We start from the raw sequence: 113510 nt of genomic DNA on the forward strand, positions 1-113510 counted from the left end.
ATATCGCAGCGACGACACGGTGGTACGCGTGGGGTGGAATGGAGAACTCCGTTTCCGGTGCCGGTGTTTCAAGGTTTCAAATGCGCTGCACAAGCTGCCGGTTGCGGTGCGCCCCAGCGCAGGAAGCGGCAACCGCTATGACCTGTTTTTCCTGCATCATCATTTCGGAACCATCAACCTGGACCATCCCGAATGAGCGGATCATGTGTTACCCATGTCCCCGCACACCTGTTACCCATGTCTCCGGTCCATACACCGCCGCAAAGAAAGTAGGTGCCGCCCCGCACAGGGGCAACGCATGCATACCGACGCGAAAACAGGAAAACCACAAAAAAAGGCCAAAAGCCAAAACTAAAAATTAAGCGGCCAACAACCCATGCGGATCAATCACAAACTTCCGCGGCGCACCGCCATCAAACTTTTTATACCCCTCAGGCGCCTCATCAAGCGAAATAACCGAAACATTAACGATCTTGGCGATCGGCAACCGATCAAACAAAATCGCCTGCATGAGATTCCGGTTGTACTTGAGCACAGGCGTTTGCCCTGTATGGAAAGTATGCGACTTGGCCCAACCAAGCCCGAAGCGGATGCTCAGGCTGCCATGCTGCGCGGCCACATCGCGTGCACCCGGATCGTCCGTCACATACAACCCAGGAATACCGATCATGCCTGCGGGCCGCGTGATTTCCATCAGCGAATTGAGCACCGTGGCCGGCGCCTCTTCCGAGTGACCGGAAGCGCCATGCCCGTGGGCTTCGAAGCCCACGCAATCCACCGCGCAATCGATTTCCGGCTTGCCGAGAATCTGTTCGATCTGCTCGCCGAGCGTTGCGTCTTTCGAAAGATCGACCACTTCGAAGCCCATCGCCTTCGCATGCGCGAGCCGCTCCGCATTGATGTCGCCGACGATCGTGCAGGCCGCGCCAAGCAAACGCGCCGACGCCGCAGCCGCCATCCCCACTGGACCCGCGCCCGCGATATAAACGGTCGAGCCCGGCTTCACGCCCGCCGTGACCGCGCCGTGATAGCCCGTGGGCAGAATGTCGGATAGGCAGGTGAGATCGCGAATCTTCGACATCGCCTGATCGCGGTCCGGAAACTTCAGCAGGTTGAAATCGGCATACGGCACGAGCACGTATTCGGCCTGGCCGCCAATCCAGCCGCCCATGTCGACATAGCCGTAAGCACCGCCCGCGCGCGACGGATTCACGTTCAGGCAAACACCGGTGTGCTGCTCGCGGCACATCGCACAGCGCCCGCAAGCCACGTTGAACGGCACGGAAACGAGGTCGCCGATCTTCAGCGTTTCGACGTCGTTGCCCACCTCCACCACTTCGCCAGTAATCTCATGACCCAGCACGAGGCCGACGGGCGCCGTCGTGCGCCCGCGCACCATATGCTGGTCCGAGCCGCAGATATTCGTGCTGACTACCTTCAGAATGACGCCATGGCCGATCGAGCGCCCGCTCGGATCGACCATCTTCGGATACGCGATGTTCTGCACCTCGACTTTGCCCGGCCCTTGATACACGACGCCTCGATTACCGCTCATCTCGCTGTCTCCTGTTCGATGCAGCTCGCAACGCTGCTCACTAGATGGCGTTGCCTTGCGCAAACTGCACGCAAGACAACGGTGCTTCGAGCGTAGCCTGAGCGCCGCAGACGACGATGTGCAAGAAGCGACGCGCCCTTGCTTTGCGCCGACATCCGGCTACGCGTCTTGCCTGCTACTGCCCACTCCCGTCGGCCCGTATCCATTGCCGATAGTCGGCGCGCGTCCAGTCGAGCCCCACGCCCACGCGACGCGTACCCGGCCGGATCTTCGGCTTGTGCACCGCGAGCCTGAGCGTTTCCAGCGCGGGCCATTCGCGAAACGAAAACGCCGCCATGTCCGCCACCAGCGTTTCGAGCAGCCGCGTATGCGGCTTGCGCCCGAGAAAGTCGGCAAGGCGCGTGCAATAGCCGTCGTAGTCGATCCAGTCGCCCGCTTCACCCGTCGCGTTCTTTTCGTGCGGCATGCAGCGATAGCCGAGCTGCGCGTCGATCACGAGCGGCTGCGGGGAACCGTGCTCGTGCGGATAGATACCGATGCGCGCCGGCACGCTCAACGCTTCGACAAATACGCTCCAGCCGCGCCCGAGCGGCGCGTCGTGTGCGCCGAGCGCACCGATTGCGCCCAGCGCGCCAAGCGCCGGCTCGAACGCTGCATCGACGATCTTCATGGCGCGACCGACGCCGCGGCGTCGACCATGATGCGGCAGAAATAATCGGCGAAGCTGCGGCGCACGACGATTTCGAAGCGGTCGTCGCCCGTAGGAATCAGCATGATCGAAGCCTTGAAATACACGCTCTGCGCGCATTGACCCGGCTTGAAGAGGCGCGGATGCAGGTCGAGCGGGCAGCCGCGCGAGAGCACGTCGCGCGCCCGCGTGCCTTCGATCTCGATCACCGTGTTGCCGCTGCCGACGTCCACGGCCGCCGCATAGGCATCGCCGAGCACGGGGGTCAGCTTCGCTTCGAGCATGCCCGTTTGCACAGGCGCGAGCGAGCGCACGAGCCATTCGTCGGGTCCGAGCCAGAGCACGTCGTAGTGGTCGCTGCGCGCGACGGTGTTCGGCGCGGCCGGCGGCTCGCAGCCAACCACGCCGGCGAACGCCGCGACGAACGCCGGGTCGCTCAATTCGCCGCGCACGTTCACGAGGTCACGAAACGGCAGCTCACGCATGGCGAACGCTTTCGAGGCACGTCCCTCCTGCGCCTTGACCAGATCCGCGGCACCGATGAGCGGCGACTCCAGGCGCACACCGACGACGCGCTCCGCGACCGGCAGGGGGTCTTTCGTTTCATTCAACATGCTGACGCACTCCTTCCGTGTCGTAGAAAATCGGGCTCGCGATCTGCGCGCTCACGCGCCGGCCATCGGCCATGGGAATCACCACGCGCTCGCCCATCTTGTTCAAGCCGCCCTTCACGACCGCCAGCGCGATGGAACGCTGCAGGATCGGGCTGTAGTAGCTCGACGTCACGTGACCGATCATCGGCGTCGTGCCGTCGGCGCGCGCATGCGCATCCGGTGCGATGATCTGGCCGCCTTCGGGCAGCACGTATTGCGCATCGTCGGTCAGCAGTCCGACGAACTGCTTGCGGTTTTCCTTCGCCGTATCCGAGCGCTTGAGCGAGCGGCGACCGAGGAAGTCCTTCGTCTGCGAGACGAGACCGCCCATGCCGAGATCGAAAGGCGTGACCGAGCCGTCCGTGTCCTGACCCACGATGATGTAGCCCTTCTCGGCACGCAGCACGTGCATCGTCTCCGTGCCGTACGGCGTGATGTCGAACTCGGCGCCGGCCTCCATCAGTGCTTCCCAGACGGCGCGGCCTGCATTGGCCGGCACGTTCACTTCATAGGCCAGCTCGCCCGAGAAGCTGATACGCATGACGCGCGACTTCACGCCCGCGACCGTGCCGTTGCGATACGACATGAACGGGAACGCGGCGTTGTCGAAGTCGATGTCCTTGCATACCTTCTGCAGCACCTTGCGGCTCTTCGGGCCGACCACGGCGAACGTCGCCCAGTGGTCGGTGACGGAAGCGAGACGCACCTTCATGTCGGGCCACTCGGTCTGCAGCCAGCGTTCGAGCCACGTGAGCACACGCGCCGCGCCGCCCGTGGTCGTCGTCATCATGTAGTGCTGCTCGCCGAGGCGCACCGTCACGCCGTCGTCGAACACCATGCCGTTTTCGTCGAGCATCAGGCCGTAACGGCACTTGCCCACTTCGAGCTTGAGCCACGGGTTCGTATAGACCCAGTTGAGCAGCTTCGCGGCGTCGGGGCCTTGAATGTCGATCTTGCCCAGCGTGGAAGCATCGAGAATACCGACGCTGTTGCGCACCGCAAGACACTCGCGCCTCACGGCCGCGTGCAGATTCTCCCCGCTTTTCGGGTAGTACCACGGGCGCTTCCAGTTGCCCACGTCCTCGAATTCCGCGCCATGCTGCACGTGCCACTCGTGAATGCAGGTCTTGCGGATCGGGTCGAGCATGTCGCCGAGTTCGCGCCCTGCGAACGTGCCGAACGTGACAGGCGTGTAGTTCGGGCGGAACGTCGTCGTGCCTGTCTCGGGAATCGTCTTGCCGAGCGCGCTGGCGAGAATCGCCATGCCGTTGATATTGCCGAGCTTGCCCTGGTCGGTGCCGAAGCCCATGGCCGTGTAACGCTTCACGTGCTCGACCGACTCGAAGCCTTCGCGCGCGGCGAGCAGAATGTCCGCTGCCGAGACGTCGTTCTGAAAGTCGACGAATTGCTTCGGCCCGCGCGCCGCATCCTTGCGACTGCCCACGAGCCACAGCGCCTGCAGCGGCGTCTCTTCGACCTCGGCTGCCCTGGGCACAGCGGGCCGCTTGAGCGGGAAGCCGAGCGACTTCGCCGCGTCGATGCCGCCGTCCACGCCCTGCACGAGCGCGCGGGCAAGCCCGAATTCGCCCACTGCCGCCCCAACGCTCACTTCCTCCTGCACGCGCTTGCCGGGCAGGAAGCACGCCTTCGCGTCGCTCCAGTGCGCCTTGCCGCCCGACTGTGCGAAGAGGTGCAGCACCGGGCTGAAGCCGCCCGATACCGCAACGAGATCGCATGCAAGCGTGGCCTGCTGCGCGCCGGCCTGCCCGTTCGTGTAGCCCACCACGTCGACTGAGCTCACGCGCTGCTTGCCATGCGCACAGTTGATGGCCGCGTTGTACATCACCTTCACGCCCTGGCGGCGCGCGGTGGCCTGCAATGCGCCGTTGCCCTGGGCGCGCCCATCGACGACCGTGACGGTCGCGCCGCATGCCTTCAGATCGAGCGCACAACGGTAGCCCGCGTCGTTGTTCGTGAAGACGACCGCATTGCGGCCCGGCAACACGCCATAGCGATGGATATACGTCGAGACCGCCGAGGCCAGCATGATGCCCGGCAGATCGTTGTTGCCGAACACGATGGGACGCTCGTGCGCACCGGTGGCGAGAATCACCCGCCTGGCGCGGATTTTCCACAACAGCTCGCGCGTGCCCTGGCGCGTGGAAACCGGCAGATGCTCGGTCAAACGCTGCGTCACGGTCACGAGATTGTGATCCTGATAGCCGAACGCCGTGCTGCGCGACAGGATCTTCACGTCGGGCATCTGCTTGAGTTCGGCTTCGATCTTCTCGACCCAATTGAGCGCAGGACGGCCGTCGATCTCGGCCTTGCACGACAGCAGGCTGCCGCCCAGTTCGCGCTGGTCGTCCACCAGAATCACGCGTGCGCCGGTTGCGCCCGCCGTATGCGCGGCCGCGAGGCCGGCGGGGCCGCCGCCCACCACGAGGACATCGCAATGCGCGAAGCATTTGTCGTAGCGGTCGGCGTCGCGCACTTCGGGCGCTTTGCCGAGACCCGCGGCGTCGCGAATCTTTTCCTCGTATTTCGGCCACCATTTGCGCGGCCACATGAAGGTCTTGTAGTAAAAGCCCGCCGGCAGAAAGCGCGAGAACTTCTGGTTGATCGCCATGCGATCGTTTTCGAGGCTGGGCTCGGCGTTCACGCTCGTCGCGACGAGTCCCTGGTACAACTCGACTTCGGTCGCGCGCGCATTGGGGACCGTATACGCGCCGCGCTCGAGCTGCACGATAGCGTTCGGCTCGGCCACGTCCGCCGTCATGATGCCGCGCGGGCGATGGTACTTGAAGCTGCGCGCGACGAAATGCACGTCGTTGGCGAGCAGCGCCGAGGCCAGCGTGTCGCCCTGAAAGCCCTGATACGTGCGGCCATTGAACGTGAAGTTCAGCGGAATCGCGCGGTTCACGCGCCCACCGGCGCCGAGGCGGTTCTTCTGGCTCATCGCTGCGTGCTCCCTTGCTTGTCGCCTTGCGCCCCATTTGCTGCGCCGAAGGTTTCGTAAGACTGAATCTCGTAGGTGACGGTGTCGCGCGTCGCCATGAACCAGCGGCGGCAGCCCTGCGCGTGCAGCCACTGCTCTTTATGCACCCCGCGTGGGTTGTGACGCATGAAGAGGTAGTCGCCCCACTCCTTGTCGGTGAGCTTGTCGGTGTCGAGCGGACGCACGATTTCGGCTTCGCCGCCGCACGTGAACTCGACTTCGGCGCGGGGACCGCACCACGGGCATTCAATGATCAACATGTTTGGATCTCCTGTCGACCAGAGTTGGCGCTTCAGCGCCTTACTCTGGTCCCATGCAACGAAGTTGCCTAGTGCGCGACGGCGGCTGCGCCGTGTTCGTCGATCAGATGGCCGGTATAGAAGCGGTCCAGCGAGAACGGCGCGTTGAGCGGATGCGGCTCGTCCTTCGCAATGGTGTGCGCGAACACCCAGCCCGAGCCCGGCGTCGCCTTGAAGCCGCCGGTGCCCCAGCCGCAGTTGAAATAGAGACCCTTCACGTCGGTCTTGCTGATGATCGGGCAGGCGTCCGGCGAAACGTCGACAATGCCGCCCCACTGCCGGTTCATGCGCACACGCGAGAACACCGGGAACATTTCGACAATGGCCTGCAGCGTGCCTTCGATGATGTGGAAGCTGCCGCGCTGGCCGAAACCGGTGTACTGGTCCACGCCCGCGCCGATCACGAGATCGCCCTTGTCGGACTGGCTGATATAGGCGTGCACCGCGTTCGACATGATCACGGTGTTCACGACCGGCTTGATCGGCTCCGACACCAGCGCCTGCAGCGGGTGGCTTTCCAGCGGCAGGCGCACGCCGGCCATGTCCGCGAGCGTCGTGGTGTTGCCCGCCGCCACCACGGCGACCTTCTTCGCCTTGATGAAACCCTTCGACGTATCCACCCCGGTCACGCGCGCGCCGTCGCGGCGAATGCCCGTCACCTGGCAGTTCTGGATGATGTCCACGCCGTGCTGGTCCGCGCCGCGCGCGAAGCCCCACGCCACGGCGTCGTGGCGCGCCACGCCCGCGCGGCGCTGGATCGAGGCGCCCAGCACGGGGTAGCGGCTGTTCAGGTTGATGGTCGGCTCGATTTCCTTGATCTGCTCGGGCGTGAGGAATTCGGCGTCCACGCCGTTCAGGCGGTTCGCGTTCACGCGGCGCTCGGTATCGCGCACGTCCTGCAGCGTATGCGCGAGATTCATCACGCCGCGCTGGCTGAACATCACGTTGTAGTTGAGGTCTTGCGAGAGCCCTTCCCAGAGCTTCATCGCCTTTTCATAGAGCGCCGCCGACTCGTCCCAAAGATAGTTCGAGCGCACGATGGTCGTGTTGCGCGCCGTGTTGCCGCCGCCGATCCAGCCCTTCTCCAGAATCGCGACGTTCTTCACGCCGTGCTCTTTCGCGAGGTAATAGGCCGTTGCGAGACCATGCCCGCCGCCGCCGACGATCACCACGTCGTACTCCTTCTTCGGCTCCGGGCTTCTCCACTGCCGCTCCCAGTTCTCGTGATACGACAACCCGTTGCGGAACAGACTGAATATCGAATAGCGGCTCATCTCGCAGACCCCTTGTTGCGCGTTACCATTAGCTTCAGTTAGCACTCGATGACGTTCACGGCGAGACCACCGCGCGACGTCTCCTTGTATTTCGTCTTCATGTCGGCACCCGTTTCGCGCATCGTCTTGATGACGTTGTCGAGCGTGACGTAATGCTCGCCGTTGCCCTTGAGCGCCATGCGCGCGGCATTGATCGCCTTGATCGCGCCCATGGCGTTGCGCTCGATGCAGGGAATCTGCACGAGGCCGCCCACGGGGTCGCAGGTCATGCCGAGGTTGTGCTCCATGCCGATTTCGGCGGCGTTCTCCACCTGGCGCGGCGTGCCGCCCATGACGGCAGCGAGCGCCGCGGCGGCCATCGAGCACGCCACGCCCACTTCGCCCTGGCAGCCCACTTCGGCGCCCGAGATCGACGCCGTTTCCTTGTAGATGATGCCGATGGCCGCGGCCGTGAGCAGGAAGTTGGCGATGCCGTCTTCGTTTGCGCCCGCCACGAACTTCACGTAGTAGTGCAGCACCGCGGGAATCACGCCCGCCGCGCCGTTCGTGGGCGCCGTGACGACGCGGCCGCCCGCCGCGTTCTCTTCGTTCACGGCCATGGCGTAGAGATTGACCCAGTCGAGCATCGACAGCGGATCGCGCAGCGACTCCTCGGAGCGCGAACGCAGATGCACCGAGAGATCGGCGGCGCGGCGCTTCACCTGCATCGGGCCGGGCAGCTCGCCATGCATCTTGCAGCCGCGCTCCACGCAGGCGGCCATCGCGCGCCAGATCACGAGCAGCCCTTCGCGCACGTCCTCCGGCGAACGTGCCGCGCATTCGTTCGCAAAGGTGACGTCGGCGATCGACCGGCCGCTCTCGTTGCACACGCGCAGCAGGTCGTCGCCGGTGCGGAACGGATACGGCACCTCGCGTCCGCTGCGCACGCCGTTCACGCGGTCGCCGTCGCGGTTCACGACGAAGCCGCCGCCCACCGAGTAGTACTCCTTTTCGACGAGCAGCTGCCCGTTTTCGTCGAAGGCCTGAAAACGCATGCCGTTCGGATGCAGTGTGTTCGCGCCGCCCATCGTCTTGCGAAAGAAGCCAACGCACTCCTTCTCGTCGAAGCGGATGGTCTGCTTGCCGAGCAGCACGAGCGTCTTCTCGCGGCGCATGGCGGCGAGGCGCGGCTCGATCTGGTCAGGGTCGATCGAGTCGGGCAAGTTGCCTTCGAGGCCGAGCAGCACCGCCTTGTCAGTGCCGTGGCCCTTGCCCGTCGCGCCGAGCGAGCCGTACAGCTCGACCTTGACGCGACACACAAAGGCGAGCAGATTGGCGTCCTCGATGTGGGACGCGAAGCGGCACGCGGCAACCATCGGGCCGACCGTATGCGAGCTGGACGGACCGATCCCGATCTTGAACAGGTCGAAAACGCTGACGTTCATCTGACTTCCCTTCGCGCTGAGCGCATGGATGAGCTTGAGTGCAAGTAGACCAAAGAGGCCGTGGTAGCCGATAGAACAAAAACGCCATCGCCGTTGGACGGCCTCGCCAGCCGGGGCTGCGGGCGACTCCGGCGGACGCAACGCCAGCGTTTAACCGCGGGTTTTCCCGACGTTTTGCCGCGGGAAAACACCCGCCTGCATGCTCAGAACTGATGACGCAAGCCAATGCGCACATCGGCCTGGGTGGTGGTGGAAGACGGCGCGAAGCTATAGCCGATCACCGCGTCCACACCCTGCGAGGCCTTGAGCCAGTCGCCTGAGATGTACACGTCCGTGCGCTTCGAAAGCAGGTAATGCATCCCCGCCGAAAGCTGGTTCCAGTGGTGGCCGTCGAAGTGGGTGTACTGGTAGCCGCCCGCCACGCTGAATGCGGGCGTCACCTGCCAGTTCGCGCCGCCCTCGCCCACCTGCATGTGCTCGCTCTCGCCGAACGCCTTGATCTGCGTGTACGTGAAAGCGCCCATGAGCGTGACGTCGCCGATGGCGTAGCTCGCGCCCGCGCCGAAGGTGGCCTGCTTGTCCACGGGGAACGGCGTCTCCGAGTAGAGCGAGCTAACCGCGCCGGTGGCGGGATCGACGCTCACAGTCGGCCTGCCAAAGAACGTGCGCACGCCGATCATGTTGTACGGGTCGAACGCGTAGATGCCCGATGGGTTGTTCAGCTGCGTGTAGGCGGTGCCCATCGCGAACGGGCCGTTCTGGTACTGCGCGCCCACGCTCCAGGCGCTGCCGGTGTGAAAGTCGCCTGGCGTGTTACTGAACGAGTACATGCCGCCGAACTGGAATCCGCCGAACGTGTTCGACATGAACTTCACGGCGTTCGGCAGATGGTCGCCGTTCATGCGGTCGAAGTCGCCCTGGTTGATTGCGTAGCCGCTCGCCCACGCCGTGACGTTGTAGAGGTAGACGAACTCTTGCGTCATATCGGCCTGATTGCCGAACGTGAGCGCGCCCCAATCGTTCTGGAGTCCGACATAAGCGAGGCGACCAAAGAGTGAGCCCCCGTTGGCGATCTGTCCGTTGCCGAGGTGAAAGCCGCTCTCCAGCTGGAACACGGCCTTCAACCCGCCGCCGAGATCCTCGGTGCCCTTGAGACCCCAGCGGTTCGACTGCGCAATGCCATCGTCGAATTTCACTTGATGCGAGCCGCCCGCATTGCTCACATAGGTCACGCCCGCGTCGATGATCCCGTACAGGGTGACGCTGCTTTGGGCATGGCTCGCGGCCGAGACAGCGCTCAATGTCACCGCGATGCCGCTCAGTGCCACCGCTTTCAGTTTTCTCATGGTGTCGGGTCTCTCTGGTCTGGCGATACAGGTTGTCGGGCCGCGCGGGCAACGCGTGACGCCCTGCGCGGTGGATCAAAACGTACAAGTCCAAATCTCGACCGACTTGCGCAGACACGACACGCGCTGGCGCTAACGCGACACGCCAACCAGCGAAAAACCCCTGTAAAACAGGCGCAATCCGTTATCCGGCGGGCCTCGCAGGGCGTTCCGGCGAGGCGATCATCGGTAATCCGACGCGGACTTTGTAAAATCCGCCGATCCCGCCATTTCTACGTTTTTATTGATTGAACATTCAATAAAAAATACCTAAAGTGGAAACCTCCCCGAATCGCCCGGAATCACCATGCCCAAGATCGGAATGCGCGACGTGCGCCGCGCGCAACTCATCGACGCCACCTTGCAATCGATCGACCAGTCGGGTCTTTCCGGCACCACGCTCGCCACCGTGGCGCAGCACGCGAAGATTTCGACTGGCATCGTCAGTCACTATTTCGGCGGCAAGGACGGCCTGCTCGAAGCCACCATGCGCCACGTGCTGCACGACCTCTGGGAGGCCACGGTGCGGCGTCGGCTCGCCGCGAAAGACGAACCGCGTGCGCGCTTGCGCGCCATCGTCGCGGCTAATTTCGACGTCTCGCAGGTGAATGCACCCGTCATGAAGACCTGGCTCGCGTTCTGGGCAGAGAGCATGCATCAGCCCGCGCTGCGCCGGCTGCAGCGCGTCAACACGCGGCGGCTCCATTCGAACCTCTGCGCGGAGTTCGAAAAGGTGTTGCCAGGGGCCGCGGCCCGGCGCGCCGCAAGCGGACTCGCTGCGTTGATCGACGGCCTCTGGCTGCGCGGCGCGCTCACGGGCGAACCGTTCGACACGAAGGCCGCGCTGCGCGTGGCCAACGACTACATCGACCTGCTGCTCGAAGCGCGCGCCAAGCCGCGCTCAGGCAAGTCAGGCAAATAACTCGGCCCGGAGCCAACGATGTCCCACTTTCCCCTGCAACGCCTCTTCATCGACGGCACCTACACCGACGCCACCAGCGGCGAAACGTTCGACACCTACGATCCCGCCACCTGCGCCAGGCTCGCCACGGTCCAGCACGCAAGCGCCGCCGATATCGACCGCGCCGTGCAGTCGGCCCGCAACGGCCAGCGCGTCTGGGCTGCCATGACGGCCATGCAGCGCTCGCGCGTGCTGCGGCGCGCGGTCGAGTTGCTACGCGAACGCAACGACGAACTCGCGGCGCTCGAAACCAGCGACACCGGCAAGCCCATCGCCGAAACGCGCAGCGTGGACATCGTCACCGGTGCCGACGTGATCGAGTACTACGCGGGCCTCGCGCCCGCGCTCGAAGGCCAGCAAATCCCGCTGCGCGAAAGCGCGTTCGTCTACACGCGGCGCGAGCCGCTGGGCGTCACGGCGGGCATCGGCGCCTGGAACTATCCGTTGCAGATCGCCTGCTGGAAATCGGCGCCCGCGCTCGCCGCCGGCAACGCGATGATCTTCAAGCCGAGCGAGATCACGCCGCTTTCGGCCTCGAAGCTCGCCGAGATCTATATCGAGGCGGGCGTGCCGCCTGGCGTGTTCAACGTGGTCCACGGCGACGGCCGTGTGGGCGCCATGCTGAGCGTGCATCCCGGCATCGAGAAGATTTCGTTTACGGGCGGCGTCGAAACGGGCAAGAAGGTCATGGCGGCCGCGGGCGGCTCCACGCTCAAGGAAGTCACGATGGAACTGGGCGGCAAGTCGCCGCTCATCGTCTTCGAAGACGCCGACCTCGAGCGCGCCGCCGATATCGCCGTGACCGCCAACTTCTTCAGCGCGGGCCAGGTATGCACCAACGCCACGCGCGTGTTCGTCCATCAATCGGTCATTGCCGCGTTCGAGGCTCTCGTGCTCGAGCGCGTGAAGCGCATCCGCGTGGGCAACCCCGCCGATCCCGCCACCAACTTCGGGCCGCTCGCGAGCGCCGCGCAGCTCGACAAGGTGCTCGGCTATATCGAGAGCGGCAAGCGCGAAGGCGCGCGGCTGCTCGCGGGCGGCGCGCGCCTCACGCAGGGCGACTTCGCGCGCGGCCAGTACGTGCAGCCCACCGTGTTCTCCGGTTGCCGCGACGACATGCGCATCGTGCAGGAGGAAATCTTCGGGCCGGTGATGAGCATTCTTGCCTTCGCCAACGAAGTCGAAGTGATCGCACGTGCCAACGAATCGCTTTACGGCCTGGCCGCCGGTGTCGTGACCGAAAGCCTCTCTCGGGCGCACCGCGTGATTCATCGGCTCGAAGCCGGCATCTGCTGGATCAATACCTGGGGCGAGTCGCCCGCCGAAATGCCCGTGGGCGGCTACAAGCAGTCGGGCGTGGGCCGCGAAAACGGCATCACCACGCTCGAGCACTACACGCGCATCAAATCCGTCCAGGTGGAACTGGGACCGTATCAGCCCGTTTTCTGAGGGAGTCCTGCATGGCAGCGCAAGAGTACGACTACATCATCATCGGCGCGGGATCGGCGGGCAACGTCCTTGCCGCGCGCCTCACCGAGGACCGCGACGCGACGGTGCTGCTGCTCGAAGCGGGCGGCCCCGACTACCGCTTCGATTTCCGCACGCAGATGCCCGCGGCGCTCGCCTACCCGTTGCAAGGCCGCCGCTACAACTGGGCCTACGAGACCGATCCCGAGCCGCACATGAACAACCGGCGCATGGAATGCGGGCGCGGCAAGGGCCTGGGCGGATCGTCGCTCATCAACGGCATGTGCTATATCCGCGGCAATGCGCTCGACTACGACGGCTGGGCCGAGCGCAAGGGGCTCGAGGACTGGAGCTATCTGGACTGCCTGCCCTATTTCCGCAAGGCCGAAACGCGCGACGTCGGCGCGAACGACTATCACGGCGGCGAAGGTCCCGTGCACGTGACGACGAGCAAGCCGGGCGTGAACCCGCTCTTCGAGGCGATGATCGAGGCGGGCGTGCAGGCGGGCTATGCGCGCACCGACGACCTCAACGGCTACCGCCAGGAAGGCTTCGGGCCGATGGACCGCACCGTGACCGCAAAAGGCCGGCGCGCGAGCACCGCGCGCGGCTATCTGGATCAGGCAAAGCATCGGCCCAACATCGACATCGTCACGCACGCGGTGACGGACCGCATTCTGTTCAGCGGCAAGCGGGCATGTGGCGTCGTCTTTCTCGACGGGCCCGCGCGTGTGACCCGCTACGCGCGCCGCGAAGTGCTGCTGTGTGCGGGTGCGATCGCCTCGCCGCAGATCCTGCAGCGCTCGGGCGTCGGTCCCGGTGCATGGCTGCGGGAACTCGACATTCCCATTGTGCTCGATCTGCCGGGCGTCGGGCAGAATCTTCAGGACCACCTGGAAATGTACATGCAGTACGAGTGCAAGGAGCCCGTCTCGCTCTACCCTGCGCTCCTCATGCGCAATCGACCGGCGATTGGCCTTGAATGGATGCTGCGCGGCACCGGCATTGGCGCGAGCAATCATTTCGAGGCGGGTGGCTTCATTCGCACGCGCGACGACGATCCGTGGCCGAACCTTCAGTATCACTTCCTGCCCGTCGCGATCAACTACAACGGCAGCAATGCGATCAAGATGCACGGCTTCCAGGCGCACGTGGGCTCGATGCGCTCGCCGAGCCGCGGGCGCGTGAAGCTGCGCTCGCGCGATCCGCGCCAGCATCCGTCGATCCTCTTCAACTACATGGCCGAAGCGCTCGACTGGCGCGAGTTCCGCGACGCAATTCGCATCACGCGCGAAATCATTGCGCAGCCCGCGCTCGACCGGTTTCGCGGACGCGAGTTGAACCCCGGCGCGGCGCTCAAGACCGACGCCGAGATCGATGCTTTCGTGCGCAACCGCGCGGAAACCGCCTATCACCCGTCGTGTTCGTGTGCGATGGGCTACGACGACATGGCGGTGGTGGACGGCGAAGGCCGCGTGCATGGACTCGACGGCCTGCGTGTCGTGGACGCGTCGATCATGCCGCGCATCACCACCGGCAACCTCAATGCGCCGACCATCATGATCGCGGAAAAGATCGCGGATCGCATCCGCGGGCGCGAGGCGCTTGCGCGATCGCATGCGCCGTATTTTGTGGCAAATGGGATGCCGGCACGGGGACCGGATTTTTCCGCGGCGGATGGCGCGTCGCGCAAGGAGAAAGTACGTGCACATAGCGTGACGCTTTAAGCAACGCTAATGGGCCAGAGTCGTCGCGCAAGGAGTTGCGCAGCGACTCTGGCTTTTTCTTCGGGTTCATCGAACATTCAGCGCGCGATCAGTCCTGTAAAAGGCACAGCAACAGGAAGAGCCAAAAAAAACGCGGCACCACGCGAGCACCCCGCCCGCACGATGCCGCCAACACTGAAGTCAACTCAGACCGACGCGGCCAGCCAATGCGAAACGGCAATCGTCAGCGCCGCCGCAACGAGCGCGCCATAAGGCGCAAGACTCAACCACCGGCTGCGCACCGGCACGCTCACTTCCATATCGAGCGCACTCCCCGCCGGAAACCGCCCGCGATCTTGCCAGTAATGCCGGAAAGCAAACACCGGCACGATCAGCAGCATGGCAATGAGGCCATCGCGCAGCGTCCCCTCGCCTTGCAGATTGGCGCCCGCGCCCACGAACACGAGATTCGCATAGCCGCACAGCGCACCGAGCGCGAGCAGCCACGTCGGGCAACGAAACGGCCGCGCCCAGGCGCTACGGTCCATGCAATGAATCCAGCCGGACTGAAGGTTCAGGAACACGAACAACATGTAGCAGACGTTCGAGATCGACAGCACCGTCATATAGTCCGACATCGCGAGCAGGATGAGATTGAAACCGAGATCGGTCCACATCGCCGCCGTCGGCGCGCCGTGCTCGTTCACGCGCGAGAGGTAGCGCGGCAGCCAGCCGTCCACCGACGCCTGATAGAGCGTGCGCGACGAACCCATCATCGACGTCATCACGATCAGCAAGATGGAAAGCATCAGCATCACCACCACGGCGTTGCCCACCCAGGCGCCGCCGCCCACCATCGCGGCCATCGCGGTGCCAACACCAGTGCCGTCGCCGATGCGCGGATCGAGCATCATCGCCGTACCCAGCGAGCCCTGAAACGCGAGCGGAACGAGCGTCATCACCACGAGGCAAAGCGCGCCCGACCAGAAGATCGCCCGCGCCGTATCGCGCCGCGGGTCGCGAAACTCGCGCGTGTAGCACACCGCCGTTTCGAAGCCGTACGATGCCCATCCCGCCATGAACATCGCGCCCAGCGCCATGACCACGCCCTGCCCGTTCCACGTGCCGAACACCGCCGCGGTGAGATTGCCGTGCGCGTCGTGGCCGAGCGGCAGCAGCGGAAACAGATGCTTGGCGGGAACATCGCCCGTGACGAAGGGCACGAGCCCGACGATCAAAAGCGGCGTGAGCGATGCGATGCCGAGAATCTTCTGCGTTTTCGCGGCCTTCGAAGCGCCGCTGTGCTGAAGCCGGAACGTGATGAGCAGGAACGCCGCGGCGATCAGGAACGTCGCGTTGATGCGCAGCGTGAGACCCGGCTTGATGAAGTCCAGGTTGGCGAGCGTCCAGTGCCACTGCAGGATGGCCGCTTCGGGCGCGAACAGCGTGGCGAGCGCGTAATTCGCGGCAAGTCCGCAGCCCAGCGCCAGCATGGGCGACCACGCGAGCCAGTTGCACCACACGGAAACCGGCGCGATCATCTTGCTGTAGCGGACCCAGCCGATTGCTCCGTACACCGAGGCACCGCCCGACTTGTGCGGAAAGAGCCCTGAAATCTCGGCGTAAGTGGCGCTTTGCACGAGGCCCATCGTGATCGATGCGATCCAGATGGCCCAGGCCGGCTGGCCGATGGTCGCGCAAACGCCGCCAATCGTGAACAGCACGCCCGCGGGCACGCCGCTCGTCACCCAGAACGCATCTTTCCATGTGAGGCCGCGCTGCAGCGCATGGCCATGACCGCCTCGTGCGGCGCTCTCCTCTGCGCCATGCGTACCGATTCCTGCTTGCTCCATCTGCCTCCTCCTCTTTTGAACGCTAATCAACCAAAATTGCCGCGCAAATAGGGATGTACCGCAGGGTTGTCCGCGGCTTTCGCCGCGGACAACGGCACGTCAGTGCACGCCCAGCGAGGCGCGCACGGCAGGCAGGCCCGGCTTGCCGTCGAGCGTGGTCACGCCGGCGAGCCAGTTGTCGAGCACCTGCGGGTTGCTGCGCAACCAGTCGGCGGCGGCCTTGTTGGGGTCCTCCTTGTTGGCGATCGGCACCATCAAATGGTTCTCGATGGCGGTCGTGAACTGCAGGTTGGAGACGAACTTCGCCACGTTCGGGCAGCGCGCGGCATAGTCGGGCGGTTCCGCGGTCAGCACGCGCGCCGCGCCGTAGTCAGGCCCGAACACCGCGTCGCCGCCCGAGAGATAGTCGATCTTCATCTGCACGTTCATGGGATGCGGCTCCCAGCCGAGGAACACGATCCATTGCTTCTCGCGCACGGCGCGGTTCACCTGCACGAGCATCCCCGCCTCGCTCGATTCGACGAGCTTGAATTTGCCGAGGCCGTACTGGTTCGCGCCGATCATCTTCTGGATCAGCGCATTGCCGTCGTTGCCGGGTTCGATGCCGTAGATGCGTCCTTGCAGTTTGTCCGCGTACTTCGCGATGTCCTGAAACGATTTGAGGCCGCCCTGGTAGACGTAATCGGGAACGGCAAGCGTGTATTTCGCGCCCGTGAGATTGGGCGTCGAGAGCACCTTGATCGAACCCGACTTCGTGAACGGCTCGATGATGGGGTCCATGGTCGGCGACCAGTAGCCGAGGAACACGTCGATCTGCTTGCTCTTGAGCCCTGCGAACGTGATCGGCACAGAGGCGATGGTCTTGGTCGGCGCATAGCCGAGCGCGCCGAGGATCGTCGACGCCACGCCCGTCGTCGCCGCGATATCGGTCCAGCCCACGTCGGCAAAGCGAACGTCCTTGCACGCGGTCGGATCGGCCGCGTAGGCGCTGGTGCAGAGAATGGCGGCGCACGCGAGCGCGCCTGTCTTAAGCAGGGGGAATCGGTACATCGTCATCTCCTCAGGAATCGAACTGCGTCGCAGGGTCATGAAGGCTCATGACACATGGTTGTCCGGCAAAAAGCCGACTAACGTAGCAATTGCGACGAGCAATTGCGCAGAAGCGACAAGCGATTCCAGCGAGTACCGATGAACAGCGACTTTAAGTTAATTGAACGATCAATATACGAACTTGTACGACGTTCCTTTCAATTTCAAAACGTGACCATCAGCCTCGCACACGGGGCTGTTGCCAGACCGGGTCGCGTGCGAATTCGACGAACGATTTCAGGTAGTCGACCACGGCGTCGCCTTCGCGCGTGCCGAGAAAGATCTGCTTCGCGATGCCCTGCTTGCCGAGCTTCACGATCGCGAGCGGCATACGGTCTGCGTATTCCTCCGCGAGCCAGCGCGGCAACGCGGCCACGCCGCGATGGCTCGCGACCATCTGCAGCATGATGTCGGTCGTTTCGATCGTCTTGTGACGGCGTGGCGTGATGTTCGCGGGCCGCAAAAACTGGTTGTAGATATCGAGCCGGTCGGTATCCACGGGGTACGTGATGAGCGTTTCGTCGACGAGTTGCTCGGGCTTCACGTAGCGCACGTTCGCGAGCCGATGGTCTTCCGCGACCACCAGCACCTGCTCGTAGTCGAACACCGGATCGAAACGCAGTCCGGGCCGGTTGAGCGGATCGGGCGTGACCAGCACGTCGATGTCGTAGCCGATCAACGCACCGATGCCGCCAAACTGAAAACGCTGCTTCACGTCCACGTCGACGTCGGGCCAGCGCGCCAGATACGGCGAGACCACCTTGAGCAGCCACTGATAGCACGGGGCGCATTCCATGCCGATACGCAACGTGCCCCGCTCGCCCGCGGCGTACTGCTTCATGCGCTCTTCCGCGAGTTCGAACTGGGGCAGAAGCCGCTCGGCTAGCGAGAGCAGATATTGCCCGGCCTGCGTCAGCCGCAGGCTGCGCCCCTCGCGGTCCCAGATTTGCGTGCCGAGCTGCTGCTCGATCTTCTTGATCGTATGGCTCAGCGCCGACTGCGTGAGGAAAAGCGATTCCGCCGCTGCGGTCAGTGAGCCCTGGCGGGCGACTTCGCGGACGATGACAAGGTGAACGCGTTCGAGCATCAGGCGACCAGATGAAAAAAACTAATGGATGGATGAAATAATGCCATTTTTCTTCATCATCGGATACGTCTATCATCGCTGCCACTCTGGATCGTTTTCAGCACTTTCATTTCGGACGGCACCGCACATGGTCACCACGCACAATCTCGGCTTTCCGCGCATCGGCGCGAAACGCGAACTCAAATCCGGTCTGGAACGCTACTGGAAAGGCGAATCCTCGCGCGACGAACTGAAGGCGCTCGGCGCGCAACTGCGCAAGCGCCACTGGGAAAACCAGAAGGGTCTCGACTTCGTGCCGGCCGGTGACTTCGCGTTCTACGACCAGGTGCTCGACATGAGCTTCACGCTCGGCAACCTGCCCGAGCGCGTGCAGGGCTTCCACGGCGACAAGCTCGACAACTACTTCCGCGTGGCGCGTGGCCGCTCGGCGGCGGGCGCCGAGGACCATGCCGCGTGCTGCGGCGGCGTCGCGGCCGGCGAAATGACGAAGTGGTTCGACACGAACTATCACTACATCGTCCCCGAATTCACGGCCGATACGCAGTTCAACCTCGACACTTCGCGTCTTTCCGAGCAACTGCGCGAAGCCCGCGAACTGGGCGTGAAGGCCAAGCCCGTGATCATCGGGCCGCTCACTTACCTGTGGCTCGGCAAGGCCAAGGACGACTCGGACAAGCTGGCGCTGCTGCCGCGCCTTATGCCGGTCTATCGCGCACTGCTCGACTACTTCCGCGTGATGGACGTCGAATGGGTGCAGATCGACGAGCCGATTCTCGTGACCGAACTCCATCCGGCCTGGCGCGCCGCGTTTGCGACGGCGTATGAAGGCTTCGAGCTGCGTAGCGTCAAGCTGCTGCTGGCCACCTACTTCGGCCAGCTGCAGGACAATCTCGACCTCGCGTGCTCGCTGCCCGTCGACGGTCTGCATATCGACGCGATCAACGCCCGCGAAGAAGTCGCGCTGGCCGCGCAAAAGCTGCCTGCACAGAGCGTGCTCTCGGTGGGCGCGATCAACGGCCGCAACATATGGAAGACGGATCTGAACGCCATGCTCGAATGGCTCGAGCCGCTCGCGAAGCAACTGGGCGAGCGCCTCTGGATCGCGCCGTCGTGCTCGCTGCTGCACGTGCCGGTGGATCTCGCGAGCGAAGAAAAGCTCGACGTCGAAATCCGTTCGTGGCTCGCGTTTGCGCTGCAAAAGCTCGACGAAGTGAAGGTGCTTGCCACGGCGCTCAATGCCGGCCGCGACAAGGTCGCAGCCGAACTCGCGGCGAACGCCGCTGCCGTTCAGGCGCGCCGCGAGTCGCCGCGCGTGAACAACCCCGCCGTGAAGGCCGCGATCGCCCGCATCGATGCGCAGCTCGGCAATCGTCAGCACGCCTATGCCGAGCGCGCCGCGAAGCAGGCCGCACGCCTGAAGCTGCCCGCCTTCCCGACCACCACGATCGGCTCGTTCCCGCAAACGGCGGAAATCCGCCAGGCGCGCAGCCAGTTCAAGAGCGGCGCGCTCGACGACGCGAGCTACCAGGCCGCCATGCGCGCCGAAATCGAGCGCAGCGTGCGAGAGCAGGAGCAACTGGGTCTCGATGTGCTCGTGCACGGCGAAGCTGAGCGCAACGACATGGTCGAATATTTCGGCGAGCAGCTCGACGGCTACGCGTTCAGCCAGTTCGGCTGGGTGCAGTCGTACGGCTCGCGCTGCGTGAAACCGCCTGTTCTGTTCGGCGACATCAGCCGCCCGAAGGCGATGACGGTGGAGTGGATCACCTACGCGCAGTCGCTCACGAACAAGCCCATGAAGGGCATGCTCACGGGCCCGGTGACGATACTCAACTGGTCCTTCGTGCGTGACGACCAGCCGCGTTCGGTCTCGTGCTACCAGCTCGCGCTCGCCATTCGCGAAGAAGTGCTCGACCTGGAGAAGGCCGGCGTGGGCGTGATCCAGATCGACGAGGCCGCGCTGCGCGAAGGTCTGCCGCTACGCCGCGCGCAGTGGGGCGAGTATCTGCGCTGGGCCGTGGAATCGTTCCGCATCACGGCGAACGGCGTGGAAGACGAAACGCAGATCCATACGCACATGTGCTATTCGGAGTTCAACGACATCATTGCGTCGATCGCCGATATGGACGCGGACGTCATCACGATCGAGACCTCGCGCTCGGACATGGAACTGCTCGACGCGTTCGACGACTTCAGGTATCCGAACGAAATCGGGCCGGGCGTGTACGACATTCACTCGCCGAACATCCCGACCGAAGCGCACATCGTGCAATTGATGCAGAAGGCCGCCGGGCGCATTCCGGCAGAACGCCTGTGGGTCAACCCGGACTGCGGTCTGAAGACACGACAGTGGGCCGAGGTCATTCCGGCGCTGACCAACATGGTCGCTGCCGCCAAGGCGCTGCGCAGCCAGGTGCGATAAGGCGCTGAAGCGCCCCGAGCCATGGCGGGGATTCGGCTCGATGCGCGCGCCAGGGAAAGCGTTCGCAGGCGTTCATGTTCGTCTCCTCAAGCCGCGTCCGCCGGCTGGCCCACCGTGCTGCGCGCCATGAACCAGTAGAACAGCGCCGCGCAGCCCGCAATCGCGCCGCCCATGATGAACGCCAGCGAATACGATCCGGTGCGGTCGACGATAAAGCCCGCCACGACCGGCGAGAACGCCCCGCCGAAATAGCCGCCGAAATTCTGGATCGAACTCACGGAAGCGACCATCGACGACGGGGCGATGTCGGCCGCGAGCGCCCACGCGTTGCCAATGGTGGCGGCGATGAACGCCAGCCCCAACGTCATCAGCGCGACGCTCGCGCCTATCGTGCTCGCCAATGGCAGCGCCGCCGCGCACACGCCCGCACCGATTGCACCCACCACGATCAGCATGCGCTTGGCGACCATGGGCGAAGCTATGCGGCGATCCACGAGTTTCTTCGCGACCCAGCCCGCGACGATCTCGCCCGCCGCGCCGCCGAACCACGGAATGCTCGCGTAGATGCCCAGTTGTGCGAACGAAATATGAAAGCGATCGAGCAGATAGAGCGGCAGGAACACGAGGAAGATATTCCACAGCCAGATCGCGCAGAAGTAGCCGAAGATCATGCCCCACACGCTGCGCGAGGCGAACAGCGCGCGCCAGCGAATGGCCGCGGTCGTGAGCGAGCGCTCGTGGCCGCCGCCGCCCGCTTCGATATAGGCGAATTCCTCTCGCGTGAGCCGCTTGCTTTGCGCGGGGTTGCGATAGAGAAAAAGGAACAGCACGGCGAAGACGATGCCGATGGCGCCCGTCACGTGAAAGAGCGAGCGCCATCCGAAGGCGATCATCAACGCTACCAGCACGGCGGGCGCGAGCGCGGGGCCCCACTTCGACGACGAATCCCAGATGCCGGTGGCGAAGCCGCGCTCCTTGGCGGGAAACCACGCGGCCGTGATCTTGGCGGAGGTCGGCCAGCACGGCGCCTCGCCCACGGCGAGCAGCACGCGCATGACGATGAGGCCCGAGATCGACCCAACGACGCCGGTGAGCCACGTCGCCACGCTCCACCAGATCATGCCCACTGCATAGGCACGTTTCGCACCGAAGCGGTCGATGATCCAGCCCGCCGGCAACTGCATCACGGCGTAGGTCCACGCGAACACCGTGCCCAGCAAGCCGATTTGCGTGCGCGTGAGGCCCAGGTCGTGAATCATGCCGGGCGCGGCGATCGCGAGATTCGCGCGATCGAGGTAGTTGATGATGCCGCCGAACAGCAGCCAGATCAGCACGCGCCAGCGAAAATTCGCGGCGGTGGTGGCTGCGGCAGTCGATTGTGTGGTGGATGCGGTTGCAACCAGCTCGTCGTCCATCCTGTCTCCTCCTCGTTGGCCTACGTTTTTTTGCGTGCGCTTTTGCGCACGCTCGTGAGACTCAAACCGCGTTCGTGCCCAGATCGTGGGACTTTTCGCTGTAGCAGCAACGACGCGCGCGAGGGACATTGTGCGCCGGTTGGCGCGAATGGAAAACGCCGTATTGGCATAAGCGCATGACGTCGATGTGACTACGCGGTTCGTTATCTCTGTCGCATGCTCTCTTACCAACCGTTACACAAGCGAAGCAATCGTTTCACCTGAACGGCGAACGACTTCATAGAATTCCCCAGACCGTTGAGCAGCAAGGCGCCTCGCCACAACGGTCCCGCGCAGAGCCGCACGAAAAGCCGCATGACACAGCCCTGCGCGGCAATCGATACCAACTACGCAGAAAGGAGTTCACATGACTCGCCTCTCGCTTGCCTCGCTCATCGCGGCTTCGGCCGCCAGCCTTTGCGCCGTGACGCTGAGCGCCCATGCGCAGACCCCCGCGCCCACCGCGGCTTCTGCCTCGACTTCGGCCGCACCCGGCAAGCTGCACGAAGCCGACAAAGCCTTCATCGCGGACGGCACGCAAACCGTCGCCACGCAGCGCGATGCCGCACGCATTGCCGATTCGCGCTCGACCGATCGCGAAGTGAAGGCTTTCGCGGAAAAACTGGTGGCCGACTATACGAAGCTGTCCGACTCGATGCGCGCGGCGAGCCCGCGCGGCGTGGACGTGCCGCGCAACGACCCGGATGCGGCCGTGATCGGCAGCATCAATAACCTGCGCGGCGCGGACTTCGACAAGACGTATATCGAGCAGGTCGCGCTGGCCGGCCAGCAGAAGACGCTCTCGGCATTCCAGGCGGAGATCGCCTCGGGCCGCGACGCGGGCCTGAAGAAGGCTGCCACGGAAGGTCTGCCCGTGATCCAGGCCGACTATGCCAAGGCTCAGGAACTCGCCAAGCGCAAGCACCTGGCAGGCTGATGACGATGTGATGTGCGAAGGGGCCGGCCGCACGCGCGCCGGCCCCACTGCTGTTTACTCTTCCTTCTTTTCGCCGGCAGCGAGGGCGAGCCGTTCCATACGCCGGTCGGGCACGAGCCAGAGCAGCGCCACGATGAAGTAGAAGATCGCGCCAATGCGCGGATAGTCGAACGCCGCGAGCGCAAACCCCGCCAGATACAGCGCCGGCGAAATCTTGCCCTTCACGTCATTGCCCAGCGCAACGGCAAGCGGGCTCTGCATGCCGTGGTAGCGCACCAGCGTGAATTGCAGCACGACGTAAGCCAGCGCGCAGAGCAGCAGGTTGACGCCGTAGAGCGCGGTCGGCCAGCGCCCGAACTCGTTCTCGCCCATCCAGCCCGTGGTGAACGGCAGCAGCGACAGCCAGAACAGCAGATGCAGGTTGGCCCAGAGCACCGAGCCGTTCACGCGGCGCGCCACCTGCAGCATGTGGTGATGGTTGTTCCAGTAGATCCCCACGTAGATGAAGCTCAACACGTAGCTCAGATAAACCGGCCACAGCGGCGCGAGCGCAGCGAGATCATTGCCATGCGGCACCTTGAGTTCCAGCACCATGATCGTGATGATGATGGCGAGCACGCCATCGCTGAAGGCTTCGAGTCGGTTCTTTTCCATCTGCGGAATCAAATTGCAAGAGATGTAAGGCGAGCGGCAAGTATCGCCGAAGTCGCCGCACGACGCCACGTAGGCGCTGAGGGATCGCAGGTGCGTATATTGCGCCGTACATGGCGCGCGCGTTCCTGGCCTATGATGGCCTCGAGCGCCACGCCCGGCCGCCCGCCTCGAATCATGAACTCCACGACCTCCGTAACCCGCCACCGTCCCGAGCACCCTGAGCGGCCCGAGCGCCGCGTGCCCGTTTGGGACCTGCCCACGCGCCTCTTCCACTGGCTGACCGTCGTGCTCGTGGCGGCCGCTTACATCACGCAGCGCATGAACTGGATGCAGATGCACGTGCGCCTCGGCGAGACGCTGCTCGCGCTCGTGCTGTTTCGCATCCTGTGGGGCTGCTTCGGCAGCGAGACCGCGCGCTTCTCGCGCCTCGTCGCCTCGCCGCGCAAGGCGATCGAGCATCTGCGCCATCTGCTGCGGCGCGAGCCCGACGTCCAGGTCGGTCACAACGCGGCCGGCGGCTGGATGGTTCTGCTGCTGCTCGCGCTGCTGCTGGTCGAAACGCTCACCGGTCTCTACGACAACAACGACATCGCCGACGAAGGCCCGCTCAGCGAAATCGTGCCCGCGAAAATCGCCAATGCGATAGCCGGCCTGCACGCGTGGGGCTGGGACCTGCTCGCGGCCGCAGTCGTGCTGCACGTGTGCGCGATTGCCGTCTATGCCCTCGTGAAAGGCCACAATCTGGTCGGCCCGATGGTGAGTGGGAAAAAGCGCCTGCCCGCCTCGGTGCGCGCGCCAGCGCGCGGGTCGCTGTGGCTCGCGGCGTTGCTGATGGGGCTGTCGGGCGTCGTGGTGGCGCTGCTCGCCGCGTATGTTTGATGCCGGAAATTGCGGTGTAAAGCCCACGCGAAGCCCGCACAACGCGTAAAATCAGCGGCTCGTTTTCACTCGACAAGAATCATCGATGGCTACCTACCTCGAATTGCTCGCCCAGAAGCGCGAACTCGACGAGCGCATCGAAGCCGCGCGCGCCGAAGCGGCGCACGAGGCGCTGGCCAATGTGCGCGAGGCAATCGCCGAATTCGGCTTCACGCCCGACGAGGTGTTCGGCAAGCCGCGCCGCGAAAAGACCGCGCGCCGCACGCGCAAGGCCGAAGGCACCGAAGGCAAAAAGCGCGAGCGCGCCAATCTGGACCTGTTCGGCGACAACGCCTGACCGGCGCCACGCCCTCAACGAGCAAACAGGGCAGCAAGGCCCCTGTCGCAAGCAGCCATGCCGCGCGCCGGCTGGCGCGAGCATGGCGTGAACACCGAACGCGTTACTGCGCGCCGAGCTTCTTGATCAGCACGTCGAGCTGCGCCACTTCCTCTTGCGTGAGATCGGTGAGCGGCGCGCGCACCGGGCCCGCGTCGCGGCCCACGAGCTTCGCGCCCGCCTTCACGATGCTCACCGCGTAGCCCGCGCGGCGATTGCGAATGGCGAGGTACGGCAGGAAGAATTCGTCGATGAGCTTGCCCACCGTCGCGTGGTCGTCGGCGGCAATCGCGCGGTAGAACTGCATGGCCGTCTTCGGAATGAAGTTGAACACCGCCGACGAATACACGGGCACGCCCAGCGCCTTGTACGCCGCCGCGTAGACTTCGGCCGTGGGCAGGCCGCCCAGGTACGAGAAGCGGTCGCCCAGACGGCGGCGAATCGTCACCATCGCCTCGATCTCGCCCACGCCGTCCTTGAAGCCGATGAGGTTCTCGCAGCGGTCGGCGAGCTGCTCGAGCATGTCGGCGTTGAGCTTCGAATTGGCGCGGTTGTAGACGATCACGCCCATCTTCGGGACGGCCTTGCAGACCTGCTCCACGTGCGCGGCAATGCCTTCCTGCGACGCTTCCGTGAGGTAGTGCGGCATCAGCAGAATGCCCTGCGCGCCGTTGCGCTCGGCTTCCTGCGCGTATTCGATGGCCACGCGCGTGGCGCCGCCCGCGCCCGCGAGAATCGGCACCTTGCCCTTGCAGGTTTCGGTGGCCGTCTTGATGACCTGCGAGTATTCGCTCTTCGTGAGCGAGAAGAATTCGCCCGTGCCGCCCGCTGCGAACAGCGCGCTCGCGCCGTACGGGGCCAGCCATTCGAGGCGCTCGGCGTAGGTGCTCGCGCGGAAGTTGCCCTGCGCGTCGAAGTCGGTCACGGGGAACGAAAGCAGGCCTTCGGAGACGATTTGCTTGAGTTCTTGCGGCGTGGTCATGGTCTTGATCCTGTTGCGAAGTCAGTAAAGGTGTTCAGTCGAAGACGGCGTTCAGCGCACGAGGCACGGACGCTTGTTGTCGAACTTCCAGTTGGGAATGAGGTATTGCATGGCGATCGCGTCGTCGCGCGCGCCGAGGCCGTGCTCCTGGTAGAGCGCGTGGGCCTTTTCCAGCTCGTCCATGTCGATCTCGATGCCAAGGCCGGGCTTTTGCGGCACCTGCACCTTGCCGCCCACGATCTGCAGCGGCTCGCGCGTGAGGCGCTGGCCGTCCTGCCAGATCCAGTGGGTGTCGATCGCCGTGATCTTGCCGGGCGCCGCGGCGGCTGCATGCGTGAACATCGCGAGCGAAATGTCGAAGTGGTTGTTCGAGTGCGAGCCCCACGTGAGGCCCCAGTCGTTGCACATCTGCGCTACGCGCACGGAGCCCTGCATGGTCCAGAAGTGCGGGTCGGCGAGCGGGATATCCACCGATTGCAGCTGGATAGCGTGGCCCATCTGACGCCAGTCGGTCGCGATCATGTTGGTGGCCGTGGGCAGGCCGGTGGCGCGGCGGAATTCCGCCATCACTTCGCGGCCCGAATAGCCGTTCTCCGCGCCGCACGGGTCTTCCGCATAGGCGAGCACGTCGTGCTTGTCGCGGCACAGGCGGATGGCTTCCGCGAGCGACCACGCGCCGTTCGGGTCGAGCGTCACACGCGCTTCGGGAAAACGCTCGGCCAGCGCCGTGACCGCTTCCATTTCCGCGTCGCCCGCCAGCACGCCACCCTTGAGCTTGAAGTCGTTGAAGCCGTAGCGCGCTTGCGCGGCTTCGGCCAGGCGCACGACGGCATCCGGCGTCATCGCCTCTTCGGTGCGCAGGCGCTCCCAGTCGTCGCGGCCATCGGCGCCGCTCGCGTAGGCCAGATCGGTCTTGTTGCGATCGCCAATGAAGAACAGGTAGCCGAGCATCTCCACTTCGCTGCGCTGCTGCCCCTCGCCAAGCAGCGCGGCAACGGGCACGTTCAGATGCTGGCCGAGCAGGTCGAGCAGCGCGGCTTCGAGCGCCGTGACCGCGTGAATCGTGGTACGCAGGTCGAACGTCTGCAGGCCGCGGCCGCCCGAGTCGCGATCGGCGAACTGCTTGCGCACGGTGTTGAGCACCGACTGCATATTGCCGATGGATTGGCCGACCACAAACGCGCGCGCATCTTCGAGCGTCTTGCGGATCGCCTCGCCGCCCGGCACTTCGCCGATGCCGGTGTTGCCCGCGCTGTCGCGCAGCAGCACGACGTTGCGCGTGAAGAACGGACCGTGCGCGCCGGAGAGGTTCAGGAGCATGCTGTCGCGGCCCGCCACGGGCACGACGCGCAACTCAGTCACAACGGGCGTGGCGTTCGGTTGAACGGTTTGTGTAGACATGAACGGATTACCTGTAAAAGTGCGGCGCGCTGCGCCCTGACAATCGAAACCCTGGATTGAAGCGGTCAAGCGTGGGCGGCGACGATCTCCACCCAGTTCGCGCCGTTGCCGCCCTCGCCGCGCCAGACGGCTGTGAGCGCGCCGCTCGCCGCATCGACCGCGTAGACCGACACGTGTTGCGATTTTTCTCCGCACGCCACGAGCAACCGGCCCGTCGGGTCGATGCGAAAACCACGCGGCTGTGTTTCCGTTGCGGTCGCGCCGACGTATTCGAGCGCGCCGTCTTGAGCCACGCGCAGCGCGAGAATCTGGCTCGTCGTGCGCTCGGACACGTAGACGAAGCGCCCATCGGGCGAGACGTGGATATCGGCGGCCCAGACGAGCTTCGCGAGCACGGCGGGGTCGGGCTGCACGGGGTCCGTAGGGCTCGGGCGCGCAAAGCCGTCGTTCAGATGCGCGAGCACCGGCGCGCGCGGCGAAACGTGCAGCGCCGCGAGCTTGCCCGTGGCGGCGTCGCGCGTGAAAACCGCCACCGTCGCGCGGAATTCGCTCAGCACGTACAGCACGTCGCCGTTGGGCGAAAAGCGCAGATGCCGCGGACCGAAGCCCGTACCGAGATCGACTGCACCGATTTCGACGAGGCGCCCCGCGTCTTCCAGCGCGAAAGCAAACACGCGGTCGCTGCCGAGCGACGACGCATAGGCGAAGCGCCCGTCGGCGGAAACGATCACGGCGTGCGCGTGCTCGATATCGTCGATCACTTGCAGCGGTGCGCCATTGCCGCTCTCGAGCTCGTTCGCGCCATACAGGCTCACGCGATGCTCGCCGTACGAAGCGCCCAGCAGGAAACGCCCCTGCGGCTCGGCACACAGATACGCGAGGCTCGATTCGATCGGCGTCTGCACGCGCGGCGCGAGACCGCCGTTTTGCGCGTCGATGGCGTAGTCGTTGATGCGCTTGTCCGCGCCGCGCGTGGCCGCGTAAAGGCGGCGGCGATCGGGCGAGAGCGCCATCGGCATCACGTTGTCCTGCGCGGCCACGCGGGCTTGCGGCGCGAGCGCGCCATTGCGCGCATCGAGATGAAACACGCCAATGTCGCCGTCTTTCGAATTCGCGACGTAGACGAAGAAGCGTTCGGGGTTCGGCTGGTTCATGGTGTGGGTTTCCTTCTCGATTGAGGAGTGCGCGCGGGCTCAGTGCGCGCCGCTGCGAACCGAATCGTCGGCAAAGGCGCGGCGCGACGGCTTGTTGCGGGCGAGGAACGCGGCGGTGGCGGCAATCAGCGAGGTCACGCCGAGGCCGTAGAGGCCGCCCGCAATCGAGCCCGTATGCTGTTGAAGATAGCCGAAGGTGGCCGGCGCGAAAAACCCGCCCAGGTTGCCGAGCGAATTGATGAGCGCGATCACGCCGGCGGCCACGCGGGTGTCGAGATAGCCCTGCGGCATCGGCCAGAACAGCGACGAAGCCGCCTTGAAGCCGATGGCCGAGAAGCAGATCGCCACGAACGAGAACACCGGGTCTGACGAGGTCGAAGCGAACAGGCCACAGGCCGCGATCACCAGTGCGACGGCGAGCCACGCCTGCTGAAAGCGGTACTTCGCCGAGAGCAGCGCGAAGCAGTACATCGCGACGATCGCGATCATCCACGGAATGGCGTTGTAGAGACCTACCTGGAAATCGCTGAGATCACCCATCTTGCGGATGATCGTGGGCAGCCAGAACGTGGCCGCGTAGATCGTGAGCTGGATCGCGAAGTAGAGGAGGCAGAACAGCACGATCTGCGGGTCCTTCAGGAGACGCAGGACCGGCACGTGCGCGCCCGTGGCGGCTTCGCGCTCGGCCTGCTCGCGAACCATGTACGTTTCGAGCGCGCCCTGTTCGTCGTTCGTGAGCCAGTGGGCATCGCGAATGCGCGACTTCAGGAACACCCAGCTCACGCCGCACAGCACGATGGAAAAGCCGCCTTCGATCAGGAACATCCACTGCCAGCCCGCGAGACCGAGGCCGCGCACCGACAGCAGCGCGCCCGTGATCGGACCCGAGAGCACCGAGGCGAACGCCGAGCCTGCGAGAAACACGGCCGCCGCCTTGCCGCGTTCTTTCTGCGGCAGCCACTGCGCGAAGTAATAGATCACGCCGGGAAAGAAACCGGCTTCGGCAACGCCCAGCAGAAAGCGCAGCACGTAGAACGAGGTGTCGTTGTGCACGAACGCCATCGCGGCGGCCACGACGCCCCACGTACCCATGATGCGCGTAAGCCATGCGCGTGCGCCATACTTTTGCATGAGGATGTTGGACGGCACCTCGAAGATCGCGTAGCCCACGAAGAATAGCCCCGCGCCGAACCCATACGCCGCCGCCGAAAGACCGATATCGGCTTTCATGTGCGCGCCGGCGAAACCGACGTTCACACGGTCGATATAGTTCGCGATGAACATGATGAGGAAGAGCGGGAGCACGTGCCTCAGGACCTTGGCGCTGGCTGACTCCAGCAGGTCCTCGTAACGGTTGGCGGGGGCGGACATCGGGGTTGTCTCCTTTGGCGCGGGCGGCGCGCGGATTGGATCGCGGTTTGAATGCTTTGTGGTACGTTGTCTGACGACATTCTAGGCTTGCCCGCCGACGGAGCCAATGTCGTGTTTACCCTGCCATGGAACGGGAATCATAACCGACAAAGCTTGAAACTGCGCGCCCGCAGCGCCCCCCGACTGCCAAAGGCGCCCGCCTCGGGTGTGCGGCGGCGACGATCTGGCGTATGATAGTTGTACGATGACTTAACTCACTGCAACGAGACTCGGAGACATCATGCAAATCACTGGCGACATGCTCATTGGAGGCCGCGCCGTGCGCGGCTCGGAAAAGCCGCTCGCGGCTTTCAATCCCGCCACGGGCGAAGCGATCCCCGCGCCGGCCTTCGGCAGCGGCACGGCCGCCGACGTCGACGCCGCCTGCCAGCTCGCCGCAGAGGCGTTCGACGCGTACCGCACGCTGCCCCTCGCCGTGCGCGCGGCGTTCCTCGAACGTATCGCCGACGGCATCGCCGCGCTCGGCGACGCGCTCACCGAACGCGCCCACGCGGAAACCGGCCTGCCCAAGGCGCGCCTCGAAGGTGAGCGCGGCCGCACCGTCGGCCAACTCAAGCTGTTCGCCCAGGAAGTGCGCCAGGGCCTGTGGCTCACGCCCACGCTCGACGCCGCCCTGCCCGAGCGCAAGCCGCTGCCGCGCGCCGACCTGCGTCTGCAGAAGATCGCGCTCGGCCCGGTCGCCGTGTTCGGCGCGAGCAACTTCCCGCTCGCGTTCTCGGTGGCGGGCGGCGACACGGCCGCGGCGCTGGCGGCGGGCTGCCCGGTCATCGTCAAGGCGCACGGCGCGCACCTCGGCACTTCGGAGATGGTGGGCCGCGTGATCCAGCAGGCCGTCCAGGAGATGGGGCTGCCCGAGGGCGTGTTCTCGCTCATCGTCGGCGCGGGGCGCACCGTGGGCGAGGCGCTCGTCGCGCATCCGGCCATCAAGGCCGTGGGCTTCACCGGCTCGCGCGCGGGCGGCACGGCGCTCATGCGCATCGCCGCCAACCGGCCCGAGCCGATTCCCGTCTACGCGGAAATGAGCAGCATCAATCCCGTGTTCCTGCTGCCCGAGGCACTCGCGGCACGCGGCGCGGCCATCGCGCAGGGCTTCGTCGATTCGCTCGTGCTCGGCGCGGGTCAGTTCTGCACGAATCCGGGCCTGGCGATCGGCATCGAGGGGCCGGCGCTCGACCAGTTCGCGCAGGCCGCCGCGCAGGCGCTGGGCATCAAGCCCGCGCAGACCATGCTCACGGCGGGCATCCATGCGGCGTATGAAGAAGGCGCGCGGCGCCTCGCCGAAACCCAGGGCGTGAGCGCCCTCGCGCAAGGCCAGAGCGCGAGCGGCCCGAACCAGGCGTTCGCCGCCCTCTTCGTGACCGACGCGCAAACCTTCCTTGCGCAACCCGCCCTCGAAGACGAAGTGTTCGGGCCGGCCTCGACGCTCGTGCGCTGCAAGGACGAAGCCGAACTGCTCGCCGTGGCCGAACACTTCGCGGGCCAGCTCACCGCGACGATCCAGATGGACCGCACCGACGTGCCCGCCGCGATGCGTCTCGTGCCGATCCTCGAACGCAAGGCCGGCCGCCTGCTCGTGAACGGCTTCCCGACCGGCGTGGAAGTCACGCATGCGATGGTGCACGGCGGCCCGTTCCCGGCCACGTCCGACAGCCGCGCGACCTCGGTGGGCACGAGCGCGATGGAGCGTTTCCTGCGGCCCGTGTGCTATCAGGACTTCCCGGCCGAGTTGCTGCCGCTGGCGCTGATGGACGCCAATCCGCTCGACCTCTGGCGGCGCAAGAATGGCGAGATGGTGCGAGGCTGACTTAGCTCGGTATCACCTACGCCCATCGCCAATGAAAACAGCGGCCAACGGCCGCTGCTTTTCCATGCACGCTCGCGCTATGCCTTTTCACCCGACTCCGCCGCCGCGCGTCGCAGCCGCTCGCGGCTGCTCGACAGATGCATGCGCATGGCCGCGCGTGCGCCTTCGGGATCGTGACGGGCGATGGCGTCGAAAATGCTCTCGTGCTCGCGGTTCACCAGCTCGGCGTAAGCCTGCGGATCGCGATGCGCGATGCCGGCCGAATCGACGCGACGGCGCGGGATCAACGCCGCGCCCATCTGCGTGAGGATGTCGACGAAATAGCGGTTGCCCGTCGCGCGCGCCACCGAGATGTGGAATTCGAGGTCGGCGCCCGAGCTGTCGCCGCCCGTGCGGATGACGACGTCGAGCGTGTCGAGCGCGCCGCGCATGCCGGCCAGGTCGCGCTCGCTCGCACGCTGGGCGGCAAGGCCCGCGGCCTCCGTTTCGAGACTGATGCGCAGCTCGAGCACGGAAAGCACGTCGTCCAGCGTGCTGGCCGGGACGACGTCGAGATCGAGCGGCTCGCGGCGCGGCTCCAGCACGAAGCTGCCAATGCCGTGACGCGTTTCGATCACCGACATGGCCTGCAGACGCGAGATTGCCTCGCGCACCACCGTGCGGCTCACGCCCAGTTGCGTCATGAGGTTGCTTTCGGTGGGCAATTTGTCGCCGGGCTTGAGTGCGCGCGTGGCGATCTGCTCGCTGATGAAGTTGACGACCTGCTCGGCGAGATTGCGGCTACGCGCGGCGATGGGCGTGGCAAGCGACTCCGCCATGTGGATCTCCTTGGCTCGATATGCGTGCGTCAGTCATGTCATTCCATTATACGTTGTCGGACAACCGCTGGAAAAGCGCGCACACACGCGACCGAGGACATCCTACGACCATACAATGGACTCCACCCGCGCAGGCCCGAAGACCACACGAGATCGCTCCTCAAACGATCCTCATTTTATTTCGCATTCCGATGCAATTCGCGCCACGATAATCTGTAGCAAGACGCGCCTGTCGTTGTGTTAGCAAACATATGCCGATGCAATAATCCGGCAGATTTATTTGCACATCCTGGCTGCACAAGTCGGCGTTCTCCGATAATCTCCTCGAAAAGGTGCGCGCCCGGCCGTCTTGCACAATGAAAATCCCCCACGGACGACGCCTCAACTGATATCGAATCGCAACGCGTTTGTGTCGTTACCATCCGCAACGAGGGAATCATTGAGAACCCGCATCGTCCTGATCATCCTTGCGCTCGCGCTGCCGTGGGCGCCGCTCCTCGCGGCGCCCCCCGCCGAGCCCGCGCCTGACACGATGCAAGCCCGCGTGATGGGTTGCGCGGCCTGTCACGGCGCACACGGCGAAGGCACCGACAACGACTACTTCCCGCGTCTCGCGGGCAAGCCAGCGGGGTATCTGTTCAACCAGCTCGTCGCCTTCCGCGACGGCGGCCGCAGCTACCCGCCCATGAACTATCTGCTGGCATATCTGCCCGACGCCTACCTCAAGCAGATCGCGGAATTCTTCTCGCAGCAGCACCCGCCCTATCCGCCGCCCGCCAAACCCACGGTCGACGCGGCCACGCTCGCCCTCGGTAAAACGCTCGTCATGAACGGCGACAGCAAGCGCAACGTGCCCGCCTGCGCAGGCTGCCACGGCGCCTCGCTCACTGGCATGCAGCCGGCCATTCCGGGCCTCGTGGGCCTGCATGCGAACTACATCAGCGCGCAGCTCGGCGCGTTCCGCTACGGTACGCGCCGGGCTGCCGCGCCCGACTGCATGCACGACATCGCCACCCGTCTCGCCGACCGCGACATCACCGCGATCGCGGCCTGGCTCTCGTCGCAACCCGCGCCCGCCGATACGACGCCGGCGGCGGCCTCGCCGCTGCCGCTCGCGTGCGGTAGCGTCCATAACTAGCCGGGGCCTCGACGTGCGCAGACTTCGATCCCTTCTCCCGTCATCGCCCAGGCCACTCGCGACGCGCCTCTCGCTCGCGGCCGCCACGCTCTGCATGGGCGCCGCGGTCGCGCTCGCGCAAACGGCCGCGCCCAGCGCGAACGCAGCGGACGCGGCGAGAGCCGCCGCAGCGGCAGCGACGGCCAACGCGAAGCCCGTCGCGAGCAACGCCGAACTGATCGCGCGCGGCGAATACCTCGCGCGCGCCGGCGACTGCATTGCGTGCCACACGGTGCCTTCCGAGCAGATGTTCGGCGGCGGGCGCCCGATGGAAACGCCGTTCGGCACGCTCTACACGCCGAACATCTCGTCGGACAAGACCTTCGGCATCGGCTCGTGGACCGCCGACGAGTTCTACCGCATGCTGCACGAGGGCAAGTCGCGCGACGGCACGCTGCTCTATCCGGCCATGCCGTTCGCGTCGTACACCAAGGTCACGCGCGCGGACTCGGACGCGATATTCGCGTACCTGCTTTCCACGCAGCCCGTGCACAAGGAAAACCGCCCGCACGACCTGCGCTTCCCGTATAACAAGCGCGCGCTGCTGCTCGGCTGGCGCACGCTGTTCTTCCGCCAGGGCGAGTTCAAGCCCGACCCGACCCAGTCTGCCGAATGGAATCGCGGCGCCTATCTCGTGGAAGGTCTCGGCCACTGCACGATGTGCCATACGGCCATCAACGCGCTGGGCGGCAACTCGCCCTCGAAGGCATTCGAGGGCGGTCTGATTCCGGTGCAGAACTGGTACGCGCCTTCGCTCACCTCGAACAAGGAGGCGGGGCTTGGCGACTGGAGCATCGAGGACATCGTCGATCTGCTGCACGCGGGCGTGTCGAAGCGCGGCGCCGTGTACGGCCCGATGGCCGAAGTGGTCTACGACAGCTTCCAGTACCTCACCGAAGACGACGTGCGCGCCGTGGCCGTGTATCTGAAGTCGTTGCCGGGCCGCAACAACGAAGTCGACAAGTCGCCCAAGAGCACGTTCGTGACGGAGGAAGCCCAGCGCCTCGTGCCGCTCGGCAGGAAGATCTACGAGTCGCAGTGCGCGGTCTGCCACGCCACCGAAGGCCAGGGCAAGCCGCCGCATTTCCCGCCGCTCGCCGACAACCAGTCGATCCAGATGAACTCGGCCGTGAACCCCATCCGCATGGTGCTCAACGGCGGCTACGCGCCGGGCACGCGCAAGAACCCGATGCCCTACGGCATGCCGCCGTTCGCGCAGTCGCTCTCCGATGAAGAAGTGGCGGCCGTGGTCACCTATATCCGCACGGCGTGGGGCAATCACGGCACGCCGGTTTCCGAACACGAAGTGAACGCGCTGCGTTCCGCGCCGCTTTTCTGAGGCTGCGATGATCGAAACTCCCGTACCCGAACAACCGGGCGAGCGCCCGCAACACGAACAGGTCGACGAGATCGTAGCCAGCGGCCCGGGCGGCGCGCTCGCGGTAGCGGGCATCGCCACGGCGATCGTCGCCGCGCTCTGGTTCATCTTCTACTTCGTCGTGTTCCTGCCGCGCGGCGTCATCCAATAGATCAGACAGACAAGAAAAGGCCGGCCTCATGTCGAATCCGCTCGATAACCATGCCAGTGCCGAAGTCGCCGCGCGCGTCGAGCGCCGCTGGGCGACGCTCATGGTGGCGTTCGTCTGCCTGCTCGTGGCCATGGTGGTGTTCACCGGCCTGCACTGGGCCATGATGCCGCCCTCGCGCGTGGAGCTCGTCAATACGCAAACGCTGCACGTGTCCGGCGAATTCGTCGAATCGAACCTCGGCAGCGCCGTGGAAACCGACGGCTCCGTGACGGTGCGCATTCTCGCGCAGCAATATTCGTTCACGCCGCAGTGCATTCTCGTCCCGGCGAACACGCCCATTACGTTCCGCGCGACGAGCGCCGATGTCGTGCACGGCTTCCTCGTCACGGACACCAACCTGAACTCGATGGTCGAGCCGGGCTACATCTCGACGTTCCGCACGACTTTCGACAAACCCTCCGACCATCTCATGCCGTGCCACGAATACTGCGGCACGGGCCACCAGGGCATGTGGGCCCACGTGAAGGTCATCGACCGCGATGCCTTCATGCAGATGGCGAATCAGACAGGCAATTCCGCGCGGAGACTCAGCTGTGTTAAATAACAAGCGACTCGTACTCGCCCACTTCTGGCTCGCGTTCATCGTCTTCGGCGTGGCGCTGCTGCTCGGCGCGTGGCAGATGTTCGTGCGCAGCCCGCTGCATCCGTGGCTCAACGACCCCGAGCTGTACTACCGCTCGGTCACGGAGCACGGCACCGTGATGGGTTATGTGTTTCCCACGCTCATCGCGATGGGCTTCGGCTACGCGGTCAGCGAACTGGCGCTCAAGCGCCCGCTCGTGGGCGTGAAGTGGGCCTGGCTTGGCTTCATCCTGCTCGCGCTCGGCGCCGTCACGGCCTCGGTGCCCGTGGCGCTCGGCCTCGCCTCCGTGCTCTACACGTTCTACCCGCCGATGATCGGCAACGTGTTCTATTACCTGGGCGTCGTGCTCGTCGTGGTGGGTTCGTGGGTCTGGGTCGCGCTGATGGGCATCAACACCGCGAAATGGAAACGCGAGAATCCCGGCAAACCGCTGCCGCTCGCCATGTTCGCGACCACGGCGGGCGCGTATCTGTGGGGCTGGACCGCGGTGGGCGCCGCCATCGAAGTGCTGTTCCAGATCCTGCCCGTGGCCTTCGGCTGGCGCAATACGATCGACGCGGGCCTCGCGCGCGTGTTCTTCTCCTGGACCCTGCACGCCATCGTCTACTTCTGGCTCGTGCCCGCCTATATCGCCTACTACACGATCGTCCCGCGCGCGATCGGCGGCCGGCTCTACAGCGATGTGATGGCGCGCATCTCGTTCATCCTGTTTCTCGTGGTGGCCATGCCCATCGGGATTCACCACCTGTTCACCGATCCGCAGGTGGGCTCGGGCTTCAAGTTCGTGCAGTCGGTGTTCACGGCGCTCGTCTCGGTGCCCACGCTTCTCACCGTGTTCACGATCTGCGCGTCGGTCGAAATCGCCGGGCGGCTGCGCGGCGGCAAGGGGCCGTTCGGCTGGATCGCGAAGCTGCCGTGGAAGAACCCGCAAATGCTGGCCGTGGCGTTCTCGTTCGTCATGCTCGGGTTTGGCGGCGCGGGCGGCCTCATCAACATGAGCTACCAGCTCGACCAGCCCGTACACAACACGCAGTGGATCACGGGCCACTTTCACCTGATCTATGGCGGCGCGATCGTCATCATGTATTTCGCCATCGCCTACGACCTGTGGCCGCAGATCACGGGCCGCGCGCTCAACAACTGGCGCCTCATGCGCTGGCAGCTGTGGCTGTGGTTCATCGGCATGATCGTGACGACCTTCCCGTGGCACCTGGTCGGCCTCATGGGCATGCCGCGGCGCATGGCCTATTACGACTACAGCGACCCGGCGCTCGCGGGCCAGGGCGCGCTCGTGGTGCTCTCGGCCATTGGCGGCCTGATCCTCGTGACCTCGGCGGTGCTGTTCTTCCTCGTGCTGCTGCAGGGGCATCGCAGCGAGGCCGCCGCGCCCGAGGAATATCGCTTCAGCAAGCCGGTGCACGAGTCGGCCACGCTGCCGGTGGCGCTCAATAGCTTCGGGCTGTGGGTCGTGCTGATGGTCGCCCTCACGATCACCAACTATGGCTACCCGATCGCGCAACTGCTGGCAACGCCCGAATCGGCCGTGCCCGCGATCCCGATTGGAGCACAGCGATGAGCGACGAACGCCTGTTCTCGTTTCGCAATGTGTGGTTTCGCGCGGGCGTGGGCACGGCGATCGTCGTGTTCGTCGTCTCCGTGCTGATCGGCTTCATCTGGCTGCCTTCCGCCAAGAGCGCCCCGTATTTTCAGGGCATCTGGACGGCGATCTGCAGCGCGGCCGGCGTGCCGCGCGACTGGCACCCGGTCGGATCGGCGGTGCCGCCGGGCTACCAGCTAAGCCAGGTCGAACTCACGCCGCACATGCTCGATGGCGCGACGACGCTCTCGGTTGGCCGCGGCGCGACGCTCGCCCTGCGCTGCACGATGTGCCATGGCCCGCGCGGCATCAGCATGGCCAATTCGCCGAATCTGGCGGGCCAGTTCGCCATCGTGGTCTTCAAGGAGCTGCACGACTTCCAGACGGGCGCCCGCCAGAACGCGGTGATGTCGCCCATGGCGCGCGATCTGTCCGACCAGGACATGCGCGACCTCGCCGCCTATTACGCCTCGCTGCAGCCGATCGCGCACCTGCATGGCGGCGCGCCCGCCATCGTGGCGCACGGCGCACCACTGCGCAATATTCCCGCATGCGCGTCCTGCCATGGCGGCGTGGACAGCAAGATCGGCAGCCCGTGGCTCGACGGCCTCCCGGCCGCGTACACGAAGGCGCAGTTGCTCGCGTTCGCGAACGGTACGCGCCATAACGACATCTCCGAACAGATGCGCAACATCGCGCGCAACATGACGCCCGAGGAAATCGACGCGGCCGCCGCCTGGTACGCGGGCGAATGGCAGCCGAAGCAACCCTGAACCCAACCCTGCAGGACTTGCGGCGGTACGCAAATTGCGCGCCCTGCACGTCCTTCACCCAACCTCGCGGAGCGACATCATGCAAAAGACGGCATCGGCAAAATGGCACGGCGGCATCAAGGACGGACAGGGCACGATCTCGACGCAAACCGGCGTGCTCAAGGAAGCGCCTTATGGTTTCGCCTCGCGCTTCGAAGGCGGTCCCGGCACCAATCCCGAGGAGCTGATCGGCGCGGCGCACGCGGGCTGCTTCACCATGGCGTTCTCGCTCTTTCTCACCCAGGCGGGCTTCACGGCCGAGAGCATCGAGACGAAATCGACCGTTACGCTCGACAAGGTGGGCGAAGGCTTCGCCATCACGAGCTGCCAGCTCGACATGACGGCAAAGATTCCCGGCATCGATCAAGCGAAGTTCGACGAGCTTTCGAAGGGCGCCAAGGAGAACTGCCCGGTGTCGAAGCTCTTCGCCAACAACGCGAAGATCACGCTCAACGCGAAGCTCGTTTGAGGGGCTGTCATGGCCATCCCCCATGCCGCGCCGGGTGAGGTCTTCGACGTGCGACCGCTAGGCGGCGCGCTCAAGAATGCGAAGTCGACCACCCTGATCCGCGCGCAGCAACTCGAAGTCATGCGCATCGTGCTGCCCGCAGGCAAGCGCCTGCCCGAGCACAGCGTGCCCGGCGAGATCACGGTGCAGTGCGTGGAAGGCGTGATCCGCTTCTTCGTGAACGGCGACCCGCGCACCATGCACGCCGGCGACATGCTGCTGCTCGGCGGCGGCGAAACGCATGCGCTGGAAGCGCTCGACGACGCCTCCGTGATCGTCACGATTCATCTTGCCCATGGGGACAAGTAAGGGCTAGTGCGGCATCCGCAACAAAGAAAGGGGCGTGTCCTGGCAAATGCCGGACACGCCCCTTTTAGTTTGCGAGGACGGGTTGCCCCGCCCCGCTCATTGCTTCGATGGCACCGGATCGTCGTTGAGCGTCTTGAGGAACGCGATGATGTCCTGAATGTCGCCTGGCGTCATCGCGGGCTTGTCGCCGAACTTGCGGTCGAACGGCGCATCGGTCACGTCCACGTTCTTCCGGAACTGCGGCGGAATATCGTCGTACTTGTCGATCTTGCCGTCGGGGCCGTGCGGATAGAACTTGCCCGGGTCCGTATTGCGATCATTGTAGAACGCCATCACGTCGTCGAGGTTGTGGTACGCGCCGTTATGGAAAAACACCGTGCGCGTGGCCGAATTGCGAAGCGTCGGCGTGAGGAACATGCCGCAGTACTGCGTCTGGTCCTTGAAGTCCGAGCGGAACGGGCCGCACACGCCCAGATCGAAGAAGTGCGGGTCCTTGTTCTGCGCGAGCTTGTTGTTGCGCGGCACACCCAGCGCCTCGTACTGGTAGTCCGTGAACATGGGCGGCAGGCCGTCCTTGCCGGGCTTCGAGAGGTGGCAGCCCGCGCAGTTCGCCTTGTTCGGGTCGTTGAAGAGACGCAGGCCGCGCAGCTCCGCTTGCGAGAGGCGCGCGTGGCCTTCGAGCCAGCGATCGTATTTGCTGTTATACGGGTGGAACGACTGATCTTCGACCTGGTAGCGCGAGATTGCGAACATCGCCTCCGCCACGGCCAGCTTCGGGTCGCTGAAGATCCGGTCGCCGAACAGTTCCGTGAAGTGCTTCGCGTACGGCGCCTTCTCGAGCTTCGTCGCCACCTGTTCGATGCTCGTGTCCGCCATTTCCACAGGATTGAGCAGCGGGCCATACGCCTGCTGCTGCAGCGTGTCGGCGCGGCCGTCCCAGAACAGGCCGCCCTGCGGCACCATCTCCAAGGAGGTCGATGCGCCGCCCGCCACCTTCTGCGACTTCACGACGTCGGCGGCGGCGCTGGCCTGCTGGACGACCGTCGGCGCGTCATCGGCTTCACCCTGGTCCGGACCGATGCTGAAGTTCGGTTGGCGGTACAGATACATGAGCGAAGGCGGCGGGCGATAACCCTGCTGGTTCATCGCGAGGCCGCCCATCTGCACGTCGTGCCCATTGGGAGGACCGTAGGAACGATCGGGGCTATGGCACGAAGCACAGGACTGCTGACCGGAGCCCGAGAGCGCCGGATCGAAAAAGAGCTGCTTGCCGAGCTGCGCCATCGCCGAAAGCGGTGCGACTGGCGGGCGCTGCAGCACGACCGGGTGCGGATTCGCGCCCGTCAGGTTCTCGACGACCTCGCCCACGGCTTCGGGCACGTTGGCCGGAAACGCCACGGCGTAGGCGCAGAAACCCAATGCGCCGACCGCGATCACGGCAGCGGCGGCGCGCAGGACGACCCGCGTGGGGCTCGCCGCGCTGCGCGGTTTGGGTGAAGACGGTGTCGGCGAAGTGGAAAGCTCGGACATGATTCGATCTAGCTTTGCGAAATACCACGAAAAGGAAAAGCCGAACGCCGCGGAGTTCAACTGCGTGCCCAGCGTAGAGTCCCTCAGACGCGGCGCGCATCAGTGCGCCCTGGCGCCGCGCCGTACAGGCGGCGCCCATCCATCCTGCGAACGGGCGCCAATGCGCCTCTCACATCAGAGCGAGCGCATTACAGCATCGCAAGATGACTACACGGCGACCGTTTAATTTCCGAATACTTTCAGTTATTTTCAAAACCGAAAGAATCGCTGGAGGGGCGGTGTGTGCGGGGTTCTGGATTCGGCCCTGGATTCGCTCCGCGCGCGGGGCCGGGATTGAGCCGATTGCACTCCGTGCGGCGCGAGCTATAACTGAAAGCACAGTGCGGATGTTCTCTGCGCCCGCGCGCCCCTTCTTCTTGCGCCGCGCCGCGCTGTGCCGCCCCCGAATGCGTGGGCGCGCTTCTTTCGTGAGCAGTGAGCTAAGACGTTCGGCAGCCGTGCGCTGCGCGCAGGCATCCCGACTTTCCAGATGAGTGTGCGGCTTCAGGCTTTGCCTCTCGCTCGCGCGCACCTTCGCCGCGGATTCATTCCGCCGTTATCCCGCAGTGACGTCGTCATTGCCGCGAAGGCGCACTCACGAACTCGAGAAAGGAGGTTGATATGACATTACGCCTGGCATTGATCGCCACATGCGTGGCGGCCGTGGCAGCCGTTGCGCCCGGCACGGCGCGCGCGAAGGACGAACCCGTTTCGCAGGAACGCGCGCATCAGACGATGACCGACGACGCCGATGCTTCGGCTCAGGCCAGCACCGACATGTCGTATGGCGGCACGCCCGATACGCATAGCGCCTCGGGCCATCGCACCGGCAAGATGTGCTGGCCGCGTCCCGATTGCGACGTGTTTTTTGGTCACTGAAGCGCGCCCGCTGAACGAGCGCCGATGAACCCGAGGCGGCGGCGCGCAAGATCCGCCGCCCTCGCCTCTCACACTTCGAATGCCTGCGCGCGGCATCGCCGCCGCGTTACGCGCGCCGGGCGAAACCCACCGCGCGCCACGTAAACAGCGCGCCCGCCAGCATCAGCAGGCTCGTGCCGAGGAACACGGCGCGCATGCCAAGATGCCCGCCGACGAAGCCGCCGATCAGCGGCCCGAGCACCTGCCCCGCGAATTGCGCCGACACCGAATAGCCGAGCACGCTACCCGCGGCATGGTCCGGCGCGTTGTGGCGAATGACGGTCGCGATGCACGGCAGCAGCGCCGCGAGCGACACGCCCATGAGAAAACGCAGCACGACGAGTTGCCAGCCCGCCGTGACGAACGCCTGCGGCACGAGCAGCAATGCCGAGGCCGCCAAGGCCGCGACGATCACTTTCGCGTGCCCCACACGGTCCGCCACGCGCCCGAGTCGCGAAGCCGCGACGATGCTGCCGAGCGCCGCCGCCGACATCGCGAGGCCCGCGACGAACGTCACGCGCGCGGGGTCGTGCACGAGCGTCGCCACGTACACGGTGATGATGGGTTCGATCGACATGTTGGCGAGCATCAGCAGCATGCCGGTCACGAGCATGGCGACGATCGGGCGCTTGTCGGGCAGCGCCGACCAGCCGCCCTTCTGCGCCGCATGCGCTACGCGTGCGGGGCGCGGCGCTTCCTTCACGAACACGCAGGTCGCGATGAAGGCCGCGAAGATCGTTGCGCCGGCCACCCAGAACGTGGCGCGCAGGCCGATGAGCGGCGGCAGCGTGCCGCCCACGAGCGGCCCGATCAGATTGCCGGCCATGACGCCCGACGACAGCACGCCGAGCGCCCACGCCGAACGGTGACGCGGCGTTTGCGTGGCGACGAGGATGGTCGAACCCGACGAATAGCCGCCGGCGAAACCCGCGAGCAAACGCAGCGCCACGAGCTGCCAGATATTGCGCGACATGCCGATGAGCGACATCGTGACCGCCATGCCGAGGCTCGCGCGCACCAGCATGGGCTTGCGGCCGTAGCGGTCGCCGAGGCGTCCCCACAGGGGAGCGACGAGCGCGGCCGTGAAGAACGTCGCGCTGTACGCGATGCCCGACCACTGCACGATCGCCGCGTGGCCGTGCACGCCCAGTTCTTCCACGTAGAGCGGCAGGAACGGCAGCATCAGCGTCATGGCGACGAGCGTCGTGAACGAGCCCACCACGCAGACCGCGAGATTGCGCCGCCAGTGTTGCTCGACATCGGCATCGTGCGGGTTTCGGGGGAGTCGCTGCGTGGCGGCAGCCGCAGGCGATGCCGTGAGTGGGGAAGCGGGAGTCGAGTCGGACGCCCCGGCGCGATCGCGTGGCGGATCGTCGGGGTCTTCTGCGCGGGAGGTCATCGGCGGATCGAGGCAGCGGCGGGCTACGCGTTCGCCCGCTTGCCGGGCGAAGTCGCAAGGCACCTACGTTAAGCGAAGCGCGCCGCGGCTGTCAATTTTTTAAGCGCCTGCCGAAGATGGGGGCGCCGGCGCCGGCCCAAGGGACTGGCGTGAGGCGCGCAGTTCGTTTGCCGCTTATTGCACGGCGGTCTGCAGCAGCCCCACCACGCGCTGCAGCGGCACGAGCACTTCGGCGTCGATGCCGTAGAGCGGGCCGAGCGTCTGCGAGACGTCGCGATAGTCGAGCCGCGTGTGCCCCTCGTTGTCTTCCCAGATCACCATGCGCAGCGGCAACTCCACCGCCGCGTGCGGGTTGGCCGCCATGACGGGCGTACCCGCCTTCGGATTGCCGAACAGGATGAGGCGCGTGCGGCGCAGGCTGAGCCCGGCGGTCTCGGCGGCTTCGCGCTGGTCGACGTCGGCGAAGATATCCGCACCCGCCTTGGCCAGCGCGGTCTTCAGGCGCGCGATCGTCGTGTCGAAGTCGTGGACGCTCTTGAGCGCCAGCACGGATGAGGGATGTTGCCCGTATTCGGCCATGACAAACTCCTCCTATGGCGCACGGTCTGCGCGAATGCGCGATGCATGCAACGGCACTTTATCCCAGAATCCGCAGCGGATGATCCAGGGCGCGCGGGTGAGGCGTCAGGCGCAAGGCTACCCGCCACGCGCCTTCTTCGCGCCATGCGACCGGGCGCCGTGCGCCGCCTGGTGCGACCACGCACGCCACCACACCCACGCCGCGCCTGCCGAAAGCACGGCGGCGATCAGCAGATTCACGCGCATGCCCGCGCCGATCGACGCGCGCCCCGCGATCATGGCGCCCGCCACGGCCACGCCGAGCGCCGCACCGGTCTGCCGGGCGGCGTTGAGTACGCCAGCGGCGATGCCCGCGCGGCCCTGATCGACCGTCGCCATGAGCGCCGCCGTGGCCGCGGGCGTGATCAGGCTCGCGGCGAAACCGATGGCCGGCAGCGGCAAGGCCAGCAAGTCGTAGCGCGCCGTCGTGCCGCAAACCGCCTGGCCGAGATAGCCCGCCGCCGCGAGCAGGCAAGCGAGCGCGACGAGCGCACGCGGCCCGAGCCACACCACGGCGCGCCGCGACAGCAGACTGCCGAGCGGCACCACCACGGTGAGCGGCAGGAAGGCGAGGCCCGCGCGCAACGGCGCGTAGCCGCGCTCCTGCTGGAGATACAAACTGAGTCCGAATAGCAGACCGTAAAACGTGAACGCCGAAATCATCGAGAGCAGCACGGCCGCGCTGAACACGCTCTCGCGGAAGAAGCCGAGCGGCAGCATCGGCTGCGCGCGGTGCTTTTCGAGCACGACGAAGGCGATCGCCGCTCCGCACGCCAGCACGAGACCGCCCGCAACGACCGGGGCACGCCAGCCGTGCGCAGGCGCCTCGATGATGGCGGCATTGAGCAGCGCCAGTGCAGCGATGGCCGCCGCCTGGCCCGCGAGATCGAGCCGGCGCGGCGCGCCCGGACGCGGCTGCGGCGCCACGCGCGCGGCCATGACGATGCCCGCGACGCACACCGGCACGTTGAGCAGAAAGATGCTGCGCCAGCCGACGAACCCGATCAGCACGCCGCCCAGCAACGGACCCGCCGCCATCGCGACGCCGCCCAGCCCGGCCCACACCCCGAAGGCGGCGGCACGCTCGCGCGCGTTGGTGCATGCGCCGTTGATGAGCGCCATCGATGCAGGCACGAGCAGTGCCGCCCCCATGCCCTGCAGCACGCGTCCGAGCGTGAGCAGCGCGAGGCTCGGCGCGGCGCCGCACCACGCCGAAGCCGCCGTGAAGATCGCGAGCCCGGCCATGTAGACGTGGCGCGCGCCGAGCCGGTCGCCGAGCGTGCCGCCCGAAAGCAGCAGGCTCGCGAACGCGAGCGTATAGGCGTTCACGACCCATTGCAGGCCGGCCACGCCGCCCGCCAGGCTCGCACCGATGCGCTCGAGCGCGACATTGACGATCGAGGTGTCGAGGATCACCACGACATAACTGATGCTCGTGGCCCAGAGCACCCGGCGTTGCTGTTCCCGGCTGTGCGTCTCTTGAGTCCGGTGCGTCTCGTGCATTTGCATAGGCTCTCCCGCTACGCCGGCGCGCGTTGGGCGCCGGTCACGAGCCCAGTATCGGACGCGCGGCAGTGGCGATGCTTCGATGCGTATCGAAACATGCGATCCTGCTCGCGCGTTACGCTATGCGTATGTTTTGGAGAAACGCATGAATGGCACGAACACGCACCCGAGGGTGTCGGCCACGGCCTTCCTGATCGCCGACCCCGCGCGCGCCGCGATGCTGATGGCGCTCGCCGATGGCCGCGCGCTGCCCGCCGGCGAACTGGCTTACGCGGCCGGCGTGACCGCGCAAACGGCGAGCAGCCATCTGGCGAAGCTGCTCGACGGCGGGCTGCTGGCCGTGGAAAAGGAAGGCCGCCACCGCTACTACCGGCTCGCGGACGCCCAGGTCGCCACCTTGCTCGAAAACCTCGCGGCGGTCGGCGCGCGCGCGCCGGTGCGCCGCAAGCCGCTTGGTCGCGAAGCGCGGGACCTGCGCTTCGCGCGCTGCTGCTACGACCATCTCGCGGGCCAGGTCGGCGTGGCGATCACAGAGCGCCTCACCGATGCGGGGCTCATCACGGCGCAAGCGGACAAACGCTTCGCGGTGACGCCCGCGGGGCAGACATGGTTCGGCGAACTCGGGCTCGACGTCGCCGCGCTCAAGCCGGGGCGTCACGGCATTGCGCGCCAATGCCTCGACTGGACCGAGCGCCAGCATCATCTGGCCGGGCCGCTCGGCGTGGCCTTTCTCACGCTGCTGTGCGAACGCGGCTGGATGCGGCGTACGCGTGCGTCGCGCGCGGTGCAGATCACGCCGCGCGGCTGGGCCGATCTACGCGAGCGGCTGGGCCTGACGCCCGACCTGCTGGCCGCCCACGCCGATGATTCGAACGACTAACGACTTGCGCCTCGTCACGCGACGAGAAACCGCTGCGCGAGCCGCACCCAGCACGTCGCGCCGAGCGGCAGCACCTGGTCGTTGAAGTCGTAGCCGGGGTTGTGCACCATGCAGCCGCCGAACTCCCGGGCAGGTCTCACTTTTGAAAGAAGTCACAAATTTTCATCTTGATAACCGGATGGAATCGCAGTGACGCGCAACGGCCATCGAACGATCGCAGCGCCCTCGACATGACTAGACAATTAAGGAGGTATTCCAATGACCGCAACAGCCCATGTCGCAACGACGACTCGACTTGCCACAAGCGCGAATTCATCGAAAGTCCACGCCCGTTCACAGGGTTTTCCATGAGTCGGGATTTATGAAATTCTCTTGCGCTCAAATTCTTTTCTCTCCATGCTTGTCTATGCAAGTCGCACGAACGAATGAACGTCCCCACGGGTCCACGGTACCCACCGACACAGGAGCATGGTCATGCAGGCGAAGTACACCCGGCTAGCAAAAGCGCTGATTGGCGCAGCACTCGGCGTCACGCTGCTTGGAAGCGGCAGTGCCGGCGCGAAGGAATGGAAAAGCGTGACGATCGCGCTCGACGGCAGCTATGCGCCCTGGAACCTGACATTGCCGGGCGGCAAGCTTGGCGGCTTCGAACCCGAACTCGTCGAAAACCTGTGCGCGCGTGCACAAATCCAGTGCAAGCTCGTCGCCCAGGACTGGGACGGCATGATTCCGGGCCTGCAGGCGGGCAAGTTCGATGTCCTGATGGATGCGATCTCGATCACGCCGGATCGCGAGAAAATCATTGCATTCTCGAAGCCCTATGCGGCCACCCCGGCCACCTTCGCCGTCTCCGATCCGAAGATCCTGCCCAAGGGCGGCCCGAACACGACGCCTCTGAAGCTCGACGTCGACTCGCGCAGCAACGCGCCCGCCATCGAGTCGATGCGCAAGGCGCTGAAGGGCAAGACGATCGGCATCCAGTCGGGCACGGTGTACACCGGCTTCATCAACGCCAACTTCAAGGACGTCGCGTCAGTGCGCGTGTACAAGACCGCGCCCGAACGTGATCTCGATCTCACGAACGGCCGCATCGACGCCACGTTCGACGACGTGACCTACTACACCGCCAACGCCGACAAGTCGCCCGTGGTGATCGCCGGCACGATGATTGCCGGTCCGATCTGGGGACCGGGCGAAGGTCTCGCCTTCCGCAAACAGGACGCCGACCTGAAGGCGAAGTTCGACAGCGCGATCACGGCGGCACTCGCCGACGGCACCGTGAAGAAGCTCGCACTGAAGTGGTTCAAGACCGACGTGACGCCGTAAGCATCGCACCCTGGCGGCGCGCGCCGCGCCTGACGCGCGCCTTCGCTTCCCGACCCGCCTGGATCCCTGCCATGTCTCTGTTATCGCTATTCAACACACTCGGCCTCGGTCCGGACGGCTGGGGCAGCGTTCTGCTCCTCGGCGCGTTGATGACCGTCGTGCTCACGCTTGCCGCATTGGCAATCGGCGCCGTGTTCGGTGCGCTCATTGCCGCGGCAAAACTCTCGCGCTTGCGCGTGCTGCGCGTTTTCGGCGACTTCTACACGACCGTCTTTCGCGGCGTGCCCGAACTGCTCGTCATCTATCTGTTTTACTTCGGCGGCTCTTCCCTGGTCACCACCGTCGGTCAGTGGTTCGGCGCCGACGGATTCGTCGGCGTGCCGCCCTTCGCCGTCGGCGCGTTCGCGGTCGGCATGATTTCGGGCGCTTATCAGGCCGAGGTCTATCGCGCAGCCGTGCTCGCCGTTGCACGCGGCGAACTCGAAGCCGCTCGCGCGATAGGCATGCCGACGCTCACGCTGTTTCGCCGGATCCTGATCCCGCAGGTGCTGCGCTACGCGTTGCCCGGCATCGGCAACGTCTGGCAACTGAGCCTCAAGGACTCCGCGCTGATTTCGGTCACCGGGCTCGCCGAGTTGCTGCGGGCGAGCCAGATCGCAGCGGGCTCGACGCACCAGTACTTCCTCTTCTTCGTCGTCGGCGGTCTGCTCTATCTCGCCATGACGGGTGTGTCGAACCGTGTCTTCGGTCGCGCCGAAGCGGTCGTCGGCCGCTCGTTCAAGCGCAATTTCGCGCGCAACTGATCGGGGAGCGCACACTCATGCATATCGATTTCGCGTTCCTGCTCGACACGATGCGTCAGCTCATCGGCGCCGTGCCGACGACGCTCGGCCTTTTCTTCGTGTCGCTCGTGCTGGGCGGCTTGCTCTCGCTCGTGATCGTCACGATGCGCGTCTCGCCGCACTGGCTGCCGAACCGTTTTGCGCGCGCCTACATTCTCGTATTTCGCGGCTCGCCGCTGCTGATCCAGATGTTCCTCGTCTATTACGGCCTCGGGCAGTTCGGCGTGATTCGCGAAAGCTTTCTGTGGCCCGTGTTGCGCGAACCCTATGTCTGCGCGGTCCTGTCGCTCGCGTTGTGCACGGCGGGATACACGGCCGAGATCATCCGCGGCGGCCTCATGGCGGTGCCCGTCGGGCAGATCGAAGCCGGCTACTCGATCGGCCTTTCCGGCTTCGCCCTGCTGCGCCGCGTGATCGGCCCGATCGCGCTGCGTCAGTGCCTGCCCGCGTATTCGACCGAAGCCGTGCTGCTCGTCAAGTCGACGGCGCTGGCTAGCCTTGTCACCGTTTGGGAAGTGACGGGGGTCGCGCAGCAGATCATTCAGCAGACCTATCGCACCACCGAGGTATTCACGTGCGCCGCGCTGATCTACCTGTTCCTGAACTTCGTGGTCGTGCGCGTGATCGGCTTCGTCGAGCAACGGCTGTCGCGCCACCTGCGCGCGGCGCCGCCCGCCCCGCGCAAACCCGCCGCGCCGCTCGAAGCCACGCGCGCCGCGTCGTGACCCGCCGCCCTACCTGGAGAGATTGATGAATACGTCAGCACCCATTGCGCTGTCGGTGCGCAACATCCACAAGTCGTTCGGTGACCATCACGTGCTCAAGGGCATTTCGCTCGACGCGCACGAGGGCGACGTCATTTCGATTCTCGGCGCGAGCGGTTCGGGCAAGAGCACGTTCCTGCGCTGCCTGAATCTGCTGGAGACGCCGGACGACGGCTCGGTCGCGCTCGCGGGCGAGGAACTCAAGATGAAGCGCCGCAGCGACGGCAAGCTGCAACCGGGCGACCGCCGTCAGGTCGACCGCGTGCGCTCGCAACTCGGCATGGTGTTTCAGAACTTCAACTTGTGGTCGCACATGACCGTGCTGGAGAACCTGATCGAAGGCCCCATGCGCGTGCTCAAGCGCAGCCGCGCCGAGGCGGTCGAAGAAGCCGAGGCGCTGCTCGCCAAGGTCGGCCTTGCCGACAAGCGCGGCCACTACCCCGCACACCTGTCGGGCGGCCAGCAGCAGCGCGTGGCGATTGCACGCGCGCTCGCGATGCATCCGAAGGTGATGCTGTTCGACGAGCCGACCTCGGCGCTCGACCCCGAGCTGGTCGGCGAAGTGCTGCGCGTGATGCGCACGCTCGCCGACGAAGGCCGCACGATGCTCGTCGTCACGCACGAGATGGGCTTCGCACGCCACGTTTCGAATCGCGTGATGTTCCTGCACCAGGGCCAGGTGGATTCGGATGGCACGCCAGACGAGGTATTCGGCGAACTGAAGTCGGACCGCTTCCGCCAGTTCGTGTCGAGCCACCAGGATCGCAACGCTCACTAAACCCGCACCACGCACTCCCATGGCCATCACCCGTACCCAGAATCCGCTCGACTGGCGCGCGATCGCTAGCGTCGCCGCAGGCGAGCCGCTGATCCTCGGCGCCGATGCGCAGGCGAACATTCGCAGCGCCCGTGTGCTCGTCGAACAGATCGTCGCGCGCAGCATCCGTGCGTATGGCGTGAACACGGGCGTCGGCGCGCTGTGCGATGTGATCGTCTCGCAAGACGAACAGCACGACCTGTCGCACAACATCCTCATGAGCCACGCAGTGGGCGTGGGCGAGCCGCTAGGGGCAGACGAGACGCGCGCGATCATGGCTGCGGCCATCAACAACTTCGCGCATGGACACTCGGGTGTGCGCCTCGAAGTCGTCGAGCGTCTCGCCACGCTGCTGGAGGCGAATTGCCTGCCGGAGGTGCCCGCGTTCGGTTCCGTCGGCTATCTGAGCCATATGGCGCACATCGCGCTCGTTTGCGTGGGCGCGGGACACGTGCGCTGGAACGGCGAGCGCGTGAGCGGCGCTCAGGCCCTGCAGCGGCTCGGCTTGCAGCCCCTGTCGCTCCAAGCGAAGGAGGGATTGAGCCTCGTGAACGGCACGCCGTGCGTGACCGGGCTCGCTGCGCTCGCGCTTCACCGCGCGGAGCGCTTGCTCGACTGGGCGGACGTCGTCGCCGCAATGAGCTTCGAGAATCTGGGCGGGCAGATCGCGGCGTTCGACACCCGTTCACTTGCATTTCGTGTGTCGCCGGGCCTCGCCCACGTGGGCGAGCGTCTGCGCGCGGCGCTCGCCGGTAGCGCGCTGCTCGAAATTTCTCTCGGGCGGCGCACCCAGGACCCGCTCAGCGTCCGCACGATACCGCACGTGCACGGCGCCGCGCGAGACACGTTCGCGGCAACGGCCGAAGTCGTGAACCGCGAGCTTGCCTCGGTGACGGACAATCCGATCGTTGCCGGCACGCCGGAGTCGCCCCGGGTGTACTCCCAGGCGCATGCGGTCGGCGCCTCGATCGCGCTCGCCATGGACAGCCTCGCAACCGCGATTGCGCAGGTCGCGGCGATGGCAGAACGCCGCCTCGACCGTCTGGTCAACCCGCTCGTGAGCGGTCTGCCAGCCTTCCTCGCGCACGCATGCGGCACGCGTTCGGGCTTCATGATTGCGCAGTACACGGCCGCGTCGCTCGTCGCGCAGAACCGCCGTGAAGCCGCTCCCGCGAGTCTCGACGGCGGCGTGACATCGGGGCTGCAGGAAGATCATTTGTGCCATGCGACGCCGGCCGCGCTGAAGGCGCTCGCGGTCATCGAGAACAGCAACCGCATCCTCGGCATCGAACTGCTCGCCGCGGCACAAGCCTACGATCTGCAGCCGCTCGACGCGGCGCGCGCGCCCTATACGGACGCGATCTACGCCAGCGTGCGCGCCACGCTGCCGACCTATCGCGACGACCGCCCGCTTTCCGACGACATGACTTTCGCGTTTCGCCTCGTTGCCGACAGCGCCCCGCCGCCGCTTGCCGGCACGGCACGAGACGACGCCATGACCGTCTCGCGGGAACCGGCGCTGGACTTACCGCCAATCGCGCGCAGTACGGCGGCCCCGGCGAGCCGCGCGGTGCCCGGCTCGGTCGGCGTCTGAAGCGAGGTCATATATGAACGCGCCATCTTCGCTGATCGACAACTCGACGCAGTCCGCGACAGCGCATAAGGCCGCTCCAGCGTATGAGCAGATCAAGCGCTACGTGGTCGATCGAATCACGGACGGGACCTGGAAGCCCGGTGAGGCAATTCCGTCGGAGACAGAGCTCGTCAAGGAATTCGGCGTCGCGCGAATGACCGTATCGCGCGCGCTGCGCGAACTGTCGGCCGAGCATGTGCTCAGACGCGTTCAGGGCGCGGGAACGTTCGTCGCCTCGCGCGACGTCGAATCGACCGTCCTCGAGGTTCGCAACATCGCCGACGAAATCGCCGCGCGCGGTCACCGGCACAGCGCGCGGGTGCTGACGCTGGGCGCGAGCTCGAACGATCAGGCGATGGCCGCGCTCGAGCTCGGCTGCGGTTCCGTGTTCCATTCGCGTATCGTCCACTACGAGGAAGACGAAGCGATTCTGTACGAGGACCGCTACGTGAACCCCCATGTGTTTCCGGGTTATCTCGAACAGGACTTCACACGGGAAACACCGAACCACTACATGATGCGGCTCGCGCCGGTTCAACGGGCGGAGTTCCGGATCTACGCGCAAAAACCGGATGCGGATATACGACGCCATCTTGCGATGAATATTGGCGAGCCCTGCCTGCTGATGTGGCGGCGTACGTGGGTCGGCAGCGCCGTGGCGACCGCTGTCGAGCTTTGGCATCCCTCGTCGCGTTTTCATCTGGTCGGCAAAGTCTCGACATGACACGGGGTGCCACGGACCTGATGACCCAGGCGTGCACCGAGTTCAGCAAGGAAATTCGCCATCGCTGCCGCACGATGGTCTCGCCGCGCGCCGCCGCGCTCGCTACCGCGCGCACGCGCAGGACAACGGGCGCAGCCGCGAAGTCACGCGTGGAACGCTGACGTCGTGCACGGTGGGACTTAGCCGGGCGCCTGGCCCAGCTTCGCACCCGCCTCGCGCGCCCGCGCGAGCACGTCGAGATTGCCCTCGCCGAAACCGTGGTGGCCGCTGCGCTGCACGACTTCGAAAAAGATTTCGCCGGGATGGCGTTTGGCAAAGGTCTGGAAAAAGAGCCGCGGCACGCCGTCTTCGCCAATCTCGCCATCGATCAGCACATGGCGCTTGCGCAGCGCTTCCAGTTCCACGCCGTGGCCTGGCAAACGCGCATCCACGGTGTCGTAGTAAGCGGGCGGCGGTTCGACGAACTCCACGCCATTGGCCTTGAGCGCATCGACGCTCGCGAGGATGTCGTTGCTCGCCAGCGCGATGTGCTGCACGCCTTCGCCGGGATGCTCGGGCAGATAGTCGTGCAATAGCTGCGTGCGCCGCGTGCCTTCCTCATAAACAGGAATGCGCAGTTCGCCATCGGGCGACACCATCACGCGGGACTCCTCGGACACGTGCCAGTTCGCGTTGATTTCGTGGATCTCGCGGAAATGCAGCAGGTCGCGATAGAAGTCGAGCCATTCGGCAATGCGCCCCGCCCCCACCGTTTGCGTGAGATGGTCGACGCGCGTGAGGCCGGTGCCGCCGTGATCGAGATCGGTATGCGCCGTGGCGACGTCGATGGGCCGGAAGTCGATGTCGAAGATCGAAATGTCGCCCACGCCGCCGCGCTGGCCGCCGCGGCCGCGCCAGCGGTCGATGAAATAGAGGTGCGAGTCGCCGATACCCTGGATCGCGGGAATGTGCAGTTCCGCGGGACCGAGACGCTCGCCTTCGAACGCCCACGCGCCGAGCGAGATGGCGTGCTCGAAGGCGCGCCTGGCATTGTCGACGCGCACGCCGATCGCGCAGATGCCCATGCCGTACTCCTGCGCGTAACGCGCGGCGAACGAGTCGGGCTCGGCGTTCAGCAGGAAATTCATCTCGCCCTGGCGGTAGAGCGTGACCGCCTTGCTCACGTGGCGTGCGATCGCCTTGAAGCCGAACTGCTCGAAACGGCGGCCGAGATCGGCGGGTTCGGGCGCGGCGAACTCGACGAACTCGAGTCCCGCCATGCCGAGCGGATTGTCCGCCTGCGGCGGAGGATTAGAGGGGCTGGACATGCAGTGGGCTCCTGACGCAAGCGCTGAAACGGACACCTCGCCGCCCCGTCGCGACTTCGAGGCCGCGAATCTGGCATATGAGGCAGGCCGATTTTAACCATTTCGTTCATTTTGACGAAGACCGCCGTGCGCGGTCGGTCCACGCGCCATCTCGGTGCAAACCCGCAAAGCGTTCGATAATCGCACGCACTTGGGCGATAATCGCGCAAAACGGCGCCACCACGCATTGCCGGACCGCGAGGGCCGCCCTATGCTGCGTCTCACGTTTAGCGCGCATCCTGAATACTGCAGCAGCATGGCACATGCGCAACAGTCTGGAGACAACTGATGACCCCAAGCCTCGACACCACCGGCGACGCCGCCCCTTTCGCCCCGTCGCGCAGCCAGGCCCGCAAGGCGGCGCTCGGCAGCTTCGTCGGCGCGGTCGTCGACTGGTACGACTTCCTGCTCTACGGCATCGTCGCCGCGCTGGTGTTCAACGTGGCGTTCTTCCCGCAGGTCGGCAGGACCATGGGCACGCTCGCCGCGTTCGCGACCTTCGGTGTGGGCTTTCTCTTCCGGCCGCTCGGCGGCGTCGTGTTCGGCCACTTCGGCGACCGGCTCGGCCGCAAACGCATGCTCGTTCTGACCGTCATGATGATGGGCCTTTCCACCGTGGCCATCGGTCTGTTGCCGACCTTTGCGACCATCGGCTGGTGGGCGCCCGTGCTGCTCGTCACGATGCGCGCGCTGCAAGGCTTCGCCGTGGGCGGCGAATGGGGCGGCGCGGCGCTGATGGCCGTGGAAAGCGCGCCGCGCGGCAAGAAGGCGTTCTATAGCAGCGGCGTGCAGGTGGGCTACGGCGTGGGCCTCGTGCTCGCCACCGGCCTCGTGGCGCTCCTGAGCCACCTGCTCGGCGACGCGGCGTTCCGTTCGTGGGGCTGGCGTCTGCCGTTCCTCTTCAGCGTGGTGCTGGTGCTCGTCGGCCTGTGGGTGCGCTCGAGCATGGACGAGTCGCGCGAGTTCGTCGAGAAAGTCGAGCACGGTCATCGCAAGCTCAAGATGCCGGTGCTCGAAGCGCTCACGCGTCACCCGAAGGCCTTCCTGTACATCATCGCGCTGCGCCTTGCCGAACTCTTCACGATGTATATCGTGACCGCCTTCGCGCTGAGCTATTCGACCACCAACCTCGGCATGTCGCGCGATCTCTTTCTCGGCATCGGCCTGTTCGTCGGCGCGCTCTCCTGCGTGACGATCCCCTGCTTCGCGTGGCTCGCCGATCGCCTCGGGCTGCGCCGCATCTATCTGATCGGCGCGTTCATCGGTCTCCTGAGCGCCGTGCCGTTCTTCCTCGCGCTCGAAGCGCGGGCCACGATCTGGATCGTGATCTTCTCCGTGATGCTCGCGAACATCGCCCACGACATGGTCGTGAGCGTGCAGCAACCGCTCTTCACCGAGCTGTTCGGCGCGGAGTACCGCTACAGCGGCGCGGGCGTGGGCTACCAGTTCGCGAGCGTGGTGGGCGGCGGCTTCACCCCGTTCATCGCCGTGGCGCTGGTGGGCTTCGGCGGCGGTTCGTGGCACCTCGTCGCCGCGTACCTCGCGATTGGCTGCCTGATCTCGCTGATCGTGGCGGCGCGCATGAAGCCGGAGTGAGCAAGAGCCGATCGTTCGCACGCAAGCCGCAGGCGTTTCGCGCTTGCGGCTTTTTCCATTGTTTTGACCACCGTGCAGCACAGGGTCTTGCGCGCCGATGAAAAAACCGCCACTGGACCGGCGCGACTGGATCGCCGGGCTCGAAAAAGGCCTCGCGATTCTCGAAGCCTTCGACAGCGAGCACGCGCGCATGACGCCCACCCAGGCGGCCGAGCGCACCGGCCTCTCGCGCACCGCCGCGCGCCGCTATCTGCTCACGCTCGAATCGCTGGGCTATGTGTACACGGACGGCCGGCTGTACGGCCTTACGCCGCGCGTGCTGCGGGTAGGCTGGTCTTACTTCGATTCGGCGCGTCTGCCGCGCACCGTGCAGCCCTATCTGCAGCAGCTAAGCGCGACGCTCAACGAGTCGGCCTATGTGAGCGTGCTCGACGGCTGGGACCTCGTCGTGATCGCGCGCAATGGCGTGTCGCGCGTCATGACGACTGGCTTCGTACTCGGCGCGCGCGTGCCCGCGCCGCTCATCTCGCCGGGCGTGGTGCTGCTCGCGCACGAGGCCGATCAAAGCGCAGTTTCAGCGTGGCTCGATACGGTCGAACTGTCGCCCTTCACGCCGCATACGATCACGAGCGGCGCGCGCCTGCGCGAGAAAATCGGGCGCGCACGCGTGGACGGCTATGCGCTCATCGAGCAGCAGTTGCAGGTGGGCGTGCGCGGCATTGCCGTGCCGCTCAGGAATCGCAACGGCGAAGTCGTCGCCGCGCTCAGCACCAACATGCCGATGGGCGAGGAAAGTCCCGAGGCCGCCCTTCAGCGCGTTCTGCCGCATCTGCAGGAAAGCGCGCTCGCCATGCTCAACGTGCTTTAACGCTACGTTTGAGCAACGGCTCACGAGCGCGTGAGCGCAGCATGATCGCCCGCCATGCGCGCGTTGCCCGCCACGGCGAGTCCCGCAGTGGCGAGCGTTTCGCGCGCATGTCCGCGGATGTCGTCGACGGCGTATTGCGCGTCGGCGTTGCGCACCCAGGCGCGCACCAGCAAGCGCGCGCCGCCGCTGGACGGGTAGCTGTCCACGGCGACCGTCGGCGCGAGCGTCGTACCGTTCTGCACGCGCGGTTCGGCGGAAACCATCTCCTTGAGCTTGCCGATGGCGGCGTCCACCTGGTCGCGCCGCGCGAGATCGACCGTGACGTCGATACGCTGCGTGCCGCCGCTGCTGTAGTTGATGACGGGATTGCTCCAGATCTGGCTGTTCGGCACGAAGACGACGTTGCCATCGCCGCGCTCGATACGCGTGGTGAACAGCCCCACTTCGCACACGATGCCCGCCGCCGCGCCGCTGCCTTCGATCACGTCGCCCGCGCGAAACGGGCGCAGCATCAGCAGCATGATGCCGGCAGCGATGTTTTGCAGCGTGCCTTGCAATGCGAGGCCGATGGCGAGACCGGCGGCGCCCAGCGCGGCGAGCACGCTAGCCGTGGCGATGCCCACCTCGCTGAGCGCGGCAACGAGCGCAATGACGCGCACGGTCCATGCCGCCATACCTGCGAGCATCGGTGCGAGCGTGGGATCGGCGTGCGAGTGCGCGAGCATGCTCGCGAATATGTGCGCCACGCGATTGGAAACCCACCACCCAACCACCAGCATCAGCACGGCGACGATCACATTCATCACGTCGTGTGTCATCGTGGCGAGCAGCGAGGGTTGCAGATGGAAAAGGCGGTTGAGGAAATCGTCCATGATCGGGGATCAGATGGTTGCGATGGGGGCGAGGTGCGCGCATGGCGCACCCCACAGGACTGCGCAGCAGTCCGCATGCCCGTAAGCTTTGAAAGTCTCGACTTCCACGCCGCATCGATCCGGCACCATTGCGGCGCGGAGATGCCGCCGCTGCTTGCGCCCGCAACGATCTCCTCGCCCTGCGACGCTAGAAGTCCACTGCGTCGCGAATGATCGGGCACGTCATGCAATGGCCGCCGCCGCGCCCGCGCCCCAGTTCCGCGCCCACGATCGTCACGACCTCGATGCCGGCCTTGCGCAGCAGCGTGTTCGTATAGGTGTTGCGGTCGTAAGCGAAGACCACGCCGGGCGAGGTGCAAACGAGGTTCGCGCCGCTGTCCCATTGTGTGCGTTCACGCTGGTAGTCGTTGCCGCCCGCTTCCACCACACGCATTTTCTTGATGCGGAGCGCCGCGCTCACCACCTCGACAAAGGACTTCTTCTCCTGGCGCAGCTCCACACCCGCCGGTTGATCGCTGGGCCGGTACGTGAAGGTGCGCGTGCGTGCGAGGAAATCCGGCGCGATCAGCACGCAGTCGCGATCGGCAAAGGTGAAGACCGTATCGAGGTGCATGGCCGCGCGAATTTTCGGCATCGCCGCCACGATCACCTGCTCGGCGGCGCCCTTCTTGAAGAGCGTGGCGGCGAGCTGGCTGATCGCCTGGCGCGAGGTGCGCTCGCTCATGCCGATCAGCACGGTCTTGTTGCCGATGGGCATGACATCGCCGCCTTCGAGCGTCGCCATGCCGTGGTCCTGTGTGGGGTCGCCCCACCACACGTTGACCTTGCCCGCGAAATCCGGATGAAACTGGTAAATCGCCGCGGCTAGAATCGTTTCCTCGTGCCGCGCAGGCCAGTACAGCGGATTGAGCGTCACGCCGCCGTAAATCCAGCAAGTGGTGTCGCGCGTGTAGATCGTGTTCGGCAGCGGCGGCAGCAGATATTCGGTGGACCCGGCCGCTTCGCGCACGACCTTGAGCGCCGCGCCGCCATGCGATTCGGGGAAATCGTGGATCGAAAGGCCGCCGAGCAAGGTCTCGGCCAGCTTGCGATCCTCGAGCTCTTCCAGATAGCTGCGCAGTTCGTCGATGAACCCCAGCCCGACCTGGTTCGGCACGATCTGGTTGTCGAGAATCCACTTCTTGCCTTCTGGCACGGCAACGGTTTCGGCGAGCAGGTTGTGCATTTCCACGACCTCGACGCCGCGGTCGCGCATCTTCGTGACGAAGTCGAAATGGTCGCGCTTCGCGTTGTCGACCCACAGCACGTCGTCGAACAGCAGCTCGTCGCAATTGCTCGGCGTGAGACGCGAGTGCGCCATGCCGGGCGCACACACCATCACCTTGCGCAGTTGCCCGACCTCCGAGTACACGCCAAGCGCGCTCCCTTCCTTCGCCTTGCCCTTGCCGCCCTTCGCGGCTTTCTCCGCCTTTTCTACCTTTTCTACCTTTTCTACCTTTTCGCCCCTTTCACTCTTGCCACCGCCCTTCGCCTTGGACATATCGATCTCCGCTCGTTCTCGTTAGACCGCCATGGTGCCCGTGGCCAGCGCAACGACGCCTACGATGGCCGCTACGGCCGCCACGATGAAAATGACCCAGTCGCTCGTACGCTGGAAAACCTTCAGCTTGCGCTCGCGCCGCGCGAGGAAATACAGCACCGTGCCAGGCGCGTAAAGAATCGCCGATAGCAGGATGAACTTGAGACCGCCGGCCACGATCATGAACAACGTGTAGATCACGGCGACCGTGGCCAGCGCGAGATCGCGCCTGCGCTCCTCGGGCCGAACCTCGTAGCTCTCGCCGCGGTTCGAGACCATGAACCCGTAGGCCGCGACGAACAGATACGGAATCAGCGACATCGAACTCGTGAGGTTGAGCATCAGCGAGAACGCATCGCGCGAGAAATACGTGCTCGCGACCAGCAGCTGCACGACGATATTGGTGATCCAGAGCGCATTGGCCGGCACGTTGTTGGCGTTTTCGCGCGCGAACACGGCCGGCATGTCCTGATTGCGCGCCGCCGCGAACATCACCTCCGCGCAGATCAGCGACCACGCCAGATACGCGCCGAGCACGGAAACGATCAGGCCGATGCTCACGAAAATCCCGCCCCACGGACCGACCACGCTTTCGAGCACGGCCGCCATGGAGGGCTGGCGCATGCCCGCCACGTCCGCGCGCGGCAGCACGGCGAAAGGCAGCATGGAAACGAGCACCATGAGCGTGGTCACGCCGGCGAAGCCGAAGATCGTTGCACGACCCACGTCCGTGCGCTCCTTCGCATAGCGCGAATACACGCTCGCCCCTTCGATGCCGATGAACACGAACACGGTCACGAACATCGTCGCGCGAATCTGCTGGATGAGGCCGCCCTCTTGCGCGGCGGACTGGATATTCAGGTGGAAGGTCCCGTACTTGAAGACGAACAGGAGGATGACGATGAACACCACGATCGGAATGACCTTGGCGAACGTCACGACAGTGTTGATGAACGCGGCCTGCTTCACGCCGCGCAGAATGAGGAAGTGAAACAGCCAGATGCCGATCGACGCGACGACGATGGCCGTGACCGTGTTGCCGTCGCCAAAAATCGGGAAGAACGCGCCCAGCGTGGACTTGATCAGCACCCAGTACGAAACGTTGCCGATGCAACTGCCGATCCAGTAACCGAACGCCGAGAGGAAGCCGGGGTAATCGCCAAAGCCCTCTTTCGCATAGACGAACACACCGGCGTCGAGATTCGGCTTGCGCTCCGCGAGCGCCTGAAACACGCGCGCGAGCGTGTACATGCCCACGCCCGCCACGAGCCACGCAATCGCCGCGCCGACCGGCCCCGTTGCATTGGCGAAGGTCCGCGGCAGAGAAAAAATCCCGGCGCCCACCATGCCCCCGACTACCATCGCGGTCAACTGCACGCGACTCATCTTCTGCTCGGTATCGGCCATCGGTTTCCTCGCTTTTTGTTTGGAACTGCGCTTTATCGGGCGGCCGGCGCACCGCTGCGCCGCCGTTCAGGCTTCGGGCGCCTGCAGGGTCACCGCGTCACGCGCACCGAGTTGTTGCCCATCAGCACACGCACACGATCACCGGGGACGAATTGCTGATCCGAATCCTGGACCACCGATATCAGTTGTCCCGAATCCAGACGCACGACGATTTCAAGGCCTTGCCGCTGCGTGACGCGCTGCTCCACGGCATTGCCCGCCGCGCCACCCAGCACGGCGCCGCCGATGCCCGCTGCAACAGCGCCGGTGCCGCGCCCGATGTTGCTGCCTGCCGCGATGCCGCCAAGCGCGCCGCCGGTGATCGCGCCGATGCCCGTTGGGCCCGGCTGGATCGTGACGGGCCGAACCGATTCGACCGCACCGAGTTCGACCACGAACACCTGCTGCGCCTGGGCTGGCGTGAAGACAGAGCCAGAAGTCGGCGCCTCACAGCCGGAAAGCGCGAGCGAAGCAACTGCGGAGCCAAGAAGTGTTGCTGCGAGATATCGCATGAGATTCCCCCTAATGCGGCGCATTGCGGATTCGCTAATTCATTCGACCTGTTTGCTAACGATTACACATAGGGTCATTAGCGAACATTCAACCAATACGTTCCCGGTAATTCTCCTTTTGCTTTCCATCCTCCGGACACCTGACGAACATTATGGAATACGATTCGCACATGATGTATTCAACGTGACATTCGTTCGAGAATAGTTCATCGATTCAATGTGGCGCGCATTTTTTATCCGCGATTTCCCGCGCTTGCATTACGACCGGTCAAAGATCAGAAAAAGGCTCGAACATGAAATCGACGGATGACCAGAAATTGTCGCTGCCGGTCCTGACGGCCATGGTCGTGGGCTCCATGGTCGGCGCCGGCATCTATTCGCTGCCGCGCAACTTCGCGCTCGAAGCGGGCCCAATGGCCGCCGTCATCTCATGGTGCATTGCGGGAGGCGGCATGTATATGCTGGCCCGCGTCTTCCAGCTTCTCGCCGAAATCCGGCCCGACCTCGACTCCGGCATCTTTGCTTATGCACGTGACGGCTTCGGCGGCTACGCCGGCTTTCTCTCTGCGTTCGGCTACTGGATGGCCGGTTGCTTCGGTAATGTCTCTTATTGGGTGCTGATCAAATCCACGCTCGGCGCATTCGTGCCGGCATTTGGAAACGGCAATACACCGATTGCCATTGCCGTTTCGTCCGTCGGCATATGGGCATTTCACTGGATGCTGCTGCGCGGCATTCAGCAGGCCACGCTCATCAATGCGATTCTTACTGTCGTCAAGATTCTGCCCATTTTCGTTTTTATCGGCATTTTGAGCGTCTATGCGAGTGCGGAGCCGTTCACGGACAATCTCGCGGAAAGCGCTCGAGGGCTTGCCCCGCAGGTCAAAGGGACCATGCTCGTGACGGTATTCGTGTTTCTCGGCATCGAAGGCGCAAGCGTCTATTCGCGCTACGCGAAGAAGCGCTCGGACGTGGGCGCGGCAACGGTACTCGGCTTCGCCTTCGTGCTGTTGCTGCTCGTGCTCGTGACGCTGCTGCCCTATGCGCATCTCCCGCGCGTGGATATCGCCGTCATGCGGCAACCTTCGATGGCGTCGGTGCTTGGCGCCGTAATCGGCTCGCCGGGCGTGGTGTTCATCGGCGGTGCGCTCATCGTCTCCGTTCTCGGCGCCTACCTCGCGTGGTCGCTGATCTGCGCGGAAGTGCTGTATGCGAGCGCGAAAGCGGACGCCATGCCAGCCATCTTCGCGCGCCGCAACGCCCGGCAGCTTCCCACCGCCGCGATCTGGCTCACGAGCGGCGTGGTACAGGCCTTCGTCATCAGCACCTACTGGTCCACCGACGCCTTCTCGCTCATGCTGCGCCTCACGAGCGCGATGGCACTCATCCCCTACTTCTTCGTGGCGACCTTCGGGCTCAAGGCCATCCGCGCACTGCCGCAAGCGGCCATGAGCGCGCGAACGCGCACACTGCGCTATGCCACAGCGGGCATCGCCACGATTTATACACTGTTCCTGCTTTACGCTTGCGGGCTGGAACTGCTCGTCATGTCCGCACTGCTCTATGGACCCGGCAGCCTGCTGTACATGTGGGCGCGTCGCGAGCGTGGCGAGGCGCTATTTTCGCGGCCCGAGTGGTGCGCGTTTCTCGTGGTGATGGGCGGCGGACTCGCCGCGATCGTCGGGCTGAGCACCCCGGCGTGGCGTTAGCCGCGCGCCACGGCGCCTGCCCGCATCCATCGGCCTCGTGACTGCGTTTCGCCTCACCGCTGCCATCCAAACGTTCCAAAGTTCGACAGCGAGGAACCATGCCTATCAGCTACGCGCTCCGCAAGGCGCGGCTCGCAGCGGTCGAGCAGCGCACGATGAAGGTTTCCATTTACGTCGTGTGCCTCGGTTTCGCGGCCAACGTCGGCTATGGCTTCTTCGTGCAATCCGATACGCTGCTGCTCACCGCCATTTTCTATCTGCTCAATCTCGCGAGTTCCGCGCTTGGATTGCTCGTGGCCACCGTGGTGAGCCGGCCCGCGACGACTCGCTTCGAATACGGGTATTGGTTCCTCGAGCCGCTCGTGAACGGCATAAACGGGCTCATGATGCTGCTCGTTTGCGTATATGGCTTCGTGAACGGGATTGAGGGGATACGTTCGGGCGGCCACGTGGTGAATGCGCAAGGCGTCATGCTGATCAGCGCCGCGAGTTGCGTGATCAGCTTTGCCATGGTGGTCTATAAAAAGCGCGCGGCCGCGCAGATCAATTCCAAGCTGCTCAAAACCGACGGCTGGAAATGGATCATGAAATTCTCGTTCAGCGCAGCCACACTGCTCGGCTTTTTCGTGTATTCGATATTGCCCGAAAGCTTTCACTATCTATGGGCGCGCTATGTCGACAGTGCAATGACCGCGGGGCTCTCACTGATTTTTTTCTTTGCGCCAGTGAAGATCGTGAGCACGAGCTTTGCTGAATTGCTGCACATGAGCCCCGAAGAGAACAATCCGCGTTCGGAGATCGAAATGGCGCTTTCGAAGCTCGAACGCGAACTTGGCATTCTGCGCCATCACACACACGTCATCCAGGCGGGCCGACGCAATTTTGTCGAAGTCAGCGTGCTCGTCGGCGCAACGTCCACGCTAGGCGATCTCGCCTCGCAGGACGAATTGCGCGAACGCATCTGGGAAACGCTCAGCGCGAATCCGCTGGAAAGCCGGCTCATTGTGCAGATTACCGCGGACCCGCGCTGGGAAGACGGACGCCAGCCTGGATAACGCGCGCCTCACCTGAGCGCGCTCGAAGAAGGCGAGTATTCCAGCGGCGTGTCCGGCTCCATCCTGGCGGCCATCGGAAACTTTGTCATCCGAACACGTCAGCGCGGCGACTGGGAATGGTCGATCGCTCCCGGCTGCGGTGGAACCGGGCCGACTGCAAAGCGCGGTGCCGCGTTCGCCACCAGAATCAGGGCGGCACCGGCCAGGCCGCTCGATACGTGCTTCAGCGCATGCCCTGCGATCACATGGCGAGTGAGCTCCCACACCTGCCAGTCAAGGCTCTCAAAGACCTTGGCCAGCCCGTAGAAAACGATCACCATCGTCCAGCCGAATACGCTGTCCACCTTGCGCGTAAGCGTCAAGCCGACGATGAACATGAGCCCGCCGAACTGCAGGATCGCGTACGGCCACAGGCTGTTGAGTGCGAGCCAGTACTCGATCGTGCCTAGCGATACGGCAACCAGGATTAGCAACGGCACCCAGCCTACGCGCTGCCCGGTCTTCGACGTCCAGACCATCGCCAGTATGCCGGCGAAGACGATTGTCATCGGCAGGCGATCCCAGACGAGCGTCGCGTCGGAAGGTGCCCAGTGATAGTAGGCCGACCCGATTGCGGTCAGCACGAGCCCGAATCCGGCGACTACCATGCCGGGGAATTTTGGCGGCTGCCGCGACGCATTGCGCTTCGCCCAACTGAGGCAGGCGATCCCTGCCGCCAGGATGACGAGATTCGACAGCACGTCCGCGGCATGCGGTATCAAACCCAGCGCGCGTTGGTCGGCGAAGTGGTGATACGACGCCGCCTGCGCCAGCGGCCATACCAGCTGCAACACCGTACCCACCACGAAGAGCATGATGCTGCCGAGCAGCAATCGGGTCATGTTCACGGTGCTCGTCTCCGGGTATGACGCAACACTCAACAGGTGCCGGTGCTCCACGAGTACGTCTGACCAGCCGGTGGCCACGGCGGCCCCATGCGAGCTTGCGCACCCCGCCCGTATCATCGGACAAACCGGGCTCAGTAACAAGGTCGGCCGACCCGGTGTCTGGATGCTGTCGATTCTTCCAGTCGAGTTGCTGTTGCAGGCGTCGGCTTACGGCTCGACGTAATCATCTCCGGCCTGCTCCAGTTCCCTCAACGCTTCTGCGGGATCCTCCGGCTTCCCGGCAGCGGTCTCATGAGTGCGCCTCGGTGAATCGACAACTGGCGGAGGCATCTTGCCGATGCCCTCGTCGACGCGTTGCAGGAGATACGGGAAGAACGGATTCGATGCAATCCGGAACATCGAGTCGAGCGTCAGAATCAACGTGCCGCGTTCTCCGCGCGGCGCGAGCGTACCAAGGTTGACATTGAAGTTCTCGTCGTCGCCCGGCTCGATGCCGTAGAGTGCGTCCGTCACGGGAAATGGAATCGCGACATGCGATAAGGAAAAAATATCCGGAGGATAGTCAATTTCCAAAGGGCGAACGTGAGTTGCCACACTGCCGGCATCGACACTGCGTTCGACCGTATGAGCCGAATCCTGGGAGGCGTTGGCAATGACCGTGGTGCGATAGTTCTGCGGCCCGATGCGCAGCAGCCGTGTGAGCGCCGAATAGGACGCGACGCGCAGGAAGGTTCTGAAACTCACGCTGCGGTTCACATCGAACAACACGATTTCGCTGCCGTTTGCGGGAAGCTTGTCATACAACGACGACATGACAGCAGGGGTGCTGACCGTGAAATCGGTCACCGACTGGAACGTCAGCACGGGAGGGAGCGAATTCAACCGATTCTCACGCTCGAGCCTCGCCATCTGCTCCTGGATCGCGCGGGTAAGCAACCAGGACTGACGCGCTGCGTTCACCGGGAACGAGTTGAATTTGAAGGGGTTGAATTCCGGCACGATGCCAAGCCAGGCGGCCCGCGCGAACGCGGGCAACATCGCGGGTAGTCCCACGAGGCCCGCAAACCGCGCGTAACGCGTGACTCCGATCATCGGCGAAATGAGCACGAGCCGGGTGGGACGCGTGAGCGCGGGGTTCTCGATGGCGTCCATTGCATATTGCAGGGCAAGCGCGCCGCCGTTCGAGAAGCCTATCAGTTCCAGCGGCTTGTCCGGGCCCACGCGCCGGCGCGCTTCGCGAACCGCGAGTCGCGTTGCTGCGGCCCATTCTTGCCATGTGACATTGGTCAGTCCCGCAGGCACGGTACCGTGTCCAGGCAAACGGATGGCGATCGCGACAAAGCCCCGGTCACGATAGTTGCGCGCGATGTGCCGCAAACTGTAGGGCGAGTCCGTCATGCCGTGCAGCAGCACGACCGCTCCCACCGGCGGTCCGGGAGGTTCCAGTATGTACGAGCGGTTCCAGTCCTGAGTGAAGTGCTCTGGATAGATCGGTGAGCCTTCGTAGTATCGGTTCGACGGGACACGCTCGGATGCGTCGATCTTTTCGACGACGTTGACGCGCACATCCTCGAAAAGCCGCGACTCCTCCCGCATGTACGCACTCCAGTCGCCGGCGTCTATTGCTTCGACGGTCATCTCCCGCGGCACGTAGGTGTGCCAGACCGATAGTTGCGGGCCGCGCAGCGAAGACCATGCCCGCAAACCCAATGCGAGTAACGCGAGCACGACCAGGATCGACACGCATATTTTTATTACCTTCAGCGACGTGCGTAGCATGGGTTTTCTCTTGGAAGCAACTTCAAAACACAGAGTGACCTTGACCTTCTTCTGCTGCGTATCAATTCGACCGGATGCTTCGTGATGCGCAGCCTGGCCCTATGTCTTTAAAGCCTGTGTCACCTGCCCTGTGAGGCATTGCCCTTTCGGTCGGCGCTCAGGGACACGGGCGTACGCGAATCGGCGATATCCACCCAGCCGCCACCCATGGCCTGATACACGCTGATCACCTGGTTATAGCGCGAGGCCTGCAAGTTGGCGAGCGCAAGCTCGGCGGAGAACAGGTCGTTTTCGGATATCAGCACTTCGAGATAGCCGATCAACCCGTCTTCGAACTTGAGCCGCGAGAACCTCGCATATTCGCGCAAGGCATCGACGCGCTGCTGTTGAAGCGCGGTCTGCTCGATGGTCATTTGTGAGCTGACGAGCGCATTATTGGTGTCGTTGAACGCGCCCAGCACCGTCTGCCTGTAGACCAGTTCGGCCTGGCGCTTTTGTGCCTCGGCTGACTGCACCTGGCCACCAATCGCACCCGACGTGAAGATCGGCCCGGTGAGTCCTGCTGCGACCGACCAGAGCGAGGCGGGCCCGGAAAGGAAGTCGCCGAACGCGGTACTGACCGAACCCAGCGCCCCCGTCAGCGAGAGGGTGGGATAGTAAAGCGCACGCGTGGCGCCGACATTCGCATTGGCCGCGACCAGATTCTGTTCGGCCTGCAAAATATCGGGCCGCCGCTCGAGCAATGTCGAAGGCAGATCCGCCGGAATGACAGGAAGCACCAGCTCGCTCACCGACTTGCCTCGCGCAATGGGCCCGGGATTACGTCCCAGCAGAATAGAAATGCCGTTTTCCACGATGGCGATCTGCTGTTTGATGGCCGGTATCGCGGATTGAGCCAGCTTGTACTGCGAGCGCACCTGGGACAGCTCCGTCTGGGAAACCAGGCCGTCGCGATAGCGCAACTCGAATATGCGTAATGTTTCGCCGAAGTTACTCGCCGTGGCCCGTGCGACTTCGAGTTGCCGGTCGAGCCCGCGCAGCGTGATGTAGCTGGTCGCCACGCCTGTCACCAGCGAAAGCACGACGCCCCGCTGGGCCTGTTCGCTGGCATAGACCTGCGCCTGCGCGGCTTCGGTCAGGCGTCTTACCCGGCCGAACAGGTCGATTTGCCAGGAAGCGGACAGCATGCCCTGATAAAGATTGAATACGGGATCGAGCAAGGGGGACAGCGGTGGCATCCCGACCTCGCTGGTCCGGTTGCGGCTCACGTTGGCGCCATAGCCGATCTGCGGGAGACCCTGCGAGCGCGCAGCGCGCAACAAGCCGATGAACTGGTCGATACGCGCCGCTGCGATACGCACGTCCAGATTGCCCTGCAGTGCGGTTTGAATCAGGTCGTTCAACACCGGATCGTCGAATTGCTCCCACCACGCCGTGTCCACGACTTCTTCAGCCGCGGGCAAATCGACCCGCCACGTTGCGGGCACCGCCACCTCGGGGCGACTGTAATCGGGCCCCACGCTAATGCAGCCGGCCAGGCAACTGGTAGCGGCGGCAAATATCGCAGCACGCGTCAGCGTTCTCATGACGTACTCCAGGTTCTGCTGCGACCGCGTCCCGTATGCGCAGGCGGTGCGGTCGGTTGCGCCACACACATCATGCCGCCACCGCGAGCAGGCCGCCGAGCAGCAGCGCCGCGAGCAACAGCGTCAGACAGGACACGGCCCATCCGCGTACGAACGCATCCGTACACACAGCAATTCGTGCGGCCCCCGTGCTGCCGCGTTGCAGTCCGCGCAGGAAGCCAGAGATATCTCCCACAGGCACGGACGGCACCGTCTTACCCCATCGGTTCCAGCCAATCGCGAGCGCCGCGCCAACGAGTACCGGCCAGAGTGCCGACCACAGCGCCGCGGGCGCCAGGGCCTCGGGTAGCGAGCCTGCCGGGATACGCAGATACACCACCCACGGAACGGCGAGCGAGACCACGACCATTGCCAGCCATGCCCCCCTGAACGGCCCCGGCGCGCGCGCGTTGGAATCGGTCGCGGCCACTGCACCCAGACAGCGCACGAAATGAAGCATCAGCAACGTGGTCGCGGCTGAAGACGCCGCAGCCAACGACCCGGCCAGATCGCCGCCCAGCAGGTCCTTGGCCGCGTACTTGGCCAGTGCGCCGCCCGTCAACGGCAATCCGCCCAGTCCAAGCGCGATGACCGCCGTGGGCAGCAGCACTCGTCGCAACGATCCGGCACCCGTCAACGCGACCACGCCCACGGCCAGAAACAAGGTGCCTTTGACGAGCAGATGGTGCGCGGCATAGTAAGCGGCTGCCACGACGGTAGCGGGGTCGCCTGCGGCGAGCCCCATGCCGATCACGGCCATCAGGAAGCCCATCTGGCTGACGCTCGAGTACGCAAGCACGACTTTCGGCTGGGCCTGAGTGATACCGATCGCCACGCCGTAGAACGCGCCGACCATGCCCAGCGCCGCGAAAGGGATGCCAAAGTGCGGCCATGCGTCGTTGAAAGTAAATGGCAGAAAACGAACCAATGCGATCACGCTGGCCTTGACCACCGCGCCGCTGAGCACCGCCGCCGCCGGAACAGGCGCCGCGCGATAGGCGTGCGGCATCCAGACATGCAGCGGCACCATCCCGGCCTTCATGCCGAGGCCAACCAGGAGCAATAGCAGCGTGGCGTTGCGCCAGGGCGAGCCCGGCAAGGCTGCAGCCGCATCGCGAATCAGCAGGCTGCCGCCAGGCGTGGCCTGTGCGAGCAGGACCAATCCTCCCAGCACGAAAGCCTCGGCCAGTAATGCAACGCCAAGATAAAGCGCGCCCGCGTATCGGGCTTCGGGCCCGTCGCCCTGGAGCACCAGCCCGCTGGCGCCGACACTCAACACCGCCAGCATCAGATAGAAGCCAATCAGGTCGGCCGTCAGGAACACGCCCACGCTGCCGGTCAAGGCCATGAGCCAGCAGACGACGAACCCATCGATATCTTCGCGACCGCGTACATATCGTGCGGCATAGATTCCGGCGAAGAGCCACAACAGCGCCGCCGTGCCGAGCAACACCGCGCCTGGCGTATCGAGCGCGAAACTGAGGGCGAACCGGCTGTGGCCGAGCATCAGGGTTTCGCTCTGACTGGCGCCGACGGCCGCGGCCAGCGCGGGCAGCGCAGCGACCGCGAACCATGACGGCAGGCGCCTGCGAACCGGCGCCGACGCACAGACCAGCAGCATCAGCAATGGCAACCCGACGGCTGCGACGAGCAGAGCCTGGGAGACGTTCATGGCAGCCCCGCTGGCGGCATCACCGTGCGGCCAATCTGGGCCACGTCGACCGGCAGCAGCACGGCGAGGCCAAGCAGGAACGAACACGTTGCGAGGCCAAGCACGGCGAGCTGCTGGTAACGAGGCACCTGCTTTTGCGGCGACCAGCCGGGCGCAGCGGGCTCCATCGCGCGCACCACCACCATGAAAACGTAGACGCTCGTGAGCAGGCCGCCGACCAGCATCACCCCCGCCCACCACCATTGCCCCGTCGCGAGTGCCGCCGACATCAGCAGCCACTTGGCCAGAAAGCCCCCGGAAGGCGGCAAGCCGATCAACGTGGCGCCGGCCAGCGCGAAAGCAGTCAGCGTCATGGGCAGGGCGCGCCCCGCGCCGCGCAGGTCGGCCAGACGGTCATGCCCCAGCGTGCTATAGATCAGACCGGCCGCGAGGAACATGGCCGCTTTTGCGCTCGCGTGCGATACGGCCTGCAACAGGCCACCCGTGACGGCCCGAGCACTTTCGTGCTGCACGGCAAGCGGGAACAGCAGGAACAGATAGCCGATCTGGGCGACCGTCGAGTAAGCGATCAAGAGCTTCAGCCGCACCTGGCGCAGCGCCACCACATTGCCGAAGAGGATCGCGAGCGCCCCGAGGCCTGCAAGCAGTTGCGAGCAGGACCCGCTTGCGATGCCGGCGAAGACGTCGACCCACAACCGCACCAGCACGAACCACGATCCCTTGATGACCAATGCCGACAGCAGCGCGCTCGCGGCGGCCGGTGCGCCCGCGTGCGCAGGCGGCAACCACAGATGCAGCGGGAACAGCGCGGTTTTGGCGAGCATGCCGGCCGTCATCAACCCCAACGCGGCCCAGGCTAGCGGCTGCGCCCCGATCCTCGCGGCAAGCAGCGCAATGTCCAGCGTGCCATAGGCGCCATAGAGCAGAAAAACCCCCAGCAAATAAAGCATCGAGCCGATCAGCGCGTACAACAGATAACGCAACGCAGCCTGCAATGTTTCGGCGCGGCCATCGAGGGACACGAGAGGAACGCCCGCAAAAGTCAGCAGTTCGAGCGCGACGTAGAGCGTGAAAATGTCTGCGCTCACAAACACCAGATTGAGCGCTCCCCATACCGCCAGCAGCAGCAGCCAGAACGCCAGCGGCGCGCGTGCCTCGTTCGTGCCGGACGGTGTGCCGAAGTCGCCATTGGCGTAAATCGCCACCGCCCCCACCACCACGGCAACCACCAGCATCATGCACACCGAGAGGCCGTCGGCGCGGAGCATGACGCCCAGCGGCGGCGCCCAGCCGCCCAGCAGATAGCGCAATGCGTCGCCCGAGACCAGCAGCCTCGCCGCAATCTCCAGCACGAGGCCGAAACCGAAGGCGATCGTCACCCAGGCCACGCGTTGCGCGTGGCGTCCGCCGAGCGCCAACCCTGCCAGCATCCCGGCAAAAGGCAGCAACACGACGAGCGTCAGCAGCACGCCGCCCGGCGTCGATTGCCCCGTGAGCGCCAGCGTCGTCACCTCGCCTCCGTATTGGCGCGCGTCCCGCCCGACGCCGCATCACCGTCCGCCGACAGAGAATTCGAGCCCGTTTCCGCGAACCTGCGCAGCATGAGTCCGACTGCGAGCGCGGAAGCGGCGAACGACACGACAATCGCCGTGATCAATAGTGCCTGCGGCACCGGGTCGCCGGACATGCCGGCGCCAGCTCCCCGATGCGCGATCACGGCACAGGCCAGAAAGACGCCATTGCCCGTGAGGTTGAAGGCCAGCACCTTGCGCAAGGGCTGCGGGTTGACGATCAGGCCATAGAGGCCGAGACCCACGAGGGCAGCGGCGGTCAAGCCGAACAACTGCGAGACGTTCATGGGCTCACCTCCGGCCGCTGCGGTGGACCGACGAGCAGGAGGACCAGGGTCACGGCAAGCGAAGGCAGCAGCGCGGCTTCAATGATGATGATCCACAGCTTCGCCCAGCCATCGGGGTACGCGAGAAACGCTCCCGCCACGACGGCGCCGAGCAGGCCAAGCGCGATGAACACCGCCGGCCCGACGATAAGGACGGCGCGCAGCCAGCGCCGGCTGACCGGCGGCGCATCGCGCAAACCGGACATCATGACGAGCAGCCACATGGCCGCAATCACTGTGGCGCCCTGGAACTTGCCACCCGGATGATCGGCGCCGACCCAGAAAATGTAGATGCCGATCACGACGCCGATCGGCGGCAATACACGCGCGAGATACACCAGAATGTCGTTGGGACTCACCCCCTGCGCCAGTCCCGGCCTGCCGCCCCAGCAACGGTCCGGCGCCAGCGACCAGACGCCGACCACGCCGAACAGCAACACGATGGCTTCCAGCAGCGTGTCGATCGCGCGGAATGACAGCAGGACGGCCGTGATCGGGTTGCCGACGCCAGTGGCCTGAATGTGTCGCGCCACCTCGGGCGCCAGGCTCGGCGCGGGGTCCGGCAAGCTCAACAGGCTCACGGCAATCACGACGGCGACCGCCGTGGCGGCCACGCCTGCCGCGACACGCATCGCGAGGCCCGGCGTTTCTGCCTGGGCCGCCGCTTCAGTGACCTCGAGCCGCGACGCCGCGCGGATCAGCAGCGCGCCGGTCAGGCCCGCACCGATGGCCGCTTCGGTCAACGCGACGTCGACAGCACGAAGCACTAACCAGGCCAGCGTGAGCAGCAGGCCGTAAGGAATGAATCCGGCGACCGCGGCGAACGTATCGCGCACGACGACCGTCCAGAGCGCAAGCGCCAGCAACAGGATGCCGATACCGACGGAGATCGCGGCGATCATGCACGCTCCTCCTGCCGGCGCGCGGCGCGCGCGATGAGCTGCGACACATCGGACGACGTCAGCATCACCAGCAGCCAGACCACGATCAGCTTGAGGGCGATCACGATGTGACCCGTCTGTGGCAACAGCCCCAGCACCACCATGCCCAGGCCTAGATTGTCGGCCTTGGTCAACGCGTGCAGCCGCGTGTACGTGTCCGGGAACCGCAACAGCCCGACTGTGCCGGCCACGAAAAAGACAATGCCGGCCAGCATGGCAATGATCGTGAAAATATCGGCTGCGGCTTTCATTTCCGGTCCTCTTTCGCGATATCGCCTTCTGCCTGACGATCGGCCTTGACGAAGGCGACCGACGCGAACGCCGCAAGCACGGCGAGCGTCAACGCCACATCCACGACAGCCTCGACGCCGCTTGCCGTGCCGACCAGCAGCAACGCCGCGATCCCTCCCGTGCCGAACAGTTGCGCGGCCATCATGCGGTCGGCGCGCGTGGGCCCGCGCAGCACCGACAGCAGGCCCACGGCCACCATCAGCAGCACCAGCGCGCAAACGGCGATGAGCACGTCAGCCATGACGTTCACCGCTGACCAGCGCGCCCGCGAGGCGCCGTTCTTCGTCCGCCAGTTGTTCGTCGACCCGCTTCGAGGTGTCGAGGCAGTGGTAAACGAGCCCGTCCGCGGTCTCATCTACCGGCAGCGACCCCGGCAAGAGACTCGTGATGATGGCGAATCCATTGCGCGCCGTTCCCGGCGGAAAACCGACACGATAGACCACGATACCGGGCCGCAAAGGCAGGCGCGGGTCCAACGCGCGGCGCGCCACGTCGATGCCCGCGAGCAGGGACTGCAAGAGGAAATGCGGAACGAAGACGAGTAAGGCGCCGAGCCGTACCCTTCCCGCGACGGGAGGCAGGAGCCGCAGGCTCATCTGCGTCGCGACGAGCGTCGCGATCAGGCCGCAGACGAGATCGGCCGGCTTCACGCTCGGCATCAGGATGATCCATAGCGCGAGAAAGCAAACCGCGCGTGTCAGCGCGACGCGCCAGTGCGAACGCCAGTCGAGCAGGAAAGCACGAAGCGTTGGTGAGCTCATGGAAGATACGCCTCCTCTATCGAAAAACCAGCGAGCGCGAAAACGGCGGGCGTCAGCCGGATGGCGTCAGGCCCCGGCGGCTCACGTCGCCCCGCTCGCTATCCCCGACGACTGCGACGGCGGCCGGTCTTCCTTGCCAAACACCACCATGTACAGGGCCGGCAGGAACACGAGGGTCAGCAGCGTCGCGACCAGCAAGCCGCCCATGATCGCGAAGGCCATGGCGCCCCAGAACACCGTAGGCGCGATCGGGATCAGGCCAAGCACGGTCGAGATCGAGGTCAACATCATTGGCCGGATGCGCGATGTGCCCGACGCGACAACGGCCTCGAGTACGCCCATGCCCTCGTGTCGAAAAGTCTCGATCTGCACGATCAGGATCAGGCCGTTCTTGGCGATCATGCCGATCAACGCAAGAATGCCCAGAATGGCGACGAAACCAAGCGGCCGGTTGAAAACCAGCAGTGCGAGCACCACGCCGATCAGGCCCAATGGCATCACCGAGACCACCATGGCCAGGCGCCTGAAGCTCACCAGCAGCAGCATCATGCTCGTCAGCATCAGCACGATCATCACCGGGACCACGGCAAATACCGAGGCTTGCGAAGTCGCGCTTTCCTCGAAGATGCCGCCAGTCGCGACGTGGTAACCCTTGGGAAGCTTCGCGTTGAACGCATCGATTTTCGGCGCGAGCGTTGCGACGACTTCGTCGGGCAGCTCGCCATGCATCACGTCGGCGCGCACCGTGAGCGTCGGCACACGGTTTCGCCGCCATATCAGCGGCGACTCCTGTTCCTCCGTGAACGTCGCGAACTGACTGAGTGGAACCATGCGCCCGCTCGGCGTGGGCACCTGCAGCGTACTCAGTGACTGCACCGTCAGCGGCTGCTCTTCCTGCGCGCGCGCCACGACGTTGACGAGGTAGATGTCGTCGCGTATCTGCGTGAGTGGCGTGCCGGTAATGACGGTGTTCATGATGGCGGCCAGCGCGGCGGAACTCACGCCGAGCTGACGCGCTTCATCCTGGTTGATGTGGATGCGGATCTGCCGGGCCGGCTCCATCCAGTCGAAATTGATGTGGCGCGTTCGCTCGTCGGAACCCACGATACCGGCCAGATCGAGTGCGGCCCTGCGCACCTGCGCCGGGTCGGGCCCCGAGACGCGATACTGCAGCGGCCACCCCACCGGCGGTCCCAGTTCCAGCGGCGACACGCGGGCGACGATACCGGGGAACTGCTCGCTCAGCGTCTTCTCCAGTTTCAATTGCAGCCGGTCGCGCGCCTCGAGACTTTTCGCGACCACGATGACCTGTGCGAAAAACGGATTGGGCAACTGAACATTGAGGGTAAGAATAAAGCGCACTGCGCCGCGGCCCACATAGCTGCTGAAGTGATCGACATCGGGATCGCTTTTCAGAATGGCTTCGAGTCGCGCGACCTGGTCCGCGGTCGCGTGGATGGACGCGTTCTGGCGCAAGGTCAGATCCACCGTCAACTCCGGCCGGTCCGAGGCGGGAAAGAACTGCCGCGGCACGAACCGGACGAGGAAGATCGACACCACGAACGCCGCAAGCGTGACGGCAATCGTCAACCACCTGAGCCGCAGCGCGCCGCGCAGGAAGCGGTCATAGGCCATGAGCATCTTGCCGGGCTTGCGCGGCTCTTTTTCGGCCTTGGGCGCTTTCAGGATTGCCACACCGACGAGCGGCGAGAAAATCACCGCACCGAACCACGACGCGAGCAGCGCGATGGCGACTACCGCAAAAATAGAAAACGTATATTCGCCGGCCGAACTCTTTGCGAAGCCAATCGGCACGAAACTGGAAATCGACACGAGCGTGCCGATCAGCATTGGCGCGGCCAGCGTACGGTACGCGAACGTCGCCGCCTGATCCTTGCTGTCACCGGCGGCGAGGCGGTTGATCATGGCGTCGACGGTGGTCATGGCGTCGTCGACCAGCAAGGTCAGCGCGATGATCAGCGCGCCCAGCGAGACCCGGTGCAGGTCGATGTGCACGACGTCCATGATCCCGAAGACAATCGCCAGCGTCAGCGGGATAGACAATGCCACTACCGTCCCCGGCCGTATGCCCAGACTCACGAAGCTGCACACCAGGATGATGATGATCGCCTGCCAGAGCGACGCCATGAAGTCGTTGATCGCCACGTCGACGGTATCTGACTGATTGGCGACCAGGAACGGCTCGATGCCAGCGGGCAGGTTCGCGGTGGCGTCGGCCATCTCGGCCTTCAGGTTGCGACCGAGCGCCAGTATGTCGCCCGAATCGCGCATGGCGATCGCGAGGCCGATGGCCGGCCTGCCGTTGACGCGGAACATTGGCTGTGGAGGGTCGGCGAAACCGCGTCTCACGGTGGCGATGTCGCCGAGGCGAACGATGCGCCCTCCCAGCACGAGGTTGACATTCTCGATGTCGCGTTCGGAATCGAAGGCGCCCGTCACCCTGAAGAACACCCGCTCCTGCCCGGTTTGCAGGACGCCGGTCGGCCTGATGAGATTTTGCGCTCTCAATGCGGCGACGATGGTCGGGTAGTCCAGACGCAAGCCCGCCAGACGGGTGGTCGAGAATTCGATGTAAATCTGTTCGTCCTGAGCGCCCAGGACCTCGATCTTCGAGACGTCCGGCACCAGCAGCAGGCGCGAGCGAATCGCCTCGACGCGATCGCGCAACTCGCGCATGTTGTAGCCGTCGGCGGTGAAGCCGTAGATGATGCCGTAGGTGTCGCCGAAGTCGTCGTTGAAGAACGGCCCGAGCGTTCCCGCCGGGAGCGTTTGTCGCATATCGTCCACGTTTTTGCGAACCTGATACCAGACGTCCTGGACTTCGGAGGGTGGCGTGGACTGCAGAAGATCGACGAAGATTGTCGTCTGACCCGCTGTCGTATAGCTGCGTATGCGATCCAGGTGACGGGTCTCCTGCAACGTGCGTTCGAGCCGCTCGGTCACCTGCGAGAGCGTGTCGTCGACAGTGGCCCCCGGCCACGCAGCGGCCACCACCATGGTGCGGAATGTAAAGACCGGATCTTCGGCGCGCCCCAACCGCAAGAATGACAGGGTTCCCGCGACCAGCGCAGCGATCATGAGGAACACGACCAGGGGGCGCTTCGAAAGCGCCCACTCGGATAGATTCGGGCCAATCACCTGGCTGCCTCGGTCCAGTTAATTTTCTGTCCCGGCCGCAATGCCTGCACGCCGGCAGTCACGACCACGTCGCCCGTGTTGAGACCTTGCGACACCTCAACGCGGTCCTCGCCATATGCCTGAAGCTCGACCTCACGCGCCGAAACCGTCCCTGTCTTCGTATCGACCACCCAGACCGCCGGCTTCCCTCCTGGCTGGATCAGGGCGCTCGAAGGAATTTCGATGGCCGCCGCGCGCGGGAGCGTCATGTGGCCAATGACCGTACTGCCAAGGCGCATGGCTGCCGGCGGATTGAGGACTTGAACCCGGACCGCAAAGGTTCCGGTCACCGGATCGGCGCGGGGCGATACTTCGCGCACCTTACCAACAGCGGTGACCTCGGGGTTGCTGGCAAGCGCGATGACGATGTCGGGACTGGCCGGCGCGACGTCCTTGATCGCGGCGGGCACATCGAATACGGCATCCACCGCGCCCTCGCGAGCGATCTGCACGATCATGCGGCCAGCCGGAACCACCTCGCCCGGCTCCGCTCCGCGCGCCGTCACCACGCCGGCTACGTCGGAAACGAGGTCGGTATAGCTGAGCCGGTTCTGCGCGATGTTGACCAACGACTGCGCCGAATCGACTTGCGACTGGGTGATCTTTGCCATCGCTTCCGACTGCTCGAACGAAGCACGCGACACGGCATGCTCCGCAAGCAGATCGCGCATGCGGGTGAACATGGTGCGCGCTTCCAGGGCCTGTGCCTGCGCGGCGGCCAACTGTGCCCGAGCGGACTGCAGGCTGCTTTCCTCGTTCATCCGGTCAAGCCGCGCCAGTACCTGGCCCGCCTTGACACGGTCCCCGACATCGACGTTGCGGGACGTCATTCTTCCGTCGATACGGAACGATTGATTGATCTCGGCCTGCGCCTGCAATCTTCCGGTCAAGGCGATGGTCGCTCCGGCCTCCTGCTTTTCTACCCTGACGACGCGTACCGGGCGCACTTCCGTCACCTGCGCCTCTTCGCCCTTACGGCAGCCCGCCAGGAGTCCGCCCGCCGCCGTTAGACACAGCGCACACAGCGTCACGGCCAAAGGCCGCGACACCATTCGACCTGCAGCATGATTCGCAAACACTGGCGTATTCCTCTGGATCCCTGGACAGGTTGCCCGTGTCCACCGTGAAATGGCTTCGCGCCCTGTTGCGGCCCCGCCGGGCGTGCCGGTGTATTCATCCGAAAACAACGACGATTCAAGCGCTAGAACTCGACGACACCGGGCGACGTTCCAGACTGACGATGAACACCACGATCGGAATGACGTTGGCGAACGTCACGATGGTGTTGATGAACGCGGCCTGCTTCACGCCGCGAAGAATGAGGAAATGAAACAGCGAGATGTCAGCCGACGCCACGACGATGGCCGTGCCCACCACGCCGCCGACTACCCTCGCGGTCAACTGCACGGGACTCATTTTCTGCCCGGTATCGGCCATCGGTTTCCTCGGTTCGACACTTCGTTTTATCGAGAGGTCAACGACACCTGCGTTCACTTCATCGCGTCACGCGCACCGAGTTGTTGCCGAGCAGCACACGCACGCGGTCACCCGGAACGAACTGCTGATCCGCATCCTGGACAATCGACATCAGTTGCCCCGAATCCAGACGCACGACGATTTCAAGGGCTTGCCGCTGCGTGACGCGCTGCTCGACGGCATTGCCCGCCGCGCCGCCCAGCACGGCGCCGCCGATGCCCGCCGCTACGGCACCCGTGCCGCGCCCGATGTTGCTGCCAGCCGCGATGCCGCCAAGCGCGCCGCCGGTTATTGCGCCAATGCCCGTTGGACCAGGCTGGATCGTGACGGGCCGCACGGATTCGACCGTACCGAGTTCGACCACCATCACCTGCTGCGCCTGGGCCGGCGAGAAGACAGAGCCCGAAGTTGGCGCCTCGCAACCGGAAAGCGCGAACGAGGCGACTACAGAGCCAAGAAGTGTTGCAGCGAGAAAACGCATGACATTTCCCCTAATGCGGCGCATTGCGGATTCGCTAATCTATTCGGCCTGTTTGCTAACGATTCCACGCATAGTCATTAGCGAACATTCAGCCAATACGTACGCGGAGCATTGTCTTTTGCCGTCCATCCTCCGAATACCTGACGAACATTATGGAATACGATCCGCACAGATGTATTCAACGTGCCATTCGTTCGAAAATGGTTCAGCGATTCAATGTGGGGCGCATTTTTTATCCATCTGCTTCGGCTTATGTCTCTTACCGGTGCTGAACAAAATCCACGCCTGGTGCAGTTCTGGAAACGGCAATACGCCGATTGCGCCCTCATTTTCGTCGCGCAAGCGGAGCGACTGATGCCTCAGGTATAGACAGGTGCGCTGGTCGAGATCCAGCACAATGCGTCGACGGCAATGACAAGCCGGGTTCGATCGCGATTGCGACGCGTCGCTGGTTCTTGATCGGCTAACTACCACGAGATGCGTTAGCGGCTATAAATTTTTCTCTTTCCTCCGATCTGTTTTATCGTCTGAAACACGTTGCCGCATTGCGTCGTCGCTCAGCCGTTCAATATATTGGGCTCCTGATTATTTACTATTGACTACGGGCACAAAAAGGGAGAGCGTATCCCTTGGCATCAGGTTCGCTGTTGTCTCGATCAGACCAACAATCCGAGGTAACCATGTGGATCTTCCGTGTCGATGAACCTCGTCTCGGGGTCATCCGTATTCGAGAATGGCGCCGTCGCGCGCATCACACCATCGGCCTTCTCGTCATGCTGCTGGGCGGCGCCACCATCGGGCTGATCGCCCTCGATCAGTCCAGCAACGCTTTCCCCGACAAACTGTTTACGGCTCTTTGGAACGGAGTCAATCTCATTACGACACTCGGCGCCTTCAGCGAATTCAGTCCGCCTCAAAAGGGCTTCATGCTTCTGGCCATGGTCGCGACACTGCTGATCGGCGGGTTCGCAGTTTCTAGACTCACAGGCATGCTTTCGGGCGATGACGTGATGGCTTATCGGGAGAACAGAATCATGGAACGCAAGCTCGAGCAACTCGCCAATCATGTCGTGGTGGTTGGATTCCATTCTCTCGGAGAGCGGGTTGCAGACTACCTGCATGAGGAGGGAAACACCGTGCTCGTACTCGTGGGCGATCAGGATCAGGCCAACCGGGCAACGGATTGCGGGCATCTGGTCGTACTCGGCTCGCCGGACGCCTTCGACGAAGTGCTCAAGCGTGCGCGACTCGACAGCGCGAAAGCCATGTTCGTCACGACACCCGACAGCAATAACAATCTGGCAATCACCCTGCTGGCCCATACGCTCAACCCGTCGCTCGCCATTGCCGTACCGGGCGAAAACCCCTTGCGAAAAGGGCTGCTGGAGAACGCTGGCGCGACCAACGTCGTCATCGCCGACGACATTATCGCCAAAGCACTGGTCACCCGGACTACGACTGCAGCGGAGGCCGCACGATGAAGCCCGCCGCTCCTGCACCGCACCGCCTCCCTCACCTGCCTTTCCTGCAGGGACTGCTGCCCTTCAATGCCGCGCAACTGCCGCACGACATCATCGCCGGGATCACGCTGGCGGCGCTCGGCATTCCCGAAGTGATGGGATACACGAAAATTGCCGGCACCCCCACCGTAACGGGCCTCTATACGATCCTGCTGCCGCTCGTGGCGTTCGCAGTATTTGGAGCGTCGCGACAACTGGTCGTCGCCGCCGACTCGGCCACTGCCGCCATTCTCGCGGGTACCTTGACGGCCGTCGCCGCACTCGGCAGCAAGGACTATGTCGCTCTCACGAGTACAGTCGCCTTGACGGTCGCCGCAATGCTGGTGATCGCGCGTGCTTTTCGTCTGGGTTTTCTGGCCGACTTTCTTTCCCGCAGCGCGTTGATCGGCTTCCTGACCGGCGTCGGCATCCAGGTCGCAGGAGGCGAGCTTGCCGGCCTGATCGGACTCGCCAGGCAAGGGCATGGGCCGTTGATGCAGATCGCGTCCGCGTTGCAACGCGTGGCCCAGGCCAATCTTCCGACCACGATGCTCTCGATCGCCGTGCTCGTGGTGATCATCGGCTGCAAGCGCTTCGTGCCGCGCGCACCGGGTGCGCTGATCGCCGTGATCGGCTCCATCGTGGCAAGCGGCGTGTTCAATTTTGCCGGACATGGCATCGCGGTGACGGGCGAAGTACCGGGGGGACTCCCGTCATTGTTCCTCCCACCGTTGCATATGGGCGAGATCAACCAGATACTCATCACCGCCGCCTCATGCTTCATCGTCATCATTGCCCAGAGCGCAGCAACGGCACGCGCGTACGCCAATCGCTATAACGAAAGGGGCGACGACAACGCCGATATCATCGGGCTCGCGGCCGCCAACGCGGCGGCGGCTTTCACGGGAACATTCGTCGTGAACGGCAGCCCGACCAAGACCGAGATGCTCGACGACGCGGGCGGACGCACCCAGGTCGCCCATCTCACGACTGCCGCCATCGTGCTGCTGGTGCTGCTATTTCTCACGAGACCGCTGAGCCTGCTCCCTGCCGCCGTGTTGTCGGCCATCGTCTTCATGATCGGCGTAAAGCTGATCGACGTGAAAGGCATGATCGAACTGTATCGCATGCAGAAGGATGAGCTCGTCGTGGCGTTGCTGACTGCGGGCGTCGTCGTGTTCGTCGACGTGATGCACGGCATTCTTGCTGCCGTCGTGCTTTCCCTGATCGCGCATGCACGCCACAGCTACCGCCTGCGGACCCGGGTGCTGACGCGAGGCCCCGGCGACAGCTGGATCGCGCGACATGTCGAGCCCGATCTGCTCGCCGCACCTGGGATCGTCGTCTACCGTTTCGAAGCAGACCTGTTCTATGCGAACACCGGCCGATTCACGGAAGAGGTGCTCAAGCTTGTCAACGAAGCGAGTCCGGGGCTGCGCTGGGTGGTGATCGACGCATCGGAGATCAGCAACATCGACTACACGGCAGGCAAGACCTTGATCCAGCTAGGCGGCGAACTCGACAAGCACGGTGTGGGCATAGCCGCGGTCGCCCTCCCCTCGGGCGTCCGACACGAAATCGAGCGGTACAAGGCACTGCGTGTGAGTGGCGTACATCGCGAGGTCTTTGCAACCGTCGATGCCGCAATCGAGGCGCTACGTGACATTTCGCCGTCTACGTCCTCAACTTCTCAAGACGCCAAGCCGCAATGAAGCGACCTGAAATGACACAGGTCCGATCCGGCCTTGAATCGAAAATAGGAGTGCTGCGTGCCCGATCCCGCTAACACAAAGCGCGCCGCCCCCGGCGCAGTTCTCGCTGACCCGGCTACGCCGACGGTGCAGGAAGACCCGTCCACACTCTTTGCGGGGCGTGGCTCGCTGGCCGATCGCGTCAGACGGGGCAAGACGGCTCGCAAGGAAGTGCCGCGCGAGAAGCTCGCCGAATGCCGGATTGCAGATCGCGATCCCATCGCACTCCTCGACGCTTCCAACGTGGGGCGGGTAGTCGAACTGATACCCATCCGTTATGGACGGATGGTCGCGAGTCCCTTCGCGTTCTATCGCGGTGCGGCGCCGCTCATGGCGCACGATCTGTCGACGCTGCCGCATTCCAACGTGATCGTGCAACTGGGTGGCGATGCGCACCTGGCCAACTTCGGTCTGTTCGCGAGCCCCGAGCGGCGCGTTCTGTTCGGCCCCAACGACTTCGACGAGACGCTGCCTGGACCATTCGACTGGGACGTACGCAGACTCGCGACATCGTTCGTGATCGCTGCGCGCGAGCGCGGATTTACCTTGCGTGACCAGCAACGCATCGTGCGCCGGTTGTGCGCAACCTTCCGCCAACGGCTCGCCGACTTCAGCCGCATGGACACGCTCGACGTCTGGTACTGCCAGTTCAAGGCGGCGAGCATGCTGGCCATTGCCGATTCCGTCGAAGAAAGGAACAAGGAACTGGCCGTCATCGAAAAGGCAAGACAACAGTCGTCGCGTACCGTGCTGACTCATGCAACCGAGGTGATCAACGGCAAGCTGCGGATCAAGGATGTCCCGCCCCTCGTGTATCACGTACCGCTGGAGAGCGCGAGTGACAGCAAGCAGTACAACGCGATGGTACGGCGCTTCTTCGCCGACTACCGGCTGACGCTTCCCGACGACAGGCGCGCACTCTTCGACCGATATGAACTGGTGGATGTCGCCATTCGTGTGGTGGGCATCGGCTCGGTTGGAACGCGTTGCTATGAGGCGCTTTTCATGGCCGACGGCGATTGCCCGCTTTTCCTTCAACTCAAGGAGGCGCGCGCTTCCGTGCTGGAGGGCTATCTGCCGCCGAGCCGCTACCCCAACCATGGTCAACGTGTGGTCAACGGGCAGCGTCTGCTGCAGTCCGCCAGTGACATCTTCCTCGGATGGTCGAAGATGCGCCACACCGGCAACGACTTCTACGTGAGGCAATTGCGCGACATGAAGGGCGCCTTCGACTTCACGACCTTCGACGTCGAAGATCTCGGCGAGTATGCGGTTTCCTGCGCCCACGCGTTGGCCCATTCGATGGCAAAGGCAGGCGATCCCGCGTTGCTCAGCGGATATGCGGGCAAGTCAGCGGTATTCGACGAAGCCATCGTGCGATTCTCGCTCGCCTACGCAGAACAAAATGAGCGGGACTGGGCGGTTTTGAAAGCGGCAGTCAAGGCGGGACGCATTCAGGTCATTCGTCAATAGGATTCGAGCGCCGTTCAGTCCGGAGCGGTGACGCGCGCCGCTGATGCCCTGCGCGCCGGTTCCGTAGCCGCCACTCAGCCCTTCATGCCCCCAATCCGTACCGTTGAGCGTCTCCACAACTGTACCGGTACTGTACCGCGAACTGTCGATAAACTGGGTTCCGTCGAATCTGTCTTCTCTTTCCGGAGCCCCTCGCATCATGCTGCCCGAAATGCTCAGTGCGCTGCCCGCCGGCATGCTTTTCGTCGTGGTCACGACCATCACGCCCGGCCCCAATAACACCATGTTGCTCGCTTCCGGCGTCAACTTCGGTTTTCGTCGCACGGTGCCGCACATTCTCGGCATCAGCGCGGGCGTGGTCGTGCTCATGCTCTCGGTGGGCTTCGGGCTTGGTCAGGTGTTCAGGCACATCCCGTCGCTCTATACCGTGCTGGAGGTCGCGAGCATTGCGTACCTGCTGTATCTGGCGTGGAAAATCGGCACATCGGGCGACATCAAGGTGAGGAGCGGTGAACACCGTCCCATGCGCTTTCACGAAGCCATCGCGTTCCAGTGGGTCAATCCCAAGGCGTGGATGATGGTGCTCACGGCCGCCACCACGATCCGCCTTTCCACGAACTTCGGCACCAACACGATGGCGATGGCCTTCCTGTTCTATGTGATTGGTCTGCCCTGCATCTGCATCTGGGCCGCGTTCGGCACCAGCATGCGGCGTTTTCTGTCGAATCCGCGACGACTGCGCGCCTTCAATGTCTTCATGGCACTTTCGCTGCTCGTCTCGCTGTATCCGATGTTTGCGCATTTGCTTCAACATTAAGACGACCCGCCGCCCTTCACCCGTTCAAACGCTACAATCGCAAGCGGGAAACATGGGCGGCGGAGTCACACTTTGTCTGAGTTTGAAGCGGGTTTTATTCTCACCCGCCATTGGCGCGATACGGGAGAGCACACCGAGGTCGACTTCTGGCTCGCGACCGAGGCGGGGCCGCGCCAGCTGCGCCTGCGCCCCCAGCCCTCTGTCGCGTTCGTGCCGGCCGCCCAGGAAGCCGCGGCCCGCGCCGCGCTGAAGGGCGACGCACGCGCCGAGCTACGCCCGCTCAATTTGTGCGACTTCCAGCGCCGCCCGGTGCTTGGGCTCTATTCCCCGCAATATCGCGCCCTGGCCGGGCACGCAAAGCGCCTCGCCAAAGCGGGCGTCAACGTCTACGAAGCCGATATCCAGCCGCCGGAGCGCTACATGATGGAGCGCTTCATCACGGCGCCCGTTCTGTTTCGCGGCGATGCGGGCAGCCCGCAAGAAAGCGGCGTTCTGCTCGAAGGCGAGATGAAACCCGCCAACGGCTATCGCCCGCAGTTGAAACTGGTGTCGCTCGACATCGAAACGAGCGCCCAGGGCGAGCTTTATTCGATCGCGCTCGAAGGCTGCGGACAACGCCAGGTCTATATGCTCGGCCCCGCAAATGGCGATGCGAGCCCGATCGACTTCGACTTCGAATACTGCGAAAGCCGCGCGCAGATGCTCGAACGCCTCAACGCATGGATGGCGCAGCACGATCCCGACGCGATCATCGGCTGGAATCTCGTGCAGTTCGATCTGCGCGTGTTGCACGCGCACGCCCAGCAAACCGGCGTGCCGCTGCGTCTTGGGCGCGGCGGCGAAGTCATGGAGTGGCGCGAACACGGCATGCGCGAGAATCACTTCTTCGCGGGCGCCGCGGGGCGCCTCATCATCGACGGCATCGAGGCGCTGCGCTCGGCCACCTGGAGCTTCCCGTCGTTCAGCCTCGAATACGTCGCGCAGGCGCTGCTCGGCGAGGGCAAGTCGATCGACAATCCGTATCAGCGCATGGACGAGATCCAGCGCCGTTTCGACGAAGACAAACCCGCGCTGGCCATCTACAACCTCAAGGACTGCGAGCTGGTCACGCGCGTCTTCGAGAAAACCGAGCTGATGGCATTTCTGCTCGAACGCGCGTCCGTCACAGGGCTCCCGGTGGATCGAAGCGGCGGTTCGGTCGCCGCGTTCACGCATCTGTATCTGCCGAAAATGCATCGGCTCGGCTACGTCGCGCCGAATCTCGGCGACGTGGTGGGCGAAAACAGCCCCGGCGGCTTCGTCATGGACTCGCGCCCCGGCATCTACGATTCGGTGCTCGTGCTCGATTACAAGAGCCTCTACCCCTCGATCATCCGCACCTTCCTGATCGATCCCGTCGGGCTCATCGAAGGTCTGAACGATCCCAGCGACGAAGCGTCCGTGCCCGGCTTTCTCGGCGCGCGCTTCTCGCGCGAGAAGCACTGTCTGCCCGAAATCGTGCGCCAGGTGTGGGAGGGCCGCGAACATGCGAAGCGGCAGCACAATGCCCCGCTTTCGCAGGCGCTCAAGATCATCATGAACGCGTTTTACGGCGTGCTCGGATCGACCGGTTGCCGCTTTTTCGATCCGCGCCTCGCCTCTTCGATCACGATGCGCGGGCACGAGATCATGCGCAGAACCCGTCAGCTGATCGAGGCGCAAGGCTACGACGTGATCTACGGCGACACCGACTCGACCTTCGTCTGGCTCAAGCACGCGCACAGCGAAGCCGACGCCACGCGCACCGGCAAGCAACTCGTCGAGCACGTCAGCGCCTGGTGGAAGGCCGAACTGCAGGAACGTTTCGGTCTCCAAAGCGCTCTGGAGCTGCAGTTCGAACGCCACTATTCGCGCTTTCTCATGCCCACGGTGCGCGGCGCGGAAGAAGGCAGCAAGAAGCGCTACGCGGGCCTCACACTCGCGAAGAACGGCGGCGAAGAAGTCGTGTTCAAGGGCCTCGAAACCGTGCGCACCGACTGGACGCCGCTCGCGCAGGAATTCCAGCGCGAACTGTACCGGCGCATTTTCCAGCGCGAGCCGTACGTGGAGTACATCCGCGACTATGTGCGGCGCACGCTCAACGGCGAGTTGGACGATCAGCTCGTCTACCGCAAGCGCCTGCGGCGGCCGCTCGTCGAGTACCAGCGCAACGTGCCGCCGCACGTGCGGGCAGCCCGCGTCGCGGACGAGTTCAATCGCGCGAAAGGCCGTCCGCTCCAGTATCAGAACGGCGGCTGGATCAGCTACGTGATGACGACGGCCGGGCCCGAGCCGCTCGAAACGCTAAGTTCTCCGCTCGATTACGCGTTCTATGTGAGCCGCCAGCTACAGCCGGTTGCGGACGCGATTCTGCCGTTCCTGCGCGAGGATTTCGATACGTTGATGTCGGGGCAGCAGAGTCTGTTTTAAGCGTGCGCCGTCGCGCACGCCTTAGCGAGCGCGCTCGATGAACCGCCACAGCGCATCGTCCGTCGAATATGGCGCGTTGAAACGAAACCACGCGCTCGCTTCGTCGTCGGGCCTGAAATACGAGCCAGGCGCGAGCCAGATGCCGTCGCGCAACGCCGCCGTCGCGATCGCGCCGGCCCGTTCGGGTTCGATGGCAAGGCGCGCCCACACGAACAGCCCCGCGCGCGGCCGGTGGAATATCTCGAGCCCCAGCGCGTCGAGCCGCTCCTCCACGCAGGCATGCGCGGCCTTCAGCCGTTCGTTCACGAGTTCGACGTGGCGCGCGTGGCGTCCTTCGAGCAAGACCTTGTCGACCATGCGCTCGATGGTCGCCGACGAGGTGAGCCCCACTGCCATCTTCGCGCGCGCCAGTTCGCGCAGCACATCGCGCTCGGCGACCACATAGCCGCAACGCAGCGAAGGCGTGACCGTCTTCGAAAAGCCGCTGACGTACAGCACGCGCTGCAAGCCTTCCATCGCCGCGAGCAACGGCGCGCCTGGCGGCGCAAGCTCGCGGCTCACATCGTCCTCGACGACCCACATGCGCTGGCGCTCGGCGATCTGCAGCAAGCGGAAGGCGTTCGACATCGCATACGTCGCGCCGGTGGGATTCTGCAGCGTCGTGTTCACGAAGATCGCCTTCGGCTGGTGCGCCGCCACCTGGCGCTCGAGCGCCTCGATGTCGAGCCCTGCCGGCGTACGCGGCACGCCATGCACCGTGAGCCCCGCGAGCTTGAGAATCTGCAGCAGATTGCAGTAGCCGGGGTCTTCCACGAGCACCGTGTCGCCGGGCCGCAGCAGCGTACGCACGATAAGGTCGAGCCCCTGCGTCGCGCCCTGCGTGAGCAGGACGTTCGACACCTCGACAGGCAGCCCCTGACGATCGAGCTGCGCCGCGATGCGCTCGCGCAGCGGCGCGTAACCGTACGGGTGCCCGTAGTCGCCAAGACGCACGGCCGGCACCCGGCTCATGGCGCGCAAGGCGTGCTGCAGGCCGCTTTCGTTGATCCACTCGCCCGGCACCCAGCCGCAGCCCGCCTTGATCGGCACCGAATGATCGGCGAACACGTCGGAGAGCAGCCAGGTCGCCGTCAGCGTGGGCGGCTGCCAGCCCGCCGCGCTCGCCCGCGCCGACTCGCTGCGGGGCGCCACGCGGTAGCCCGAGCCGCGCCGCGCGACGACGAAGCCCATCGAAACGAGACGGTTGTACGCCTCGGTCACTGTATAGGTCGATAGTTCGTGCGATTGCGCGAGCTGGCGCACCGAGGGCAGGAGCGCCCCGGCGCGCAGCGTTTGCGCTTCGATCGCGCGCGCGAAGCCCTGCACGAGCTGCTCGACAAGCGTCGTCGTGACGCCGCGGCCGCGCTCAAGTTCGAGTTCGATCATCGGGAAAGCAAGCGTATAGTGCGAGGGAAAACCCGTACGATTCCCGGTGCCGACCAATACAGTTGGCGAGAATTGTCCAGCACGGTTTGCAGATCAGTATAGAGACTGTCTATGCCGTCGTTCAAGCCTCGGCGCTACAGTTGAGCCAAACCTACCTGAGGAGAAGCACGCATGACTTCGCGCCCCGTCATCGACGATCTCTCGTCGTTCTGGATGCCCTTCACCGCCAATCGCCAGTTCAAGGCCGCGCCGCGCCTGCTCGAATCGGCCAAGGGCATGTACTACCGCACGACCGACGGCCGCGAAGTGCTGGACGGCAGCGCGGGCCTCTGGTGTGTGAACGCGGGCCATGCGCGCGAGGAAATCGTCGCGGCCATCGCCCAGCAGGCCGGTACGCTCGACTTCGCCCCCACGTTCCAGATGGGCCACCCGCTCGCGTTCGAAGCGGCCCAGAAGATCGCCGAAATCATGCCGGCCGGCCTCGACCGTGTGTTCTTCACGAACTCCGGCTCCGAGTCGGTCGACACCGCACTGAAGATCGCGCTCGCCTACCATCGCGCACGCGGCGAAGGCCAGCGCACCAAGCTGATCGGCCGCGAGCGCGGCTATCACGGCGTGGGCTTCGGCGGCATTTCGGTGGGCGGCATCGGGCCGAATCGCAAGGCGTTCTCGGGCCAGCTGCTGCCCGCCGTCGATCATCTGCCGCACACGCACAATCTCGAGCACAACGCGTTCTCGAAGGGCCAGCCGGCCTGGGGCGCCCATCTCGCGGAAGACCTCGAGCGCATCGTCGCGCTGCACGACGCCTCGACCATCGCCGCCGTGATCGTCGAACCCGTGGCAGGCTCGACCGGCGTGCTGATTCCGCCGCAAGGCTATCTGCAGCGTCTGCGCGAGATTTGCACGAAGCACGGCATCCTGCTGATTTTCGACGAGGTCATCACGGGCTTCGGGCGCCTCGGCAAGGCCACGGCCAGCGAGTATTTCGGCGTGACGCCGGACATCATCACCATGGCCAAGGCGATCAACAACGCCGCCGTGCCGATGGGCGGCGTGGCCGCGAGCCGCGCGGTTCACGACACGATCGTGAATAGCGGCGCGCAGGGCGCAATCGAACTGTTCCACGGCTACACCTATTCGGCGCACCCGCTCGCCGCCGCCGCCGCGATCGCGACGCAGGATCTGTATCGCCGCGAGGGCCTGTTCGAGCGCGCCGACGCGCTCGCGCCGAAGTTCGAGGCCGCCGCGCATGCGCTGCGCGGCGAGAAGCACGTGAAAGACGTGCGCAATCTTGGCCTCGTTGCCGGCGTCGAACTGGACTCGCGCGACGGCGCACCTGGCGCGCGCGCTTACGAGGTTTTCGTGAAGTGCTTCGAGGCGGGCGTGCTGATCCGTTTCACGGGCGACATCCTGGCGTTCTCGCCGCCGCTCATCGTGACCGAAGAGGAAATCGCACGCCTGTTCGGCACGGTGCGCGACGTGCTCGCCACGGTGCAGTAACGCGCGAGGCGCGAGCTAACGGCTTACGCGCGCCTGCTTTCATTTGGTAATCCGCCGCAAGGGCGGCCCGGGCTCGGGCCGCCCTTTCTTTTTCCGGCCGTCGGCGCGCCAGGACCCGGTTCAAGCACAGCGCGCGCCATCGGCGTATCGTTGCCCTATCCGCCATAAGAAACGCGATTGCGGCGAGCGCGCATCGACCGACGTGCGCTGGCCAGGAGGGAATCTCATGAAGATGCCAGTCCGCATCGGCACGCATATCGAGGGCGTCCACTGGATCGCCGAGTATATGGAAGCGACCCATCAAATCCGTGTGTTCCGTGACGGCCGCGTGGTCGACACGATCCCCGCGCCCGCGGCCATGTTCGGCGAAGAGCGCGACGCGGGTTCGGCCAGCGACGCAGCGAGCCGCGCCGAGGAAGCCGCGCTGCTCGCCTGCCTGCGTCGTTACGTAGCCGACGTGCAGCCGGAAGAATAGGACTCTTGATCATTGTCCCTGCCTCTTGCAAGGAGAGCTCGCCGATGATCGAGCGCAACGATCGCTTCCCGCCGCAGCTTATCGAAACCGATGCGCTCATCATTGGCGCCGGGCCGGTGGGACTTTTCCAGGTATTCGAACTGGGCCTGATGGAAATCCACGCGCACGTGGTCGACTCGCTGCCGGTGGTGGGCGGCCAGTGTGCCGAGCTATACCCCGACAAGCCGATCTACGACATTCCGGCGGTGCTGATGTGCACCGGCCAACAGCTCGTCGATGCGCTGATGCAGCAAATCGAGCCTTTTGGCGCGACGTTCCATCTCGGCCAGGAAGTGCAAATCGTCGAGCCGCGCGCCGACGGCCGCTTTTTCGTGCAGACGAGCAAGGGCACGCAGTTTCTGGCGAAGACGGTGTTCATCGCGGCGGGCGTGGGCTCGTTTCAGCCGCGCACGCTCAAGCTGAGCGGCATCGAGCGCTACCGCGACACGCAGCTCTTCTACCGCGTGCGCGATGTCGAACCCTTTCGCGACAAGGACGTCGTGGTGTGTGGCGGCGGGGATTCGGCGCTCGACTGGGCGCTGCAGCTCGTGGACGTCGCGCAGAGCGTGATTCTGCTGCACCGGCGCGAGGGCTATCGCGCCGCGCCGGCAACCGTCGCGAAGATGCACGCGCTATGCGAGGAATGGCGCATGCAGTCCATCGTCGGCCAGCTGACCGGCTTCGACGACGAAGGCGGTAAGCTCAAACGCATCAAGGTGACGGGCGGCGACGGCGTCACGCGCTCGCTGGATCTCGACTACCTGCTCGTGTTCTACGGCTTGTCGCCGCAACTCGGGCCGATCGCGCAATGGGGCCTCGAGATCGAGCGCAAGCAGTTGCCCGTGGATACGGCGCGCTTCGAGACGAGCGTGCCGGGCATCTTTGCCGTCGGCGATATCAATACTTATCCGGGCAAGAAGAAGCTGATTCTCTCCGGCTTTCACGAAGCCGCGCTCGCTGCGTTCGGCGCGGCGCATCACGTGTTTCCCGAGAAGAAAATCCATCTGCAGTACACGACGACCAGCACGCGCCTGCACAAGGTGCTCGGCGTGGAGTCGCCGGTATTCGACTGAACGCGGGGCGCATGCCCCGCGCGTTGTCACCACACGATCAGCCCTGCTCGGCGTCCTGCTCGCGGAAGATGCGGTCGGCGAGATGGAACGCCGAGTTCGCCGCCGGCACGCCGCAGTAAATCGCTGTCTGCAGCAGCACTTCCTTGATCTCGTCGCGCGTGACGCCGTTGTTGCGCGCGGCGCGCAGATGCAGCGCGAGTTCTTCGCTGCGGTTGAGCGCGACCATCATCGCGATCGTCAGCAGGCTGCGCGTGTGGCGCGGCAAGCCATCGCGCGTCCAGATCTCGCCCCACGCGTAGCGCGAAATGAAGTTCTGGAATTCCTCGGTCACTTCGGTGCGGTTGGCGAGCGAGCGATCGACGTGCGCGTCGCCCAGCACCGCGCGGCGCACCTTCATGCCGGCTTCGTAGCGGTCTTCGTCGTTCATCACGCCCCCAGCAGGAAATCGACCACGATCTTGTTGTACTCGTCCGCCAGCTCGACGTTCGAGATGTGCGCGGCGTTCAGCTCGACATAGCGCGCGCCCGGCACCGATTCGGCCAGTTCGCGCCCTTGGGCGGGCGTCGCGGCCAGATCGTGCGTACCCGAGATCACGAGCGTGCGCGCCTTGATCGACGGCGCCTCGCCGCGCAGATCGGCGGCATTGATCGCTTCGCAGTTCGAAGCATAGCCGTCCTTGTCCGTATGCACGAACACGTCGCGAACCTGCGACATCACGAGTGCATTGTTGGCGATGAATTCGGGCGTGTACCAGCGCGGGAGCACCGCTTCGGCGAGCGCGAGCATGCCTTCGCTGCGAGCCTTCGCCGCACGCGGCACCCACACCTCCGGCGAGCCGATCTTTGCGGCCGTATTGCACAGCACGAGACGATCGATGCGGTTGGCGTAACGCGCGCCGAGGCCGACGCCGGTCAGGCCGCCCATCGAAACGCCCGCGAAATGCGCGCGTTCGATGCCGAGCTGGTCCATCAGGCCGATCACGTCGCCGGTCAGTTGCTCGATGGTGTACGGGCCCAGCGGCGCCGCCGAGTGGCCGTGGCCGCGCGTGTCGTAGCGCAGCACGCGGAAATGCTTCGTGAACTCGACGATCTGCGGCGTCCACATCGACACGTCGCTACCGAGAGAATTCGACAGAACCACCCATGGCGCCGAATGGTTCTCCGCACCGTCGATGCGGTAGAACAAATGCGTGTCGTTGACGGCTGCGTAAGGCATGCGTGTTACTCCTCGTGTGTCTTCTGTAATCAATGGGGCGTGCGTTACTTTGCTTTCGCTTCATACGACGCGAGCACCGCGTCGACGAATGCGTGGGCCTGGCCCACGTAGTTGGCCGGATCGAGCAGCGCCTCGAGGCGCGCTTCGTCCAGGTGCCTCGTGACGGCGGGATCCGCCGCGAGGACTTCGTACAGCGTACGGCCGCTTTGCACCGCGGATTTCGATGCGTGCTCAACGAGATGATGCGCGTCCAGGCGCCCGATCTGGTCGCCAAGCGCGAGCATCACGGCCTCGCCGAGAATGAGTCCGTGCGTGATGTCGAGATTCGCCGCGAGCCGTTCGGGCCGCACTTCGAGTCCGGCCGTGATCTGTTCGATCTGCGCGAGCGCGCCGCCGGCGAGGCGCGCGAGATCGGGTAGCGCATCCCACTCGGCTTGCCAGCCGCCGAGCGCGCGCTCGTGTTCCTGAACCATGCCGGCGAACACCGTCGCGACGAGGCCCGGCGCGCGTGCGGCAGCCGTCAGGACAGCTGCGCAACCCACGGGATTGCGCTTGTGCGGCATGGTCGACGAACCGCCCTTGCCTGCCGCCGCCGGTTCGCCCAGTTCGCCGACTTCGGTCTGAATCTGCAAGGAGATATCGCGCGCGATCTTGCCGAGCGTGCCGATGAGCATGCCGAAGAACGATGCGGCTTCGGCAATGCGGTCGCGCTGCGTGTGCCACGGCAACGCAGGCAGCGCGAGAACGAGTTCTTGCGCGAGCGCAGCGCTCACCGCCGGGGCGGCGTCGCGCAGGCTCGCGAGCGTACCGGCCGCGCCGCCGAACTGCAGCACGAGCGCGCGCTCGCGCAGCACGACGAGGCGTTCGCGATGGCGCAGCACCGCGTCGAGCCATTGCGCGAACTTCAATCCGAGCGTGATGGGCAGCGCCTGCTGCAGCCACGTGCGCCCGACCGCGGGCGTCGCGCGATGCGTGCGCGCGAGGTCCGCCAGCGTCGCGCAGAGCGCGTCGATGCCGCGCTCGATCAACGCGAGCGCATCGCGCAACTGCAGCACCGTTGCCGTGTCGATGATGTCCTGGCTCGTGGCGCCCCAGTGCACGTACTTGGCAGCTTCGGGGTCGGCGGACTTCACGCGCGCCGTGAGCTGCTTGACGAGCGGGATCGCCAGGTTGCCGCCCAGCGCGGCGTCGCGCGCGAGCGCCGGGGCGTCGAGCTGATCCGCCGCGCAGGCCGCGACGATCGCGGCCACGGCTGAGTGCGGAATTACGCCATGCGCCGCCGAGGCGCGCGCGAGCGCCGCTTCGACGTCCAGCATGCGTTGCAGCGTGGCATCGGGAGACCAGACCGCGTTCATCGGTTCGGTCCCGCAGATCAGGCTCGTGAGGCGTTCAATCATGGAGTGTGGCGCGCGGAAAAAAGCAGGCGTTCAGATACAGCCGGAACGAAGCGGGCGCGGCAACCGTCGACGAATGCCGAGGGTTGCCGCGCCACTCACGTGCGAACGATGCGCACGTCTACAGACAGTTTACGCTGCGCGACGGTTTTGCGTCGCGTCGATCAGCGGCACGCCGGCGAGCTTCTGCAGCGCGTCGAAATCGATGTCCGAATAGATCTCGCGTACCGCGAGGCCTTCGGGCGTGACATCGAACGCGGCGAGGTCGGTATAGATGCGGCCCACGCAGCCCACGCCCGTGACCGGGTACGAGCATTCGCTCACGAGCTTGCTTTCGCCCTGCTTGGTGAGCAGTTCCATCATCACGAACACCTGCTTGGCGCCGAGTGCGAGGTCCATCGCGCCGCCCACGGCCGGAATCGCGTCGGGCGCGCCGGTGTGCCAGTTCGCGAGGTCGCCGTTCACCGACACCTGGAACGCGCCGAGCACGCAGTAGTCGAGGTGGCCGCCGCGCATCATCGCGAACGAGTCGGCGTGGTGGAAAAACGCGCCGCCGGTGAGCAGCGTGACGTGCTGCTTGCCCGCGTTGATGAGTTCGTCGTCTTCCTCGCCGGGCGCGGGCGCCGGGCCCATGCCAAGCAGGCCGTTCTCGCTATGCAGGAAGATTTCCTTGCTCGGATCGAGGTGGTTGGCCACCAGCGTGGGAACGCCGATGCCGAGATTCACATACGCGCCTTCGGGAATGTCCGCGGCCACGCGCTTGGCCATTTCATCGCGATTCAGTCGTTTCATTGCCTCTCTCCGTTCCTTCAGGCTGCCTGGCCGCTTTGGTCGGCGTGCGCTTGATGCGCCGCTTGCGGCACTGCCACGACGCGTTGCACGAAAATGCCGGGCGTCACGATGTTTTCCGGATCGAGCTGACCGAGTTCGACGACCTCCGAAACCTGCGCGATGGCGACCTTCGCCGCGCTTGCCATGATCGGGCCGAAGTTGCGCGCCGTCTTGCGATAGACGAGGTTGCCCCAGCGATCGCCCTTGTACGCCTTGATGAGCGCGAAGTCGGCGTGCAGCGGCGCTTCGAGCACATAGTGACGGCCGTCGATCAGGCGCGTTTCCTTGCCTTCGGCCAGCTTCGTGCCGTAGCCCGTGGGCGTGAAGAAGCCGCCAATGCCGGCGCCGGCGGCGCGGATGCGCTCGGCCAGATTGCCTTGCGGCACGAGTTCGAGTTCGATTTCACCGGCGCGATAGAGCGCGTCGAACACATACGAGTCGGTCTGGCGCGGGAACGAGCAGATGATCTTGCGCACACGCTTCGCCTTGAGCAGCGCGGCCAGGCCGATGTCGCCGTTGCCTGCGTTGTTGTTGACGATGGTGAGGTCGCGCGCGCCCTGCTCGATGAGCGCGTCGATCAGTTCGGCGGGCATACCGGCCGTGCCGAAGCCGCCGATCATCACCGTGGCGCCGTCATGCACATCGGCCACGGCGGCTTGAAGCGAGTCGAAAATCTTGTTGATCATGCCTGTTCCTGAAAGCGATGTGCATCGCGGAAGGTCCACGTCACTCGATCGCGAAAAAAGTTCTATATACGAACACTGATTCGTTTAGCGAACGTCCAGCGCATTATCGGAGTGGATTCAAGCGCTTGTCAAGGCGGGTCTACCCACACAGGCAATCTACTTCATGTCGACGCCGATGCGCGCCCGACCGCACGCACCGCCCGCCTTCAGGCCACGCGCGCCCGTGGGCACATACCCCAATATCCGGAATTGCGATTCATCGACTAGTCTTTATCCGATTTCGACATAGTCAGCGCCGCCGCGCCCGCCTTCATGCAAGACCTCGATCTGAATCTCATCCCCTTTCTCGTGGCCATGGAGGAAACGCGCAACGTGAGCCGCGCCGCCGAGCGGCTCGGCGTGAGCCAGCCGCGCGTGAGCACGGCGCTCGGCAAGCTGCGCGAGTTCTTCGGCGATCCGCTCTTCGTGCGCACCTCGCGCGGCATGGAGCCCACACCGCGCGCGCTCGCCCTCATTCCCGCCGCACGCGACGCGCTGGTGCACATCGAGAAAGGCATGCTGCAGGCGCAGGACTTCGATCCCGTCACGAGCACGCACACGTTCTCCATTGCGCTCTCCGACGTCGGCGAGATCGTGTTTCTGCCGCGCCTCCTGCAGGTATTCTCCGAGCGCGCGCCCAACGCGAACCTGCGTTCGGTGTCGCTGCCGCCCAACCAGGTCGAGCGCGGTCTCGAATCGGGCGACATCGATCTCGCGGTCGGCTATTTCCCCGACCTCGGCGGCAACAACTTCTTTCAGCAGCGCCTCTTCACGCACCGCTTCATCTGCATGATGCGCAGCGGGCATCCGCTCGCGGGCAAGGCCATGACGATCGAGCAGTTCCTTGCCATGGGCCATGCCGTCGTGCGCGCCGAGGGACGCAGCCAGGAAGTGCTGGAGCAGTATCTGGAGAAAAGGCGCATGCGCCGACGCGCCGTGCTCGAAACGCCTCACTTCATGAGCCTGCCGTTCATTCTCACGCGCTCCGATCTCATCGCCACCGTGCCGCATGCAATCGGCTTCGCCTACGTGTCCGAGCATGCATCGATCACGCTCGTCGAGCCGCCGCTGCAGTTGCCGCGTTTCGATCTCAAGCAGCACTGGCATCGCAAGTATCACAATGCGCCGCGTGGCGAATGGCTGCGCAGCGTCGTGGCGGAACTGTTCAACGACGCCATGGACGAATGGCCCAAATGACCCCTCGCGCCAAGCACGGCAAAACATGAAACAATGGGCGCTCGTGGTGCACGCCAAAGCGGCGTACTCCCACATGACAGGAGCCCATGCATGAGCGAAGAAAAAAAGGCCGGGAAATCGAAGCAACCCGCGAAGCAAAGCGCGAAGCAAAGCGCGAAGCAACGCAAGAACACAGCGAGCGCGACCGTCGCGCGTCCGTCACGCGCCGAAGCCGAGGACGCCGTGCGCGTGCTGTTGCGCTGGGCCGGGGACGACCCCGCTCGCGAAGGGCTGCTCGATACGCCGGGCCGCGTCGTGCGCGCCTATGAGGAATTCTTCGCGGGCTATGCGGTCGATCCGCGCGAAATCCTGTCGCGCACCTTCTCGGAGGTGGATGGCTACGACGAAATGATCGTGTTGAAGGACATCCGCTTCGAGAGCTACTGCGAGCATCATATGGTGCCGATCATCGGACGCGCACATGTGGCGTATTTGCCCGAGCATCGCGTGGTGGGCATCTCGAAGCTCGCGCGTCTCGTCGACGCATTCGCGAAGCGCCTGCAGATCCAGGAGAAGATGACCGCGCAGATTGCCGACACGCTCAATGAAATCCTGCAGCCCAAGGGGGTGGGCGTGATACTCGAAGCGGCGCATCAATGCATGTCCACGCGCGGGGTGCACAAGGCGGGTGTGGCGATGGTGACCTCGCGCATGCTCGGCACGTTCCGCACCGATCCTTCCACGCGCCGCGAGTTTCTCGCGATCGTCGGCAATCCGAGCGCAATGAGCGTCTCGAATACCTGATCGCAACGCACAGATAAAGAACGGGACCGCGTGTCCCGTTCCCCTCCTTACTTGAGCGGACCTTCGTCGCCTCGCTCGATCTCGCGAATCTTGCCCTGGCGCACGCTGCTGCCCGGCGGCACGCTATGCGTGAGCCACACGTTCCCGCCAATTACCGAGCCGCGCCCGATCGTCACGCGGCCGAGAATCGTCGCGCCGGCGTAGATCACCACGTCGTCCTCGACGATCGGATGGCGCGCATTGCCCTTCACGAGCGTACCGTCGAGGTCGGCCGCGAAACTCTTCGCACCGAGCGTCACGGCCTGATACACGCGCACGCGCTCGCCGATGATCGCCGTCTCGCCGATGACGACGCCCGTGCCGTGGTCAATGAAGAAGCTCGAACCGATCTGTGCGCCCGGGTGAATGTCGATGCCCGTTGCCGAATGCGCGATCTCGTTGATGAAGCGCGCGAGCAGCGGCACGCCGAGGCGGTGCAGTGCATGCGCGAGCCGATGATGCGTCATGGCCCACACGCCCGGATAGCACAGCAGGATCTCGGTGATGTGCTGCGCGGCCGGGTCGCCCGTGAACGCCGCCTGAATGTCGCTCACGAGCAGCGCGCGAATATCGGGCAGTTGCCGGCCGAACTCGCGCGCCACGTTGAATGCACGCGCTCGCAGTTCGTCGTCGCTCGCCTGCGAGCTTTCCGGCAGGAAGCGCAGCGCGCGGCGAATCTGCTCGGCAAGCAGCCGCAACGTGCTGTCGAGTGTATGGCCGACGTAGTAATCGATGCTCTCGTCGGTCAGATCGGGCGCGCCGTAATGCGTGGGAAAGAGCGCGGCGCGCAGGCCCGCCACGATGTTGACGACTGCATCGCGTGACGGCAGTTCGCGGATGCCGAGCGGATGGCGCGTGCGGTGCCGCTCTTCACGCGACGCACGCAGATCGGCGACGATCTGTTCGAGACCCCAGTCGGGGGAAGCAGCTTTGGACATGGTGATGCGGCAGCAGACGCAGAGTCTGCGCAGGAGTGAGTGTATCGACCCCAGAGATTACCGCGTTTTGCCGGAGTTCGCCGAAGCGCCCTCGGCGCCGATCCACGCACGCGAGGCGCGCGCCTTCACAGCGTGACCGTGCTTGCGTCGATCCAGCGCACGGCCCAGTCGCGCGCATGAGCGATGGCGGCCCCTTCGTCGGAAAAGCGCAATTCGGCAGGGAAAAATCGGTTGGCAACGAGTTCGCCGTCGCTCGAGCGCGAAATCACCACATACGGCTGATACGTGCCGTCACCGGCACGCGCCGGTGCGCAATTCAGCAAATAGCCACGATGCGTAAATGCAGCGTCGAAGTGCATGTGTGTCACCCGCCCCTGACTGCCTCGTCCATTTTATTTGGCGCGTGCATTCAGGATCGTGCGGCAAAGCCACAGCATGGGCCCTCGCCCGGCCCATTAATCGAAAGCGCGCCAACTCGTTGAAAGAGGATCATACTCCTGGGAAAAAGCCCAAACCAACGAAAAAAATGCAACATCGCTGGAGGCGTTCTCCTGGCGAACCGGCTTGCTTTTCACCCCGATTCAAGGGCGCGGCGCTGCAGCGGAACGGCGCTTGCGGAATGGCCTGCTGAACGCAGGCACCCAGATCTTCCAAGGAGGAAGCATCATGAATCGTCCCGACGACATGCAGAAACCGAATGCGGGAGATGTGAGCGCGTCGCCGTCGCGGCCGCGCAGCGCCGAACTCCATAACGACCGCACACACGACAGTTCGGTCGACACGGACGGCAAGAACCGCGAGGCGGCGCGCCTGGCGGGCGAAGGCTGCATCGGCCCCGACGAAGTGACGACCAGCAATGCGACGCTCGTCAACAGCGTGGCCGAAGCGGATGACGGGCTGGCGGGTTTCGACAGCCGCAAGGGCGTGCACCGGCTGCCTATCGCGCTGGAGTCCGGCTACGAGGTCGTCGACCTCGGCATGAGCGCACCCGAAGAGCCCGAAGACGCCGAGTGGCAGCGCAACGCCGCGCGCGAAGAGGGCGTGCGCCGCAGCCCTGGACGGCTGCACTTCGCGCTGAACCACCTGCGGCCGACCCGCGTGATCGAGTTGCAGCGCAAGCCCTGAACAACGGTTCGCCGCTCACCATGCGGCGAATCGTTTGCGATTATCCAGGCGAAATCGCAGCAATGGCGGATACAGACAGTATCCAGTCGAGTGCAATTAAAACTCGCAATGAAAAGCCTGAAAAATAATGAAAGCCGATAAATCGCCGGCATTATCCCGGCGCGCTGCGCGCTTTTGCCTTCGAAATGGCGTCCGGCTTTATTTCGGCTCCGCAATGCACTTTTTTCGTGCAGGCCCGCGCTTGTTCAGGAGACGCAGAATTCTCTCCGATGTCACCGAAATCTGACAGAAATGACCCCGGCAAAGCGGGAGGATTGCAGACGAGGTGGGATCGGATAGGAATTTAGTGATAAATTCTTACATCATAAGAAGCGAGGAGCGAGTGTCTGAGGCTTGCCCCGCGATCTCGCCCAGCGCTGATGGAGAGTGTTGAACGTGCCTCTACATTTTATTGAGCAGATGTCGCCCGTACTCGACGCGCCCGAAGAGGCAGCGTGGTTCGACGCGGTGGCGAAGCTCGCCAGCTCGTGGGGATTCAGCCAGCTCATGCTGGCTATCTTGCCGCGCCCGGGCATGAGGCTCGAGGATGCGTTCATCCGCACGAACTACTCGGCCGCCTGGCGGCAGACGTACAACGACCACGGGATGGCCTACTTCGACCCGACCGTGTCGCACTGCACCACGCGCTCGGCGCCGCTCATCTGGTCGCCGGAGCTGTTCGCGACCGAACAGCAACAATCGATGTACGAGGAGGCCCGCTCGTACGGGCTGCGCGCAGGCATCACCCTGCCGATCCATGGCCCGCGCCAGGAAATCGGCATGCTCTGCTTCGTCAACGACGCGAATCCCACGGACAAATTCTGGGACGACGTGAACCGCGCCTTGCCGAATCTCGTCCTGCTGCGCGACCTCGTGCTGGACACGAGCCAGCGGCATCTGAACGACCATGTCCAGTCGCTGATTCCCAAGCTCACGCCACGGGAAAAGGAATGCCTCAAGTGGACTGCGCTAGGCAAGTCCACTTGGGAAATTTCTCACATCCTGAATTGCTCTGAGGCCGTCGTGAACTTCCACATGAAGAACATTCGCGGGAAGTTCGGCGTGAACTCACGGCGAGCGGCAGCCGTGATTGCAACCCAGATGGGTCTTATTGACCCGGGCTAAGCACCATCGGTGCTTCGCCGCGCAGCACGCGCTCGGCACGGCCAAGGTCGCCGTCCGAAATCGTCTTGTTGAAATACAGCCCGAGCAGGATCGACACCGGCGGCGGAATCTCCGCGCCCGACTCGAACCGGCTGCCGCGCGACTGCGTCACGCCGAAGCGCGCCCAGAAGCGGCGCTGGCTCTCTTTCTTCTTCTTCCGATACGCAATGATCAGGACGCGGTCGACGACCGAGGACAGATCCCCCGGGGACGACATGGTATTCGCACCCGAGTGCCATTGATTGCCCATAAGTTCCATGATGACTCTCGCTGTCAGATATGCCTGATGAGTGACTGCCGCGGAAGTGATTCTCCTTAAGAGGCCCTATCTGCGCACCTACCTATCTAGATAGGTGTTTTTTTATATTCATAACGCATAGCTTTCGAACCGTACTGCCGCGCCTCCACACAAATCGGGAGAGTTGTCATGCAAGCTGCGATACGGATCGGACTGAGACAGGACTTCGACAACGAGGACATCAACGAGATGTACCGGCTGCGCGCGCGCGTGTTCCGCGACCGCCTCGGCTGGGACATTCCCACCATCGCGGGGATGGAAATCGACGGCTACGACGCGCTCGGGCCCCATTACATGCTGATCCAGGACGGCGCGGGCCACGTGCGCGGCTGCTGGCGCCTGATGCCCACCGAAGGCCCCAACATGCTGCGCGACACGTTCCCGCAACTGCTGCAGGGCAAAGCTGCGCCTACGTCGCGCAACATCTGGGAACTGAGCCGCTTCGCCATCGAATCCGGCAACGACCAGGCGTTCGGCTTCGCCGACGTGACCATGAGCGCAATGCGCGCGGTCGTCTCGTTCGCCGACCGGGCGGGCATCAACAGCTATGTGACGGTGACCACCACGCCGATGGAGCGCCTGCTGCGCCGCACGGGCATCGAGCTGACGCGGCTTGGCGCGCCGATGCGCATCGGCGTGGAGAACGCCGTCGCGCTCGAAATCGCGATGAGCGAGCAAACGCACCACGCGCTATTCGGGGCAATGGCCCACGCCGCCTGAGGGCGACGCCGCGCAGGGACAAATACGCGCTGGCTGGGCGCCGCGGCCTTTCTCGCTCAGCCAGGCATACTGTTGTTTTTGTCAGACAAATATTACCGAAACCGCGCCGACGGCCTACACCCGAACGCTGCGCGCCCTAATCGGCCTTGACCTCGTCGGCGGGCGCCTCCGCGCTTTTCTGCGCCGCCGACGCGCTGCGGCTGAAGCGGATGTGGGAAATCCGACCCACGCACAGGGCCGCCGCGAGCGCCGCGCAGCCCGTCAGGCCGATCCCCAGATGGATCGCATCTACCAGTACGTGGCGCACCGCATCGATCAGCGCCGCGCCGTCGAGCCCCGCCGCCTTCATCTGCGCGACGAGACCCTCGCGCAGCGACGGGTCGATCAGCACGCGTGGATCGGCGAGGTGGGGTTGCCAGCGCTGCTGCAGCGGCGCGCCGATCACCGCCAGCGCGTCCCCCACCCCGGCCGCATAGCGATGGCTGACGATGGTCGCGACGACGCTGGTGCCGAGCATGCCGCCCACCATGCGCGTGGATTGCAACAAGGCAGTCGTGATGCCGAAACGCTCCCGCCCGGCGATCTCCTGGCCGAAGATATTCAGGTTGTTCAGGATGAAGCCGAGCCCGATGCCCACCGCCGACATCGCCAGTTCGAGCCAGAGGTGCGCCGTGTGGCGGGACGCGAAGGCAAGACCGGCGGAAGCCGCGACCAGCAGGCTGAAGCCGACCGTGAGAATCGTCGTGGGCTTGCGCAGCCGGATCACGATGCGCGTGTTGATGAGGCTGCCTAGCGCGATACAGGCGGCGATCGGCGTGGCGAGCAGGCCCGCCTCCTGGGGCGACAGCCCGAAGCCGCCCTGTAGCAGGAGCGGCGCGAAAAAGATCAGCGAGAACATCACGAAGCCCGAAAGCGTCGAGAGTGTAAACAGGGTGACGAGCTGCGGGTCGCGAAACAGGTCGAGCGGGATGATCGGGTGCGTCGCGCGGCGCTCGCAGGCCTGCAGCGCCGCCGCGCCGGCGAGGACCGCCAGCGCGAGCGCGCCGTTGCCGGGCGTCAGGCCGCTTTTGGGCACCGCCTCGATCAGGGTCTGGAAACCGCCCAGCACCAGCGCGACGAGCGCGGCGCCCGTCCAGTCGATGCGCACCTCGCCGGTACGCGCCGGCTGATAGCGCGGCAGATGCGCCCAGATGAAATAGAGCGCCAGCGCGCCGACCGGCAGATTGACGAGAAAGGTCGAGCGCCAGCCAAAGTGCTCGCTGAGCCAGCCGCCCAGTGAAGGCCCCGCTGCCGTGCCGATGCCGTAGGCGGCCGCCATCACGACCTGCCAGCGTACCCGGGCGCGCGGGTCGGGAAAGAGATCGGGAATCGAGGCGAACGCCGTGCCCACCATCATCCCGCCTCCAACGCCTTGCAGCGCACGCGCCGCCGCCAGAAAACGCATGTCGGTCGCGAGCCCGCACAGCACGGAGGCCACCGTAAATACGATCACCGCGGCGATCACGAAGCGCTTGCGGCCAAAGTAGTCGCCGAGCCGGCCGAACACGGGCACCGTCACGACCGAGGCCAGCAGGTAGGCGCTCGCGATCCACGCGTAGAACTCGAAACCGTGCAGTTCGGCGACGATCGAGGGCAAAGCGGTGCTGACGACGGTTTGATCGAGTGCGACGAGCATGTTGACGAGGCCGATGCCGAGCATGGCCAGCAGCGCGTCGCGAAACGGCAGGTTAGCGGAGGAAGGTTTCACGGGAGGGGAAGAGACTGCGCGGAGCGAAAAAGAGGCAACAATAGCGGGATGCCGGTGCGCGTGCAACATAACGGCATAGCAAACGAAAACCTGGCGGCGCTGCGGTATTCCGACGCAAGGCACTTGATCTTCCTTCCAGTACCTTCCACATTTCATACAGTCCGACTGCGTTTTTACTTGCGATCCATTAAGCTTCTCGCCAGTTACGACACAACACGCCGCGCCCGCCTCCTCACAGCTTCGCCCGAGGCCGCGCGATTCTCGATCCCACTCAAAGAGGAGGTCTTATGTACAAACGCATCCTTGTCGCCGTCGACGGCAGCGCCACGTCGCGCCGCGCCTTCGAAGCCGCGCTCGACCTGGCGAAGGCGATGGGCGCGACCCTGCAGCCGTACTACGTGATCGAGAACACGCCGATGTATTTCGACGCGCCCGGCTACGACCCGTCGATCCTGCGCAACCAGATGATTGCGCAGGGCAACGAACTCGCGGAAGAAATGGACAAGGCGATGGGCGAGCTTGGCGTGCAAGGCGCCATGGTCACGGGCGAAGCGTCCTCGCTCGACGACGTGCCGACGCTCGTGCTCAGCGCCGCGAAGACCGCGGGCGCCGACCTGATCGTGATGGGCACGCACGGCCGCCGGGGCTTCCAGCGCCTCATCCTCGGCAGCGTTGCCGAACGCTGCGTGCGGCAATCCACGCTGCCTGTCCTGCTCATCCCCTCGGCCGCCGGAAATGCCGGCGAGTAGTCGCGTCGAGCGCACGCGGTTTTGCGTGTTATCGAAAAGTCGCTTGCGCGCCGTCAGACGCCGCGCGAGCGGCTTCTGACAAGCCTCAAAACGATTCATCTTAAATGCGCGTCGCTTTGCCACTAATCTGAGATTCGACCCCGGTAGACAATGCCTGGACAGAAATCAAAGGAGCATTGTCCACGATGAACCATACTGTCGCTTCTCAAACCACCGTGCGCCGCAGCAATCGCGCGCCGCTAACGGCGCCGCGCACGTCAACGCGCTGTTCGGTTTGCGCCATGCGGCACCTGTGCATGCCCCAGGGCCTCACGCTCGACGACCTGCCAAAGCTCGAAGCCTTGATCTGCTCCGCGCGCAGCGTGCGGCGCGGCGAAGCCCTGTATCGCGCCGGCGACGCATTCGACACCCTCTATGTCGCGCGCTCCGGCTCGCTCAAAACGGTCATGGCACACCGCGACGGCCGCGAGCAGGTCACCGGCCTGCGTCTGGCCGGCGACCCGCTCGGCCTCGACGGCATCAGCACCGGCTTCCACACCTGCAGCGCCGTGGCGCTCGAAGACAGCTCGGTCTGCCTCATCCCCTACTCGGCCCTCAAGCATTTGTGCCGCGAAACCGGCGCCATGCAAGACCGGCTGCACCGCCTCATGAGCGAGCAGCTCATTCGCGAATCGTCGCAAATGATGGTACTCGGCTCGCTCTCCGCCGACGAACGCGTCGCCGCGTTCCTGCTGGACGTTTCCGAACGCAACGGCCAGCGCGGCTATTCGCATGCGGAGTTCAACCTGCGCATGACCCGCGAGGACATGGGAAGCTATCTCGGCATGACGCTCGAAACCGTGAGCCGCACCCTGTCGAGATTTCAAAAGCGCGGCCTGATCGACGCACAGGGCAAGCTGATCCGTATCATCGATATCGAAGGTCTGCGGCATCTGTAATTCGCGGCAAACCCCGGGCGGCCGGCCAGCCCGGGGCGCCCGCGCCGCCCCTCGTTGGCGCGGCAACGCCGTTGGCACAACTCCTGCGCAGGGTTAAAGTTTCGTACTACGCCCACGCAAGGAGAATCGCCGAAATGCATCTCCCGCAATCCCCCACGCTCGCAGCCCGTCTGGAAGCGGCGCGCAGCGCCAGCGACGCGCTCTTCAACGTCGTCAAGCCCGAGTTTCTGTACGAGCGGCCCATTCGGGAGCGGCACCGTATCGTCTTCTATATCGGCCATCTGGAAGCATTTGACCGTAACCTCTTCGACAAGCGCCTGTTCGACCTGCCCTCCGTCGATGCGCGCCTCGACCAGCTGTTCGCGTTCGGCATCGATCCTGTCGATGGCGGCCTGCCGACCGACGTGCGCGCCGATTGGCCCGACCTCGCCGAAGTCCTGGCCTACGGACGCGATGCACGCAAGCGCATCGACGCGCAGCTCTCGACGCTCGACCTGCCGCCCGATGCCTCGAATCACGACACGCCAGGCCGGTTGCTGAACGTCGCAATCGAACATCGACTCATGCACGTCGAAACGCTCGCCTACATGCTCCACCAGCTGCCGTTCGAGCAAAAGCAGGCGCCCGCCGCTACGGGCGCGCGCACCGACCCGCTCCGTACGGTCAAGGCCGGAACAGTGCAGGTGCCCGCGGGCCGCACCGAACTCGGCATGACCGCCGAGCGCGGCCTGTTCGGCTGGGACAACGAGTTCGGCGAGCAGCAGGTCGACGTGCCGGCCTTCGAGATCGACCGCTACATGGTGACGAACGGCGCATTTCTCGAATTCATCGAGGACGGCGGCTACGACACGCGCGAACTCTGGAACGACAAAGACTGGGCCTGGAAGGAAAGCGCACGCGTGGCGCACCCCGTGTTCTGGTCGCGCGGCGCCGAAGGCTGGACACTGCGCACGATGTTCGAAGACATCGCATTGCCGCTTGCCTGGCCCGTGTATGTGAGCCACGCCGAAGCCAGCGCCTTTGCGCGCTGGCGCGGCATGGCGCTGCCGAGCGAGGCACAGTGGCAGCGCGCGGCGCACGGCGCGCTGCCCGGTCGCAGCGACAACTTCGATTTCCGCGACTGGAACCCGGTGGCCGTCGACACCACGCCGGACAGCGCCAGCACGTGGGGCGTGGAAGGCCTGTACGGCAATGGCTGGGAATGGACCTCCACGCTCTTCGGTCCGCTGCCGGGCTTCAAGGCGTTCCCGTTCTATGAAGGGTATTCGGCAAACTTCTTCGACGGTCAGCACTACACAATGAAAGGCGGCTCGCCGCGCACGGCCCAGTGCATGTTGCGGCCGACGTTCCGCAACTGGTTTCAGCCGCGTTATCAGTATGTTTATGCGGGTTTTCGTTGCGTGGGCAACTGATTCGCCAATCGAACACGCGGCAGAACGCGATCGGCAAGCTACCGGACGCAGTCAACGAAGCGGCGAGTCGACAGTTGGAATCCAGATCGTGGAAGTCGCTTCGTAAAATTGCTCCGGCCCGCCCTTCGGCGGCCAGATGCCGTCGGCATACGATTTTGCGCGAATCGCGATGCGCTCATCGAGGCTGTTCCAGGGCCAGATATGCGTGATGCGCGGCGCGCCATCGAGCGCATACATGTTGAGCGTCAGCGGCGACCGTTTTGAGCGCTCGGGCATCGCCGCCTCCCAAGCCTCGATGGTCGGCGTCAGTCCGCCTGGCTTGAGCCAATAGGTGCGGAACTCGTAGTACTTGCCGAAGACTCCCGGCTCAACGGCCGGGAGAAACGGAAAACCGGCGTAGCTCTCGCTCTCGAATATACAGGCACTGCTGGCGGCCCCGAACGGATCGGGATGGTGCAACTCGCGGTGGCGTTCGCGCGCCAGTTCTTCCGCATCGGCGAAGCCGCGCAGAACGCGCACGCTTCCGAGCCGGCCGTTTTCCGAGGTCCAGATCCCGAGCCTGCGCCCCATGGCAACCGGACGATCGAGCCACGTCTGCGCATTCGCGATCACCTGGGGGAGCTTCAGAATGTGGGACGACAGCGTAGTTAGTTCGTAATGCATAGCGAATCTCCTGAGTCCATGAACGCCCCTTCGGACGTCCTTGACGGACGAGATTAGACTGGTCCCATTCGGAAGAGAATTCCCTCTTTTCTCACACACTCTGTCGGAAAATCGCCATGTTCGACTGGCAGGATCTACGTTATTTTGTCGTGCTCGCGCGCGTGGGGACGCTTTCCGGTGCCGCAGGCGCGCTGTCGGTCGAACATGCGACCATCGGCCGGCGTGTCGCGTCGCTGGAAGCGGCACTCGGGTTGAAGCTGGTATATCGGTTGCCTCGCAGCGTTCGCCTGACCGAGGACGGCAAGGCCATCGCCGCACTGGCCGCGCCGATGGCCGAAGGCGCGCTGGCGATCGAGGCTTATGCGTTGCGTGCTTCCGCCTCGTTGTCCGGGACGATACGCATCAGCGTGCCGCCCACTCTCGGCAGCCATTGCATCGCACTGCACATGCGCGGGTTCCGCGAAGCCAACCCAACGGTGAAGATCGTCATGGAAGGCGCCGCCGGCATCGCGCCACTGGATCGCGGTGTCGCCGACATTGCCATCCGGATGGTCGAGCCCAGGGAGGCCAGTCTGGTCACGCGGCGGATCGGGGCGATCCGCTTCGGCTTGTATGCCAGCCATGATTACGCCACGCGCTCCGCGGCACAATGGGAGTTCATCGCCAATGACGCATCACTGGACCATGTGAGTCATCAACGCTGGCTGCGCGCCTATCTCGAAGGGCGGCCCATCGTATTCGAAACAGGCGATGTGATCGGCCAGCAGGCGGCGGCTCGAAACGGTGTCGGCGTCGCGCTCCTGCCGACGATGATCGGCGATGGCGACACGGCACTGGTCAGGGTCGGCGGAAAAGCAGCGCCGCCGGAAACACCGCTTTGGCTCGTGACCTATCCCGACCTCCGTCGCACGCCGGCCGTCAAGGCCGTCATGGCGTTTCTGGTGGAATGTGTTAGCCGCGAACCGCATTTTGCAGATTCCTGAACCTCCTGCCGAATCGACGTCACTGACCTTCCCTTCTGTCGTAGGCATTCTGAGCCTGCTCGATTTCGTCCAGATGCTTGATCGACCAATCATATACGGCGCCGAACGGAACTTGCAGCGTGCGCCCCAATTCGGTAATCGAATATTCGACCGCCACCGGCGAAGCATTGATCACTTCGCGCGCAATCAGACCATTGCGCTCGAGACGCCTCAGGGCCTGCGTGAGCGCCTTGTGTGTGATGCCTTCCAGGCGCCGCTTGATTTCATTGAACCGTGTCGGCTTCTCCGTGAGCAGCGTAAGCACCGACCACTTGTTGGCCACCTGATCGAAAAACGAACGCGCGGCACAGTCCGCAAAGAATACGGCGTCAACCTCGCAAGCCATGCAGATATCCTCCTGTATATCTACGCACTTCGTGGTGCGTAATTGACCGTAGATCTCCAACGTATACCATGAGTATCACGCAAATTGCCTCGGGCCCTGAGTCTGAATGGCTTCGCTCGATCACCACGGAGAATACAGAATGGAAGCAGATCCAGGCAGTTCAACATTACTCGACGTAGCCGATTTCGCCACTCCAACGGACGTCTCCATAGCACGACTTTCTGTATCAGATCGCGGCACTGGGAAGAACGTGATGTTCTTGCACGGCTGGACCTGCGATTCGCAGGATTGGAGTGCGCAATTACCCGTCTTCGCGAGCAGGTATCACGTCGTCGCCGTCGACCTGCGCGGACACGGCGCGTCCGAGGTCCCGCCGTCCGGCGCGTATTCGCCGAAGGACTATGTAGCCGACATCGAGGCGCTGATTGCGACGCGCTACCCGAACGAGAGCTTCATCGTCGTGGGACATTCGATGGGCGGCCAGATCGCAGCCCGTCTCGCGGCACGCCGGCCCGATCTGGTCAGCGCCGTCGTCTCCGTCGACGGGGCTCTCGGGTTTTCAAGCGAGGCCGCTGAGGTCTTCGAGAAAACTGCGCGTGAATTGAACACAGGCGATCCTCGCGCGGTCGTCGCCGCGTTGTTCGAGCACGTCTACGGGCCCGCGACCGATCCGGCTCACAAGCGTCGGCACGCGAGCCGGCTGCAAGCCATGCCGCTGCACGTCATACGCGAATCCTACGCCCCTTTGTTCTTTGGCGACGATCAGACAGGCATTGGAGACGCGAGCGCGCGATTCTGCGCGGGCTTGCAGATCCCCTTCTATCACCTGTGTATCGACCCAGTCCAGGCCGACAGGATGCGGCCGTGGTTCTCGCACCCAAAATCGAAAGTGCAAGCATGGTCCAATGCGGGTCACTGGATCATGCAGGACCGCCCCGATGACGTGAACGCCGCCGTGGCTTCATGGATCGATTCGCTTTAGCCGGTCGCCATTGGTTTTCGCCAGGGGCACACCGCTTCGGCATGATCCCGGTTATCGGGATGAGCGCCGTCGCGACACGATGGCGAGCAAGATCGGTTTACCTTGACCCGGGCACCCGCTGCCCCGGCAGGAAGCCGCCATCGAAGCCAGAAAGCGCAGGAAAGCCGGTCGATTTACTGGGCGCGGCAAGGCCGCCGGCATTGCTCTGCGTGGTTCGCAGGCCGGGGGCCAGAAACAGGAACTTCCAGCCGTCGTAGGTCTGCGCCCCCTCGAAATCCTCGTACTGCCGCGGAAATCCGGCGCGCTTGATCGTGGCCTCGTCTGAGCGGCTGAAGACCCCGTAGAAGCGATCGCCCTGCAGCATGGGCACCCAGTCGTTCTTGCCCGTGACCGGATCCGGATAGGCAAAGCGCAGATGATGCAAGGGCTTGGGAAATCGTCGGTCGTCGAGCAGTTCGTCGACCGATGCGGGATAAGCCCGGCCGACGCGGTAATACCTCAGAATCGCGAGCCGGTACTGGTTGCCGGCGAACAGCAGCTGCTTTTCCTGCTCGCGGCGGCGTTGCAGCGACCACACGTCGAGCGCCCCCGCCAAGGCAATCGACATCAGCATCAGCGCAATCAGGAGCGTCAGCAGCACCAGCCCGCCCTCACCCGCGGCACGCGGCCGCGAGCGTCGCCTCACGCGCGCCCTCGCGCGCGAGGCGACACGTGCCGTGCAGGCCGCGCGGATCATTTTGCGCTCCCCTCTGCGCGCGGTGGCGCTCCCTGAGGAGCACTTGCCGGCGCCACGTCGTAGACGCCCGGCTTGTTTTCGTCCGGCGAAGCGATTACCGCCCATTTTTCGTCGCCATTGACCGGATCGACAGGAACGGCGCGCAAGTAATGCTTCGCCACCAGTTCGTCGAGCGTCTCGGGATACTGGCCGTTGTCTCCGTAGTACTGATCGATCGCGTTGCGCATCACCGCGACGTTCTGCTGCCTGACCTGCTCCTTGCCGCGTTCGATGCTGTGCATGTAGCGCGGCACCGCGATTGTCAGAAGCAGGCCGATGATGGCCATTACGACGACGAGTTCGATCAGCGTGAAGCCACGGGCCTTGTGAGTGCGAGCGGGTTTCATGATGCATCGTCACCATTGTTTGTACGGGACGCCGTTAATGCCGACGCGATCGGATTTCGACGACACGTCGAACACATCCTTGCCAGCCTGTTCGCTGCTCATGCCCGGATCGCCGCCCGCTGCCTGATCCGGCGGCTCTCCATAAGACCGCACGCTCCATGTATCCTCGGCAAGCGTGTCCGGGTCGCCGCTAAAGAAAGGATCGCGCGGCACGTGACGCAGGAACATCAGCAGCCCGCCTTTCGGATCCCTGGCGTTCTTCACACCCGTCACGAGCACGCTCAACGTCGGCGGATAGCCGGATGCTTCGGCATCCTTGTCGATGAGACCGGTATCGCTCGCCTCCTTGTAGGCGTCGAGCGCGGTACGGATCTCGCGCAATGCGTCGCTTAGCTGCTGCTCCTTCTGACGCTGCACCATCAGCTCCGAAAACGGCATGATTGCTAGCGCGAGAATGCCGACGAGCGCGAGCGTGACGACCAGTTCGATCAGCGTAAATCCACGCTGCTCGAACTGGCGTGCGGCGCGCAGGCGCATCGTTGCCGTTCCGGTAGCCACGGCTCAGTACCCACCCTCGACGGGGCGAAGCGGGTTATCGCTCGGCATCGTCCCAGGCGGCATCGTCAGCATCGGCGGCGGTGCGGGGGGCGCAGGCGCTGCGGGCGGTGGCGGCGCGGCGGCCGCAGCTTCGCCACCCGCCTGCTCCGCGGCCGTTGGTTCGGCCGATGCCGGCGCCGCGCCCTGGCCGGACTGCGGCGCGGGAGCCGCTTGCGGCGTGGGTGTTCGCGAGAAGCGTCCGCCGTACGGTTCGGGGGGCGGCGTCGTGCGCGGCGGCGGGGCCATTTGCCCGAACGCGCCGTTCGAAGGCGACGGCAGCGCGGGGTACGCCTCGGCGCCGCCTCGCGACGACGCGCCTCCAACCGTACCGCCGCCGACCATGCCCGGCATCGGCTTCACCGCAGGCGCCATGGACGTTGCCGCGTTCGCCACGACGGGGTCCAGCCGGAGCTGATCGGCGTGCACGTTGACATCGGTGCCCGACCACAACTCCTGCGTATCCGCATCGGCGGCAAGCTGCGGCCGGACGATGTGCGGTGTGATCTGCAACACGATCTCCGTCTTGACGTGGTCGCCCTGGTGGTTGGAGAACAGCCTCCCCAGCACCGGCAACTGGCCAAGACCGGGCACCTTGTTGGCGTTCCTGCGGTCTTCGTCCGAAATGAGGCCGCCGAGAATCTGCGTTTCGCCATCGCGCAGGCGCAGACTCGTCGAGGCGCTGCGCGTGCCGATCTGATAGGCGAGCGAATTCAAGCCGTTCGAATTGCTGCTCGAAATCGTATTCGTGATGTTGCTGACTTCGAGATTCAGCTGCATGCCGACGTCGCCGTCGCGATAAACCCGTGGCTGCACCTCGAGCTTGATGCCGACATCGAGGTACTGAATCATTTGCGTATAAGACGGGCCGCTCGTGCTCGGCGTGCTGGAACTCGAAATCACCGGCACCTTATCGCCGATCATGATGCGCGCCTTCTCGTTGTTGCGCGTCCTGATACGCGGGCTCGCGAGGAGATTCGCGTCGGTATCGGTGAGCTTGAAGTTCGCCGTGGCCGAGAGGCTGCTGACATTCAGTTCATTGATCGTCAGATGATGCAGCAGGCCCCATGTCGTCGCGGTGCTCGGCGTCGACATCGTGAACGAGTTGGGCCAGTCGATACCCAGATCGGTGAGGCGCTCGTGCGACACTTCCAGCACCTCGACTTCCATCATCACCTCGGGGTCCGGCAAATCCTGCGCGGCGATCATTTCCTCGGCCACCTTGATCGTGTCGGGTGTGCCGCGAACCGTTACCGTATTCGCACGCTCGTCGATCACGACTTCCTTGACCTTCAGAATGCTCTTGAGCAACTGCTGGATCTGCTTGGCGTCGACGTTCGACAGCTGGAACGTGCGCACCTTGAGTTCCTGATATTCGAGCTGCTTGGCAGGCGTGGCGGGATAAATGAACAGCGTGTTCGCGTTGAGTTGCTTCTTGTCGAGCTGGTTCTGCATCAGAATCATGTCGACCGTGTCCTGCACCGACGCGTTCGTCACGAAGATCGTTGTCTTCAGATCGGCGCGGACGTCACGGTCGAAGATCACGTTCAATCCCGTGGTGCGCGACAACGCTTCGAACACCATGCGCACGTTCGCGTCGCGAAACTGCAGCGTCACGGGCTTCTGCATGATCGACGAAGCCGCAAGCTTGTCATCGCGATCCGCGCGCTGCTGGCTGAGTTTGGCGTTGAGTTCAGTCTGCATCTGCTGCGCAAGGGTGTTGGTCGGGTTCTCCACCAGCACGCGGTGCACCCGCTCGGCCGCCTGCGCATACGCGCCGCGCTTCATCATGCGTTGGGCCTCCTGGAGGATGGCCAGGTCCTTGCGGTCCTGATCGATCTGCAGGCCGATCTTGCGGATACGCTCATTGGTCGGGTCGATGTCGTACGCCTGGAAGAGATTGCGGATCGCTTCGTCGTACTGATAGTTCTTGCGGTACTGATCGGCCTGGTCGAGCAGCGTGTTGACCTGGGCGTTGCGCTGGTTCAGATAGTCGACCTTCGCCTGGGCGTCGGTCGGATCGTCATGCACGTTCGGCACGTGCATGCAGCCGCTAAAGGCGAGCACGGACACCGCAATGGCAAGCGCGCGTCTTCTCGCGACCTGAATCGCGTCCGGGCGAGGAACAGGGTGCCAGATGACTGGCGAGAGGCGTCTTGCTGGGCCGCTGCCTGAGTCGCGGCCCGCACCCCGTGTGCGTGAGGTTTTCATTTACTTGTCCTCTCGTGGAATGGCGACCACCTGTCTTTCGTGCAGCGGCAGATAGGTCAACACGACGTCCGACTCCGACACGGACTCGACGCGGTACTGGTTGTCGATCACGTCGCCCGGCGACACGATCAGCAACTGGTCTGCGTTGCTGAGAAAGACTTGCGGCTTCGCCGCCTTGGCATCGAGTTGCCCCACGTAGGCGAAAGGCACGGGCGGCGCAGTGGGCGGCGCGGGCCGCACCGGCGCGGCCGGCACTTCGACGGGCGGCGGCGGAAGCCACGATGACGCCGTGAAGGGATCGTGGGCCGATTCGAGCGAAAGCGGCGCGCGCAACGAGACGAGCTTCGCACGGGCCGCCGACGACGCCGACGCCGCAGACGCAGACGCAGTCGCCGCTGCCTTCGCGGCCGCCTCGGTGGCATGCGTATGACGCCTGGCATCCA

At 64.7% G+C, this 113510-nt stretch carries 105 protein-coding genes and 1 pseudogene (1 of these 106 running past the window's edge); 48 read left to right on the forward strand and 58 right to left on the reverse strand.

Features of this window, described 5'->3' with window-relative positions; all coding sequences use genetic code 11:
- Nucleotides 1-196 (forward strand): annotated as a pseudogene (locus BFD71_RS25230) (IS481 family transposase); the annotation flags it as partial.
- Between the two features lie 162 nt (nucleotides 197-358).
- On the opposite strand, the gene fdhA reads toward BFD71_RS25230, so the two are convergent.
- The 8 genes from fdhA to BFD71_RS25270 form a co-directional block, all read right to left on the reverse strand.
- Nucleotides 359-1555: a formaldehyde dehydrogenase, glutathione-independent gene (fdhA, locus tag BFD71_RS25235; protein ID WP_069267059.1), complete on the reverse strand. Its 1197-nt coding sequence runs from the start codon at nucleotides 1553-1555 to the stop codon at nucleotides 359-361.
- Nucleotides 1556-1730: 175 nt separating this feature from the next.
- Nucleotides 1731-2225, reverse strand: a complete 495-nt coding sequence (locus BFD71_RS25240; protein ID WP_083245461.1) for a dihydroneopterin aldolase — start codon at nucleotides 2223-2225, stop codon at nucleotides 1731-1733.
- A complete protein-coding gene (locus tag BFD71_RS25245) occupies nucleotides 2222-2857 on the reverse strand; it encodes a sarcosine oxidase subunit gamma (protein ID WP_069267060.1) in 636 nt (211 codons plus the stop codon). Before BFD71_RS25245 ends, BFD71_RS25240 begins: the two co-directional genes overlap by 4 nt.
- On the reverse strand, nucleotides 2847-5855 hold the full coding sequence (locus tag BFD71_RS25250) for a sarcosine oxidase subunit alpha family protein (RefSeq protein WP_069267061.1): 3009 nt from the start codon (nucleotides 5853-5855) through the stop codon (nucleotides 2847-2849). Before BFD71_RS25250 ends, BFD71_RS25245 begins: the two co-directional genes overlap by 11 nt.
- The gene (locus BFD71_RS25255) at nucleotides 5852-6154 is read right to left on the reverse strand and encodes a sarcosine oxidase subunit delta (protein WP_069267062.1); all 303 of its coding nucleotides are present in this window, start codon (nucleotides 6152-6154) and stop codon (nucleotides 5852-5854) included. Before BFD71_RS25255 ends, BFD71_RS25250 begins: the two co-directional genes overlap by 4 nt.
- A 68-nt stretch (nucleotides 6155-6222) precedes the next feature.
- Complete coding sequence (locus BFD71_RS25260) at nucleotides 6223-7467, reverse strand: sarcosine oxidase subunit beta family protein (protein ID WP_042260300.1); 1245 nt, start codon at nucleotides 7465-7467, stop codon at nucleotides 6223-6225.
- Between the two features lie 38 nt (nucleotides 7468-7505).
- On the reverse strand, nucleotides 7506-8891 hold the full coding sequence (locus BFD71_RS25265; protein WP_069267063.1) for an L-serine ammonia-lyase: 1386 nt from the start codon (nucleotides 8889-8891) through the stop codon (nucleotides 7506-7508).
- A 203-nt stretch (nucleotides 8892-9094) separates the two neighbouring features.
- Nucleotides 9095-10237, reverse strand: a complete 1143-nt coding sequence (locus BFD71_RS25270) for a porin (protein ID WP_069267064.1) — start codon at nucleotides 10235-10237, stop codon at nucleotides 9095-9097.
- Between the two features lie 346 nt (nucleotides 10238-10583).
- On the opposite strand from BFD71_RS25270, the gene betI reads away from it, so the two are divergent.
- Genes betI through betA form a run of 3 tightly spaced genes read left to right on the forward strand, consistent with a single transcriptional unit; the run spans nucleotide 10584 to nucleotide 14431 of the window.
- Nucleotides 10584-11198, forward strand: coding sequence for a transcriptional regulator BetI (gene betI, locus BFD71_RS25275; RefSeq protein ID WP_069267065.1), 615 nt, complete (start codon nucleotides 10584-10586; stop codon nucleotides 11196-11198).
- A gap of 18 nt (nucleotides 11199-11216) precedes the next feature.
- Complete coding sequence (betB, locus tag BFD71_RS25280; RefSeq protein ID WP_069267066.1) at nucleotides 11217-12686, forward strand: betaine-aldehyde dehydrogenase; 1470 nt, start codon at nucleotides 11217-11219, stop codon at nucleotides 12684-12686.
- A gap of 11 nt (nucleotides 12687-12697) precedes the next feature.
- A complete protein-coding gene (gene betA / locus BFD71_RS25285; RefSeq protein ID WP_069267067.1) occupies nucleotides 12698-14431 on the forward strand; it encodes a choline dehydrogenase in 1734 nt (577 codons plus the stop codon).
- Nucleotides 14432-14616: 185 nt separating this feature from the next.
- On the opposite strand, the gene BFD71_RS25290 is transcribed toward betA, so the two are convergent.
- The 3 genes from BFD71_RS25290 to BFD71_RS25300 all read right to left on the reverse strand — a co-directional run bounded on the left by BFD71_RS25290 (nucleotide 14617) and on the right by BFD71_RS25300 (nucleotide 18439).
- Complete coding sequence (locus BFD71_RS25290) at nucleotides 14617-16263, reverse strand: APC family permease (RefSeq protein WP_069267068.1); 1647 nt, start codon at nucleotides 16261-16263, stop codon at nucleotides 14617-14619.
- Between the two features lie 99 nt (nucleotides 16264-16362).
- Nucleotides 16363-17313, reverse strand: a complete 951-nt coding sequence (locus BFD71_RS25295) for a choline ABC transporter substrate-binding protein (RefSeq protein WP_069267174.1) — start codon at nucleotides 17311-17313, stop codon at nucleotides 16363-16365.
- 217 nt (nucleotides 17314-17530) lie between these two features.
- Nucleotides 17531-18439 (reverse strand): LysR family transcriptional regulator, encoded by a 909-nt coding sequence (locus BFD71_RS25300; protein WP_069267069.1) that lies wholly within the window; start codon nucleotides 18437-18439, stop codon nucleotides 17531-17533.
- A 127-nt stretch (nucleotides 18440-18566) separates the two neighbouring features.
- Here BFD71_RS25300 and metE point away from each other — a divergent pair, with 127 nt between their 5' ends.
- Nucleotides 18567-20861, forward strand: a complete 2295-nt coding sequence (gene metE / locus BFD71_RS25305; RefSeq protein ID WP_069267070.1) for a 5-methyltetrahydropteroyltriglutamate--homocysteine S-methyltransferase — start codon at nucleotides 18567-18569, stop codon at nucleotides 20859-20861.
- Between the two features lie 86 nt (nucleotides 20862-20947).
- Here the strand turns inward: metE and BFD71_RS25310 are convergent, their stop codons facing one another.
- Nucleotides 20948-22276 carry an MFS transporter gene (locus BFD71_RS25310; RefSeq protein ID WP_069267071.1) on the reverse strand — a complete coding sequence of 443 codons (1329 nt, stop codon included), beginning with the start codon at nucleotides 22274-22276 and terminating at the stop codon, nucleotides 20948-20950.
- A gap of 406 nt (nucleotides 22277-22682) precedes the next feature.
- Here BFD71_RS25310 and BFD71_RS25315 point away from each other — a divergent pair, with 406 nt between their 5' ends.
- A complete protein-coding gene (locus BFD71_RS25315) occupies nucleotides 22683-23252 on the forward strand; it encodes a DUF4142 domain-containing protein (RefSeq protein ID WP_069267072.1) in 570 nt (189 codons plus the stop codon).
- 54 nt (nucleotides 23253-23306) lie between these two features.
- Here the strand turns inward: BFD71_RS25315 and BFD71_RS25320 are convergent, their stop codons facing one another.
- A complete protein-coding gene (locus tag BFD71_RS25320; protein WP_069267073.1) occupies nucleotides 23307-23906 on the reverse strand; it encodes a TMEM175 family protein in 600 nt (199 codons plus the stop codon).
- A gap of 174 nt (nucleotides 23907-24080) precedes the next feature.
- On the opposite strand from BFD71_RS25320, the gene BFD71_RS25325 reads away from it, so the two are divergent.
- Both BFD71_RS25325 and BFD71_RS25330 read left to right on the forward strand, forming a co-directional pair.
- On the forward strand, nucleotides 24081-24785 hold the full coding sequence (locus tag BFD71_RS25325; protein ID WP_069267074.1) for a cytochrome b/b6 domain-containing protein: 705 nt from the start codon (nucleotides 24081-24083) through the stop codon (nucleotides 24783-24785).
- 85 nt (nucleotides 24786-24870) lie between these two features.
- A complete protein-coding gene (locus BFD71_RS25330; RefSeq protein WP_069267075.1) occupies nucleotides 24871-25122 on the forward strand; it encodes an H-NS family nucleoid-associated regulatory protein in 252 nt (83 codons plus the stop codon).
- A gap of 103 nt (nucleotides 25123-25225) precedes the next feature.
- Here BFD71_RS25330 and kdgD read toward each other — a convergent pair whose 3' ends face one another.
- The 4 genes from kdgD to BFD71_RS25350 all read right to left on the reverse strand — a co-directional run bounded on the left by kdgD (nucleotide 25226) and on the right by BFD71_RS25350 (nucleotide 30069).
- A complete protein-coding gene (kdgD, locus tag BFD71_RS25335; RefSeq protein WP_028206318.1) occupies nucleotides 25226-26143 on the reverse strand; it encodes a 5-dehydro-4-deoxyglucarate dehydratase in 918 nt (305 codons plus the stop codon).
- Between the two features lie 51 nt (nucleotides 26144-26194).
- Nucleotides 26195-27544: a glucarate dehydratase gene (gene gudD / locus BFD71_RS25340; protein ID WP_069267076.1), complete on the reverse strand. Its 1350-nt coding sequence runs from the start codon at nucleotides 27542-27544 to the stop codon at nucleotides 26195-26197.
- 65 nt (nucleotides 27545-27609) lie between these two features.
- Nucleotides 27610-28698 carry a lactonase family protein gene (locus BFD71_RS25345; RefSeq protein ID WP_069267077.1) on the reverse strand — a complete coding sequence of 363 codons (1089 nt, stop codon included), beginning with the start codon at nucleotides 28696-28698 and terminating at the stop codon, nucleotides 27610-27612.
- A 39-nt stretch (nucleotides 28699-28737) separates the two neighbouring features.
- Nucleotides 28738-30069, reverse strand: coding sequence for an MFS transporter (locus BFD71_RS25350; RefSeq protein ID WP_069267078.1), 1332 nt, complete (start codon nucleotides 30067-30069; stop codon nucleotides 28738-28740).
- A 280-nt stretch (nucleotides 30070-30349) separates the two neighbouring features.
- On the opposite strand from BFD71_RS25350, the gene BFD71_RS25355 reads away from it, so the two are divergent.
- Nucleotides 30350-31933: an aldehyde dehydrogenase (NADP(+)) gene (locus tag BFD71_RS25355; RefSeq protein ID WP_069267079.1), complete on the forward strand. Its 1584-nt coding sequence runs from the start codon at nucleotides 30350-30352 to the stop codon at nucleotides 31931-31933.
- 77 nt (nucleotides 31934-32010) lie between these two features.
- Here the strand turns inward: BFD71_RS25355 and BFD71_RS25360 are convergent, their stop codons facing one another.
- Nucleotides 32011-32751, reverse strand: a complete 741-nt coding sequence (locus tag BFD71_RS25360; RefSeq protein WP_069267080.1) for a FadR/GntR family transcriptional regulator — start codon at nucleotides 32749-32751, stop codon at nucleotides 32011-32013.
- Nucleotides 32752-33283: 532 nt separating this feature from the next.
- Between BFD71_RS25360 and BFD71_RS25365 the strand changes: the two genes are divergently transcribed.
- From BFD71_RS25365 to BFD71_RS25400, 8 genes are all read left to right on the forward strand, one after another.
- Entirely contained in the window at nucleotides 33284-33889 is a 606-nt protein-coding gene (locus BFD71_RS25365) for a c-type cytochrome (RefSeq protein ID WP_133184702.1), read from the forward strand.
- A 94-nt stretch (nucleotides 33890-33983) separates the two neighbouring features.
- Nucleotides 33984-35267, forward strand: coding sequence for a c-type cytochrome (locus BFD71_RS25370; protein WP_069267081.1), 1284 nt, complete (start codon nucleotides 33984-33986; stop codon nucleotides 35265-35267).
- A 7-nt stretch (nucleotides 35268-35274) separates the two neighbouring features.
- Nucleotides 35275-35457 (forward strand): hypothetical protein, encoded by a 183-nt coding sequence (locus tag BFD71_RS25375; RefSeq protein WP_028206326.1) that lies wholly within the window; start codon nucleotides 35275-35277, stop codon nucleotides 35455-35457.
- A gap of 28 nt (nucleotides 35458-35485) precedes the next feature.
- Nucleotides 35486-36061, forward strand: coding sequence for a cytochrome C oxidase subunit II (locus BFD71_RS25380; protein ID WP_069267176.1), 576 nt, complete (start codon nucleotides 35486-35488; stop codon nucleotides 36059-36061).
- Nucleotides 36051-37676 carry a b(o/a)3-type cytochrome-c oxidase subunit 1 gene (locus BFD71_RS25385; RefSeq protein WP_069267082.1) on the forward strand — a complete coding sequence of 542 codons (1626 nt, stop codon included), beginning with the start codon at nucleotides 36051-36053 and terminating at the stop codon, nucleotides 37674-37676. Before BFD71_RS25380 ends, BFD71_RS25385 begins: the two co-directional genes overlap by 11 nt.
- A complete protein-coding gene (locus tag BFD71_RS25390) occupies nucleotides 37673-38470 on the forward strand; it encodes a c-type cytochrome (RefSeq protein ID WP_069267083.1) in 798 nt (265 codons plus the stop codon). The genes BFD71_RS25385 and BFD71_RS25390 overlap by 4 nt, the downstream gene beginning before the upstream one ends.
- Before the next feature lie 79 nt (nucleotides 38471-38549).
- Nucleotides 38550-38978, forward strand: coding sequence for an OsmC family protein (locus tag BFD71_RS25395; protein ID WP_042260258.1), 429 nt, complete (start codon nucleotides 38550-38552; stop codon nucleotides 38976-38978).
- 9 nt (nucleotides 38979-38987) lie between these two features.
- Nucleotides 38988-39326, forward strand: coding sequence for a cupin domain-containing protein (locus BFD71_RS25400; RefSeq protein ID WP_069267084.1), 339 nt, complete (start codon nucleotides 38988-38990; stop codon nucleotides 39324-39326).
- A gap of 96 nt (nucleotides 39327-39422) precedes the next feature.
- Here BFD71_RS25400 and BFD71_RS25405 read toward each other — a convergent pair whose 3' ends face one another.
- On the reverse strand, nucleotides 39423-40856 hold the full coding sequence (locus BFD71_RS25405; protein WP_069267085.1) for a cytochrome-c peroxidase: 1434 nt from the start codon (nucleotides 40854-40856) through the stop codon (nucleotides 39423-39425).
- A 660-nt stretch (nucleotides 40857-41516) separates the two neighbouring features.
- Between BFD71_RS25405 and BFD71_RS25410 the strand changes: the two genes are divergently transcribed.
- Nucleotides 41517-41774, forward strand: a complete 258-nt coding sequence (locus BFD71_RS25410) for a hypothetical protein (protein WP_069267086.1) — start codon at nucleotides 41517-41519, stop codon at nucleotides 41772-41774.
- Between the two features lie 106 nt (nucleotides 41775-41880).
- On the opposite strand, the gene BFD71_RS25415 is transcribed toward BFD71_RS25410, so the two are convergent.
- From BFD71_RS25415 to BFD71_RS25425, 3 genes are all read right to left on the reverse strand, one after another.
- Complete coding sequence (locus BFD71_RS25415; protein ID WP_083245463.1) at nucleotides 41881-43212, reverse strand: multidrug efflux MFS transporter; 1332 nt, start codon at nucleotides 43210-43212, stop codon at nucleotides 41881-41883.
- A 174-nt stretch (nucleotides 43213-43386) separates the two neighbouring features.
- Nucleotides 43387-43791 (reverse strand): DUF302 domain-containing protein, encoded by a 405-nt coding sequence (locus tag BFD71_RS25420; RefSeq protein ID WP_069267088.1) that lies wholly within the window; start codon nucleotides 43789-43791, stop codon nucleotides 43387-43389.
- A gap of 117 nt (nucleotides 43792-43908) precedes the next feature.
- Nucleotides 43909-45339, reverse strand: coding sequence for an MFS transporter (locus tag BFD71_RS25425; protein ID WP_256094922.1), 1431 nt, complete (start codon nucleotides 45337-45339; stop codon nucleotides 43909-43911).
- Nucleotides 45340-45481: 142 nt separating this feature from the next.
- Between BFD71_RS25425 and BFD71_RS25430 the strand changes: the two genes are divergently transcribed.
- From BFD71_RS25430 to BFD71_RS41585, 8 genes are all read left to right on the forward strand, one after another.
- Nucleotides 45482-46216 carry an ArsR/SmtB family transcription factor gene (locus BFD71_RS25430; RefSeq protein WP_069267089.1) on the forward strand — a complete coding sequence of 245 codons (735 nt, stop codon included), beginning with the start codon at nucleotides 45482-45484 and terminating at the stop codon, nucleotides 46214-46216.
- Nucleotides 46217-46690: 474 nt separating this feature from the next.
- Nucleotides 46691-47542 (forward strand): transporter substrate-binding domain-containing protein, encoded by an 852-nt coding sequence (locus tag BFD71_RS25435; protein ID WP_069267090.1) that lies wholly within the window; start codon nucleotides 46691-46693, stop codon nucleotides 47540-47542.
- A 71-nt stretch (nucleotides 47543-47613) separates the two neighbouring features.
- Nucleotides 47614-48345 (forward strand): ABC transporter permease, encoded by a 732-nt coding sequence (locus BFD71_RS25440; protein ID WP_069267091.1) that lies wholly within the window; start codon nucleotides 47614-47616, stop codon nucleotides 48343-48345.
- A 17-nt stretch (nucleotides 48346-48362) separates the two neighbouring features.
- A complete protein-coding gene (locus BFD71_RS25445) occupies nucleotides 48363-49109 on the forward strand; it encodes an ABC transporter permease (RefSeq protein ID WP_069267092.1) in 747 nt (248 codons plus the stop codon).
- Between the two features lie 25 nt (nucleotides 49110-49134).
- Complete coding sequence (locus BFD71_RS25450; RefSeq protein ID WP_069267093.1) at nucleotides 49135-49926, forward strand: ABC transporter ATP-binding protein; 792 nt, start codon at nucleotides 49135-49137, stop codon at nucleotides 49924-49926.
- Between the two features lie 19 nt (nucleotides 49927-49945).
- Nucleotides 49946-51559, forward strand: coding sequence for an HAL/PAL/TAL family ammonia-lyase (locus BFD71_RS25455; protein WP_069267094.1), 1614 nt, complete (start codon nucleotides 49946-49948; stop codon nucleotides 51557-51559).
- Between the two features lie 13 nt (nucleotides 51560-51572).
- The gene (hutC, locus tag BFD71_RS25460) at nucleotides 51573-52322 is read left to right on the forward strand and encodes a histidine utilization repressor (protein WP_069267095.1); all 750 of its coding nucleotides are present in this window, start codon (nucleotides 51573-51575) and stop codon (nucleotides 52320-52322) included.
- Complete coding sequence (locus BFD71_RS41585; RefSeq protein ID WP_176732959.1) at nucleotides 52319-52483, forward strand: hypothetical protein; 165 nt, start codon at nucleotides 52319-52321, stop codon at nucleotides 52481-52483. The genes hutC and BFD71_RS41585 overlap by 4 nt, the downstream gene beginning before the upstream one ends.
- Nucleotides 52484-52501: 18 nt before the next feature.
- Here BFD71_RS41585 and BFD71_RS25465 read toward each other — a convergent pair whose 3' ends face one another.
- A complete protein-coding gene (locus BFD71_RS25465; protein ID WP_069267096.1) occupies nucleotides 52502-53629 on the reverse strand; it encodes a 4-hydroxyphenylpyruvate dioxygenase family protein in 1128 nt (375 codons plus the stop codon).
- 327 nt (nucleotides 53630-53956) lie between these two features.
- On the opposite strand from BFD71_RS25465, the gene shiA reads away from it, so the two are divergent.
- Both shiA and BFD71_RS25475 read left to right on the forward strand, forming a co-directional pair.
- Nucleotides 53957-55264 (forward strand): shikimate transporter, encoded by a 1308-nt coding sequence (shiA, locus tag BFD71_RS25470; RefSeq protein WP_069267097.1) that lies wholly within the window; start codon nucleotides 53957-53959, stop codon nucleotides 55262-55264.
- A gap of 97 nt (nucleotides 55265-55361) precedes the next feature.
- Nucleotides 55362-56132, forward strand: a complete 771-nt coding sequence (locus BFD71_RS25475; protein ID WP_069267098.1) for an IclR family transcriptional regulator domain-containing protein — start codon at nucleotides 55362-55364, stop codon at nucleotides 56130-56132.
- Between the two features lie 20 nt (nucleotides 56133-56152).
- On the opposite strand, the gene BFD71_RS25480 is transcribed toward BFD71_RS25475, so the two are convergent.
- The 4 genes from BFD71_RS25480 to BFD71_RS25495 all read right to left on the reverse strand — a co-directional run bounded on the left by BFD71_RS25480 (nucleotide 56153) and on the right by BFD71_RS25495 (nucleotide 60541).
- Nucleotides 56153-57004, reverse strand: a complete 852-nt coding sequence (locus BFD71_RS25480) for a mechanosensitive ion channel family protein (RefSeq protein WP_069267099.1) — start codon at nucleotides 57002-57004, stop codon at nucleotides 56153-56155.
- Between the two features lie 187 nt (nucleotides 57005-57191).
- Nucleotides 57192-58382 (reverse strand): arginine deiminase, encoded by a 1191-nt coding sequence (locus tag BFD71_RS25485; RefSeq protein ID WP_370684312.1) that lies wholly within the window; start codon nucleotides 58380-58382, stop codon nucleotides 57192-57194.
- 183 nt (nucleotides 58383-58565) lie between these two features.
- Nucleotides 58566-59990: a basic amino acid/polyamine antiporter gene (locus BFD71_RS25490; protein WP_069267100.1), complete on the reverse strand. Its 1425-nt coding sequence runs from the start codon at nucleotides 59988-59990 to the stop codon at nucleotides 58566-58568.
- 89 nt (nucleotides 59991-60079) lie between these two features.
- A complete protein-coding gene (locus BFD71_RS25495) occupies nucleotides 60080-60541 on the reverse strand; it encodes a hypothetical protein (protein WP_254315497.1) in 462 nt (153 codons plus the stop codon).
- A 293-nt stretch (nucleotides 60542-60834) separates the two neighbouring features.
- On the opposite strand from BFD71_RS25495, the gene BFD71_RS25500 reads away from it, so the two are divergent.
- Complete coding sequence (locus BFD71_RS25500) at nucleotides 60835-62250, forward strand: basic amino acid/polyamine antiporter (protein ID WP_069267102.1); 1416 nt, start codon at nucleotides 60835-60837, stop codon at nucleotides 62248-62250.
- Nucleotides 62251-62348: 98 nt separating this feature from the next.
- Nucleotides 62349-63305 (forward strand): cation diffusion facilitator family transporter, encoded by a 957-nt coding sequence (locus tag BFD71_RS25505; RefSeq protein WP_069267103.1) that lies wholly within the window; start codon nucleotides 62349-62351, stop codon nucleotides 63303-63305.
- Between the two features lie 98 nt (nucleotides 63306-63403).
- Here BFD71_RS25505 and BFD71_RS25510 read toward each other — a convergent pair whose 3' ends face one another.
- The 14 genes from BFD71_RS25510 to BFD71_RS25575 form a co-directional block, all read right to left on the reverse strand.
- Nucleotides 63404-64186: a ceramidase gene (locus BFD71_RS25510; RefSeq protein ID WP_256094928.1), complete on the reverse strand. Its 783-nt coding sequence runs from the start codon at nucleotides 64184-64186 to the stop codon at nucleotides 63404-63406.
- Nucleotides 64187-64399: 213 nt separating this feature from the next.
- Nucleotides 64400-65971 carry an alpha/beta hydrolase gene (locus BFD71_RS25515; protein ID WP_069267105.1) on the reverse strand — a complete coding sequence of 524 codons (1572 nt, stop codon included), beginning with the start codon at nucleotides 65969-65971 and terminating at the stop codon, nucleotides 64400-64402.
- A gap of 119 nt (nucleotides 65972-66090) precedes the next feature.
- On the reverse strand, nucleotides 66091-67557 hold the full coding sequence (locus tag BFD71_RS25520) for an efflux transporter outer membrane subunit (RefSeq protein WP_069267106.1): 1467 nt from the start codon (nucleotides 67555-67557) through the stop codon (nucleotides 66091-66093).
- Between the two features lie 70 nt (nucleotides 67558-67627).
- Complete coding sequence (locus BFD71_RS25525; protein ID WP_069267107.1) at nucleotides 67628-69268, reverse strand: proton-conducting transporter transmembrane domain-containing protein; 1641 nt, start codon at nucleotides 69266-69268, stop codon at nucleotides 67628-67630.
- Nucleotides 69265-70779, reverse strand: coding sequence for a complex I subunit 5 family protein (locus BFD71_RS25530; RefSeq protein ID WP_218108672.1), 1515 nt, complete (start codon nucleotides 70777-70779; stop codon nucleotides 69265-69267). The genes BFD71_RS25525 and BFD71_RS25530 overlap by 4 nt, the downstream gene beginning before the upstream one ends.
- On the reverse strand, nucleotides 70776-71126 hold the full coding sequence (locus tag BFD71_RS25535; protein WP_069267108.1) for an NADH-quinone oxidoreductase subunit K: 351 nt from the start codon (nucleotides 71124-71126) through the stop codon (nucleotides 70776-70778). The genes BFD71_RS25530 and BFD71_RS25535 overlap by 4 nt, the downstream gene beginning before the upstream one ends.
- Entirely contained in the window at nucleotides 71123-72067 is a 945-nt protein-coding gene (locus tag BFD71_RS25540; protein WP_069267109.1) for a hydrogenase subunit MbhD domain-containing protein, read from the reverse strand. Before BFD71_RS25540 ends, BFD71_RS25535 begins: the two co-directional genes overlap by 4 nt.
- Nucleotides 72064-72357 (reverse strand): monovalent cation/H(+) antiporter subunit G, encoded by a 294-nt coding sequence (gene mnhG, locus BFD71_RS25545; RefSeq protein ID WP_069267110.1) that lies wholly within the window; start codon nucleotides 72355-72357, stop codon nucleotides 72064-72066. Before mnhG ends, BFD71_RS25540 begins: the two co-directional genes overlap by 4 nt.
- Nucleotides 72354-72638 carry a monovalent cation/H+ antiporter complex subunit F gene (locus BFD71_RS25550; protein ID WP_069267111.1) on the reverse strand — a complete coding sequence of 95 codons (285 nt, stop codon included), beginning with the start codon at nucleotides 72636-72638 and terminating at the stop codon, nucleotides 72354-72356. The genes mnhG and BFD71_RS25550 overlap by 4 nt, the downstream gene beginning before the upstream one ends.
- Nucleotides 72631-73158, reverse strand: a complete 528-nt coding sequence (locus tag BFD71_RS25555) for a Na+/H+ antiporter subunit E (RefSeq protein WP_069267112.1) — start codon at nucleotides 73156-73158, stop codon at nucleotides 72631-72633. The genes BFD71_RS25550 and BFD71_RS25555 overlap by 8 nt, the downstream gene beginning before the upstream one ends.
- Nucleotides 73159-73239: 81 nt before the next feature.
- Entirely contained in the window at nucleotides 73240-76317 is a 3078-nt protein-coding gene (locus BFD71_RS25560; RefSeq protein WP_069267113.1) for an efflux RND transporter permease subunit, read from the reverse strand.
- Nucleotides 76314-77387, reverse strand: a complete 1074-nt coding sequence (locus tag BFD71_RS25565; RefSeq protein ID WP_256094929.1) for an efflux RND transporter periplasmic adaptor subunit — start codon at nucleotides 77385-77387, stop codon at nucleotides 76314-76316. Before BFD71_RS25565 ends, BFD71_RS25560 begins: the two co-directional genes overlap by 4 nt.
- 163 nt (nucleotides 77388-77550) lie before the next feature.
- On the reverse strand, nucleotides 77551-77793 hold the full coding sequence (locus tag BFD71_RS41790; protein WP_069267115.1) for a hypothetical protein: 243 nt from the start codon (nucleotides 77791-77793) through the stop codon (nucleotides 77551-77553).
- Between the two features lie 58 nt (nucleotides 77794-77851).
- The gene (locus tag BFD71_RS25575; RefSeq protein ID WP_069267116.1) at nucleotides 77852-78313 is read right to left on the reverse strand and encodes a hypothetical protein; all 462 of its coding nucleotides are present in this window, start codon (nucleotides 78311-78313) and stop codon (nucleotides 77852-77854) included.
- Between the two features lie 680 nt (nucleotides 78314-78993).
- Between BFD71_RS25575 and BFD71_RS25580 the strand changes: the two genes are divergently transcribed.
- From BFD71_RS25580 to BFD71_RS25600, 5 genes are all read left to right on the forward strand, one after another.
- Complete coding sequence (locus tag BFD71_RS25580) at nucleotides 78994-79794, forward strand: potassium channel family protein (protein ID WP_083245466.1); 801 nt, start codon at nucleotides 78994-78996, stop codon at nucleotides 79792-79794.
- Nucleotides 79791-81524, forward strand: coding sequence for a SulP family inorganic anion transporter (locus BFD71_RS25585; RefSeq protein ID WP_069267117.1), 1734 nt, complete (start codon nucleotides 79791-79793; stop codon nucleotides 81522-81524). Before BFD71_RS25580 ends, BFD71_RS25585 begins: the two co-directional genes overlap by 4 nt.
- 57 nt (nucleotides 81525-81581) lie before the next feature.
- Nucleotides 81582-83036, forward strand: coding sequence for a DUF2252 domain-containing protein (locus BFD71_RS25590; RefSeq protein ID WP_083245467.1), 1455 nt, complete (start codon nucleotides 81582-81584; stop codon nucleotides 83034-83036).
- Between the two features lie 199 nt (nucleotides 83037-83235).
- Nucleotides 83236-83853: a LysE family translocator gene (locus BFD71_RS25595; RefSeq protein WP_069267118.1), complete on the forward strand. Its 618-nt coding sequence runs from the start codon at nucleotides 83236-83238 to the stop codon at nucleotides 83851-83853.
- A gap of 72 nt (nucleotides 83854-83925) precedes the next feature.
- Complete coding sequence (locus BFD71_RS25600) at nucleotides 83926-86301, forward strand: DNA polymerase II (protein ID WP_069267119.1); 2376 nt, start codon at nucleotides 83926-83928, stop codon at nucleotides 86299-86301.
- Nucleotides 86302-86322: 21 nt separating this feature from the next.
- Here the strand turns inward: BFD71_RS25600 and BFD71_RS25605 are convergent, their stop codons facing one another.
- The gene (locus BFD71_RS25605; protein WP_069267120.1) at nucleotides 86323-87726 is read right to left on the reverse strand and encodes an aminotransferase-like domain-containing protein; all 1404 of its coding nucleotides are present in this window, start codon (nucleotides 87724-87726) and stop codon (nucleotides 86323-86325) included.
- 171 nt (nucleotides 87727-87897) lie between these two features.
- Between BFD71_RS25605 and BFD71_RS25610 the strand changes: the two genes are divergently transcribed.
- The 3 genes from BFD71_RS25610 (at nucleotide 87898) to BFD71_RS25620 (ending at nucleotide 90813) form a co-directional block, all read left to right on the forward strand.
- Nucleotides 87898-89226 carry an aspartate aminotransferase family protein gene (locus BFD71_RS25610; RefSeq protein ID WP_069267121.1) on the forward strand — a complete coding sequence of 443 codons (1329 nt, stop codon included), beginning with the start codon at nucleotides 87898-87900 and terminating at the stop codon, nucleotides 89224-89226.
- Nucleotides 89227-89452: 226 nt separating this feature from the next.
- Complete coding sequence (locus BFD71_RS25615; RefSeq protein WP_069267122.1) at nucleotides 89453-89701, forward strand: hypothetical protein; 249 nt, start codon at nucleotides 89453-89455, stop codon at nucleotides 89699-89701.
- Nucleotides 89702-89745: 44 nt separating this feature from the next.
- Complete coding sequence (locus tag BFD71_RS25620; protein WP_069267123.1) at nucleotides 89746-90813, forward strand: NAD(P)/FAD-dependent oxidoreductase; 1068 nt, start codon at nucleotides 89746-89748, stop codon at nucleotides 90811-90813.
- 37 nt (nucleotides 90814-90850) lie between these two features.
- Here the strand turns inward: BFD71_RS25620 and pcaC are convergent, their stop codons facing one another.
- The 5 genes from pcaC to BFD71_RS25645 form a co-directional block, all read right to left on the reverse strand.
- A complete protein-coding gene (gene pcaC / locus BFD71_RS25625; RefSeq protein WP_069267124.1) occupies nucleotides 90851-91240 on the reverse strand; it encodes a 4-carboxymuconolactone decarboxylase in 390 nt (129 codons plus the stop codon).
- Nucleotides 91240-92028, reverse strand: coding sequence for a 3-oxoadipate enol-lactonase (pcaD, locus tag BFD71_RS25630; RefSeq protein ID WP_069267125.1), 789 nt, complete (start codon nucleotides 92026-92028; stop codon nucleotides 91240-91242). The genes pcaC and pcaD overlap by 1 nt, the downstream gene beginning before the upstream one ends.
- Nucleotides 92029-92072: 44 nt before the next feature.
- Nucleotides 92073-93425, reverse strand: coding sequence for a 3-carboxy-cis,cis-muconate cycloisomerase (locus BFD71_RS25635; RefSeq protein WP_069267126.1), 1353 nt, complete (start codon nucleotides 93423-93425; stop codon nucleotides 92073-92075).
- Between the two features lie 129 nt (nucleotides 93426-93554).
- Nucleotides 93555-94214, reverse strand: coding sequence for a 3-oxoacid CoA-transferase subunit B (locus BFD71_RS25640; protein ID WP_042260188.1), 660 nt, complete (start codon nucleotides 94212-94214; stop codon nucleotides 93555-93557).
- Nucleotides 94215-94231: 17 nt separating this feature from the next.
- A complete protein-coding gene (locus BFD71_RS25645) occupies nucleotides 94232-94939 on the reverse strand; it encodes a 3-oxoacid CoA-transferase subunit A (protein WP_028206365.1) in 708 nt (235 codons plus the stop codon).
- A 312-nt stretch (nucleotides 94940-95251) separates the two neighbouring features.
- Here BFD71_RS25645 and BFD71_RS25650 point away from each other — a divergent pair, with 312 nt between their 5' ends.
- Both BFD71_RS25650 and folE read left to right on the forward strand, forming a co-directional pair.
- Complete coding sequence (locus BFD71_RS25650) at nucleotides 95252-96175, forward strand: LysR family transcriptional regulator (protein WP_069267127.1); 924 nt, start codon at nucleotides 95252-95254, stop codon at nucleotides 96173-96175.
- Nucleotides 96176-96265: 90 nt separating this feature from the next.
- Nucleotides 96266-96958, forward strand: a complete 693-nt coding sequence (gene folE / locus BFD71_RS25655; protein WP_069267128.1) for a GTP cyclohydrolase I FolE — start codon at nucleotides 96266-96268, stop codon at nucleotides 96956-96958.
- 47 nt (nucleotides 96959-97005) lie between these two features.
- On the opposite strand, the gene epsC is transcribed toward folE, so the two are convergent.
- Together epsC and BFD71_RS25665 are read right to left on the reverse strand one after the other, a co-directional pair.
- Nucleotides 97006-97935 (reverse strand): serine O-acetyltransferase EpsC, encoded by a 930-nt coding sequence (gene epsC, locus BFD71_RS25660; protein WP_069267129.1) that lies wholly within the window; start codon nucleotides 97933-97935, stop codon nucleotides 97006-97008.
- Nucleotides 97936-98060: 125 nt separating this feature from the next.
- A complete protein-coding gene (locus BFD71_RS25665) occupies nucleotides 98061-98294 on the reverse strand; it encodes a hypothetical protein (protein ID WP_069267130.1) in 234 nt (77 codons plus the stop codon).
- A 307-nt stretch (nucleotides 98295-98601) separates the two neighbouring features.
- Here BFD71_RS25665 and BFD71_RS25670 point away from each other — a divergent pair, with 307 nt between their 5' ends.
- Both BFD71_RS25670 and BFD71_RS25675 read left to right on the forward strand, forming a co-directional pair.
- The gene (locus tag BFD71_RS25670) at nucleotides 98602-99060 is read left to right on the forward strand and encodes a DUF3005 domain-containing protein (protein ID WP_083245468.1); all 459 of its coding nucleotides are present in this window, start codon (nucleotides 98602-98604) and stop codon (nucleotides 99058-99060) included.
- Between the two features lie 459 nt (nucleotides 99061-99519).
- The gene (locus BFD71_RS25675; protein WP_028206371.1) at nucleotides 99520-100224 is read left to right on the forward strand and encodes a helix-turn-helix transcriptional regulator; all 705 of its coding nucleotides are present in this window, start codon (nucleotides 99520-99522) and stop codon (nucleotides 100222-100224) included.
- Here BFD71_RS25675 and BFD71_RS25680 read toward each other — a convergent pair.
- Nucleotides 100208-100522, reverse strand: a complete 315-nt coding sequence (locus tag BFD71_RS25680) for a helix-turn-helix transcriptional regulator (protein WP_035514098.1) — start codon at nucleotides 100520-100522, stop codon at nucleotides 100208-100210. The genes BFD71_RS25675 and BFD71_RS25680 overlap by 17 nt on opposite strands.
- A gap of 168 nt (nucleotides 100523-100690) precedes the next feature.
- Here BFD71_RS25680 and BFD71_RS25685 point away from each other — a divergent pair, with 168 nt between their 5' ends.
- Nucleotides 100691-101281: an acyl-homoserine-lactone synthase gene (locus tag BFD71_RS25685; protein ID WP_069267131.1), complete on the forward strand. Its 591-nt coding sequence runs from the start codon at nucleotides 100691-100693 to the stop codon at nucleotides 101279-101281.
- Between the two features lie 136 nt (nucleotides 101282-101417).
- Here the strand turns inward: BFD71_RS25685 and BFD71_RS25690 are convergent, their stop codons facing one another.
- Entirely contained in the window at nucleotides 101418-102980 is a 1563-nt protein-coding gene (locus BFD71_RS25690) for an MFS transporter (protein WP_069267132.1), read from the reverse strand.
- 335 nt (nucleotides 102981-103315) lie between these two features.
- Here BFD71_RS25690 and BFD71_RS25695 point away from each other — a divergent pair, with 335 nt between their 5' ends.
- From BFD71_RS25695 to BFD71_RS25705, 3 genes are all read left to right on the forward strand, one after another.
- A complete protein-coding gene (locus BFD71_RS25695) occupies nucleotides 103316-103777 on the forward strand; it encodes a universal stress protein (protein WP_069267133.1) in 462 nt (153 codons plus the stop codon).
- A 185-nt stretch (nucleotides 103778-103962) separates the two neighbouring features.
- Nucleotides 103963-104715 (forward strand): helix-turn-helix domain-containing protein, encoded by a 753-nt coding sequence (locus BFD71_RS25700; RefSeq protein ID WP_083245469.1) that lies wholly within the window; start codon nucleotides 103963-103965, stop codon nucleotides 104713-104715.
- A gap of 134 nt (nucleotides 104716-104849) precedes the next feature.
- Nucleotides 104850-106127 (forward strand): SUMF1/EgtB/PvdO family nonheme iron enzyme, encoded by a 1278-nt coding sequence (locus BFD71_RS25705; protein WP_069267134.1) that lies wholly within the window; start codon nucleotides 104850-104852, stop codon nucleotides 106125-106127.
- A gap of 51 nt (nucleotides 106128-106178) precedes the next feature.
- On the opposite strand, the gene BFD71_RS25710 is transcribed toward BFD71_RS25705, so the two are convergent.
- Nucleotides 106179-106790 carry an NIPSNAP family protein gene (locus BFD71_RS25710; RefSeq protein WP_069267135.1) on the reverse strand — a complete coding sequence of 204 codons (612 nt, stop codon included), beginning with the start codon at nucleotides 106788-106790 and terminating at the stop codon, nucleotides 106179-106181.
- Between the two features lie 116 nt (nucleotides 106791-106906).
- On the opposite strand from BFD71_RS25710, the gene BFD71_RS25715 reads away from it, so the two are divergent.
- Complete coding sequence (locus BFD71_RS25715; RefSeq protein ID WP_069267136.1) at nucleotides 106907-107773, forward strand: LysR family transcriptional regulator; 867 nt, start codon at nucleotides 106907-106909, stop codon at nucleotides 107771-107773.
- Nucleotides 107774-107792: 19 nt separating this feature from the next.
- Here BFD71_RS25715 and BFD71_RS25720 read toward each other — a convergent pair whose 3' ends face one another.
- Nucleotides 107793-108218 carry a winged helix-turn-helix transcriptional regulator gene (locus tag BFD71_RS25720; protein ID WP_256094924.1) on the reverse strand — a complete coding sequence of 142 codons (426 nt, stop codon included), beginning with the start codon at nucleotides 108216-108218 and terminating at the stop codon, nucleotides 107793-107795.
- Between the two features lie 79 nt (nucleotides 108219-108297).
- Between BFD71_RS25720 and BFD71_RS25725 the strand changes: the two genes are divergently transcribed.
- Entirely contained in the window at nucleotides 108298-109140 is an 843-nt protein-coding gene (locus BFD71_RS25725; protein ID WP_256094925.1) for an alpha/beta fold hydrolase, read from the forward strand.
- A 97-nt stretch (nucleotides 109141-109237) separates the two neighbouring features.
- On the opposite strand, the gene BFD71_RS25730 is transcribed toward BFD71_RS25725, so the two are convergent.
- The 5 genes in view from BFD71_RS25730 to BFD71_RS25750 are tightly spaced (at most 24 nt apart) and all read right to left on the reverse strand, a layout consistent with a single transcriptional unit that may run on beyond the window.
- Nucleotides 109238-109876 (reverse strand): type II secretion system protein, encoded by a 639-nt coding sequence (locus BFD71_RS25730; protein ID WP_256094926.1) that lies wholly within the window; start codon nucleotides 109874-109876, stop codon nucleotides 109238-109240.
- Nucleotides 109873-110262 carry a type IV pilin protein gene (locus BFD71_RS25735; RefSeq protein WP_069267138.1) on the reverse strand — a complete coding sequence of 130 codons (390 nt, stop codon included), beginning with the start codon at nucleotides 110260-110262 and terminating at the stop codon, nucleotides 109873-109875. Before BFD71_RS25735 ends, BFD71_RS25730 begins: the two co-directional genes overlap by 4 nt.
- Nucleotides 110263-110271: 9 nt before the next feature.
- Nucleotides 110272-110799 (reverse strand): type II secretion system protein, encoded by a 528-nt coding sequence (locus BFD71_RS25740; RefSeq protein ID WP_069267139.1) that lies wholly within the window; start codon nucleotides 110797-110799, stop codon nucleotides 110272-110274.
- A 24-nt stretch (nucleotides 110800-110823) separates the two neighbouring features.
- The gene (locus tag BFD71_RS25745) at nucleotides 110824-113067 is read right to left on the reverse strand and encodes a type IV pilus secretin PilQ (protein ID WP_069267140.1); all 2244 of its coding nucleotides are present in this window, start codon (nucleotides 113065-113067) and stop codon (nucleotides 110824-110826) included.
- On the reverse strand, nucleotides 113068-113510 hold the 3' portion of the coding sequence (locus BFD71_RS25750; RefSeq protein WP_069267141.1) for a hypothetical protein. It continues 151 nt past the right edge of the window; only the last 443 of its 594 coding nucleotides appear in the window; the start codon falls outside the window, past its right edge; the stop codon is at nucleotides 113068-113070.

It is taken from the genome of Paraburkholderia nodosa (genome assembly GCF_001718195.1).
GTDB classification, from domain to species: Bacteria; Pseudomonadota; Gammaproteobacteria; order Burkholderiales; family Burkholderiaceae; genus Paraburkholderia; species Paraburkholderia nodosa_A.

Bases quoted from the DNA above. Each gene is read 5' to 3' on its own strand.
- fdhA (WP_069267059.1), bottom strand. From the start codon at position 1,555: ATGAGCGGTAATCGAGGCGTCGTGTATCAAGGGCCGGGCAAAGTCGAG.
- BFD71_RS25240 (WP_083245461.1), bottom strand. From the start codon at position 2,225: ATGAAGATCGTCGATGCAGCGTTCGAGCCGGCGCTTGGCGCGCTGGGC.
- BFD71_RS25245 (WP_069267060.1), bottom strand. From the start codon at position 2,857: ATGTTGAATGAAACGAAAGACCCCCTGCCGGTCGCGGAGCGCGTCGTC.
- BFD71_RS25250 (WP_069267061.1), bottom strand. From the start codon at position 5,855: ATGAGCCAGAAGAACCGCCTCGGCGCCGGTGGGCGCGTGAACCGCGCG.
- BFD71_RS25255 (WP_069267062.1), bottom strand. From the start codon at position 6,154: ATGTTGATCATTGAATGCCCGTGGTGCGGTCCCCGCGCCGAAGTCGAG.
- BFD71_RS25260 (WP_042260300.1), bottom strand. From the start codon at position 7,467: ATGAGCCGCTATTCGATATTCAGTCTGTTCCGCAACGGGTTGTCGTAT.
- BFD71_RS25265 (WP_069267063.1), bottom strand. From the start codon at position 8,891: ATGAACGTCAGCGTTTTCGACCTGTTCAAGATCGGGATCGGTCCGTCC.
- BFD71_RS25270 (WP_069267064.1), bottom strand. From the start codon at position 10,237: ATGAGAAAACTGAAAGCGGTGGCACTGAGCGGCATCGCGGTGACATTG.
- betI (WP_069267065.1), top strand. From the start codon at position 10,584: ATGCCCAAGATCGGAATGCGCGACGTGCGCCGCGCGCAACTCATCGAC.
- betB (WP_069267066.1), top strand. From the start codon at position 11,217: ATGTCCCACTTTCCCCTGCAACGCCTCTTCATCGACGGCACCTACACC.
- betA (WP_069267067.1), top strand. From the start codon at position 12,698: ATGGCAGCGCAAGAGTACGACTACATCATCATCGGCGCGGGATCGGCG.
- BFD71_RS25290 (WP_069267068.1), bottom strand. From the start codon at position 16,263: ATGGAGCAAGCAGGAATCGGTACGCATGGCGCAGAGGAGAGCGCCGCA.
- BFD71_RS25295 (WP_069267174.1), bottom strand. From the start codon at position 17,313: ATGTACCGATTCCCCCTGCTTAAGACAGGCGCGCTCGCGTGCGCCGCC.
- BFD71_RS25300 (WP_069267069.1), bottom strand. From the start codon at position 18,439: ATGCTCGAACGCGTTCACCTTGTCATCGTCCGCGAAGTCGCCCGCCAG.
- metE (WP_069267070.1), top strand. From the start codon at position 18,567: ATGGTCACCACGCACAATCTCGGCTTTCCGCGCATCGGCGCGAAACGC.
- BFD71_RS25310 (WP_069267071.1), bottom strand. From the start codon at position 22,276: ATGGACGACGAGCTGGTTGCAACCGCATCCACCACACAATCGACTGCC.
- BFD71_RS25315 (WP_069267072.1), top strand. From the start codon at position 22,683: ATGACTCGCCTCTCGCTTGCCTCGCTCATCGCGGCTTCGGCCGCCAGC.
- BFD71_RS25320 (WP_069267073.1), bottom strand. From the start codon at position 23,906: ATGGAAAAGAACCGACTCGAAGCCTTCAGCGATGGCGTGCTCGCCATC.
- BFD71_RS25325 (WP_069267074.1), top strand. From the start codon at position 24,081: ATGAACTCCACGACCTCCGTAACCCGCCACCGTCCCGAGCACCCTGAG.
- BFD71_RS25330 (WP_069267075.1), top strand. From the start codon at position 24,871: ATGGCTACCTACCTCGAATTGCTCGCCCAGAAGCGCGAACTCGACGAG.
- kdgD (WP_028206318.1), bottom strand. From the start codon at position 26,143: ATGACCACGCCGCAAGAACTCAAGCAAATCGTCTCCGAAGGCCTGCTT.
- gudD (WP_069267076.1), bottom strand. From the start codon at position 27,544: ATGTCTACACAAACCGTTCAACCGAACGCCACGCCCGTTGTGACTGAG.
- BFD71_RS25345 (WP_069267077.1), bottom strand. From the start codon at position 28,698: ATGAACCAGCCGAACCCCGAACGCTTCTTCGTCTACGTCGCGAATTCG.
- BFD71_RS25350 (WP_069267078.1), bottom strand. From the start codon at position 30,069: ATGTCCGCCCCCGCCAACCGTTACGAGGACCTGCTGGAGTCAGCCAGC.
- BFD71_RS25355 (WP_069267079.1), top strand. From the start codon at position 30,350: ATGCAAATCACTGGCGACATGCTCATTGGAGGCCGCGCCGTGCGCGGC.
- BFD71_RS25360 (WP_069267080.1), bottom strand. From the start codon at position 32,751: ATGGCGGAGTCGCTTGCCACGCCCATCGCCGCGCGTAGCCGCAATCTC.
- BFD71_RS25365 (WP_133184702.1), top strand. From the start codon at position 33,284: ATGCAAGCCCGCGTGATGGGTTGCGCGGCCTGTCACGGCGCACACGGC.
- BFD71_RS25370 (WP_069267081.1), top strand. From the start codon at position 33,984: ATGGGCGCCGCGGTCGCGCTCGCGCAAACGGCCGCGCCCAGCGCGAAC.
- BFD71_RS25375 (WP_028206326.1), top strand. From the start codon at position 35,275: ATGATCGAAACTCCCGTACCCGAACAACCGGGCGAGCGCCCGCAACAC.
- BFD71_RS25380 (WP_069267176.1), top strand. From the start codon at position 35,486: ATGTCGAATCCGCTCGATAACCATGCCAGTGCCGAAGTCGCCGCGCGC.
- BFD71_RS25390 (WP_069267083.1), top strand. From the start codon at position 37,673: ATGAGCGACGAACGCCTGTTCTCGTTTCGCAATGTGTGGTTTCGCGCG.
- BFD71_RS25395 (WP_042260258.1), top strand. From the start codon at position 38,550: ATGCAAAAGACGGCATCGGCAAAATGGCACGGCGGCATCAAGGACGGA.
- BFD71_RS25400 (WP_069267084.1), top strand. From the start codon at position 38,988: ATGGCCATCCCCCATGCCGCGCCGGGTGAGGTCTTCGACGTGCGACCG.
- BFD71_RS25405 (WP_069267085.1), bottom strand. From the start codon at position 40,856: ATGTCCGAGCTTTCCACTTCGCCGACACCGTCTTCACCCAAACCGCGC.
- BFD71_RS25410 (WP_069267086.1), top strand. From the start codon at position 41,517: ATGACATTACGCCTGGCATTGATCGCCACATGCGTGGCGGCCGTGGCA.
- BFD71_RS25415 (WP_083245463.1), bottom strand. From the start codon at position 43,212: ATGACCTCCCGCGCAGAAGACCCCGACGATCCGCCACGCGATCGCGCC.
- BFD71_RS25420 (WP_069267088.1), bottom strand. From the start codon at position 43,791: ATGGCCGAATACGGGCAACATCCCTCATCCGTGCTGGCGCTCAAGAGC.
- BFD71_RS25425 (WP_256094922.1), bottom strand. From the start codon at position 45,339: ATGCAAATGCACGAGACGCACCGGACTCAAGAGACGCACAGCCGGGAA.
- BFD71_RS25430 (WP_069267089.1), top strand. From the start codon at position 45,482: ATGAATGGCACGAACACGCACCCGAGGGTGTCGGCCACGGCCTTCCTG.
- BFD71_RS25435 (WP_069267090.1), top strand. From the start codon at position 46,691: ATGCAGGCGAAGTACACCCGGCTAGCAAAAGCGCTGATTGGCGCAGCA.
- BFD71_RS25440 (WP_069267091.1), top strand. From the start codon at position 47,614: ATGTCTCTGTTATCGCTATTCAACACACTCGGCCTCGGTCCGGACGGC.
- BFD71_RS25445 (WP_069267092.1), top strand. From the start codon at position 48,363: ATGCATATCGATTTCGCGTTCCTGCTCGACACGATGCGTCAGCTCATC.
- BFD71_RS25450 (WP_069267093.1), top strand. From the start codon at position 49,135: ATGAATACGTCAGCACCCATTGCGCTGTCGGTGCGCAACATCCACAAG.
- BFD71_RS25455 (WP_069267094.1), top strand. From the start codon at position 49,946: ATGGCCATCACCCGTACCCAGAATCCGCTCGACTGGCGCGCGATCGCT.
- hutC (WP_069267095.1), top strand. From the start codon at position 51,573: ATGAACGCGCCATCTTCGCTGATCGACAACTCGACGCAGTCCGCGACA.
- BFD71_RS41585 (WP_176732959.1), top strand. From the start codon at position 52,319: ATGACACGGGGTGCCACGGACCTGATGACCCAGGCGTGCACCGAGTTC.
- BFD71_RS25465 (WP_069267096.1), bottom strand. From the start codon at position 53,629: ATGTCCAGCCCCTCTAATCCTCCGCCGCAGGCGGACAATCCGCTCGGC.
- shiA (WP_069267097.1), top strand. From the start codon at position 53,957: ATGACCCCAAGCCTCGACACCACCGGCGACGCCGCCCCTTTCGCCCCG.
- BFD71_RS25475 (WP_069267098.1), top strand. From the start codon at position 55,362: ATGAAAAAACCGCCACTGGACCGGCGCGACTGGATCGCCGGGCTCGAA.
- BFD71_RS25480 (WP_069267099.1), bottom strand. From the start codon at position 57,004: ATGGACGATTTCCTCAACCGCCTTTTCCATCTGCAACCCTCGCTGCTC.
- BFD71_RS25485 (WP_370684312.1), bottom strand. From the start codon at position 58,382: ATGGTGTGTGCGCCCGGCATGGCGCACTCGCGTCTCACGCCGAGCAAT.
- BFD71_RS25490 (WP_069267100.1), bottom strand. From the start codon at position 59,990: ATGGCCGATACCGAGCAGAAGATGAGTCGCGTGCAGTTGACCGCGATG.
- BFD71_RS25495 (WP_254315497.1), bottom strand. From the start codon at position 60,541: ATGCGATATCTCGCAGCAACACTTCTTGGCTCCGCAGTTGCTTCGCTC.
- BFD71_RS25500 (WP_069267102.1), top strand. From the start codon at position 60,835: ATGAAATCGACGGATGACCAGAAATTGTCGCTGCCGGTCCTGACGGCC.
- BFD71_RS25505 (WP_069267103.1), top strand. From the start codon at position 62,349: ATGCCTATCAGCTACGCGCTCCGCAAGGCGCGGCTCGCAGCGGTCGAG.
- BFD71_RS25510 (WP_256094928.1), bottom strand. From the start codon at position 64,186: ATGACCCGATTGCTGCTCGGCAGCATCATGCTCTTCGTGGTGGGTACG.
- BFD71_RS25515 (WP_069267105.1), bottom strand. From the start codon at position 65,971: ATGCTACGCACGTCGCTGAAGGTAATAAAAATATGCGTGTCGATCCTG.
- BFD71_RS25520 (WP_069267106.1), bottom strand. From the start codon at position 67,557: ATGAGAACGCTGACGCGTGCTGCGATATTTGCCGCCGCTACCAGTTGC.
- BFD71_RS25525 (WP_069267107.1), bottom strand. From the start codon at position 69,268: ATGAACGTCTCCCAGGCTCTGCTCGTCGCAGCCGTCGGGTTGCCATTG.
- BFD71_RS25535 (WP_069267108.1), bottom strand. From the start codon at position 71,126: ATGAACGTCTCGCAGTTGTTCGGCTTGACCGCCGCTGCCCTCGTGGGT.
- BFD71_RS25540 (WP_069267109.1), bottom strand. From the start codon at position 72,067: ATGATCGCCGCGATCTCCGTCGGTATCGGCATCCTGTTGCTGGCGCTT.
- mnhG (WP_069267110.1), bottom strand. From the start codon at position 72,357: ATGAAAGCCGCAGCCGATATTTTCACGATCATTGCCATGCTGGCCGGC.
- BFD71_RS25550 (WP_069267111.1), bottom strand. From the start codon at position 72,638: ATGGCTGACGTGCTCATCGCCGTTTGCGCGCTGGTGCTGCTGATGGTG.
- BFD71_RS25555 (WP_069267112.1), bottom strand. From the start codon at position 73,158: ATGAGCTCACCAACGCTTCGTGCTTTCCTGCTCGACTGGCGTTCGCAC.
- BFD71_RS41790 (WP_069267115.1), bottom strand. From the start codon at position 77,793: ATGGCCGATACCGGGCAGAAAATGAGTCCCGTGCAGTTGACCGCGAGG.
- BFD71_RS25575 (WP_069267116.1), bottom strand. From the start codon at position 78,313: ATGCGTTTTCTCGCTGCAACACTTCTTGGCTCTGTAGTCGCCTCGTTC.
- BFD71_RS25580 (WP_083245466.1), top strand. From the start codon at position 78,994: ATGTGGATCTTCCGTGTCGATGAACCTCGTCTCGGGGTCATCCGTATT.
- BFD71_RS25585 (WP_069267117.1), top strand. From the start codon at position 79,791: ATGAAGCCCGCCGCTCCTGCACCGCACCGCCTCCCTCACCTGCCTTTC.
- BFD71_RS25595 (WP_069267118.1), top strand. From the start codon at position 83,236: ATGCTGCCCGAAATGCTCAGTGCGCTGCCCGCCGGCATGCTTTTCGTC.
- BFD71_RS25605 (WP_069267120.1), bottom strand. From the start codon at position 87,726: ATGATCGAACTCGAACTTGAGCGCGGCCGCGGCGTCACGACGACGCTT.
- BFD71_RS25610 (WP_069267121.1), top strand. From the start codon at position 87,898: ATGACTTCGCGCCCCGTCATCGACGATCTCTCGTCGTTCTGGATGCCC.
- BFD71_RS25615 (WP_069267122.1), top strand. From the start codon at position 89,453: ATGAAGATGCCAGTCCGCATCGGCACGCATATCGAGGGCGTCCACTGG.
- BFD71_RS25620 (WP_069267123.1), top strand. From the start codon at position 89,746: ATGATCGAGCGCAACGATCGCTTCCCGCCGCAGCTTATCGAAACCGAT.
- pcaC (WP_069267124.1), bottom strand. From the start codon at position 91,240: ATGAACGACGAAGACCGCTACGAAGCCGGCATGAAGGTGCGCCGCGCG.
- pcaD (WP_069267125.1), bottom strand. From the start codon at position 92,028: ATGCCTTACGCAGCCGTCAACGACACGCATTTGTTCTACCGCATCGAC.
- BFD71_RS25635 (WP_069267126.1), bottom strand. From the start codon at position 93,425: ATGATTGAACGCCTCACGAGCCTGATCTGCGGGACCGAACCGATGAAC.
- BFD71_RS25640 (WP_042260188.1), bottom strand. From the start codon at position 94,214: ATGAAACGACTGAATCGCGATGAAATGGCCAAGCGCGTGGCCGCGGAC.
- BFD71_RS25645 (WP_028206365.1), bottom strand. From the start codon at position 94,939: ATGATCAACAAGATTTTCGACTCGCTTCAAGCCGCCGTGGCCGATGTG.
- BFD71_RS25650 (WP_069267127.1), top strand. From the start codon at position 95,252: ATGCAAGACCTCGATCTGAATCTCATCCCCTTTCTCGTGGCCATGGAG.
- folE (WP_069267128.1), top strand. From the start codon at position 96,266: ATGAGCGAAGAAAAAAAGGCCGGGAAATCGAAGCAACCCGCGAAGCAA.
- epsC (WP_069267129.1), bottom strand. From the start codon at position 97,935: ATGTCCAAAGCTGCTTCCCCCGACTGGGGTCTCGAACAGATCGTCGCC.
- BFD71_RS25665 (WP_069267130.1), bottom strand. From the start codon at position 98,294: ATGCACTTCGACGCTGCATTTACGCATCGTGGCTATTTGCTGAATTGC.
- BFD71_RS25670 (WP_083245468.1), top strand. From the start codon at position 98,602: ATGAATCGTCCCGACGACATGCAGAAACCGAATGCGGGAGATGTGAGC.
- BFD71_RS25675 (WP_028206371.1), top strand. From the start codon at position 99,520: ATGTCGCCCGTACTCGACGCGCCCGAAGAGGCAGCGTGGTTCGACGCG.
- BFD71_RS25680 (WP_035514098.1), bottom strand. From the start codon at position 100,522: ATGGAACTTATGGGCAATCAATGGCACTCGGGTGCGAATACCATGTCG.
- BFD71_RS25685 (WP_069267131.1), top strand. From the start codon at position 100,691: ATGCAAGCTGCGATACGGATCGGACTGAGACAGGACTTCGACAACGAG.
- BFD71_RS25690 (WP_069267132.1), bottom strand. From the start codon at position 102,980: ATGCTCGGCATCGGCCTCGTCAACATGCTCGTCGCACTCGATCAAACC.
- BFD71_RS25695 (WP_069267133.1), top strand. From the start codon at position 103,316: ATGTACAAACGCATCCTTGTCGCCGTCGACGGCAGCGCCACGTCGCGC.
- BFD71_RS25700 (WP_083245469.1), top strand. From the start codon at position 103,963: ATGAACCATACTGTCGCTTCTCAAACCACCGTGCGCCGCAGCAATCGC.
- BFD71_RS25705 (WP_069267134.1), top strand. From the start codon at position 104,850: ATGCATCTCCCGCAATCCCCCACGCTCGCAGCCCGTCTGGAAGCGGCG.
- BFD71_RS25710 (WP_069267135.1), bottom strand. From the start codon at position 106,790: ATGCATTACGAACTAACTACGCTGTCGTCCCACATTCTGAAGCTCCCC.
- BFD71_RS25715 (WP_069267136.1), top strand. From the start codon at position 106,907: ATGTTCGACTGGCAGGATCTACGTTATTTTGTCGTGCTCGCGCGCGTG.
- BFD71_RS25725 (WP_256094925.1), top strand. From the start codon at position 108,298: ATGGAAGCAGATCCAGGCAGTTCAACATTACTCGACGTAGCCGATTTC.
- BFD71_RS25730 (WP_256094926.1), bottom strand. From the start codon at position 109,876: ATGATCCGCGCGGCCTGCACGGCACGTGTCGCCTCGCGCGCGAGGGCG.
- BFD71_RS25735 (WP_069267138.1), bottom strand. From the start codon at position 110,262: ATGAAACCCGCTCGCACTCACAAGGCCCGTGGCTTCACGCTGATCGAA.
- BFD71_RS25740 (WP_069267139.1), bottom strand. From the start codon at position 110,799: ATGCGCCTGCGCGCCGCACGCCAGTTCGAGCAGCGTGGATTTACGCTG.
- BFD71_RS25745 (WP_069267140.1), bottom strand. From the start codon at position 113,067: ATGAAAACCTCACGCACACGGGGTGCGGGCCGCGACTCAGGCAGCGGC.